This window comes from Streptomyces sp. 142MFCol3.1 (assembly GCF_000424945.1).
GTDB classification, from domain to species: Bacteria; Actinomycetota; Actinomycetes; order Streptomycetales; family Streptomycetaceae; genus Streptomyces; species Streptomyces siamensis.
This window is the reverse complement of record NZ_AUKV01000024.1, coordinates 1-115,343: the sequence shown is the minus strand read 5'-3', so window position 1 is coordinate 115,343 and position 115,343 is coordinate 1. Positions and strand designations below refer to the sequence as shown.

The following is a 115,343-nucleotide window of genomic DNA, read 5'->3' as shown; positions in this document are numbered from 1 at the left end:
TTGTTGGCCACGATCGAGTTCATGGAGTGCGTGGCGTCCTTGTCGCGCTCCCAGTAGCAGCCGTCGTCCTCGTTGCCGGTGGACTTGTAGGTGCCGGGGGCGATGTCCGCGCCGACCCGGAACATGCCGCCGTCGCCCTTGATCTGGGTGGCGGGTGAGCCGGACGGCTTGGCTGCGACGGCTTCCCAGTCGTTGCAGCTGCTGGTCTTGAAGAGCTTGTCGCCGGCCTTGATGGTCACGTAGCTGGTTCCGGTGACGTTGTCGTTGGCGATGAGGGAGTCCATTTCGCCCGAGGCGTCCTTGGCGCGCTCCCAGTAGCACATGCCGTCGTCGTTGCCGGTGGTGCGGTAGGTGCCGGGCTTGATGTCGGAGCCGACCTGGAAGTCTCCGTCGCCGTCGAAGGCGGCCTTCTTCTCGGTCTTCTTGCCGGCCTTCTTCGTCTTGTCGCTCGTTCTGCTGTCGGCCTTCTTGCCGGACTCGCGGTCGGCGGAGGCGGAGGTGCCCTTGCTCTTGTTGCTGGATTCGTTGTCGTTGTCGCTGTTGCCGGCGTTCGCCGAAACGGCACCGATGACGACGATGCCGACCACGGCCCCCAGACCCACCTTGGCCTTGATGCCCATGACTGTGCCCTCCCCTGGCTGTGAACAGATCTCCTGAACAAACGAGTTGCCGGTTCGTTCCGGCGGCTCGTCCGTTCGATGGGTCAATGACAACAGACTGTGTGAACCGAGTCAACACGATTCACAAGAAAGATTGTGTACACGACTGTGAAGGGGTAGATCTTGCGTACGCCGGTATGCTCGGCGTCACAGGTGAGGACGCTTCACGGACCAGGGCCGCGAAGGCCGGGGCCGCAGGGGTGCACAGGGCGAGGGGCCACGTGGCTCCGGGCGCGACAGACCAGAACGAGGGGAGCCGGCGGGTGCAGGACAACGCGACAGAGGTGACCGCTGCCGGGATCGCGCGGCTCGCCGGGGTCGGCCGCGCCGCCGTCAGCAACTGGCGGCGGCGCCACGCCGACTTCCCCAAGCCCGTCGGCGGCACCGAGACCAGCCCCTCCTTCGCGCTCGCGGAGGTCGAGGCGTGGCTGCGCGAGCAGGGCAAGCTCGCCGAGGTCCCGCTGCGCGAACGCGTCTGGCAGCAGCTCGCCGGACACCCGCAGGGCCCGGTCACCGCCCTCGTGCACGCCGGCTGCGTCCTGCTGCTCATCCACGACCGGCCCACCGACTGGCTGGAGCTGAGCGCGGGATCCGACGAGCGCCTCGCCGCACTGCTGCCCGCCGCGCTCGACCAGGTCGTCACCCCCCGGTTCGGAGCGCCCCGCGACCGCGCCGTGCACACCCCGACCGGTCCCGAACTGCTGCCCTCGGCCCCGCTCCTGCGCGGTGCCGCCGACCTCGCCGCCGAGCTGGGCGCGCGGCAGACGTACGAGTTCCTGCTGGGACGGCACCTGGACGCCAACCCGCGCCAGTACACGCTCACTCCGGGCGACCTCGCCTCGCTGATGGCGGAGCTCGCGGGACCGGCGCGTACGGCGTTCGACCCCGCGTGCGGCACCGGCGCGCTCCTGCGGGCCGTGGCGCCGAGGCCGGACCAGGAGCTGTACGGGCAGGACAGCGCGCCCGAACTGGCGGCGCTGTCCGCGCTGAGGCTCGCCCTCCAGGGCAAGGCCGCCGTCCGCACCGCCTCCGGGGACAGCCTGCGCGCCGACGCGCATCCCGCGCTCAGGGCCGACGCCGTCCTGTGCCACCCGCCGTTCAACGAACGCAACTGGGGGCACGACGAACTCGCCTACGACGCCCGCTGGGAGTACGGCTTCCCGGCCCGTACGGAGTCGGAGCTGGCCTGGGTGCAGCACGCGCTGGCCCACCTCAAGGACGGCGGCAGCGCGGTGCTGCTGATGCCCCCGGCCGCGGCCTCCCGCCGCTCGGGCCGCCGTATCCGCGCCGACCTGCTGCGCCGCGGGGCGCTGCGCGCGGTGATCGCCCTGCCGGTCGGTGCGGCGCCCCCGTACAACATCCCGCTCCACGTGTGGGTGCTGCGCCGTCCCGAGAAGGCGCCCGCGCAGCCCGAGTTGCTGCTGGTGGACGCCGGCGCACTGGCCGTCGACGGGCGCGCCGGCCTGGACTGGCAGGCCGTGCGGACGGCGGTGCTCGACGCGTGGCGGCCCTTCGAGCGCACAGGCAGCGTGCGGGAGGATCCGGGGTTCAGCCGTGCGGTACCCGTCATCGAACTCCTCGACGACGACGTCGACCTGGCGCCGGCCCGCCATCTGCCGCCGGCCGCATCGGGCGGCGGCACCGAGCAGCTGGCCGGCGTGCGGGAACGGCTCGGCGAGACCCTGCGGCTCACCGCCGACCTGACGCCCCCGAAGGCCCAGGGCGCCCAGCCCGCACGCTGGCCCCTCATCACCGTCGGTGAACTCGCGCGCGGGGGTGCGCTGGTGTTGCGTACGGGCGGTAACGGTGCGCCCGCGCGCGTACCGGTGCTCACCGACCACGACGTGCTCGCCGGAACCGACCCGTCCGGGACGCTGCCGGAGGGCGAGGAGGAAGCAGTGCTGGTCGAGGCGGGGGACGTCGTCGTGCCCGTGCTCGGCGGAGGCTCCGTCGCGCGCGTGGTGGACGAACGCACGGCGGGCGCCGCCCTGGGGCGCAATCTCACGCTTCTGCGCCCCGATCCGGCCGCGCTCGATCCGTGGTTCCTGGCCGGCTTCCTGCGCGGCACCGCCAACAACCGGCAGGCCAGCAGCTACGCGTCCACCGCGACCCGGCTGGACGTGCGCCGTCTCCAGCTGCCCCGGCTGCCGCTCGACGAGCAGCGCCGCTACGGGGAACGCTTCCGCGCGCTGGCCGAGTTCGAGGACGCGCTGCGGCGCGCGGGCCGGCTCGGCGAGCAGCTGGTGCGCGGCATGTACGACGGCCTGACGGACGGGACGGTCGCGCCGGACTGACGGCCCGGCGGACCGACGGCGCGACGGACCGACGGACCGACGGCGCGACCGATTCGACACGGGGAAGGACAGGCCGACGCACGCGGTGAAGCCGCTCCGCACAAGGGGTTTCATCGGCTCCGCGCGCGGTCCGGGCACGGCGGACGGTCGGTCCGGGCACGGCGGGCCGATGGAACGCGGACTTCCGCCGTGGCCTGCGCGGGTGCTGCGGGCCGGCGCGAAGTGATCAGCACGACAACGGTTCGGCGCAACCCGTGACCGGTTGTCCCTGTCGGCCTATACGCTCGGACTCCGAACTCGTACGTCCGTCCTCATCAGGCCTCCAGGAGCAGCCATGCAAGGCCACGGCCAGGCGCAGCCGGTGAAATCGCCACCCCCTACCGGGTGGCTGGTCTTCCTGCGCGTGTTCTTCGTGGTGATCTCCGTGTTCACCCTCGGCCTGCTGGCCTGGACGATGATGCTGCGCCTGGCGATCGTGACGCGGAAGTCGGTCGACTGGGGGCTGTTCGTCGCCTCGATCGCGGCTCTGGTCCTCAGCCTCGTCCTGCTGGGCGCCGAGCCCGGCGACGAGATCCACACACCGGGCGGCTGGACGGGCTTGGCGCTGCTCCTCGGCTCGCTGGTCGCCGAGATCGCGTACTACCTGGCGGCGGACATACGCCACTTCCACCAGCTCCGCTTTCCGGGCTACGTAGCTCACCAGCCCCCGCCGCAGGCGTACGGCTACCCGCAGTCTCCGTACTCCGCCACGCCGGTTCCGCAGAGCCAGGGCCCGCACACGCCGCCGCCGATACCCCGGCCGACGGTGCCGCCCGAGACGACGGTGCCGCCCCAGCGGCACGCGCCCGCGCGGATCGACCAGGTGCGGGCCGAGCTCGACGAGCTCAGTGACTATCTGCGCAAGCACGACGGACATCAGGACGACGGCAGGGACGGCAGGGACCGCGGGTGAGCGTGGCGACAGGACGTGTGGTCGCGGACCGGTACGAGCTGTCCACGCTGATCGGGCAGGGCGGCATGGGCCAGGTGTGGACGGCCTACGACCAGCGTCTGGACCGGCGGGTGGCGGTGAAGCTCCTGCGGCCGGACAAGGTCGCGGGCCAGGAGGCCGACGAGCTGCGCCGCCGCTTCGTGCGCGAGTGCCGGGTCACGGCGCAGGTCGACCACCCCGGTCTGGTCACGGTCCACGACGCGGGCAGCGAGGGCGAGGAGCTGTTCCTCGTCATGCAGTACGTCGACGGGGCCGACCTCTCCGACCACCTCGCCGAGCACGACCCCTACCCGTGGCAGTGGGCCGTCGCGGTCGCGGCGCAGCTGTGCGCCGTGCTGTCCGCGGTGCACGCCGTCCCGATCGTGCACCGCGACCTGAAGCCGCGGAACGTGATGGTCAAGCAGGACGGCACGGTCACCGTCCTCGACCTGGGCGTCGCGTCCGTCATGGACACCGACACCACGCGTCTGACGCACACCGGCTCACCCATCGGCAGCCCCGCCTACATGGCCCCCGAGCAGGCGATGGGCGGCGCCGTCGGCCCGTACACGGACCTGTACGCGCTGGGGGTGCTGCTGCACGAACTGCTCAGCGGTGACGTGCCGTTCTCGGGTTCGACGGCGCTCGGTGTGCTGCACCGGCACCTCTACGAGCCGCCGCTCCCGGTGCGCCGGCTGCGCCCCGAGGTGCCGCCCGCCCTGGAGAGCCTCGTGCTGCGGCTGCTGTCCAAGGACCCGCAGCACAGGCCGGGTTCGGCGCAGGAGACGTACGAACAGCTGCTGCCGCTGCTGCCCCCGCGCGGTATGCCCACCGGCGCCCCGCTCGACCCAACCCGCCCCTTTCTGCGCCCGCACGCGCCGTGGCCGGACCGGGCGCGCATCCCGGCGCCGCAGCCGCAGCCGCAGGCTCCGCCCGCCGTGGAACGGGCCGATGTCGCGGGTGCCGTGGACGAGGTGAAGCGGCTGCTGGGCGAGGGTCGCATCACGCAGGCCGTGGACATCCTCGGGTCGATCCTGCCGGCGGCCGCCGCCGAGCACGGGGAGCACTCGCCCGTCGTGCGGACCCTGCGCAAGCAGTACGCGGCCACGCTGATGGACGACGGCCAGTACCGGCGGGCCCTGCCCGAGCTGCGCCGGCTCGCCGACGAGCGGGCCGCCGAGGCCGGCCAGGCCGACCCGCAGTCGCTGCGCTTCCGCTACGAGGCCGCGCAGTGCCTGGAGCAGCTCGGTGAACCCGCCGCGGCACTCGCGGAGTACCGCGCCCTGCTGCCGTACTACGAGAACCAGTACGTCGCCGGGGATCCGGAGATCTCCCTGGAGGTGCGCCGCCGCATCGGCCACCTGCTGCTCGCCCTCGGCGACCGGGGCGCCGCCCACGACATGCTGGCGCGGCTGCTGCACGACGTGGAACGGCTGCGCGGGTCCGGGCATCCGATGGTGGCGGAGATCCGCCGCACCTTGCAGTGGCTGGGCCAGGTCCGGGGCTGAATCCGCACCGCCTGCGGACCTTTCCCGGCCGGACCTTCGCGGCCCGGCCCCTCCCCCCTCAGGACCTTCCTCCGGACCTTCCTGGCCGCTCGGACGGGCCCCGGAACAGTCCGACTCCGGCCCAGCCCATCCCGGGCCCCAGGCCATCCCCGGTCCCGGATCGGCCCCAGGCCCGCGCACCTCCGCAGTCTTTGCGCCACCTTGGCCGAAGTTTGTGATGTTCAGGGTGCCGGGTTTCCCGAACGGAGGGGCACGGCCGGATACGTTGCGATCCGTTTTCGTGCGCTACACGCGCGTGCGTGACACGCGTGTGCGGCGCGCCGCACACGCGTGTCACGCCGGACGAGTGGGTGACGTGCCGTCCAGGTGCCGCTCCGTCGCCCGCGCGCCGCACGCGGTCCGTGCCGCGCGCACCCGTCATTCGAACCATGGGGTGGGAAATTCATGTCCAGCCATCGGCAGTCCAGGAAGCGCAGATACGTGGCGTGGGCGGTGGCCGGCGCCGCCGTGGCCGCCGGAGCGGGGATCGCCGCGCAGACCTCGATGGCCTCCACCGCCTGGCCCGCGCAACGCACCTTCACCGGGCGCGCCTTCGACACCTGCGCCGCGCCCTCGCTGTCGGCGATGAAGGCGTGGCACACCGGCTTCTACGGCGCGGCCGCCGTCTACGTGGGCGGCAAGAACCGAGGATGCAGCCAGCCCAACCTCACCGCGTCCTGGGTCAAGTCGGTCAGCACGATGGGCTGGAAACTCATCCCCCTGTACGTCGGCGCGCAGCCGTCCTGCCAGACCGGGGCGAGCCCCGAGAAGATCACTGCGTCCACCGCGGCGTCCCTCGGCGCCGCCGACGGCGCGGACGCCGTCGCCAAGGCGTCCGCACTCGGCATGAAGGCCGGCAGCCCGGTCTACCTGGACATGGAGGCGTACGACACGACGAACAAGGCGTGCAACGACGCCGTGCTGACCTATGTGCGCGCCTTCGACAAGGCGCTGCACGCCAAGACGTACCGCACCGGCTTCTACGGCTTCCGCAGCTCCAGCGCCAGGGCAATCGCCGAGGCGGCCGACCGCACGGACCTGCCGGGCAACCTCTGGTACGCGCTGTGGGACAAGCAGAACACCACGACCGCCGACTGGCCGTTCGCCGCCGACCGGTGGACGAACCACAGCCGCGCCCACCAGTACATGGTGAACAGCAAGGAGTCCCGCGGCGGTAGCACGATCACCGTGGACCGGGACGCGTGGGACGCGCCGGTGGCGATCACGGGCTGACAGCCGTGTGACACGTGATGCCCGTGTGAGAGTGAGACGGTGCCCGAAGACCGGGCGAATCGTTGGTCGAAAGGGTGGCCGAGAGCTGGGCCACTGCCTACCATCGATCACCGCAAGACTTTGTGCACCGTCGCACAATCTCCTCGGGAGGCTTCCTTGCACCGCCGCCGTCGCACCGCGCTCGTCCTCTCCGCCGCGATCGTCGCCGCGGCACCCCTCCTCACCGCGTGCGGTGGCGACGCGCATCCGGGCGCGGCCGCCGTCGTCGGCGGCCAGCGGATCACCGTCGCGCAGCTGGAGAGCCGGGTGAACGAGGTGCGCGACGCGCAGCGGGCCGCCACCCAGGACGACGCCCAGTACGAGCAGGCCGTCGCGAAGACCGGCAGCCTCACGCGCGACACCCTGCACAGCATGGTCCTCGACCGGGTCCTCGACCGTGCCGCGAAGAACGCCGGCGTGACCGTGACCCGCAAGGACACCCAGCAGATGCGCACGGCCCTCGAACAGCAGGCGGGCGGCGCGAAGGCCCTGAAGACGGCCTGGCTCCAGCAGTACGGGGTGGCCCCGCAGCGCCTGGAGGACAGCCTGCGCACCGAGATCGAGGCCCAGAAGCTGGCCTCCGCGCTCGGCGCCGACATGAACACCACCGAGGGCAAGGACGTGTTCTGGAAGGCGATGTCGGCCGCCTCCAAGCAGCTCGACGTCGACCTGAACCCGCGCTACGGCGCCTGGGACGTCCAGAAGAGCAGCCGTGTCGACGCGAAGACGCCCTGGCTGCGCGAGGTCACCTCGGCGGGCACCCAGCAGACCGCGTAGCGGCCCGTCGGTCCGTCGGCCCGGACGCGCCGGGCCACGGGGCCCGGAGGCGGTGGCGCGGGGCACCCCGGACGGCTCGGCTGTCCGGTTCGGCCGCACGCTCGCGAACGTCGGCCGTACGGCCGCCCACAGCCTGTGGACAACTGTCCGGGTCGTCAGTGGCGTGGGTTACGTTCGAGGGGTGAACGCATCCAGCAGCTTCGACGGCGCCCCGACCGCTCCCGGCCCCGAAGGCGACCCGACCGCCGCCGACGGCCCGACCGCCCCCGACCCGGGCCGTGTCGTCCTGCTCACCACCAGCCACCGGGTGGCGCCCGGCCTGCTGTCCTGGCCCGCCTGGCAGGTGCTGCGCGACGCAGACCAGGTCGTGTGCGCCGACGGCACGCATCCCCAGCTGCCCTATCTGCGCGACGCGGGCGTCACCGTCGACGAAGCAGCCCCGGCCGCGCAGGACCTCGTCGACGCCTGCGCCGGCGGCCGCACCGTGGTCGTCGTCGCCACCGGCGAGGGAGAGCCGCGGCTCACCGACGGCCTGGCCCGGCTGGCCGGCTCCGGCCGTATACGGATGCCGGACCTGGAGCTGTTGCCCGCCTCGTACGACCTGCCGGGCGCGCGGCTGCTCGACCTCGTCCAGGTCATGGACCGCATCCGTGCCGAGTGTCCCTGGTCGTCCCGGCAGACCCACGAGGGCCTCGCCAAGTACGGCATCGAGGAGGCGTACGAACTCGTCGAGGCGATCGAGGCCGGTGACCGCGACGAGCTGCGCGAGGAGCTGGGCGACGTCCTCCTCCAGGTCGTCTTCCACGCCCGTATCGCGCAGGAGGGCCGGCCGGAGGACGGCTCCGAGCCCTTCTCCATCGACGACGTGGCCGGCGGCATAGTCGCCAAGCTGATCCACCGTCATCCGCACGTGTTCGGCGAGGAGACGGCCACGACGCCGGAGGAGGTCAAGGAGCACTGGCTGCGCACGAAGGCGGTGGAGAAGCAGCGGACGTCCGTGACCGAGGGGGTGCCCCTGGGGCAGCCCGGACTGGCGCTGGCCACGAAGCTGGTCTCCAGGGTGCGCACGGCGGGCCTCGACGTCGATCTGCCGCGCGGCGAGGGAGTGGGGTACGAGCTGCTGGCCGTGGCCGCGCGCGCCGAGGCCGAGGGAGTCGACCCGGAGGCGGCGCTGCGGGCTGCGGCACGCGCCTACCGCGACGCGATCCGCACGGCCGAGGGCTCCGCCCCCGACGCCGACTGACGCACCGGCCCGCACCGGGCCGCGGCCATGTCTGCGCCGCGGTCGCATCCGGGAGCGCGGTCGCGTCCCTGCCGAGGCACGTCCGGGCGGAGTCGCGTGGCGGAGGCACCGCCCCACCGGAGTCACGTGCCGGCGGGGGCACGTGGGGATCGGAGGCACGTCCCAGCCGCGGGACCGCCCCAGCGGAGTCACGTCCGGGCCGTGCGGCCCGACGGGTTGTGCCAGCTCGGCCGTGGGCGGCCGAGCAGCCACTCCGCCGCGCCCAGCGGCCGGGGCTGCCCGGCCGGCCCCGGCACGTCGTGGAAGATCCGCTCCAGGGGCGTGCCGAGGGCGGGAAGGATCTCGCAGACCTCCTCGACGAGCTCGGGAGGCCCGGCCAGATAGACGTCGTGCCGGGCCCAGCCGGCCCGGTTGCCCAGCGCGGTCAGGAGGCGTTCGGTCGCCTGCGTCCGCGGGCGGCCGGGCGCGGGCGTGATGAAGGTGACGGCGAGCCGGGGCAGCCGGTGCCGTAACCGCTCCACGGCTTCACGGCCGTACAGGTGCTCGATGTCGCGGGCGACCAGGAACAGCCGGGCCTCGTGCGACGCGTCGAGCTGTTCCAGCAGCGCCTTCACGAGAGCCCAGCCCGTACCGGCCGCGATGAGGGTGACGGGCCGCTCCACGGAGCTGCGCAGGGTCAGCTCGCCGCCGGGCGCGCTCAGTCGCAGGATGTCGCCCTCCCGGGTCTGCCGGACGAGGGCGGTCGACAGCACCCCGTCCTCGACCCGGCTGACGTGCAGATCCACCGTGTGGTCGGGGCGGGGGGCGTTGGCCAGCGAGTAGGGCCGCCAGACGCCCGGCAGGTGGGGGACGTTGACGCCGACGTACTGGCCGGGGGAGTAGGGCAGTGGTCGCCGCGGCCGCAGGGTGAGGACGACGAGGTCGTCGCCGTGCCGCGTCCTCGCGGTCACCTCGGCGTCCCACCAGGGCGGTTCACCGCGGTGCTGCGCCTCCCACGCGCCCTGGAGCATCAGGTCCGAGATCGCCTCGTACGCCTCGCACCAGGCCTTCTCGACCTCCGCGTTCCACGCCGAGCCCGCGACGGCGGCGAACGCGGCGATCAGGCTCGCTCCGACGGCCGCGTAATGCTCGGGCTCGGCGAGGTACTTGCGGTGATCACGGCCGAGTTCCCGCAGATAGTCGGGCAGTCCCGGGTCCTCCAGCCGCTCCGTCACATGGGCGAGCGCCGCGAACAGCCGGTCCCGCTGCCGCTCCATGTCCTGCGGGAGGTCCAGCGGGAACAGCGCGCGAAGGTCCGGACGGTGGCGGAACAGATGGGAGTAGAAGTACTTGACCGCGAACTCGGCGCGCCTCTCGACGACCGCGAAGCTGGATCGGAGTATCTCGGGGTCCACCGCGCGAATGTATGGACTCGTCGAGCCGCGTGGTCAAACAGCAGGCGATTTACGGACAGTCCGGATGAAGGGAACGCGGCACCCCGACGGCCCGGTGAGCGCGGCACCCCGCCGGCCCGGTGAGCGCGGCTTCCCGTCGGGGGCGGGCGGCACCCGAGCCCGGTGCACGCGGCCCCCGCCGGCCGTCCCCGGCCGTGCCGCAGCGGCGGACCCGGACCGTGTGCGGACGCGAGCCGCCCGCCGCGGGAGCGTGCACGCGGCCGGTGCGCGCCGTGACGGCCCTCCCCGGCCGCCGGTCGGTCCCGGCACCTCCGGGCGCTGCGGATACCGTCGGGGAGTGACCGAGCCCCACGCCTTTGCCAGCCCCGCCCCCGAACTCTTCACCTGGGAGTTCGCGACCGACCCCTACCCGGCGTACGCCTGGCTCCGGGAGCACGCCCCGGTGCACAGGACCCGGCTGCCCAGCGGGGTGGAGGCCTGGCTCGTCACCCGGTACGCGGACGCCCGGCAGGCGCTCGCCGACCAGCGGCTGTCCAAGAACCCGGCCCATCACGACGAACCCGCCCATGCCAAGGGGAAGACGGGCATCCCGGGCGAACGCAAGGCCGAGCTGATGACCCATCTGCTGAACATCGATCCGCCGGACCACACCCGGCTGCGGCGGCTGGTCAGCAAGGCGTTCACCCCGCGCAGGGTGGCGGAGTTCGCGCCTCGCGTGCAGGAGCTGACCGACCGGCTGATCGACCGGTTCGCGGGCGAGGGCTCCGCGGACCTCATCCACGACTTCGCGTTCCCGCTGCCCATCTACGCCATCTGCGACCTGCTCGGCGTCCCCCGCGAGGACCAGGACGACTTCCGGGACTGGGCAGGCATGATGATCCGGCACGGCGGGGGTCCGAGGGGCGGGGTGGCGCGGTCCGTCAAGAAGATGCGCGGCTATCTGGCCGACCTCATCCACCGCAAGCGGGAGGCGCTGCCCGAGCACCCCGCACCCGGTGAGGACCTCATCTCCGGACTCATCCGCGCCTCCGACCACGGCGAGCACCTCACCGAGAACGAGGCCGCCGCGATGGCGTTCATCCTGCTCTTCGCGGGATTCGAGACGACGGTCAACCTCATCGGCAACGGCACCTACGCCCTCCTCACCCACCCCGGGCAGCGGGCCCGCCTCCAGGCCTCCTTGGCCGCGGGGGAGAGGGGACTGCTCGAGACCGGGGTCGAGGAACTCCTGCGCTACGACGGGCCGGTCGAACTCGCCACCTGGCGGTTCGCCACGGAGCCCGTGCGGATCGGCGGACAGGACATCGCCCCCGGCGACCCCGTCCTCGTCGTCCTGGCGGCTGCGGACCGTGACCCCGCACGGTTCGAACAGCCGGACACGCTCGACCTGTCCCGGCGTGACAACCAGCACCTCGGATACGGCCACGGCCTTCACTACTGTCTCGGCGCGCCGCTCGCCCGTCTGGAGGGGCAGACCGCGCTCGCCACGCTCCTCACCCGCCTGCCCGATCTGCAACTCGCTGTGGATCCGGCCGATTTGCGCTGGCGCGGCGGCCTCATTATGCGTGGATTGCGGACACTTCCGGTGGAGTTCACGCCGATCACGTAGGCATGCCGCGGAACGGCGTCCCGACGTCCGGCGTGTGACGGTCCGTCACATCTGTGATCTTCACGTGATCTGTGCTGCATCGACTTGTGACAAGCGTTCGAGTACGGATACGTTCACCCAGCAAGGCGGCCCATCTGCCGCTGTAGTCACCTGCTGTCACGCGAAAGGCTTCCGCATGCTCTCCGGGAACGGCCGTCACCGTCGCCCCCGTCAGGCCCCGGCCCTCATCGTCGCCGCAGGAGTGACCGGATCGGCCATCGCGATCCCGTTGCTCGGCGCCACCAGTGCGAGCGCCGCCGACGGCACCACATGGGACCGGGTCGCGGAGTGCGAGAGCGGCGGCGCCTGGAGCGCCGACAACGGCAACGGCTACTACGGCGGCCTCCAGTTGACCCAGGACAACTGGGAGAGGTACGGCGGTCTCGTCTACGCCCCGAGCGCCGACCAGGCCAGCCGCTCGCAGCAGATAGCCATCGCCGAGAAGGTCCTCGACGGCGAGGGGCTCACGGCCTGGCCGACCTGCGGGCCGCTCTCCGGGCTCAGCAAGAACTCCGGTCACGTCGAGGTCGACACGGGCCTGGGCAACGGCTCCTCGAACGAGGGCGGTTCTTCGGACTCGTCCGGTTCGTCCTCTTCATCTGATTCTTCCGACTCCTCTTACCCGTCCGGTTCGTCCTCCCTGACCGACACCTCGCGCGAGGGCGGGAACTCCACCAAGTCCGACACCTCGTCCGACGGGGGCTCCCAGGACTCGGACCGCTCGGACCGGGCGACGCCCAAGAGTGATGAATCGGGCAAGTCGGGCCGGAGTGACGAGTCTTCGGAGGCGTCCGAGGGCGGCACGGGCGGAGCCGGTCGCCACCGCGGTGACAGCGCCGACGAGGACGCGACGGAGGGCGCGGGTGACGCCCGCGAGGACGGCGCTCCGGGACGGCACGCCTCCCGCGACTCGGGTTCCGCGCGTGAATCGGCCGACGGTTCCTACACCGTGCGCAACGGCGACAGCCTCTCGACGATCGCCGACACCCTCGACCTGCCGGGCGGATGGTCCGGGCTGTACGACGCGAACAAGAAGACGGTCGGCGCCGACCCCGACCTCATCCTGCCCGGTCAGAGCCTTGCAGTTGATGCCGAATCGGGCGAAAAGTAGCGGGAGTTCGCGTCACGGTTCGCCGCGGAATGTCCGGTTTGGCGTGAGTGAGAGATGAGTCTCAGAGGCCCTGATCGTCTTTGGAATTCCGTCGATCGCATGCCTACGGTCGTGACCGCTCGCCACAGCGGGCCCCGACGGTCGCAACGCCGAATCCTGCCGACAGCCGTACGGGAACAGTCGACGCGTCAAGCGCCGTGGGCAGGAGCGGGGGACCCAAGGTAAGTGCCGCGACCGGTGGTTGAACCGGGAGCGGCTAGGGGTGGAGCCGAGCGCTGGAGCGCACGGCCGGGCACTCACCCGCCCGAACCCGACAGCTCACCTCGCAGGCGTCGGTGAGGGGATCCTCCATGCTGTTTTCCGACAAGGGCAAGCACCGTCGTCCGTCCAAGGCCGCACGTGTCGCCGCCCTCGCCGGTGTCACCGGTGTCGCCATCGCCGCTCCGCTGATGGCCGCCGGCAACGCCTCCGCCGCCACCGCGTCCGAGTGGGACGCCGTCGCCCAGTGCGAGTCCGGCGGCAATTGGGCCATCAACACCGGCAACGGCTACTACGGCGGCCTGCAGTTCTCCGCCTCCACCTGGGCCGCGTACGGCGGCACCGCCTACGCCGGCACCGCCGACAAGGCCTCCAAGGCCCAGCAGATAGCCGTCGGCGAGAAGGTCCTCGCCGCGCAGGGCAAGGGCGCCTGGCCGACCTGCGGCACGGGCCTGTCGAGCGCCACCTACAACGGCGGCACCGCCGACTCCGCGTCGAGCACCCCGAGCACCACCACCCGTACGACGGAGCAGCCCGCCTCGCGTTCCGCCGAGCGCCCGGCCGCCGAGAAGACCGTCACCACCCCGGCCGGCGAGAAGGTCAAGAAGGGTGACGGCGAGTACAAGGTGGTCAAGGGCGACACCCTCAGTTCCATCGCCGAGAAGAAGCACGTCAAGGGTGGCTGGCAGCAGCTGTTCGAGCTGAACAAGGACATCGTCGACGACGCCGACTTCATCTTCCCGGGCCAGCAGCTGCACCTCGGCTGACGGCCCTCGCGCGGCGGCCGCGGCCCCCCACCGGCCTCCGTGCCCCCGTCCGCGTCCGCAGCCCCACCTGCGGCCGCGCCCCCACCGGGCGTGTGCGGTCCGGACCGGCGTCCACGCCGTCCGATCCGCACCGCCGGCCGCGGTCCGGCACAGGTCCACGAAGGGTCTCCGCCGGCCCATGGCTCTCCCCTCGAGGAGGTCTCCACACCGGAGGCCTCGTGAGGGCCCCCGTCCCCACGGGCTCCCCGCCCCGGCACGTGTTCCCCCGCACGCGCCGGGGCGGGGCTTTTCGTGCGGGGTGGTATTTCATGTACGGGGCAGGTTTTTGTTCCGTTCGGAAACAATTTACGCTCGGTTCTGCTCAAGGGGTGGTCGTCAGGCTGGCCGATCCCCCCGAGGCGGTTAGGCTCATGTCGCGAAGCCGTCCCAGGCTTCGCGCCGTGCCGGGCCCGGTGTCCGGCGTACCCGCGTCACATCCCAGAAGGAGATGCTCGTGCCGTCCATCGACGTCGTCGTAGCCCGGGAAATCCTGGACTCCCGAGGCAACCCCACGGTCGAGGTCGAGGTCGGCCTCGACGACGGCAGCACCGGTCGTGCCGCCGTCCCGTCCGGCGCCTCCACCGGTGCCTTCGAGGCCATCGAGCTCCGCGACGGTGACCCCAACCGCTACCAGGGCAAGGGTGTCGAGAAGGCCGTCCTCGCCGTCATCGAGCAGATCGGCCCGGAGCTCGTCGGCTACGACGCCACCGAGCAGCGCCTGATCGACCAGGCGATGTTCGACCTGGACGCCACCGACAACAAGGGCTCGCTGGGCGCCAACGCCATCCTCGGCGTCTCGCTCGCCGTCGCGCACGCCGCCTCCGAGGCGTCCGACCTCCCCCTCTTCCGCTACCTGGGCGGCCCGAACGCGCACCTGCTGCCCGTTCCGATGATGAACATCCTGAACGGCGGCTCGCACGCCGACTCCAACGTGGACATCCAGGAGTTCATGATCGCCCCGATCGGCGCGGAGTCCTTTTCCGAGGCCCTGCGCTGGGGTGCCGAGGTCTACCACACCCTCAAGAAGGTGCTGAAGACCAAGGGCCTGTCCACCGGCCTCGGCGACGAGGGCGGCTTCGCCCCGAACCTGGAGTCGAACCGCGCCGCGCTCGATCTCATCCTCGAGGCCATCAAGCAGGCCGGTTACATCCCGGGCGAGCAGATCGCGCTCGCGCTCGACGTCGCCGCGTCCGAGTTCTACAAGGACGGCAAGTACGAGTTCGAGGGCAAGTCCCGCTCGGCCGCCGAGATGACCGAGTACTACGAGGAGCTCGTCTCCGCGTACCCGCTGGTCTCCATCGAGGACCCGCTGTACGAGGACGACTGGGCCGGCTGGAACGTCATCACCGAGAAGCTGGGCGACAAGGTCCAGATCGTCGGCGACGACCTCTTCGTCACCAACCCGGAGCGCCTGGCCCGCGGCATCGAGGAGGGTTCCGCCAACGCCCTGCTCGTCAAGGTCAACCAGATCGGCTCGCTGACCGAGACCCTGGACGCCGTCGAGATGGCCCAGCGCAACGGCTTCAAGTGCATGATGTCCCACCGCTCCGGCGAGACCGAGGACGTCACGATCGCCGACCTCGCGGTCGCCGTGAACTGCGGTCAGATCAAGACCGGTGCCCCGGCCCGCTCGGACCGCGTCGCCAAGTACAACCAGCTGCTGCGCATCGAGGAGATCCTCGACGACGCCGCGGTGTACGCCGGCCGCAGCGCCTTCCCCCGCTTCAAGGGCTGAGTCGCACTGGCTTAGGAAGCGTCGTACGTACGTCCCCGTACTCGGTCCCGTACCGTGTGCGGGGACGTACGCACGTGACGGGCCGGCGGACGCGCAAGCACCGGGGAGGCGGGATACATGGCCGTGAAGGACCGGGACCGGTTCTCCACCGCGACCAGGCTGCGGCTGCTCGGTGAGCAGACGGCGGCCCGGGTGTACCGCTCGCAGACGAAGCGGCAGGCCCGTCGTTCCCGGCTGACCGGCCGGGCCGCGCTGCTCGCCCTCGTCCTGTGCTCCCTGATCGTCGCGCTCGCGTACCCGATAAGGCAGTACGTCTCCCAGCGCGCCGAGATCGCCGACGTGGAGCGGCAGCGGGAGCAGGCCCGCCGGCGGGTCGAGCAGCTGCGCGACCTCAAGGCGCGCTGGCGGGACGACGCGTACGCCGAACAGCAGATCCGGGACCGGCTGCACTACGTGATGCCCGGCGAGACCGGCTACATCGTCGTCGACCCGGACGCGGCGAAGCAGTCCCGCGCCGACCGGCGGGCGGCACCGCGCCCCTGGTACGCCAACGTCTGGGACGGCGTGGACAAGTCCGACGCCGCCGACAAGTGAACTGACCAGAAAGACATGTGACACACGGCATGGAAACGCCACCGCCGCCCACCCCGCGCACCGAACCGACCGACGCGGACGTCGAGGCCTTCAGGCAGCAGCTCGGCCGGCCGCCGCGCGGACTGCGCGCGATCGCGCACCGGTGCCCGTGCGGGCAGCCGGACGTCGTCGAGACGGCGCCGCGTCTTCCCGACGGGACACCGTTCCCCACGACGTACTACCTGACGTGCCCCCGGGCCGCGTCCGCCATCGGGACGCTGGAGGCCAACGGGGTCATGAAGGAGATGACCGAACGGCTGGCGACCGACCCGGAGCTGGCCGCCGCGTACCGTGCCGCGCACGAGGACTACATCGCGCGCCGCGACTCCATCGAGGTGCTGGAGGGCTTCCCCAGCGCGGGAGGCATGCCGGACCGGGTGAAGTGCCTCCACGTGCTGGTGGCGCACTCGCTGGCCGCCGGGCCGGGCGTGAACCCCCTCGGGGACGAGGCGATCGCCATGCTCCCGCAGTGGTGGAGCAAGGGGGCCTGTGTGGTCCTGCCGGACGGGGACCAGGACTGACTTGCCGCGGGTGACGGGAGCGGCCGCCTTCGGGCCGCCGCCCCGCGTCCGGGCACCTTTCGCCCCGGGACGCTGCCCCGGGCCCGCGCCCGCGCACCGGGGGTCCGCCCTTCGGGGAGGATCCGGGCCGGGACGGCCGGCGGCGGGGACGATCACGACAGGAGACCAGAGACCATGACCAGGGTCGCCGCCATCGACTGCGGCACCAACTCCATCAGGCTGCTCGTCGCCGACGCGGACCCGCGGACCGGTGAACTCGTCGAGCTGGACCGCCGGATGACGATCGTGCGGCTCGGACAGGGCGTCGACCGCACCGGACGGCTCGCCCCGGAGGCGCTGGAGCGGACCTTCGCGGCCTGCCGGGACTACGCGGCGGTCATCAAGGAGCTCGGCGCGCAGCGCCTGCGCTTCGTGGCGACCTCGGCCTCCCGGGACGCCGAGAACCGGGACGAGTTCGTGCGCGGGGTCCTGGACATCCTCGGGGTCGAGCCGGAGGTCATCAGCGGGGACCAGGAGGCGGAGTTCTCCTTCACCGGGGCGACCAGGGAGCTGACGGGACGCGACGACCTCGCGCGGCCCTTCCTCGTCGTGGACATCGGCGGCGGCTCCACCGAGCTGGTGGTGGGCGAGGAGCACGTGCGGGCGGCCCGCTCGGTGGACATCGGCTGCGTACGCATGACGGAGCGGCACCTCGTGCACGAGGGCGCCGTCAGCGATCCGCCGGCGCCCGCCCAGGTCGAGGCCGTCCGCGCCGACATCGAGGCCGCGCTGGACCTCGCGGAGCGCTCGGTGCCCCTGCGCGAGGCGCACACGCTCGTCGGTCTGGCCGGATCGGTGACCACGGTGTCGGCGATCGCGCAGAACCTCCCCGAGTACGACTCCGCGGCGATCCACCACTCCCGGATCTCCTACGACAAGGTCCGTGAGATCACCGAGTGGCTGCTCGCCTCCACGCACGCCGAGCGGGCCGCGATCCCCTCGATGCATCCGGGCCGTGTGGACGTCATCGCCTCGGGGGCCCTCGTCCTGCTCTCGATCATGGAGCGGATCGGCGCCCGGGAGGTCGTGGTGAGCGAGCACGACATCCTCGACGGCATCGCCTGGAGTGTGGCCGGGGATTCCGGCGAGTAGCGGCCCGGCCCGCGGTGTCCGCCGGGTGTTCCGCCCTCGGGGACGCCGGCCCGGCGGTGACGCGGCCCACGGCTCCGCCGTGGTCTGGCTCTCCTTTTACTACCAATCGGTAGCCTCGGCTGAGCAGGTCGAATAACGTATGAGCGTCCCTCGGGCGGCTGGAACGGCACCGAGCGACAGGCCGTCGGAAAACTTCGTGAAGTTCTTCACAAGGAAAAGGGCCCTGCTGGGCGAGGATCTGGCCTCCAGGGTCCCGTGCGAGGGCTGACGCGGCCCGGGAGCGCGCTCGCCGGAGCGTCTCCGGGGCGGCGCGGGAGGGCCCCGCCGGGCAGTGGTCCTGTCGGCCGGTGGGGCCGGAGCGGCAGCTCACGCGGGGTTGACAACGGCCTTCAGGGAACAGTGGTTCCCTCGCGGCGACATGACCTGGGTCACGTGGGCGGCGCAGTGTAGCAGAGCCCCCGTCAAAGCTTGTGAAGGGGCGCACGAGCGACCCCCCGGGGGCGGGTGGATACTCGATGGCATGAGCACCACGGAGCGTCCCAGGATCCTCGTAGTAGGCGGTGGGTACGTAGGCCTGTACGCAGCTCGGCGCATTCTGAAGAAGATGCGCTACGGAGAGGCGACCGTCACGGTCGTCGACCCCCGGTCGTACATGACCTACCAGCCCTTCCTCCCCGAAGCCGCCGCCGGCAGCATCTCCCCTCGGCATGTCGTCGTCCCGCTGCGACGCGTGCTCCCGAAGGCGGAGGTCCTCACCGGCCGGGTCACCACCATCGACCAGGACCGCAAGGTCGCCACGATCGCCCCCCTCGTGGGTGAGGCGTACGAGCTGCCTTTCGACTACCTCGTCATCGCGATGGGCGCGGTCTCCCGCACCTTCCCGATCCCCGGCCTCGCCGAGCAGGGCATCGGCATGAAGGGCATCGAGGAGTCCATCGGCCTGCGCAACCACGTCCTCGAGCAGCTGGACAAGGCCGACTCGACCACGGACGAGGAGGTGCGGCGCAAGGCGCTCACCTTCGTCTTCGTCGGCGGTGGCTTCGCCGGTGCGGAGACCATCGGTGAGGTCGAGGACATGGCCCGCGACGCGGCCAAGTACTACAACAGCGTGTCCCGTGAGGACATGCGCTTCATCCTCGTCGACGCCGCGGACAAGATCCTTCCCGAGGTCGGCCCGAAGCTCGGCCAGTACGGCAAGGAGCACCTGGAGAGCCGCGGTGTGGAGATCTACCTCTCCACCTCCATGGACTCCTGCGTCGACGGCCACGTGGTGCTGAAGAACGGCCTGGAGGTCGACTCCAACACCATCGTGTGGACGGCCGGCGTCAAGCCGAACCCGGTCCTGTCCCGCTTCGGTCTGCCGCTCGGCCCGCGTGGCCACGTGGACACCCAGACCACCCTCCAGGTGCAGGGCACGGACTACATCTGGGCCGCCGGCGACAACGCCCAGGTGCCGGACGTCGCCGCCCGCAAGGCCGGTGTCGAGAACGCCTGGTGCCCGCCGAACGCCCAGCACGCGCTGCGTCAGGCCAAGGTCCTCGGCGACAACGTGATCTCCGGCATGCGGGGCTTCCCGCAGAAGGAGTACTCGCACTCCAACAAGGGTGCGGTGGCCGGTCTCGGCCTCCACAAGGGCGTCGCGATGATCGTCATGGGCAAGATGAAGATCAAGCTCAAGGGCCGTCTCGCCTGGTACATGCACCGTGGCTACCACGGTATGGCCATGCCGACCTGGAACCGGAAGATCCGCGTCTTCGCCGACTGGACGCTCGCGATGTTCCTCAAGCGCGAGGTCGTCTCCCTCGGCGCCATGGAGACTCCGCGCGAGGAGTTCTACGAGGCCGCCAAGCCGGCGCCCGCGGCGGCTGCCGCCCCGGCGCCCGCCGTGAAGACCGAGGAGAAGGCCAAGGCCTCCTGACCTCCGGTCAACGAACGCCCCGAACCTGAAGGGGCCGCCCGCCATCCGTGGTGCGGGCGGCCCCTTCGGCGTTCCGCCGGACGGGTCAAAGAGGCGACGGCTCGCACCGACGAAAAGCATGGCCGTTACACCCATTTTGCGAAGCCGTAACGCGTAAGGGGGACTGCGCGAGAGGCGCGATGGTGTTTACGTGGTGTCGGAGCGTTCGGGAGTGTCCGCCCCGAGCCCTCGGCTTCGTTCGAGTGGGGGAGACCCCCATCGGAGGTGTGCGCCATGCAGGACGCCGCGCTGCGGCTGAAGAGCCTTGTCGAGCAGATGCTGGGAACCCCCCTCCCCGTGCGCATCCGCGCCTGGGACGGTTCGGAGGCGGGGCCGCCCGGCGCTCCCGTCCTCGTCGTACGCAATCGGCGGGCCCTGCGCCGGCTGCTGTGGAGGCCGGGTGAGTTGGGGCTGGCGCGCGGCTGGGTCTCCGGCGACCTCGGCGTCGAAGGCGACCTGTACGCCGCCCTGGACCTGATGTCCGGGCTGGTGTGGGAGCGCGGTGAGGACGCCCGGGGGCTCGTCGAGTCGCTGCGCGACCCCCAGGTGCGGGCCGCCGTCCGCGGACTGGTGGCCATGGCGGGCCCGCCGCTGCCGCCCGCCCCGCCGCGCGAGGAGACGCGCAGACACCGTCACCTGCACACCCGCCGCACCGACAAGCGTGCCATCAGCCACCACTACGACGTGGGCAACGACTTCTACGAGATCGTCCTCGGCCCCTCCATGGTGTACTCCTGCGCCTACTGGGAGGACGGCGGGACCCTGGAGGAGGCCCAGCGCGACAAGCTGGAACTGATCTGCCGCAAGCTCGGCCTGAAGCCCGGTCAGCGGCTGCTGGACGTCGGCTGCGGCTGGGGATCGATGGCCATCCACGCCGCCCGCGAGCACGGCGTCGGTGTCGTCGGGGTGACGCTGTCGCAGGAGCAGGCCGCCTACGCCCGCAAGCGGGTCGCCGACGAGGGCCTGACCGACCGGGTCGAGATCCGGGTGCAGGACTACCGCGACGTCACCGACGGCCCCTACGACGCGATCTCCTCCATCGGGATGGCCGAACACGTCGGCGCCGAACGCTACCTGGAGTACGCGCAGGTGCTGCACCGGCTGCTCATGCCCGGCGGCCGGCTGCTCAACCACCAGATCGCCCGCCGCCCGCAGCGGGACGAAACGACGTACTCCGTGGACGAGTTCATCGACGCGTACGTCTTCCCGGACGGCGAGCTCGCGCCGGTCGGGACCACGGTGACACAGCTGGAGCGCGCCGGGTTCGAGGTGCGCGACGTCGAGTCCCTGCGCGAGCACTACGCGCTCACCCTGCGCCGCTGGGTCACCAACCTGGAGGCGCAGTGGGCACGGGCCGTGAAGCTCTCCAGCCCTCCGCGCGCCCGTGTCTGGCGCCTGTACATGGCGGCCAGCGCGCTCGCCTTCGAACACAACCGCATCGGGGTCAACCAGGTCCTGGCGGTCCGGACACCCGAACCGGCCGGTGCCTCCGGGCTGCCGCTGCGGGCGCGGACCTGGAACTGACCCGCACGCGCCGGGGCCCCTCCCGTATCCGTACGGGAGGGGCCCCGGCCCGGTGTTCCGTGCCGGCCGGCGTCACTCCGACTTGATCGCCGTCAGCATGTTCAGACGGGCCGCCCGGCGCGCCGGCCACAGGGCCGCCAGGACGCCGACCGTCGCCGCGAGGAGCAGGAAGACGGCCATCCGGCCCCAGGGCAGGACCAGTTCGTACGTCGCCATCCTGCTGCCCAGCAGCTCACCGGCCGCCCAGCCGAAGAACACACCCAGGCCGATGCCGAGGACACCGCCGAACAGCGAGATGACCAGGGACTCCAGGCGGACCATGCGCTTGATGCCCTTGCGGTCGAGGCCGATCGCCCGCAGCATCCCGATCTCCTGCGAGCGCTCGAAGACCGACATGGCGAGGGTGTTGATGACGCCGAGGACGGCGACGACGACCGCCATCGCGAGCAGGCCGTACATCATGTTCAGGATCAGGGTGAACATCTGCGCGATGCCGTCGGAGAGGTCCTGCTTGTCCTGCACCTTGATGGCCGGGTTGTCGCCGAGGGCCTTCTCCAGCCGGTCCTTGGTCGCGTCCGACGCGCCGTGCGACGTCTTCAGCATGACCTGCATGTCGGAGGCGTCGCTCTGGTGGGGCGAGAGGGTGGCGTTGTCCAGGATGATGCCCTGGATCATCTCGTTGCCCTCGTAGACACCGGCGACCGAGAGCCGCTGCCTCTTCCCGTCCTCGTACGAGACCGTGAAGTGCGAGCCGGCCTTCCAGCGGTGGGAGGCGGCGGTGTCCTTGTCGACGACGACCCGGGTGCCGGCGACCTCGAAGGAGCCGTCGGTGACGTCGAGATCGGTCAGCCGGGTGATGGCCGGGCCGTTGACGCCGGTCAGGAACTCGGTCTGCCGGTCGATGCGGGAGGGCGCGTTGCGCAGGGAGCTGGTGTGGGTGACCCCGTCGACGCCGGCGAGCTTCTTCTCGACGTCGGGGGAGAGCGAGTTGCCGTTCGCCATCGAGACGACGTAGTCCGCCCGGATGGCCGAACTGGCCATCTTGTCGATGGACTTCTGCAGGCTGCCCGCCATCACCGTCATGCCGGTGATCAGGGTGAGACCGATCATCAGGGCGGAGGCGGTCGCGGCCGTACGGCGCGGGTTGCGGACCGAGTTCTGCCGGGCCAGCTTGCCGGAGATGCCGAAGACGCGCAGCACCGGGGCCGCCGCCGCGATCAGCGGCCGGGACAGCAGCGGGGTGAGGACGAAGACGCCGATGATGAGCAGGACCGCGCCGAAGCCCATCGGGGCCTGGCCGTCCGAGCCGTCCATGGTGGTCGCGTACAGGACCACGGCGACACCGGCGGCGGCGAGCAGGGCGCCGAGCGTGTTCCGCAGCACCAGCGACTTCGTCGTCGCCTTCGCGTGCACGCTGCCCATCGCGGCGACCGGCGGGATCTTCGCGGCGCGGCGGCCGGGCAGCCAGGCGGCGAGCATGGTGATGAGGACGCCGACGAGCAGCGCCGTGCCGACGGTGCCGGGCGACACGACCAGCGGGCCGTCGGGCACGGTGGCACCGAGGGCGCCCATCAGGGAACGCATCCCCGCGCCGATACCGATGCCCGCGGCCAGGCCCGCGACGGCGGCGACCGCGCCCACCACGAACGCCTCGACCAGCACCGACCGGGTGACCTGGCGGCGGGAGGCGCCGACGGCGCGCAGCAGGGCCAGCTCCTTGGTGCGCTGCGCGACCAGCATGGTGAAGGTGTTGGCGATGATGAAGGTGCCGACGAACAGCGAGATCCCGGCGAAGACCAGCAGACCCGTCTTCATGCCGCTCATCGCCGAGGCGATCTGGGTGGCCTGGTCGTCGGCGAGCTGCCGGCCGGTGGTGGTGGAGGCGACGTCCTCGGGCACGACCCGGTCGATCGCGGCCCGCAGCGCGGTCTGGCTGGTGCCCGCGGCGGCCTTCACGTCGATCTCGTCGTAGGAGCCGACCGAGTGGAACAGCCGCTGCGCGGTGGCCGTGTCGAACAGGGCGAGGCTGCCGCCCGCGGCGACGTTGCCGTCGTCCGTGGTGAAGACGCCGGTCACCGTGGGGGCCAGGACGGGCCCGTCGACGGAGATCCGTACGGTGTCGCCGACCTTGTAACCGGCCCGTCGTGCGGTCTCGGAGTCGATGGCCACCTCGTCCTCGCCGTGCGGCGCGTGACCCTTCGTCAGCGGGTACCGGGGGTCGTCGGTGCCCCAGTAGTTCCCGCCCTGCGACTGGAAGCCGCCGCCGATGAGCTTGCCGTCCTTGCCGGCGATGGCGGTGAAGCCGTTCACGACACCGACGGCGGTGGCCGCGCCGGGCGCGGCGGCGACCTTGTCGAGCAGCGGCCGGGTGAGCTTGTGCTCCTTGCCGACCGTGTCGCCCTTGTCCTCCTGGCTCTTGGGCCGGACGGCGACGTCGACCTGGTCGAAGCCCTTGGCGGAGCTCTTCTGGTAGGCGTCCGAGATCGTGTTGGTGAAGACCAGGGTCCCGGACACGAACGCCACACCGAGCATCACGGCGAGCACGGTCATCAGGAGCCTGGCCTTGTGCGCGAGCACGTTGCGCAGGGCGGTACGGAGCATGGGTCTTTTCTCAGTCCAGGGAAGGGGCGGCGGCGGGGTGGGCGGTGGTCGGACGGGGCGTCAGCTCGTGCGGCCCTTGCCGTCGAACTGCTTCATCCGGTCGAGCACGGACTCGGCGGTCGGCCCGTACACCTCGTCGACGATGCGGCCGTCCGCCAGGAAGACCACGCGGTCCGCGTACGCGGCGGCCACCGGGTCGTGGGTGACCATGACGACGGTCTGCCCCAGCTCCCGTACGGAGTTGCGCAGGAAGCCCAGCACCTCCGCGCCCGAGCGCGAGTCGAGGTTTCCGGTCGGCTCGTCGCCGAAGATGATGTCCGGCCGCGAGGCCAGGGCGCGGGCGACGGCGACGCGCTGCTGCTGGCCGCCGGAGAGCTGGGAGGGCCGGTGCCCGAGGCGGTCGGACAGCCCGATCATCTTGATGACGGTGTCCAGCCACTGCTTGTCGGGCTTACGGCCCGCGATGTCCATGGGGAGCGTGATGTTCTCCAGGGCCGTCAGCGTCGGCAGCAGGTTGAAGGCCTGGAAGATGAACCCGATCTTGTCCCGGCGCAGCTTGGTCAGCTGCTTGTCCTTCAGGGAGCCCAGCTCGGTCTCGCCGATGCGCACGGAGCCGTTGCTGAAGGTGTCGAGGCCCGCCACGCAGTGCATGAGCGTGGACTTGCCGGACCCCGAGGGACCCATGATCGCGGTGAACTCGGCCTGCCGGAAGTCGACCGAGACCCGGTCGAGGGCGACCACCTGGGTCTCGCCCTGTCCGTAGACCTTCGACAGTTCCGTGGCGCGGGCGGCCACGGTGGTGGTGGTGCCGGCGAGGGGCGTGGTGGTCACGGGAGAGTGCTCCTGTCGGGACGACGTTCGGGGATGTCTCCCCATCGTCGGTCCCGTTCCGCGCGCTGTAGTCAGCCGCTGTTCCGGTTCCGGGGACAGACTGCGGTCGGACCGGCGGCGGCCGAGTCATACCTGGGGATGACGGAACCCCCTGAGAGGACCCCCGGGTGCGAGGTCACGCAGTGCGCTCGTTCGGACGGTGAAATTCCGTCATTCCGCATGCGATGTCGTGGGGCGTCCGAAAGGCTACTGGCAAGTGCGGATGGCCCGTACCGAGTGCTGATGCACCCTCAGACGTCAATAAAATAAGACAACATCGGGTCGCCCGACCGCTGTTCGGGGGATGCGCCCCGATAGGCTCGGAACCTCGATGCGGAGCCCATGGCCTGCCCGGATGGTGGAATGCAGACACGGCGAGCTTAAACCTCGCTGCCCCTCGCGGGCGTACCGGTTCAAGTCCGGTTCCGGGCACCTCCGACCCTCTCGTTCATCCGCCGTGCACCGCGGGGCGCGGCCGTGCGCGGGTTTCCGCGAGGACTTCGTCCCTCACCCTCGACAGCCGGCCGGTGCGGTCGGAGACTCACACCGGAGGAAGACGGTGAAGGAAACTTCACCTTGCGAACCACGCCACCACGGCCGCCGAGGCCGACCTGGCCGAGGGGTGCACCGTCTTCCCGCCGGGCCTGGTTCCGCCGCCCCGCGGACGGGAGCAACGCTGTGGGGGGCGGAGGAGACACGGCGGGCCGCGAAGGGTCGCGCCAGGGCGCCCGGCGCGACAGCGGGCATAAAGAGGAGGCCACGGGCGCTGTCACGGCTTGGTACCAGTGCGGGCGGCCTCGAGACCGCACGCGTACCGTGGCAGCACGAGGGAAAGATCCTCCCCAAGCACTAGGGTCAATCCTTTGCCTACCCATTACCCTTGAGGCCAAGGCCGCGCAGGGTGGCCATGGAGGAGTGAAATGAGGAGCAGTAACCCGGTCTTCTCGCGACGGGGGTTCAGCCGCGACAACGGTTACGCGGGGTTCAACGCGGCGCCGCAGGCCGGGGGACCCGCTGCCGGAACCCAGGGCAACCCGTACGCCCAGCAGGGCGGCAACCCCTACGCGCAGAACCCGTACGCACAGCAGGACCTCCAGTACGGCGCTCCGCCGCAGGCCCCGGCCACCACCGGCCGCATGACCATGGACGACGTCGTCATGCGCTCGGCCATGACGCTCGGCACGGTCGCCGTCGGCGCCATCCTCGCCTGGGCCCTGCTGCCGGTGTCGTCCACCAGCTACGGCCTGGCGATCGGCGCCGCACTGGTCGCCTTCGTGCTGGCCATGGTCCAGTCCTTCAAGCGCACCGCCTCGCCCGCGCTGATCCTCGGTTACGCCGCCTTCGAGGGCGTCTTCCTCGGGGTCATCAGCGAGATGTACAACAGCCAGTGGTCCGGCGCGCCCTTCCAGGCCGTGCTCGGCACCATGGCGGTCACCGGCGCGACCCTCCTCGTCTACAAGGCGGGCTGGATCCGTGTGACCGCGCGGTACGCGCGCATCGGCATGACCATCGCCATCGCGTTCGTCGTGGTCATGGCGGTCAACCTGCTGCTGGTCGTCTTCGGCGTCGCCGAGGACGGCGGACTGCGCAGCATGGGCCCGCTCGGCGCGATCGTCGGCATCCTCGCGATCCTGATCGGCGCGTTCTTCCTGACCCTCGACTTCAAGCAGATCGAGGACGGCATCGCCTACGGCGCGCCGAAGGAGGAGGCCTGGCTGGCCGCGTTCGGCCTGACCCTCACCCTCGTGTGGATCTACGTCGAGATGCTGCGCCTGGTCGCCATCTTCAGCGGCGACGACTAGCCGGCTGCCGGCGGTGCGGCGACAGCGTTCTCCGCACCGGCCGGCCATCTGGCCGGACGACCCGGCCACAGGCACCTGAAAGGGCCCGCGAACCACGGTTCGCGGGCCCTTCGTCGTGGGATGCCTGTCGTCGGATGCCTGGTGTCACTGCGGTGCGCGCTCAGAGCAGTTTGCGCGCGGCCCTCCTCAGGTCGTACTCGTGAATGATCGCTTTGGCGTGGCCGTACGCGAGGTTGTGCTCGGCGCGGAGCCAGCTGACCTTCTCCTCGAAGCGGAAGAGGGCGGGGCCTTCCTCGACGGTGCGAAGCCAGTCGGAGATCTCACGACCGGTGCAGTGGGGGATTCGGGCGAGCAGATTGCGATGGGTCTCCTCGGAGAAGACTTGGGACATCGGCGCCTCCGGACGCAATGGGATGTAAGCCGGTCCTTCACGCCACCGTGCCTGAGGCTTCGGTTGTTGGCAACAGTCCTGTCGCGGCGCGTAGTCTCGCGACGTGCTTGATACGACGCCGCTGACCCGAGCCGTGGATCACTTCGCCGACCGGTTGCGGGCCGCGCCGCAGAGCCGCCTGCAACGCAACGCGGCAGCCGAGGCACTGGGTCTGGCCAGGGAGTTGGCACTGCGTGCCCAGCATCTGGAGGACCCCTCCGCGGCCCCCCGGGAGATGCCCGACGCGGGCATGTTCGCCGCCGCCGACCAAATCACCGTCGCGGCGCACGACTTGGCTCTCGTGCTGACGACCGAGGAGGAGCTGGCGCAGGCGGTGGCCCTCGTGGAGGAGGCACAGAAACGCGCCGGGGTCTGATCGGCTGACCGACTCCGGCGCGGGGTGACGCTTCTGGGCGGCGCGCGCTCCTACAGCGACGCGATGACGCGGTCCGCCAGGATGTAGACGTTCTCGTCGCCGCAGGCGAACGTCAGCGTGTACGCGCCCGACACGCCCGAGCCGCCGAGCAGGACCGGGGTCTCGCCCTCCCTCAGCGCGGTGGCGAGCCGCTCCGCCGTCTCACGGTGACCCGGCGTCATGCACAGCGTCGTACCGTCCGCGAAGACGTAGACGTCGAGGGTGCCGAGCGGGCCCGGGCGGACGTCCGCCAGCTCCGTGCCGGACACGGCGAGTTCCTCCAGGCACGCCACCGTGCGCTCATGGTCGTTCACCACGGGCGACTGGACCGGTACGAAGTCCGGGTGGGAGGGGTGGCGGCGGCGGGCCGCGGCCAGTTCCGGCGACTCGCTGTGGGCGGCGGCGGAGCCCTCCTCGGCGTCCGCGGCGGCCTCGGCGACCGGCTCCAGGGGCTCCAGGCCGGCGAAGTCCGACTGGCGCGGCAGGAACATCTCGCTGTCCGTCAGGCCGAGCAGGGAGGGTGCCTCGGAGGCGTCACGCGCTTCCTGGGCGGCCCAGAAGGCCCGCGCCTCGGCGAGCTCCCGCTCCCGCTCCTCGGCGAGCGCCTCGGCGACCGCGGCCCGTATCTCGTCCGTGTCGGCTGCCTGGCGGGCGGCGGGCACGAGACCGCGCGCGGTGGCCGCCGCCCGGCTCTCGACGAGCTCGGTGTGCAGAGCCGCGACCTGTCGACGCAGTCCCCGCACGGTGCGCAGTACGGCGATGCCCACGGCCGCGGTGGCACCCGTGGTGAGGAGCAAAGCAATCGGCATGGCGCTCACTGACGTACTCCCGGTTCAAGGTCGGCCCCGACTTCCTACATCAGCTTGAAGGGCGGACCATCCGGCTGTCAGTGCGTAACGTCACGAAAGGGACAGGACCTTGTGCCTGAGGTTTAGTCGTACAAGTGCTCTGACCTGCGAAAACCCCTCTCCGGAGGGAGATAGGTCACATCTTGGGCGGGATTGGATCACAAATCGGCCCAGAGCCCCGGTGGTTACGGGGATCTGGGCCGATCCGGTCACGTTCGGTTCAACAACGGTCACCCGTACGGGATCTGCCGCCCGTTCGGATCCGCGTGCGCGACCCGTGTCAGCTGAGGCGCTCGACGACCATCGCCATGCCCTGGCCGCCGCCCACGCACATCGTCTCCAGGCCGAACTGCTTGTCGTGGAACTGGAGGCTGTTGATGAGCGTGCCGGTGATGCGGGCGCCGGTCATGCCGAAGGGGTGGCCGACGGCGATCGCGCCGCCGTTCACGTTCAGCTTGTCCAGCGGGATGTTCAGGTCGCGGTAGCTCGGGATCACCTGGGCGGCGAACGCCTCGTTGATCTCGAACAGGTCGATGTCGTCGACGGTCAGCCCCGCGCGCCTCAGGGCCTGCTTGCTGGCCTCCACCGGACCCAGGCCCATGATCTCGGGGGACAGACCGGTGACACCGGTCGACACGATGCGGGCGAGCGGGGTGAGACCGAGCTCGCGGGCCTTCGTGTCGGACATGATCACGAGGGCGGCGGCGCCGTCGTTCAGCGGGCAGCAGTTGGCCGCCGTGACGAGACCGTCGGGGCGGAAGACGGGCTTGAGGCCCTGCACGCCCTCCAGGGTCACGCCCGCGCGCGGGCCGTCGTCCTTGGAGACGACCGTGCCGTCGGGCGTCGTGATCGGGGTGATCTCGCGCTCCCAGAAGCCGTTCTTGACGGCTTCCTCGGCGAGGTTCTGCGAGCGGACGCCGAACTCGTCCATGTCCTGGCGGGTGACGCCCTTGAGGCGCGCCAGGTTCTCGGCGGTCTGGCCCATCGCGATGTACGCGTCCGGGATCAGGCCGTCCTCGCGCGGGTCGTGCCAGGTCGAGCCCTCCGTCTGCGCGACGGCGGCGGTGCGCGCCTCCGCCTCGGCGAAGAGGGGGTTGTGGGTGTCCGGCAGGCCGTCGCTGGTGCCCTTGACACTGCGCGACACCATCTCGACGCCCGCGGAGATGAAGACGTCGCCCTCGCCCGCCTTGATGGCATGCAGTGCCATGCGGGAGGTCTGCAGCGAGGAGGAGCAGTAGCGGGTGATGGTGCAGCCGGGGAGGTGGTCCATCCCCATCTGCACGGCGACGATGCGGCCGAGGTTGTGGCCCTGCTCGCCGCCGGGGAGGCCGCAGCCGAGCATGAGGTCGTCGATGTCCTTCGGGTCCAGCTCGGGGACCTTGGCGAGGGCGGCCTCGATGATCGTGGCGGTCAGGTCGTCGGGGCGTACGTCCTTCAGGGAGCCCTTGAAGGCGCGGCCGATGGGGGAGCGGGCGGCTGAGACGATCACGGCTTCGGGCATCACGGCTCCAGTGGCATACGGGGATGGACCTTCGTGCAGGGCTGGTTGGGAAGTTACCCGTACGTATGGGCAAGGTCACGGGTGTGGGTGTGTGACTCGGGCCGCACTTTTCTAAGCGCTTGCTTTTTTCTGGCGGGGGCGCCTTGAGGGGGCGGCGGGCCTGAGGTGGGGTCCCTTCTCCAGCCTGGACCCCGGACCTGTTTCTCGCCCCCTCCGCCCCTGCCCGTCCCACACCTGGGGCTCCGCCCCGGACCTCGCTCCTCAAACGCCGGAGGCGCTGAAAGCAGAGCCGGGGAATTCCGGCGGAGGGCGGGAGACCTCAGCCCGTCCGGCGTTTGAGGACGAGGCCGTCCAGGCCGATTCGAGGTGGACCGTTCCGGCCGAGGGCAGGAGCTCTCGGCCCGTCCGGCGTTTGAGGACGAGGCCGTCCAGGCCGATGCCCAGGCGCGGCCGAGCCCACCGCCAGGGCTGAGGCACAGGAGCCTGCCCTGGGCTCCGGCAACAGGAGCCGACTGGGCTGCGGCACCGCAGGGGCGGGTGGGCCCGCCGGGCTACGGGGACGGCGCCGGTGCCGGGTCCGTGGCAGGCAGCCTCCGGCGGCGACGGCGCTTGAGGAGCGCCCAGGGCCCCCGCGGCCCCGTGGGCATGGCGGCAGTGACCTCCGTGCCGGGCTCGGACACGGCCTCCGCCGCCGCCCGGGCCACCGGCAGGAACCCCTCGCGCCGAGAGGCGTCCGGCCGCTCCTCGTCGGCCGGCCACAGGCCGAGCGCGGCGCACACCGTGGGCAGCACCGCCATCGCGGCCGTCGCGTACCCCTCCGCGGACGGGTGGTAGTTGTCGGGGCCGAACAGCTCCCGCGGGTTCGCCTCGAACTCGGGGCCCAGCAGGTCGCCCAGCGACACCGTCCGGCCGCCCTGCTCGACCGTGCCGATGGTCTGCGCGGCGGCGAGCTGGCGCGACGCCCGCCGCGCCAGCCACCGCAGCGGCTGCTGGACCTGCTCGACGGTGCCCAGGTCGGGGCAGGTGCCGACGATGACCTCCGCACCCGCCGTGCGCAGCCGCCGCACCGCCGAGGACAGATGGCGCACGGACCGGGTCGGCGGCATCCGGTGCGTCACGTCGTTCGCACCGATCATGATCACGCAGACGTCGGGCACGCGGGCGGGATCCGCGAGGGCGAGCACCACCTGACGGTCCAGGTCGTCCGACTGGGCACCGGGCAGCGCCACGTTGCACAGTTCCACCGGCCGCTCGGCCACCGCGGCGAGCCCGGAGGCCAGCAGCGCGCCCGGTGTCTGCCGGGCGCGGTGCACGCCCTGCCCCGCGGCCGTGGAGTCGCCGAGCATCGTCAGGCGGAGCGGGGCCTCGCCGGGGGCGGCGCCGGCGTAGTCGTATCCGTACAGGCCGTCGGCGCGCGGCGCGTACGGCGCGCTCCCGTTGCCCACCTGGCGCTTCGCCAGCTGCACCTCGGCCAGCACCAGGCCGACGGCGGCCGCGCCCACCAGGCCGATCCCACCACCGCCGTACGCCGCGCCCGCCGCGATGCGCCGCGCCACCCTCGCCCTCGACAAGCTCGACATCCTTGGCCGCCACCTCCTCGTAGCCGTACAAACACTGCTTGCCCCGTGCAGAGGGTCAGCCAATCTCAACGGTGCGTGAACAGTCCCCCAGGGCCTTAGGCTGACGGGACCATCCCATTTAGAACGCAGCTCCGGAGACAACGGTGCAATTCCACGACTCGATGATCAGCCTCGTCGGCAACACCCCGTTGGTGAGGCTCAACAGCGTGACCGCGGGCATCCAGGCGACCGTCCTCGCGAAGGTCGAGTACTTCAACCCCGGCGGGTCCGTGAAGGACCGCATCGCCCTGCGGATGATCGAGGCCGCGGAGGAGAGCGGCGCGCTCAAGCCGGGCGGCACCATCGTCGAGCCGACCAGCGGCAACACCGGCGTCGGTCTGGCCATCGTCGCTCAGCAGAAGGGGTACAAGTGCATCTTCGTGTGCCCCGACAAGGTGAGCACCGACAAGATCAACGTACTGCGCGCCTACGGGGCCGAGGTGGTCGTCTGCCCGACCGCCGTGGACCCGGAGCACCCCGACTCGTACTACAACGTCTCCGACCGGCTCGTGCGCGAGACGCCCGGCGCCTGGAAGCCGGACCAGTACTCCAACCCGAACAACCCGCTCTCGCACTATCACTCCACCGGCCCCGAGCTGTGGGAGCAGACGGAGGGCAGGATCACCCACTTCGTGGCGGGCGTCGGCACCGGAGGGACCATCTCCGGCACCGGCCGCTACCTGAAGGACGCCAGTGACGGCAAGGTCCAGGTCATCGGCGCCGACCCGGAGGGTTCCGTGTACTCCGGCGGCTCCGGGCGCCCGTACCTCGTCGAGGGCGTCGGCGAGGACTTCTGGCCGACGGCCTACGACCGGACCGTCGCCGACGAGATCGTCGCCGTGTCCGACAAGGACTCCTTCCAGATGACGCGCCGGCTCGCCAAGGAGGAGGGCCTGCTGGTCGGCGGCTCCTGCGGGATGGCCGTGGTCGCCGCGCTGCGGGTCGCCGAACGCCTCGGGCCCGACGATGTCGTCGTCGTGCTGCTGCCCGACAGCGGCCGCGGCTACCTCAGCAAGATCTTCAACGACGAGTGGATGGCCGACTACGGCTTCCTGGACGACTCCGGTCCGAGCGCGCGCGTCGGTGACGTGCTGAACGACAAGGCCGGCGGCTCCATCCCCTCCCTCGTCCACATGCACCCGGACGAGACCGTCGGCGAGGCCATCGAGGTGCTGCGCGAGTACGGCGTCTCGCAGATGCCGATCGTCAAGCCGGGCGCCGGCCACCCGGACGTGATGGCCGCCGAGGTCGTCGGCTCGGTCGTCGAGCGTGAGCTGCTCGACGCCCTGTTCACCCAGCGCGCCTCCCTCCAGGACCCGCTGGAGAAGCACATGTCGGCGCCGCTGCCGCAGGTCGGCTCCGGGGAGCCGGTCGGTGACCTGATGTCGGTGCTCGGCTCCGCCGACGCGGCGATCGTGCTCGTCGAGGGCAAGCCGACCGGCGTGGTCAGCCGCCAGGACCTGCTGTCCTTCCTCGCCAAGGGCGGCGCCAAGCAGTGACGCGCAGGGCCGCCGCCCGTCCGGTGCGGGCGGGCGGCACCCGGCGGGCGTACGAGGTGTCCGTCGGGTGACGGATCCTCCGGCGGCGCCGGTCGGGACTTCGCGGAAGTGGTACGAGCGTGTCACGTCCGCGCAGCACCCGCTTAACACGCGTCCGGCACATTGGTGGATGTCGGCAGGGCGGGAGCGGCTCCCCGCCCGGGCCGGCACCGAAACGGCGCCAAGGACCTCCGGAGCGGCTCCCGGACCTCCATGGACGCCACGGACGCGCAAGCCCGGCCCTGACCCGGCCCGCGTCCCTCGCGGGGACCGCCGTCGTCCCGCCCCCCGGTGACGGGGGTGCGGCGGTCCCCGCGCAACACGTCACGAGGGCCCGGCACCTCTCACAGGTGCCGGGCCCTCGTGTGTCGTCCGCGACGCCGGCCGGCAGGCCCTCGTGCCGGTGCGCTCACTCCTCCCAGTCGGAGTCCGGCCGGTCCTTGCGGCGGCCGAAGAAGTGGGGGGACAGGCGCGCGGCCTGGACCACGTTGACCCCGACGATGCCGCCCCAGGCGACGAGCAGGCCGGGCAGGTGCGCGACGCCGCCGCCGATCGCGGACAGCGGGATCGCGAGGACGAGCGAGACGATCCCGAACCCGAAGCGCTCGCCCCAGGAGTCGGTCGACTGCGGTGAGCGCGCACCGCGGGCCACCACCATCTGCTGTTCGGCGAGCTGACGGCGCACCCGGCGGTCGACCGCGCCGTCGAGGCGCTGCTCGACCTTCTCCAGGAACGAGTCGACCAGCGCGGACTCGTACTCGTCACCCAGCTCCCTGCGCGCGTGCAGGGTGGCGTCGAGTTCCTTCTTCAATTCGGCGTCGCCGCCTTCCCTACCGGTCATACCGCTCACGGTAGGCAGCCGGGGCCGCCGTGACACTGGGGTTAGCCCCCCTGTTCGGGCTGTGCCGCACCCCCGTACGCGCGGCGGTGGGCCGGGGCGGCCGCGGCCTCGGGGCGGCCGGCGCCGTGTTCCGGTCAGGCCAGCAGGTGCACCCGTCCGCTGTCGAGGTCGAAGCGGGCGGCGGTCACCTCGGCCGCGTCGAAGGCCGGGTCGGCCCTGATCGCGTCCCGGACCCACGAGGTGTGCGCCCGTACGGTGTGGTCGGCCCAGTCCCCGGGGACCGGCCGGGTCCGCCGTGCCGCGGGCAGGATCTCGTCCACGAGCACCCGCAGGTGTCCCGGCACGGGCGTCCCGTCGCGCAGGTGCGCGAGAGCCGCCGCGATCGCCCCGCACCGCTCGTGTCCGAGGACCAGCACCAGCGGGATGCCGAGTTCGGCCACGCCGTACTGGACGGACGCGAGCCCCGCCTCGTCCAGCACCTGTGCCGCCGTGCGTATGCAGAGCAGGTCCCCGAGCCCCTGGTCGAAGACGAGTTCGGGCGGGACGCGCGAGTCGATGCAGCCGACGACCACCGCGAAGGGCTGCTGCCCCGCAGCCAGCAGCCGCCGCCGGTCGCGGCCCTGGTGAGGATGGCGGGGCGTGCCGGCGGCGTACCGCCGGTTGCCCGCGAGGAGTTCGGCGAGGGCCGCGCGGGCGGACGCCGGACGGGGATGCGGTGCGGCGGCGGCCGGTGCCGCCGCCGGTGCCGCGGTGAGCGCGGCGCAGGCCGCCGCGAGAAGGACCCTGCGGTTCGAGGGCATGACGCTCCCTCAGGAGAGGTGCTGGTGACGCTCACTCACCGTAGGCACGTATCCGCCTCGTCGGCTGCCCCTTTCACCGCATCCGGTGATTCGGAGGCGGGCTCATCGCTCCTGGTGCGCCGGCCGGGGACCGGGGGCCGGTTCGTGAGCCGTCCGCTCCGGGAGATGCGCCGTGTTGCGCCGCGCGACCAGCCGGTACAGGAGCGCCGGTACCGCGAGCCCCACGATCCAGGAGATGTCCGCACCGCCCAGCGGTGCCACGAACGGGCCCGTGAAGAAGCTCGTCGAGAGGAACGGCAGCTGGGCGAGCAGTCCTGCCGCGTACACCCCGAGCGCGTCCCAGCGCCACGCTCCGTAGCGGCCGTTCGGGTCCGACAGGGCGGGGATGTCGTACCGCTCCTTGGAGATCAGGTAGTAGTCGACCAGGTTGATCGCCGACCAGGGGGTGAAGAAGGTCAGCAGGAACAGCAGGAAGTCCTTGAACGAGGACAGGAAGCTGTCCTTGCCGAGCAGCGCGACCGCCGTGCCGGCCACCATGATCAGGCCGATGTACGCCGCCCGGCCGGCCCGCGACAGCACCCGCTGGCCGCGGAAGCCGCTGACGCTCGTCACCATCGACATGAAACCGCCGTAGGTGTTGAGCACGTTGATGGTCAGCTTGCCGAGCGCGATCACGAAGTAGAAGAAGGACGCGACGAGTCCGGTGCCGCCGAGCGCGACGACGTAACCGACCTGGCTCGCCAGGAACTTTTCGCCCGCCGTGGCCGCGACCAGGACTCCGAAGGTCATGGACCACTGGGAGCCGAGGGCCGAGCCGGCGAGGGTCCACCAGAAGGTGGCGCGCGCCGACGTCGTACGGGGCAGATAACGCGAGTAGTCGGCGACGTAGGGGCCGAAGGCCAGCTGCCAGGACGCCGACAGGGACATCGCCAGCAGGAACATGGGGAGGTCGAAGCGGGCGTCTCCGAACAGGGCCCCGAAGTCCACCCGGTCCAGCAGCCTGATCCCGAGGTACACGAACGCGAGGGCGCAGATCACGCTCGCGACCCGGCCGAGCGCGTGGATGACCTTGTAGCCCACCGCAGCCGTCACGGCCGTGACCACGGCGAAGACGACGATGCCGGTGGTGTCGTCGGTGTGCGTGAGTTCGCCGACGGCCTGACCGGCCAGGACGCTGCCGCTGGCGAAGAAGCCGACGTACATCAGGACGACGAGGAGGAGGGGGATCACCGCGCCGCGCACCCCGAACTGCGCCCGGGACTGGATCATCTGCGGCAGGCCCAGCTTCGGGCCCTGCGCCGAGTGCAGCGCCATCACCGCGCCGCCCAGCAGATTGCCGAGCAGCAGGCCGACGATCGACCAGACCACGTCGCCGCCGAAGACGACGGCGAGTGCGCCGGTGACGACGGCGGTGATCTGGAGGTTGGCGCCGAGCCAGAGGGTGAACTGGGAGAACGCCGTGCCGTGGCGTTCCTCGTCGGGGACCACGTCGATGGAGCGCAGCTCCACGATGCCGCCCGCCATCACTTGGCCAGCCCGTGCTGCCGGGCGTACGTGTTCGCCACGTCCTCGGGGTCCTTCTTGTCCTTGTCCACCTGGCGGTTGAGCTCGGTGAGCTGGGCGGTGGTGAGCACGTTGCCGAGCTCGGCGAGCGCCTTGCGGACCGTGGAGTCGGCCTTGCGGTCGGCGACGAGCGGCACGATGTGCTGGCCGGGGATGAGGTTCTTGGGGTCGGACAGCACCACCCAGTCGTTGGCCCGGATGTCGGTGTCGGTGGTGAAGAGGTTCGCCACGTCGACGTCGCCCTTCTTCAGGGCGCCCTTGACCAGCGGGCCGGAGGAGTCGAGGGACTTGAACTCCTTGAAATCCACCCCGTACACGTCCTTCAGGCCGACCACGCCGACCTCGCGCTTCTTGACCTCGGGGGCGGCGCCGACGACGAGCTTGCCGTTCTGCTTCGCGAGATCGGCGAGCGTGGACAGGCCGTACTTCCGTGCGGTCTCCCGGGTGACCACGAAGGCGTCCGAGTCCTCCGCCATGCCGTACGGGAGGACCTGGAGGCCGGCCGGGAGCGCCATCGCGAGGGCGTTCTGCATCTCGCCCTCCTCGGTGGCCCTGGACTTCGGGGCCAGGTAGTGGAGCAGGGCGCCCTGGTACTCGGGGAGCAGATCGATGTCGCCGCCCTTGAGCGCGGGGATGAGGATCTCGCGGGTGCCGAGGTTGGGGCGGACGGTCGTCTTCACACCGGCGGCCTCCAGGACGGCGGCGTACAGGTATCCGAGGACCTGGTTCTCGGTGAAGTTGGCGGTGCCGATGGTGACACCGCCCTTGCTGGAGCCGCTGCCGCCGTTGCCAGCGGAGCCCCCGCCGTCGAGCGAGGTGATGCCGCTGCCGCAGGCGGTCAGGACGGGGACGGAGACGGCCGCGCCGGCGAGCGCGCCGAGGAGGGTGCGACGGTTCATGACTGGGGTGCTCCTAGGCGGGACGGTGGCGGAACAGGACGCGCTGGAGCGCGGAGAGAGCGAGGTCGAGGACGACGGCGACCACGGCGACGAGCACCGCCCCGCCGAGGACCTGCACCAGATCGCGCTGGGCGAGGCCGTCGAAGACGTAGCGGCCGAGGCCGCCGAAGGAGACGTACGCGGCGATGGTGGCCGTCGCCACGACCTGGATCAGCGCGAGCCGCAGGCCCGTCATGATCAGGGGGAGTGCGAGGGGCAGCTCGACCTGGAGGAGCACCTGGTGGCCGCGCATGCCCTGGCCGCGTGCCGCGTCCTTCACGTCCACGTCGACGGCGTTCATGCCGGCGTAGGTGTTCGTCACGATCGACGGGACGGCGAGCGCGACGAGCGCGATGTACACCGGCCACATCGACAGACCGCTCGCCAGGAAGACGAGGACGACCAGGCCGACCGTGGGCAGCGCGCGGCCGAAGGAGGCGAGGTTGATCGCGAGGAAGGCGCCGCGGCCGGTGTGCCCGATCAGCAGGCCGACGGGGAGCGCGATGGCGGCGGCGACGAGCGTGGCGAGCAGGGAGTACTGGAGGTGTTCGGCCAGGCGGTGGGCGATCCCGTCCGTGCCGGACCACTGGTCGCCGCTGACCAGCCAGCTGCCGAGGTTCTCGAAGAGTTCGTACATCAGGCGCGCCGCCTCGTCCAAGGGGTGAGTGCGTGCTGGACCGCGACCAGCAGCGCGTCCGCGACCAGGGCCAGCAGCAGGGTCAGGACGACGCCGACGATCACCGGCGTCGGGAAGTTGCGCTGGAAGCCGTCGGTGAACAGCTGGCCGAGCCCGCCGTCGCCGATGTACGTCGCGACGGAGACCAGCGAGATCGACATGACCGTGGCGATCCGCACGCCGGCCATGATCACCGGCAGGGCCAGCGGGAGTTCGACGGTGAGCAGGGTCCGCAGCGGGCGGGTGCCCATGGCCTTCGCGGCCTCCTTCGTCCTCGCCGGGACAGAGTCGAGGCCCTCGACGGTGTTCCGCAGGAGGACGACCAAGGTGTAGATCGTCAGGCCGATGACGGTGGTGGTGCGGGTGAGCCCGCTGACCGGCAGCAGCAGGACGAAGACCGCGATCGACGGGATCGTGAACAGCACGTTCGAGAGCCCGAGGAGGAGACCGCGCAGCGGGCGCACGCGGTGGGCGAGCACGGCCAGCGGCAGCGAGATCAGCAGGCCGAGGAGCACGGCGGTGAGCGCGGCTTCGAGGTGGGAGACGGTGAGCGAGGTCAGGTCGTCGGTGTGGTCGCCTATCCACGACCAGTCGACGGTCATGCGGCCACGTCCGCGGCGGTCGCGGCACCGGCCGCGCTGTGCGCCCGGCCCGCGTGCTCGTGGATGTCCTCGCGGGAGGTCACGCCGGTGAGCAGGCCGTCACCGTCGACGCGGGCGACCAGGCCGGCCGGGGAGGCGACCGACTCGTTGAGCGCGGACAGCAGGGAGTCGCCGACCTTCAGCGGTCGCAGGGGCACCTCGCCGTCCTTGGACGGGGAGCGCCAGGCCAGCGGCCTGCGCGCCTCGTCGAGTACGAGGGTCCAGGGGCCGTCCTGCGGGGCCGCGGCCTGCGGGACGTCGGCGAGGGTCGTCAGCGAGAGGAGCTTCAGACCGCGCTCCGCGCCGAGGAAGTCCGCGACGAAGTCGTCCGCGGGGCGGGCGAGCAGCTCCGCGGGGGCCGCGCACTGCACCAGGTGGCCGCCGGTGCGGAAGACCGCGATCTGGTCGCCGAGCCGTACCGCCTCGTCGATGTCGTGGGTGACGAAGACGATGGTCTTGCTCAGCTCCTTCTGCAGGCGCAGCAGTTCGTCCTGGAGCTGGGTGCGCACGACCGGGTCGACGGCGCCGAAGGGCTCGTCCATGAGGAGGACCGGCGGGTCGGCGGCGAGGGCGCGGGCGACGCCGACGCGCTGCTGCTGGCCGCCGGAGAGCTGGTGCGGGTACCGCTTGCCGGCGTCGGCGTTCAGGCCGACGGTCTCCAGCAGTTCGGCCGCCCGGGAGCGGGCCTTCCTGCGGCCCCAGCCCAGCAGGAGCGGCACGGTGGCGATGTTGTCGAGCACTGTGCGGTGCGGGAAGAGCCCGGACTGCTGGATGACGTAGCCGATGGAGCGGCGCAGTTCCGCGGCGTCCTGCTCCAGGACGTCCTTGCCGCCGACGCGGATGGTCCCGGAGGTCGGCTCGACCATCCGGTTGATCATCCGGAGGGTGGTCGTCTTGCCGCAACCGGAAGACCCGACGAGTACGGTCACGCCGCCTTCCGGCATCTCCAGGGAGAGGTCGTGGACTGCTGTCGTGCCATTGGGGAAGCGCTTGTGGACCGTGTCGAACTGGATCATGAGGTGTCCCTTGCCCGGTCTGTATATCGTCATGCAGAGTTCTCTGTATCTGAATAGGTTGTCAACGGTCCAGCGTTAATCGCTGGCCATTAATGGCCGTCAGGCAAGATTGAATGTCCGGGTTGAGGGGAGTATGGGCGTAATGGCGTCTCGGAGTGTGGACACGTCGAGTACGGCGGCGCCCCTGTCGGTGACCGATCTCGTGGTCCTGGACGGGCGCGGCACCGGTGTCGACGACGTCGTGCGCCTCGCCGACGGGACCGCGCGGCCGGTGCCGGCCACCGATGCGATGAAGCGGGTCGAGGAGTCCTGGGACGCCGCCCGGCAGATCGCCGCGACCGGACGCGTCTACGGCCGCTCCACCGGCGTCGGCGCGAACCGGAACGAGGACGTGCCCACCGAGGCGGCCGCCGACCACGGGCTGCGCCTGTTGCGCAGTCACGCCGGAGCCATCGGCGAGGAGCTTCCCGCCCGCCAGGTCCGCGCCATGCTCGCCGTCCGCGCCAACCAGCTCCTCGCGGGCGGCGCCGGCCTGCGGCCCACCGTCGTCACGGCCCTGTGCGAGGCACTGGAGAGCGGCGCGTACCCCGCGGTCAACGAATTCGGCTCGGTGGGCACGGGCGACATCGCGGCACTCGCCCAGGTGGGCCTGGCGCTGGCGGGGGAGCACCCCTGGCGCGGGCCGGGCGCCCCCGACGCGCAGCCCCTGGACAACAACGACGCCCTCGCGCTCATCAGCAGCAACGCGCTCACCCTCGGCCAGTCCGCCCTCGCGCTGCACGAACTGCGTGCCCTGATCGAGGCCACCCAGGTGGTGGCCGCACTGTCGCTGCTGGCCGTCGACGGGTCGCACGAGGCGTACGCGGAGCCCGTGCACGCCGCCCGCCCGCACCGGGGATCGGCCGAAGTGGCCCGGCGGATGCGGACGTTGATCGGCGCGGCGGACCGGCCCACCCCTCCGCTCGGCCGCATCCAGGACCCGTACGGCTTCCGGTGCGTGCCGCAGATCCACGGTCCCGCGCACGACGCGGCGGACGCACTGGACGGCGTCCTCACGGTCGAGATCAACGCCGCCGCCGAGAACCCGCTGATCTCGCCCGAGGACATGGCCGCCTACCACCACGGCGGCTTCTATCAGGCCCAACTCGCGCTTGCCCTGGACCACTTCAGGCTGGCCGTGACCCAGGTGGCGCGGCTGTCCACCTCCCGGCTCTCCACCCTGAACGAACCGGCCTACACCCGTCTGCGTCCCTTCCTCGCCGACCCGGAGCCCGCGTCCTCCGGGGTGATGATCCTGGAGTACGCCGCCGGTGCCGCGCTCGGTGACCTGCGGGCCTTCTCCGCGCCCGCCTCGCTCGGACACGCTGTACTCTCCCGGGGCGTCGAGGAGCAGGCGAGCTTCGCCTCGCTCGCCGCGCGCCAGACACTGCGGGCGTGCGGCGCGTACCGTCTCGTCGTCGGCTGCGAGCTGGTCGCCGCCGTACGGGCGCTGCGCCAGCGCGACCTGCGGCCCGAGCCGGACCTTCCGGTGGGCCGGGCGCTGGAGCTGGCCGAGTCGGTGCTCGATCCGGAGCAGGCCGACCGGCCGCTCACGGACGACGTGACGGCGGCGGCCGCGCTGCTGGACCGGTTCACGGACATCTGGAGGGGGAGCACGTCATGAGCGCGGGCAAGAGCGTGGGCAGGAACGCGGGCGACGTGGCGGCGGCCGCGGACGGGGACGGCGTGGGCAGGAACGCGGGAACCGTCCCGGACCCGGAGGACGGCGCGGGCGCCGTCGTGTCCGACAGCCCCGCCGCACGGCTGCAGGCGCTCTTCGAGGGGCACCGCCTCACACCGACCCAGCGGCGCATCGCGCACAGCATGGTGCGGCGCGCGGCCGACGTGCCGTTCCTGTCCAGCGTCGAGCTCGCCGAGCTCGCCGGGGTCAGCCAGCCCTCCGTGACCCGCTTCGCGGTGGCCCTCGGCTTCGACGGCTATCCGGCGCTGCGCAAGCATCTGCGCGAGGTCGCCCCCGCGGAACCGGCCGCGGACACCGCCTCGTACAACGAGTACCAGCAGGCCGTCGAGGCCGAGATCGAGAACCTGAGGCACCTCGCGGAGGCGCTCGCCGACCCCCGTCCGGTGGCCAGGGCGGGCCGGCTCCTCGCGGCCTCCCGCCCGCTGCCCGTCCTCGGACTGCGGGCCGCCGCGTCCCAGGCGTACGGCTTCGCGTACTTCGCCGCCAAGGTCCACCCGGACGTACGGCTGCTGCACGAGGGCGGCACCATGCTCCACGACCGCATCGACGGAGCCGTGCGGGCCGGCGCCACGGCCCTGCTGTGCTTCGCGCTGCCCCGCCACCCGCGCGAGGTCGTCGACTCGCTGGCCTACGCGAAGCAGGCCGGGCTGACCGTCGTGACCGTCGCGGACTCCGCCTTCGCGCCGGTGGCGAAGGCGTCGGACCTCCTGCTGCCCGCTGCCGTCGGCACCGGCCTCGCCTTCGACACGGCGTGCTCCCCGATGCTGCTGGGGCGCGTCCTGCTGGAGGCCATGTGCGACGACCTGCCCGACGCGCAGGCGCGGTTGGAGGAGTTCGACACGCGGGCCGCGGCCCGGGGCCTGTTCACCGAGTAGCCGTGGCGGCACGCGGCTGCGCCTCTCAGACTCGTCTCACCTTCTTCGGCTACCGTGCCCGCCCGACAGAGCGAACGGTGAGCTGAGGAGGCGGAGCGTGGCGCGCGGAGGGCAGGGACTGGCCCGGGTGGCCGTCGTCGTGCGGGCGGGTGCCGCACCACTGTGGTGGTGCGGGGTGTTCGCGGCCGGGATCGGGGTGCTGGTCCCCGGTCTGACCGGCCGCCGGATCGGGGTGATGGCCGGAGCCGCGCTGTTCCTCGTGGCGGCCGCCGTGACGGCGCGCGTGCGCCGCAAGCGGTACGCGGCCCTGGTCAGCTCCGCGGCCCGTGCCGGCAAGCAGGACGTGCTCCAGGACCGTGCCGTGACGGTGCGCAACTGGCGCCGGGGCCACCGTTGGTGGCTCGTCCTGGCTTTCCTGGCCGCGCTCGGCAGCTCCTTCGCGGTGCCCGCCGCGGGTGGCATGCTGCTGGCGGGCGTGGGGACCGGGCTGTGGCTCAAGGCCGGCTGGCTCGGGCGCCGCGAGCGCGCCGGGGAGACGCTGATCTGGGTGCGGGTCGACTGGCTCGGCCGCCGCGCGGGCGCCCCGGCGGGCAGGCCGGTCAAGGCCTGCCGTGCCACCGGCGTCGCGGCCGGCGACGCCGCGCCCGGAGGGGCGCGGCGCCGCTGACCGCGAAATGGCGGGTGCCGGTGACGTGACGGGGCGCTAGACCTCCAGGTCGGCCTCGATCCTGCGCAGTTGGTGCCGGGCCATCGCCAGGTTGGCCCGTTTGCTGTCGAGCACCAGGTACAGGAAGAGGCCGTTCCCTCCCCGGCCCTTGAGCAGCCGGATCAGGTGGTACTGGTCGGACAGCGTGATCAGGATGTCCTCGATCTCGCCCTTGAGACCGAGGTGTTCCATGGTGCGGATCTTCGCGCGGACGACATCGGTGTTGCCGGCCGCCGCGACATTGAGGTCGAAGCCCTTGCTGCCGCCGATCGTGCCCAGCGCCATTCCGCTGGTGTAGTCGACGAGAGCCGCTCCGGTCGCGCCCTCGATGGACGCCATAGCCTCTTTCAGCGTGGTTTCGGTGTTCGCCATGGTGGATTGCTTCCTTTCAGCTTTCCGATGTGGTCGGGGTGTTGGGTGCGGTGGTGGTGCGCGCGTTCCCCGGGCCGCGCGCCGTGCGGGTACGTGTGGTCGGGGCCCCGGACGGGGCCTTCCCCGAGGCCCTGGCCGGGCCGAGCGGTTCGCCGCGTGCGGTGGCGGCGTCCACGAGCTCCCCGATCCGGGTCCCGGAACGGCGCCCTTCCAGGTGGAGCCGGCCGACGTTGACCCGGTCCTGGGCCAGCAGCGTCAGCACGGCGGAGGTGCCCGCCGCGTACGTGGCGACATAGCCGTGCACGCCGCGGACCAGCAGCTCGCGGAAGTCGCCCTGTTCGGTCGCGTCCGTCATCCGTGCGGCGACCCCCAGCGCCGCGGCGGTGAGCGCGGCCAGCCCGTCCGGCTCCACACCGGGGGTGTCGTGGGCGAGGACGAGACCGTCCGCGCTGGCCGCGAGCGCCCCGGTCAGCTGGGGCACCCGGGCCCGCAACCGGTGGAGTTCGTCCAGGACTTCGGGCTCCGCCGCCATCAGCAGTCTCCTCTCGGCACGCTGTCGTAGCGCGCGGATCACAAGGCCTCCCCCGGGTTGGGACTCACAGGGCCTCCAGCGCTTCTCGGAGCCGCCGCAGCAGCGCGACGTCGGGATCGGCGGAGGGCTGGGTGAGCACGCCGGGCAGGGAAGGCGGCTGCGGCGCGGATACGGCCCCCACCAGGCCGGCGGCGGCCAGCCGGCGCAGGTCGACCAGGGTGTGGAAGGCCGGCCGCCCGAGCGCGACGGAGATGTCGACGGCGGACCGCACGCCGTCGACCCGGCCGAGTACGGCTTCCTGGCGCAGCGGCACGGACGGCCCGGCGGGCAGCCCGGAGCGCAGCAGCGGAGCCGTGTCCGTCGCCGGGTCGGGCCAGATGCGGTGCAGCAGTTCGCGGCGGCGCACCGTCTCGCGCTCCAGCGCGGCCACGGGCACGGGGTGGACGGGGCCCAGCCAGTGCGCGGCCCCGTAGCGGAAACGGGTCGGGGAGCTGCTCGGGCCGAGCACGAAGTACGCCGCGTCGTACAGCGCGCCGAGGTGACACAGCTCCAGCGCGCCCTCGGCGATCCGGCCGTGGTCGACGAGGAACCGGCCGACCCGGCGGCGGGCGCCGGCCGCCGCGACGGCCTCCCGCCACGCCTCTGCGTCCAGCGCTCCGCGGGCGGCCAGCAGCACGTCGAGCCCTGGGGTGGAGGGGCTCTCGGCGTGCACCACCTGACCGTCGGCGAGGTACAGGGTGCCGTGTTCGCGGATGAGGACGCCGGTGGCCCGTTCGTCGGCGAGGCGGCTGAGCATCGGCGAGACGCCGCCGGTGCCGCTGGTGCCCGCCGCCCTGTCCCGCACGGGGAGGCGGGGCGGCGGAGGTGTTCTGACCGTCGTCATCCCAGCACCAGCCGTCCGGCCATCTCGCCGAGCCGTATCCGGGCCAGCGCGAGATTCCCGTCGGAGCGGGCCAGCCACAGGTGCAGGAACACGCTGCTGTCGAAGGTCGTCCGTACGAACCGCAGCAGGTGGTAGCTGTCGCGGTTGCTGATGATCAGGTCCTCGACCGGGGTCTCCTGCTCCGACCAGTCGGAGCCGTCCGACGGGGCGAAGGCGCTGTGTTCCGCGGCGAGCCGGGCGAGTTCGGCGGCCTCCGCCGCCGTCGTCTCGTGGTCACCGCCCGGCGCGTCCCCCACGGTGCCCAGGGCCAGCCCGCTGGTCCAGTCGACCACCGCCGCACCCCGCGCACCGGGCAGTGTCATGGCTTCCAGTAGGCACTCGTCGATTCCGGGCACCGTCTCTCCCCTCCCGCCAAGGGTTCGGCCGAGTGACGCCGAAGTTACGCAACGTGTGCGTGGCGGGTGAGGGATCCGGCATTTTCCTGTGGAACATGCCCGCGGTGACTAAGGTGGGTCAACTGACCACATTCTGTGGCCGGTAGGCGTCGTCGCGCACGGGTGGCCGGGGCGCCCAGGAGTGCGGAGAGGCGTGCGTCCCCGTGAGCGCCCCCGACGGCATCCCTAGAGCCCTGTGAGGGCGGACCGCTGCGCCCCGCCGGACTCCGCGACGATCTCGTCGACGGTCTGCGGCTCGCGGACGACCGCGAAGCGCACGGCGCCCCCCGTGTCCCGGGCGAACCCGAAGATCCCGGGGCGGGCCAGGGAGTTGTACGCGTAGTGGTGGGCGAAGTAGTACGCCCCCGTGTCCAGCGCGGCCGCGTGGTCGCCCTGTTCGAGCAGCGGCAGCGCGCGCCCCTCGGCGAGCAGGTCGCCGGCGAAGCAGGCGGGGCCCGCGACGTCCTGGACGACGTCCGGGCCCGTCTTGGGCCGGCCCTTCGCGTCGTACGCGGCGATCCGCAGCGGCCACGACGCCGGCGCGTACACCGTGCGGGCCGCCACCTGGACCCCGGCGTGCGTGACCGCGACCTTCCGCCCTCCGGCGGACTTCGCGTACTCGACCCGCGCGAGCACCGTCCCGTGCTTGGCGAGCAGCGACCGTCCGAACTCGGTGACCAGGCCGTACCGCCCGTCGAACAGCCCCGGCACCGCCTCCGACAGCAGCCGCGCGTACTGCGCGTACGTCGGTGTCGTCGCGTCGGAGCCGAAGTTGACCGGCAGCCCGCCGCCGATGTCGATCGTGTCGACCTGCCGCCGTCCGACGTGCCGGTTGATCTCCTCGGCCAGTGCGTACACCTCCGCCACCCCCTGCGCCATCAGCGACAGCGGGACGCCCTGCGAGCCGGAGTGCAGGTGCAGCCGGGTCAGCCACGGACGGCCGGCGAACGCCTCGACGAGCCACTGGCGCGCGCCCTCGTCGCGCAGTGCGACCCCGAACTTGGAGGTCGCCGTGGCGGTGGACAGCGCCTCGATGGAACCCCCGCCGACCTGCGGGTTCACCCGGATTCCGAGGGGAGTGCGGGTGGGCGCGGACCGGACGGCCGCGTCCAGTCGGTCCAGCTCCTGCGCATTGTCCGCGTTGACCGCGATCCCCAGCGCCAGCGCCTCGCGCAACTCGGCCTTCGTCTTGGCGGGGGAGTCGAGGACGGTGCGCGCGGGGGGCACTCCGGCCGCGCGCGCCAGCGCGAGCTCCCCGGGGCTCGCCACCTCCGCGCCGATGCCCTCCTCGTACAGCAGCCGCAGGACGGGCACGAGCGGGGCCGCCTTCACCGCGAATGCGTGCAGCACCGGCGTGCCGGGGGCGGTCACCGCCGCGAAGGCGGCCCGCAGGTCGGCCGCCGACGCCCTGATGCCGTGCACGTCGAGGAGGGCGACGACGGGCGTCCCCGGCCCGGTCAGACCCTGCTCGACCGCGGCCCGGACCGCCTCGTCGCGCCGGGCCGCCCGGTCGGCGTCCCCTTCGGGCGAGCCGTTCCCGCACGGCCCGCTGCGCCCCGCAGGGGCCCGCGGCGGGACGGGCCCGCCCGCGCCCCGGGCGCCCGTCGCCCCGCTGCCGGGAGCGGCCCCGTGCGCGCCGCTCCGGTCCGTCCCGTTCCCGCCCTCCACGTGCTCCACCGGATCCCCCGCCCTGTCCCTGTCTGCACCCATACATCCCAGCCAAACATCCACGGCTCGGCGGCGCTGGCGCATGCCGCTATTGACTAGCTCTATTCAAGAAGTCAAGATGTGAATATCCATAGCAACAGTCGCTGAAACAGTCCGGACACCGGACCCGTCCGCACAGGAGGCAGCCCATGTCAGGACCCCGCCCCGTCCGAGCGCCGCGCGGTACGGAACTGAGCGCCCTGGGATGGCAGCAGGAAGCCGCCCTGCGGATGCTGCAGAACAACCTCGACCCCGAGGTCGCCGAGCACCCCGACAAGCTCGTCGTCTACGGCGGCACCGGCAAGGCCGCCCGTGACTGGCGCTCCTTCGACGCCATGGTCCGCACGCTGCGGACCCTGAAGCAGGACGAGACGATGCTCGTCCAGTCCGGCCGTCCCGTCGGCGTCATGCAGACCCACGAGTGGGCCCCGCGCGTCCTCATCGCCAACTCCAACCTGGTCGGCGACTGGGCGAACTGGGAGGAGTTCCGGCGCCTGGAGGCCCTCGGCCTCACCATGTACGGCCAGATGACGGCCGGCTCCTGGATCTACATCGGCACCCAGGGCATCCTCCAGGGCACCTACGAGACCTTCGCCGCCGTCGCCGCGAAGAAGTTCGGCGGCACGCTCGCGGGCACCATCACCCTGACCGCCGGCCTCGGCGGCATGGGCGGCGCCCAGCCGCTCGCCGTGACGATGAACGACGGTGTCGCGATCTGCGTCGACTGCGACCCGCGCGCGATCGAGCGCCGCATCGAGCATCGCTACCTCGACGTGAGGGCCGACTCCCTGGAGCACGCTCTCCAGCTGGCCACCGAGGCCCGCGACCAGCGCAAGCCGCTCTCCATCGGCCTGCTCGGCAACGCGGCGGAGCTGCTGCCCCGCATGCTCGCCGAGGGCGCCCCCATCGACATCGTGACCGACCAGACCTCGGCCCACGACCCGCTCGCCTACCTCCCCGTCGGCATCGACTTCGACGACATGGCCGACGCGGCCGCCAAGGACCCGGCCGGCTTCACCGCCCGCGCCCGCGAGTCGATGGCCAAGCACGTCGAGGCGATGGTCGGCTTCATGGACGCCGGCGCGGAGGTCTTCGACTACGGCAACTCGATCCGCGGCGAGGCCCAGCTCGCCGGGTACGACCGGGCGTTCGCCTTCCCCGGCTTCGTCCCCGCCTACATCCGCCCGCTCTTCTGCGAGGGCAAGGGCCCCTTCCGCTGGGCGGCCCTGTCCGGCGAGGCCTCCGACATCGCCAAGACCGACAAGGCGATCCTCGACCTCTTCCCGGAGAACGAGTCCCTGCACCGCTGGATCAAGATGGCCGGCGAGCGCGTCCACTTCCAGGGTCTGCCCGCCCGCATCTGCTGGCTCGGCTACGGCGAGCGCGACAAGGCCGGCGAGCGGTTCAACGACATGGTCGCGAGCGGCGAGCTCCAGGCACCGCTGGCCATCGGCCGCGACCACCTCGACTGCGGTTCCGTCGCCTCCCCGTACCGCGAGACGGAGGCCATGCTCGACGGCTCCGACGCGATCGCCGACTGGCCGCTGCTGAACGCCATGGTGAACGTCGCCTCCGGCGCCTCCTGGGTCTCCATCCACCACGGCGGCGGCGTCGGCATGGGCCGGTCCATCCACGCGGGCCAGGTCTCCGTCGCCGACGGCACGAAGCTGGCCGGCGAGAAGATCCGCCGGGTCCTGACGAACGACCCCGGCATGGGCGTCATCCGGCACGTCGACGCCGGTTACGACATCGCCGAGTCGGTCGCCGACGAGCGCGGCGTGCGCGTGCCGATGCGTGAGGGCGGCGAGGCGTGAGCTTTCGGAGCATGTGGGCGGAGCTGCTGCCGGTCGGCCGCAGCTCCGCCTCCGGCGGATACCGCCGGTTCGCCTGGACCGGTGCCGACGGCGACTGCCGGGCCTGGTTCAAGGACCAGGCCGAGACCCGCGGCCTCACCTACGAGCTCGACCGGAACGGCAACCAGTGGGCCTGGCTCGGCGACCCCGCCGGGCAGGACGCCGTGGTCACCGGATCGCACCTGGACTCGGTCCCCGACGGAGGCGCCTTCGACGGGCCCCTCGGTGTCGTGTCCTCCTTCGCCGCGCTCGACGAACTCCGCGCGCGGGGCGTCCGGTTCACCAGGCCCGTGGCCGTCGTCAACTTCGGTGACGAGGAGGGCGCCCGGTTCGGGCTCGCCTGCGTCGGCTCCCGGCTCGCGGCCGGACAGCTGACCGTCGAACAGGCCCACCGGCTCACCGACGCGGACGGGGTGACCCTGCCGCAGGCCATGGAACGGGCCGGGTACGACCCCGCCACGATCGGGCCCGACCCCGAGCGGCTCGCCCGGATCGGCGCCTTCGTCGAGCTGCACGTCGAACAGGGCCGCGCCCTCGACCTGAGCGGCGACCGGGTCGGCATCGCCAGCGCCATCTGGCCGCACGGGCGGTGGCGGTTCGACTTCCGCGGCGAGGCCAACCACGCGGGCACGACCCGGCTCGTGGACCGCCGCGACCCGATGATGTCCTACGCCGAGACCGTGCTCGCCGCCCGTCGCGAGGCGGAACTCGCCGGCGCCGTCGCCACCTTCGGGAAGATCTCCGTCGAGCCGAACGGCGTGAACGCGATCCCCTCCCTCGTCCGCGGCTGGCTCGACTCCCGGGCCGCCGACCAGCCGACCCTCGACACCGTCGTCACCGGCATCGAGAAGGCGGCCCGCGAGTACGCCGAGGCGCACGGCATCGAACTCGACGTCGTCCGCGAGTCGTTCACCCCCGTCGTGGAGTTCGAGCACGCGCTGCGCGACGAACTCGCGCGCATCCTGGGCAAGGAGACGGACCTCACCGTCCCCGTCCTGGGTACGGGTGCCGGACACGACGCCGGAATCCTCTCCGGCACCGTCCCGACCGCCATGCTGTTCGTACGCAACCCCACGGGCGTCTCGCACTCCCCGGCCGAGCACGCCGCCGAGGACGACTGCGTGGCCGGGGTGACCGCACTCGCCGACGTACTCGAAGGGCTGGCCTGCAGGTGACGCAGACGTACTGGCTGGAACACGCCTGGCTCGACACCCACGTCGAGCCGGGCGTCGCCCTGGACGTACGGGACGGCCGCATCACCGCGGTCCGCGCCGGAGCCGAGACCCCGCCGCCGGGCGCCGAGATCCTGCGCGGACTGACCCTCCCCGGACTCGCCAACGCCCACTCGCACGCCTTCCACCGGGCCTTGCGCGGCACCGTCCAGGTCGGCTCCGGGACCTTCTGGACCTGGCGCGAGGTCATGTACTCCTTCGCCGACCGGCTGACGCCGGACACCTACCGCGCGCTCGCCCGCGCGGTGTACGCGGAGATGGCGCTCGCGGGCGTCACCGCGGTCGGCGAGTTCCACTACGTGCACCACGCACCCGACGGCACCCCGTACGCCGACCCGAACGCGATGGGCGAAGCGCTGATCGAGGCCGCGCGGGAGGCCGGGATCCGCATCACCCTCCTCGACACGGCCTACCTCTCCTCCGGTTTCGGACAGCCGCCCAACGCGCATCAGCGGCGCTTCTCGGACGGCACGGCCGACGCCTGGGCGCAGCGCGCCTCGCTGCTCAAGGACCGGGAGCACGCACGGATCGGTGCCGCCGTCCACTCCGTACGGGCCGTGCCCGCGGACCAGCTGTCGACCGTGGCGCGCTGGGCCGGGGAACGGAGGGCCCCGCTGCACGTCCACCTGTCCGAGCAGACGGCGGAGAACGAGGCCTGCCGGCAAGCGCACGGCCGCACGCCCACGCGGCTCCTCGCCGACCACGGAGTCCTGGGGCCGCGCACGACCGGCGTCCACAACACGCACCTCACGGACGAGGACATCGCCCTGATCGGCGGTTCGGGCACCGGCACCTGCATGTGCCCGACCACCGAACGCGACCTGGCGGACGGCATCGGGCCGGCCGTCGCCCTCCAGCGGGCCGGCTCGCCCCTGTCCCTGGGCTCCGACAGCCACGCCGTCATCGACCTGCTCGAAGAGGCCCGCGCTATGGAGCTGAACGAGCGCCTGCGCACCCGGACCCGCGGTCACTGGACGGCGGCCGCCCTGCTGCGCGCCGCCTCCGCCGACGGTCACGCGGCCCTCGGCTGGGACGACGCCGGCATCCTCGAAGCGGGCGCGCCCGCCGACTTCACCACGATCGCCCTCGACACGGTCAGAACAGCGGGACCCCTGCCGCGCCTCGGCGCCGAGACGGCCGTGTTCGCCGCGACAGCTGCCGACGTACGCCATACGGTCGTGGCCGGCCGGCACGTCGTACGGGACGGGGCGCACACGCTCGTGCCGGACGTGCCGACCGCGCTCGCGGACGCCGTCGAAGCCCTGCGCGCCTGATGCCCACCCGCAGTCCCGCCACCCCTGAGGACGCCATGAGCAGCACCACCGTCATCACGAACATCGCAAGCCTGGTCACCAACGACCCCTCCCGCGGTGACGGGTCGCCCCTGGGCCTGATCCGGGACGCGGCCGTGGTCATCGACGGCGACCGCGTCGCGTGGACCGGTGCGTCGGACAAGGCGCCCGCCGCCGACAACCGGGTCGACGCCGGGGGCCGGGCCGTCATCCCCGGCTTCGTCGACTCCCACTCGCACCTCGTCTTCGCGGGCGACCGCACCGAGGAGTTCAACGCCCGCATGTCGGGCCGCGGTTACACGGCGGGCGGCATCCGCACCACCGTCGCCGCGACCCGCGCCGCGGACGACGCGGCCCTGGAGCGCAACCTCACGTACTACCTGGCCGAGGCCCTGCGCCAGGGCACGACCACGTTCGAGACGAAGTCGGGCTACGGCCTGACCGTCGAGGACGAGGCACGGGCCCTGCGCATCGCGGCGGCGCACACCGACGAGGTCACCTATCTCGGCGCGCACATCGTCCCGCCGGACCACGCGGACGATCCGGCCGGGTACGTGGCCCTGGTCACCGGCGAGATGCTCGACGCCTGCGCCCCGTACGCCCGTTGGGTCGACGTGTTCTGCGAGAAGGGCGCCTTCGACGGCGACCAGGCGCGCGCGATCCTCACCGCGGGCAAGGCGAAGGGCCTGCACCCGCGCGTCCACGCCAACCAGCTCTCCTACGGCCCCGGCGTCCAGCTCGCCGTGGAACTGGACGCGGCGAGCGCGGACCACTGCACGCATCTGACGGACGCCGACGTGGACGCCCTGGCCAACAGCCGGACCGTGGCCACGCTGCTGCCCGGCGCCGAGTTCTCCACCCGCGCCGAATGGCCCGACGCCCGCCGCATCCTGGACGCGGGGGTCACCGTCGCCCTGTCCACGGACTGCAACCCGGGCTCGTCCTTCACGTCGTCCGTGCCCTTCTGCATCGCCCTGGCCGTGCGCGACATGCGGATGACCCCGGACGAGGCGCTCTGGTCGGCGACGGCGGGCGGGGCGGCGGCCCTGCGCCGTGACGACGTCGGCCGCCTCACCCCGGGCGCCTTCGCCGACCTTGCCCTGCTCGACGCCCCGAGCCATGTGCACCTGGCCTACCGGCCGGGCGTCCCGCTGGTGTCGCGCGTATGGCGGCGCGGGGTCCCGGTCACGTAGCCGTCGCCCCGGCGCGCCAGCGCTGGTCCTCGCCTCCCCCGGCGGTGAGGAGCGCGAGGCCGTAGCCGTCCGGGGTGACCGCGTGGTCCGGGGCGACGGCGGGCCGGATCACGCCGTCGCCGTCTACGCTGAAGCGCAGGTTCTGGCCGTGGGAGCCGTAGACCGAGTCGCACTCCCAGATGCCGACGCCCCGGTCGGTGTCGCCGCGGCTGTCGAGGCAGTAGTCCGGGTCGGCGTACGACTGGAGGACGTCGCGGTCGGTGTCGACGCGCCACATCTGGGTGGGCGACGAGGTGCAGCGGGCCGTGATCACGTCCGTGCCGCGGTCCAGGTCGCCGTCGCGGATGTCCAGGCACCGGCCGGAGCCGACGTTCACCACCTGGGCGAAGGTGCCGTCCGGCGGACGGGAGGCGCTGCGTGTCGGCGACGGCTTCGGCGTCCTGGCGGGCGTCTTCGACGGTTTCGCGGTCGGCGAGGGCGCCGGCGTCCTGCTGGGGCGCCGGGAGGTGGCGGACGGCGACGCGGACGCGGAGACCGTCGCGGTCACCGTCACGGGGGGCGGCGCCTCGGGGGTGCGGACCGTTCCGGCCGTGGGCGCGGGATCCGAGCCGCCGGCCGTCAGCAGGAACAGCAGCAGCAGCGGCGCCGCCGCGACGCCGAGCGCGGCGGAGACCAGCACGAAGCGGCGTGAGGGCAGTCCGGCCCAGCCACCCCGCCCGGCGGGCGCGGTCCGGGGCTCGCCGAGGCCGCGCCCCACGAGAGCGGCACCGCCCCACGGCAGCAGCCCCTCCGCCAGGGCCTCGCGCGGGGTGTCGCGCAGAGCGCCCAGCTCCTCGTACGCGGCGGCGCAGTGGCCGCAGTGCGCCATGTGGGCGTGCAGGTCGGCGCTGTAGCGGGGGCTCTCGGGGTGCGCGGCCTCCTCGATCAGTCGCCGGAAGTCCTGGCAGCGCGGGTTGCCGGAGCGGGCGAGGCGGGTCTTCAGACAGGCCTGGCGCAGGGCCTTGAAGGCAGGCCCGCGCCCGTAGGTCACGTCCTGCGGGGTGATGCCGAGGAGCGTCGCGGTCCGCTCGTCGGGTTCCTCGTCGACGACGCCGTACCAGACGAGGCCCTGGACGCGGGTCGGCAGCGACTCGAAGGCGTCGAGCATCGGCGGGACGGGGCCGCCGGGACCGGCGTGCAGGAGCCGCCCGAGGAGGTCGGGGTCGAGGCGGCTCGCGCGTTCCCCGGTGGCCCAGGAGGCGGCCACCCGTCCCACGAGGAGCAGGAGCTGATGGCGCCACGGTCCGCGCGGTTCGCTGCCGAGGGCGGTGTCGCGGGCGGCGAGCGCGAAGGCCTGCGCGGTCAGCTGGCGGGCGGCGGCCTCGCCCGCGGTGCACATGCGGGCGTAGGCGTGGACCGCGGGCCGGTGGCGCAGGCGCAGTTCGCGCAGCGCCGGATACGCGGTCGGGGTGTCCGCGCGCAGCAGTTCGGTGAGCTGCGCGTCGGAGACGGTGGCGAACATGCCCTCGCCTCCGGTCTCGTCCCCGGTGTCCTCAGCGTCGGTCCGGCCGGCCCCAGCCATTCCCGTGCCTCCTCGCATCCCCTCGGCCCGCCCGCCGAAGCCCAGACCTACCGGCGGGTACGGGGGGCCATAGTGGTGGAGGCGATCCGGCGGGAAAAGGGGTTTCCGGGGGTAACTCGGCTTGATGCCAAGCCGTGACCGCGGCGGTCGCAGGCGGCGCCGGGCGGCGGGCACGACGGCCTCGGGGCGGGCGGGCCCGGAACCGGCTGTGTCCGGTACCCGGGCGATCGGGTACCGGACACAGCCGGCCGGACGCCGCTCAGCCGGACGCCGACCGGTGGGACGCGGTCGGCCGGGCGAGGGCGGGGGAGGTCATTCCTCGACGGTCAGCCCCTTGCGCAGCCGCACCAGCGTGCGGGACAGCAGCCGGGAGACGTGCATCTGGGAGATGCCGAGCTCGTCGCCGATCTCGGACTGGGTCATGTTGGCGACGAAGCGCAGCGAGAGGATCTTCCGGTCGCGCGGCGGGAGTTCGGCGATCAGGGGCTTCAGGGACTCGACGTACTCGATGCCTTCGAGCCCGTGGTCCTCGTAGCCGATGCGGTCCGCGAGCGCGCCCTCGGAGTCGTCCTCCTCGGGCTGGGCGTCCAGCGAACTGGCCGTGTACGCGTTCGAGGCGGCCATGCCCTCGACGACCTCGTCGTTGCTGATGCCGAGGCGCCCGGCGAGTTCACCCACGGTCGGGGCGCGGTCCAGCTGCTGGGCGAGTTCGTCGCCCGCCTTCGCGAGGTCCAGGCGGAGTTCCTGGAGCCTGCGCGGCACCCGCACGGACCACGACGTGTCCCGGAAGAAGCGCTTGATCTCGCCGATGATCGTCGGCATGGCGAAGGTGGGGAACTCGACGCCGCGGCTCAGCTCGAAGCGGTCGATCGCCTTGATCAGGCCGATGGTGCCGACCTGGATGATGTCCTCCATCGGCTCGCTGCGCGAGCGGAAACGGGAGGCGGCGAACTTCACCAGCGCGAGGTTCAGTTCGACGAGCGTGTTGCGTACGTAGGCGTGCTCGTGGGTGCCCTCTTCGAGGGACTCGAGCCGCTGGAAGAGCGTTTTGGACAGAGCCCGTGCGTCCACCGGCCCCACCTCGTCGTACGGGGGGATCTCAGGAAGTCCGGCGAGGGCGTCGAAACCGTCGAACTCGTGGGTTTCGGCGGCCGAATCGGGGCCACCGGTCCTTTCGAGGCGCTCCGGAAGGTCCAGAGAAGGTGTCGACGTCGCCGTCTGGGTCTGCGATGCGTCGAGCCGGGGTGACATGATGTCCTCCATCGTTCTCGGCATATGGCCGCCGAAGCCAATACGTGCACTGCGGTGTGCGGCGCCTCCAAAGCCGGCCGTGTCGAATACGTGTCTCTACTAGCCCTACCCGCTTTCGCAAGGTCACCGCAAGTATGATTCGCGGTGAAATGTCCGTTTCCGGGGGGTTGTTCGGGTGTCGGGGGTCGTAGGGAAGGCGTAGTGTTCAAGTGCAGATTTCAGCAGTCACGACACTCGGGAGAGAGACGGCATGGACCGCGGGACGGTCGGCAGCGCACAGTCGGGCCGGCTTCTTGTCGAGGTGCGGGAAGAGGGCTCAAGTGCCGTCGTGACTCCCGCGGGTGAGTTGGATCACCACACGGCCGAGTTGTTGCGTGAGCCACTCGAGAAGTGCCTCGAAAAGGGGTACTCACGGTTGGTCGTCGACTGCTCACGCCTTGAGTTCTGTGATTCGACCGGACTCAATGTGCTGCTCGGAGCCCGGCTGAAGGCCGAGGCCGCGGGCGGTGGGGTCCATCTGGCGGCGATGCAGCCCGTGGTCGCCCGGGTCTTCGAGATCACCGGGGCCGAGGCCGTCTTCACCGTCCACGAGACGCTCGAAGCCGCCCTCGCCGGCTGATCGCCCCGTTCCCCAGGCCTCCCGCCTCGAGGTTGTGCCCCAGTTGCCCCTCAGTGACCGATGCGTTACCCGCGTCACGCGTTCCGCGCCGAATAGGTGGGTGTTCGCACGGTTCGGTCGGGCAGGAGACATCCTGAACGTGTCGGCAGCACATGTGCCGGTGGCGGGAGCGGAGCGGCGGTGCACACGCCGTCGGTCCGCACGTTTGATCCACAAGTTCGATCCGCACGTACTGAGACCTGAAAACGTACCGAGTCTTGAATTGTGAACCGGTGAATCGGTGAGGTGAAGCGCTGATGAGCACCACCCGGCCTTACCCGCCGGGCGACCGCGGCCCGGAGTCGGGCGACGGCGGCGCTTCCGGGGCGTCCGCGGGCGGCTTCGCGCCCGGAGACGGCGCGCCCCCGGTCGTCGCGGCCGTCCCCTCCGTCGATCGCCAGGCCCGCAGGCTGAACTTCGACGGCGCGAGCGGCGTGGTGCCGCTCGCCCGCGACTTCGCGCGCCAGGCGCTGTACGCGTGGGGCTGGCTGCCCGCGTCGGGCGCCGACCGGCGGGCCGCCGCCGAGGACGTCCTGCTGGTCGTCTCCGAACTCGTCACCAACGCCTGCCTGCACGCCGAGGGTCCGGACGAACTCAGGATCAGCTGCGACAACAAGGTGCTGCGCATCGAGGTCTCCGACCGGGGCAACGGTCAGCCCGCGCCCCGCACCCCGCACCGCGCCGGGCGTCCCGGCGGCCACGGCATGTTCATCGTGCAGCGGCTGTGCCTCGACTGGGGGGTCGTGCGGACCCCGGGTGTAGCGGGCAAGACCGTGTGGGCGGAGCTCGGGGCCCCCGCGTAGCCCTCGCGGAGCCGCCGCACGGCCTCGTGCGGCGTGCGCCCGGCGTCTGTACACCCGCTGCCCCCGCCCGGCTCGCGCCCGGCGGACATCCGCCGTGTTCCGCGTCTCGCCCGGCGTGCGCCCGGCGGGCGGACATCCGCCGTTCCGCGTCTCGCCCGGCGTGCGCCCGGCGGGCGGACATCCGCCGCCCACGGCGCGCCGCGCCCTCGCGCACCCGCCGCCTCGCGTCCCTCTCGCCCCGGCAACTGGGGTTACCGGCGGTTCGAACCCTTCATCGCATGTCGCCGCGTGCGTGCCGGATCTCCTCAGATCCGGGGCGCACTTTGTCTTCCCTCCGCAAGACCCCGGGCGTACTTTGAGCGCCCGATCTGATGTGCCGTCAGTAAATCTCGGCGACGGAGGGACTTCGAGGTGTCGTACCGGACGTACCAGAAACGAACCGCCGCGCTCGCGTCCGCCGCGGCCCTGGCCGGCTCGGCGGTGCTGATGGCCGCCCCCGCAGCCCAGGCCGCCGTGGTGAACGTCGACTACCAGTGCAAGACGCCGATCGGTGACAAGAGCGCCGTCTCGCCCATCGACATCAAGAGCGTCAAGAGCGGCAGCGGCTACAAGCTCACGATGTCCTGGCAGAAGGGCGTCTCCTCCAGCCCCGTGGAGCTGGGCAAGGGGGCGATGAGCCCGAGCGCCGTCATCGAGGTGGGCGGCGCGGACAGCGGAACGGTGGCGGTGAGCGGGCCCGCCAACGCGGCGGCGATCCCCGCCAACACCCCCATAAAGATCAGCGACTTGAGCGGCACGTACACGCCGAAGAAGTCCGGCAAGGTCACCTTCACCGCGGGCGTGCTCACCATCAAGGCCCTCGGAACGACCACCACGTGCACCCCCTCGAACCACCCCAAGCCCTCCCTGACCCTCGACGTCACGGCCGCGGGCGGCGGCTCGGGCTCGTCGGGTTCCGGCCAGAGCCAGGCCGGTTCGGACTCCGGCGGCGAGCTCCCGCAGACCGGCCCCGAGGACTCGGCGATCGCCCTCGGCACCCTCGGCGGCACGGTGCTGCTCGCGGGCGCGGCCGGCGTCCTGTGGCTCACGCGCAGGCATCAGGCGGTACGCCGCTGACGCCTCGCACGCCCGAAGCCCCAGGGAGCCACCGATGCCGTACGCACTCTTCGCCGCCCGTGCGCTGGGCCTGACCCTGGCGCTGTCGGTCGCGGCACCCGCGACCGCGGCCCACGGGGCCGACGGCTGGTCCGTGGTGCCGGCCACGAGCACGGCTGACCCGGCCGGCGCCCGCCCCTACGTCTACGCGGAGGGAGCCGCCGGCGCCGTGCTCCAGGACTCCGTGTCCGTGCTGAACCGGGGCCCGGAGCCGCTCACCGTCCGGCTGCGCGGCGCGGACGCCGACAACACCGCGGACGGCGCCTTCACCGTGCGGAGCAGGTCGTCGGACACCGGCGCGTGGATCGGCTTCGCGCGGGAGACCGGGACCGGCGACCGCCCCGCCGACGACCCCGCCGACACCGGCCGGCGGGCCGGGGTGCGCACGGTCGTGGTGCGGGTCCCGGCCCGCACCCGCGCCGACGTGCCGTTCACCGTGAGCGTTCCCGCGGGGGCCACGCCCGGCGACCACCCCGGCGCGATCGTCGCGAGTGCCGGCGGACGGTCCTCGGCGGTCCGCGTCCACCTGCGCGTCGGCGGACCGACGCTGGCGGCGCTCACCGTCGAGCACGTCACCGTGCGCCACGACCGGATCTCGTACGAGCTGGTCAACCGCGGCACCACCGTCCTCGCTCCGAGCCTGGCGGTCCACGCCGAAGGCGTCCTCGGCCGGCTCCTCGACCGTGCTCCGCGCGCCCTGCCCGTCGAACTCCTGCCGGGCCGCCGCGTCACGCTCAGCGAGCCGTGGCACGACCCGCCGGCGCTGGACTCGGTCGACGTCCGGCTGACCGTGACGGCCGCGGGCGGCGCACGCGACACCTCGACCACGTCGGTGCGGTTCGTGCCGTGGGGCCCGGTGGCCGTGGTGGCGGGCGCCCTCGCGGCGGTGGGCGCCCTCGTCGTCGTACGGCGCCGCACCCGTCGCGGGACGGGCCGCGGCGGGGCGAGCGAAGAGCCGTGTGCGGAAGTCGAACTGACGGGAGCGGTGTCGTGAGCGTCAAGGTGCGGATGGCGGCGCTGGGCGCGGCGCTCGCGCTCGTCCTGGTCCCGGCGGCGGGAACGGCCGCCGTGGCCGCCGACGGGAAGCCGGGCGTGCGGCTGTCCGCCTCGCAGGCGGGGACCGGCGGTTCGATCACCGTGACCGGCAGCGGGTGGCGCCCCAAGGCGCTGCTGATGATGCTGATCTGCGGTCAGTCTGTGCCGTCCCGAGGCGTGATCGGCGGCACCAACTCCTGCGCCAACGCCGACGGCCGGGCCGTCACCACCGACGCGAAGGGCGACTTCAGCAAGCGGCTGCCGGTCGCCGAGCCGCCGAGACCGTGCCCGTGCGTGGTGCACGTCGCCACCGTCACCGGCGAGAAGGCCGAGGCGGACGCGATCTTCATGGTGGCCGGGCACTCGGTCGAGCCGTTGCCGAAGGAGGAGAGCGGCGGCCGCCTGTCGGTGCTCACGGACACCCGGCTCGACGGGTCCGACGGCCTGCTCACCTGGTTCGGCTCACCGCCCTCCCGCACCCTCGTCTTCACCGTCGGCAACGTCGGCACCGCCCCCGTGCGGAATCCCCTCTTCCAGGTCGGCACCTCCCACGGCGTGTTCGCGCCGCAGTGGGAGGAGCAGCAGTGGCGCGGCACGATCGCGCCCGGCCGGAAGGCGCAGATCAAGCTCCCGGTCGAACTGTCCGCCGGGGCGCACGGCGACTACAGCGTCTCGCTCAGGTACGGCGGCAAGGTGCTCGCCGAACAGCCGTGGGGCGTGGGCCGCCCCTGGGGCGTGACCGTCTTCTGGATCCTGCTCTGCCTCGTCGTCCCGGCCGCCGTGTTCCGTGCCGGGATGGCCGTGGTGGACCGGGTACGGCCGCGCAGGTCGACCGGGCGGGCCCGCCGCCGGGTTCCGAGGCTTCCCGGACTCGCCCTGCGCCTGCCGCGGCCGGCGCTGCCCCCGGCCTCCGACGGCGCGGCCCCCGGGCGGCCGGCGGCACCGAAGACCCGGAAGGCGCCGAAGCGCCGCACGGCGCCGACGGCGTCCTCGAACTCCACGAACCCGACCCTGCCGTGGTTCACCCCGGACGACGGTCCGGAAACCGCGGCGAACGGTCAGCTCTCCGCACCGCAGGACAACAGCCCGACGACTCGCACGAGTCAGACGAGGAAGGGACATACGTGAGCGAGCAACGGAGAGTGGCACCGGGACCGGGGCGGAGAGTGAGCGCGGCCGGGGTCGCGCTGATGCTCGGCGGCGCGGGCATCCTGCTGGGTGTGGCCGCGGCCCCGGCACAGGCCGCCGAGGTGTCGTACAAGACGGAGTGCATCCCGCCCTCGATCTCCGGGCTGCCCCCGGTCGAGGGCACCACGAAGGTCGAGGTCACCGCGCCCGCCGAGGCGAAGGTCGGCGACGAGGTCACCATCACCTGGAAGTTCGTCCAGGCGGCCTCCAAGAACCCGGACGTCCTCGACCTCGACAAGGACACGGTCAAGCCGACCGGCACGCTGAAGGCGGCCGGCGCGCAGACCGCCGACATCGCCATGGAGGGGCCGCGGTCCAACCCGGCGATCCCCAAGAACAGCGACATGAAGCTGTCCGACATGACCGGAAAGCTGAAACTCACCGCGGCCGGAGACCTCACGCTGACCCCCGACGCGTACAACATCAACGTCAGCAAACCGCTGTCCACCGACACGAAGTGCACGCCGAAGGAGACGGTGAAACCCGCGGCGACCATCAAGGTGACGGGCAGCGGGGGAGACACCGGCGGCACGACGGGCGGTCTGCCCACGGTGACACCGACCCTCCCGACCGGGCTGCCCACACTGCCCACCGGCTCGGCGACCCCGTCCCCGAGCGCCGGTGAGAGCGACGGCAGCGACACCGGGGGATCCACCACCGGCGGTGACGGCGGCGGCCAGTCGGACTTCACGGGCAAGGAGGTCTCCGTCCCCTACGCGTGCAAGACGCCCATCGGAGACAAGAACGCCACCTCTCCCGTGCAGATCAACGCCAAGAAGGACGGCGGGAGTTTCGACCTCACCGTGCAGTTCAAGAAGTCCGTGATGGACAGCCCCGCCGACATCCCGGCCGACTCGGTCAAGCCGTCGATGGAGGTGGTCCTGGGCGGGTCGGACAAGGGCACCGTGCACGTCGAGGGGCCCACCAACGCCAAGGCGATCAAGTCGGGCGACCCGATCGAGATCCCCGACCTCACCGGCACCTACAAGCCGGGGGCGAGCGGCAGCTCCACTCTCTCCCCGGGCGTACTGACGGTGAAGGCCCTCGGTACGACGACGACCTGCACCCCGACGAAGTCCGAGGTCTCCCTGACGCTGGACACCACGGAGCAGGCGAGCGGGGCCGCGGGCGGCGGGTCCGCCGCCTCGGGCTCCGGCGGCACGGCGTCCGGCGGGGGTCTCGCGGAGACCGGCTCCGACAGCCACGGGGCGCTCAAGGCCCTCGGCCTGGTCGCCGGGACGGTCGTCCTGCTGGGTGGAGCGGTCTTCACCTTCCTGCCGGGACGCAGGGCGGGCGGCTGACGGACCGTCGCCGCCCGGCAGCCGTCCCGCGGCTGGGCCGCAACACCGAGGGGCCGTCGCACCGGTCGGTGCGACGGCCCCTCGGCATGTGGAGGCGGGTTCCGTCAGTGGACGTCGCCCATGAGCTCCTTGACCTTCTTGCGGTACATCCAGACGGCGAGACCGGCGGCCACGGCGAGCGCGGCCTGCAGGGCGACGATGCCCGTCATGTTGAGGTCGACGCCGGCGATGGAGAGCAGACCGGTGGTGGCGTCACCGGCGGTGACGGCCAGGAACCAGACACCCATCATCTGGGAGGCGTACTTCGCGGGCGCCATCTTCGTGGTGACGGAGAGGCCGACCGGGGAGACGGTCAGCTCACCGACGGTCTGCACGAAGTAGATCGCGACCAGCCACATGGCGGCGGCCTTGTGACCGCCGTCCGCGATCGCCAGCGGCGCCAGGAAGAGGAAGAACGAGGCACCGATCAGGATCAGACCGGAGGCGAACTTCACCGCCGTGCTCGGCTCCTTGCCGCGGCGGTTCAGCGCCAGCCACAGCCAGGCGAAGACCGGAGCCAGCGCCATGATCAGAACCGGGTTCACGGACTGGTACCAGGAGACCGGGAACTCCCAGCCGAAGACGCTGTTCTTGGCCGAGGAGTCGGCGAAGATCGACAGGGTCGAGCCGCCCTGGTCGTAGATCATCCAGAAGACGGCCGCGGCGACGAAGAACCAGATGTACGCCGACATCTTCGACTGCTCGACGCGGTCGAGGCTCTTGTCGCGCTTGATGCGCGCGATGACCAGGATCGGGATGAGCAGACCGGCGACGGTGATCGGGACCAGCAGCCAGTTCAGCGTGTAGTGGCCGGAGAAACCGACGATCGCGTAGAAGACCACGGCGACACCGGCCCACAGCGCGGCCTTGCGCAGGGTCGCGGCCTTCTCCTCGGCGGACAGCGGTGTGGGGACCTCGCTGGAGCGCTCGCTCAGGTGACGGCCGCCGAGCAGGTACTGGACGAGGCCGAGGGCCATGCCGAGCGCGGCGAGGGCGAAGCCGAGGTGCCAGTTCACGTTCTCGCCGATGGTGCCGATGACCAGCGGGGCGGCGAAGGCACCGACGTTGATGCCGATGTAGAAGAGGGTGAAGCCGCCGTCACGGCGCGGGTCGTCCGGGCCGTCGTAGAGGTGGCCGACCATCGTGGAGATGTTGGCCTTCAGCAGGCCGGAACCGATCGCCACCAGGCCGAGCCCGGCGTAGAAGGTGCCTGCTGTCGGCAGTGCCAGCGTCAGGTGACCCAGCATGATGACCCCGCCCGCGAGGGCGACGGTCTTGCGGGGGCCGAGGACGCGGTCCGCGAACCAGCCGCCCGGGAGCGCGAGCAGGTACACGAGCGACAGGTACACCGAGTAGATCGCGGTCGCGGTGGTCGCGCTCAGGTGGAGGCCGCCCGGCGCGACCAGGTACAGCGGGAGAAGTGCCCTCATGCCGTAGTAGGAGAAACGCTCCCACATCTCGGTCATGAAGAGAGTGGCCAGTCCGCGGGGGTGGCCGAAGAAGGTCTTCTCGGAACCGGGGGTGCCCGGGCGGACCGAGTCCTTCGTCAGGCTGGACGCCATGGTCGTTCCTTGCTGGTCGGGACGCGCGGCATGAGCGTTGCGCGCCCGGTGGGGGGCTGCCGGCACCGGCGGAGCACGTCATCCACCCCCACGCCCAGGGGGAGTCCGCTCCGGATGGCGAAGCGGCGGACGGCGACCACCGGGATCCACGCCCTTCACGCAACGGCGCGTTCGGGCCCGGCCACAGGTCATTCCTTTCAAGGCTGGCGAACACCAGCCCGCACACAAAAGAGACCTTCAGCGTGAATCTCTCGCCAAAGGTCCCCGTGTGGTGCTACAGGCGTTCTGGTCACCATACGACATGTCAATGCCGCATTTGGAAGGACTTGAGAGATGGATCACAGGTGAACCCGGAACCGCGGACACTCATTCGAAGGTGGTCACCAGGATCGCATCCCACAGCCACAGGTAAGAATCCCCCTGTTGGAGGGTGTGAATTGCGGAGGCCGATCACCACACGGCTGTCGTCCGCGGCGGACTACCATCACCCCATGACCCGTGTACTGCTCGCCGAGGACGACGCGTCCATCTCGGAGCCGCTGGCCCGCGCCCTGCGCCGGGAGGGTTACGAGGTCGAAGTGCGCGAGGACGGACCCACCGCGCTGGACGCCGGAATGCAGGGTGGCGTCGACCTGGTCGTGCTCGACCTCGGGCTGCCCGGCATGGACGGCCTGGAGGTGGCGCGCAGGCTGCGCGCCGAGGGCCACACCGTCCCGATCCTGATCCTGACCGCGCGTGCCGACGAGGTCGACACGGTCGTCGGTCTCGACGCGGGCGCCGACGACTACGTCACCAAGCCGTTCCGGCTCGCCGAACTCCTCGCCCGGGTACGGGCGCTGCTGCGGCGCGGCGCGGCCGAGCCCCAGCAGCCGCCCGCCACGCACGGCGTGCGCATCGACGTCGAGTCGCACCGCGCCTGGATGGGTGACGAGGAACTCCAGCTCACGGCAAAGGAGTTCGACCTCCTGCGGGTGCTGGTGCGGGACGCCGGACGGGTCGTCACCCGCGACCAGCTCATGCGCGAGGTCTGGGACACCACCTGGTGGTCCTCCACCAAGACGCTCGACATGCACATCTCCTGGCTGCGCAAGAAGCTCGGGGACGACGCGGCGAACCCTCGCTACATCGCGACGGTGCGAGGCGTCGGCTTCCGCTTCGAGAAGAGCTGACGGCCCCCCGGCCCGGCCCGGGGGCGTCGTGGCGCCCGGGCCGGCGCGGCGCCGGGGCACACTGGACCACGTACAGCCACCTGCCCGGAGGGCCCCGTGCGTCGCCGTCTCATCCAGTCCACGCTCGCCGTCGTACTCGTCGTGATCGCCGTCTTCGGCGTGTCCCTCGTGATCGTCGAGACCCGCACCATCAGCAACAGCGCCCAGGAGCGGGTGGACTCCGAGGCGCTGCGCCTGGCCAGCATCGTGGACAGCCGCATCCTCGGCGACGAGAAGATCACCGGGGAGACCTTCAAGGACCAGGTCACGGACGAGCGGTACGCCGTGATCGAGATCCCCGGCCGCGCCCCCATCGAGGTCGGCACCAAGCCGACCGGCGACATCATCCACTACACCGCCCGGGGCGAGGAGGGCGAGACGGTCACCGTCCAGGAGCCGCGCTCGTCCGTCACCAGGGAGGTCGGCCGGACGCTCCTGATCATCGGCGCGGTGGCGCTGCTGGCGATCGTCGCCGCCGTGCTGCTGGCCGTGCGGCAGGCCAACCGGCTCGCCTCGCCGCTCACCGACCTCGCCGAGACCGCGGAACGGCTCGGTTCGGGCGACCCGCGTCCCCGCCACAAGCGGTACGGCGTCCCCGAGCTGGACCGGGTCGCCGACGTCCTGGACGGCAGCGCGGAGCGCATCGCACGGATGCTGACCGCCGAGCGCCGCCTCGCCGCCGACGCCTCCCACCAGCTCCGGACGCCGCTCACGGCACTGTCCATGCGGCTGGAGGAGATCACCGTCACCGACGACCCCGACACGGTGAAGGATGAGGCGACGATCGCGCTGACACAGGTCGAGCGCCTCACGGACGTCGTGGAGCGGCTGCTCACCAACGCCCGCGACCCGCGTACCGGCTCCGCCGTCTCCTTCGATCTGGACGAGGTCATCAAGCAGCAGCTGGAGGAGTGGCGCCCGGCCTACCGCAGCGCCGGCCGCGCCATCGTCAGCTCGGGCAAGCGGCACCTGCGGGCGGTGGGCACCCCCGGGGCGGTCGCGCAGGTCCTGGCGGCGCTGATCGAGAACTCGCTCATGCACGGCGGCGGCACCGTCGCGCTGCGGACGCGCGTGACCGGCAACCAGGCCGTCATCGAGGTCACGGACGAGGGACCCGGTGTCCCCACCGACCTGGGCGCCCGCATCTTCGAGCGCACGATCAGCGGGCGCAACTCCACAGGTATCGGCCTCGCCGTCGCCCGGGACCTCGCGGAGGCGGACGGCGGACGTCTGGAGATGCTCCAGGCGCAGCCCCCGGTCTTCGGCCTGTTCCTGTCCCGCACCCCGCTCAAGCGCCCCTCGCTCGACGAACCGGAGCAGACGGTCCGCTGACGCGCCCGTGAGCGCGGGGGGGGGGTCAGATGTCGGCGCGCGCCCGCGTCCGCGCCGGCTGCGCGTCGAGGATCGCCTCCGCGCTGGCCACGGTCTCCCGGCCGGGCAGCGCCCGGAACACCCAGCTGCGGTACGACCAGAAGCGGAAGAGCGTCGCGACACCGATGCCGATGAATTTGAAGACGTTGCTCTGCAGCGGGCTGTCCCAGCCGAAGCCGTACGTCGCGGCGTAGAGCACGCCGTTCTCGATGACCAGGCCGACCGCGCTGAACAGCAGGAAGAGCGTCAGCTCCTTGGTGCGCCCGCTCTTGTCGCGGTCACGGTAGGTGAAGTACCGGAACCCGATGTAGTTGAAGACGATGGAGACGACGGTGGCGATGACACTGGCCCGCACGACCTGGAGCCCGGTGAGATGGCGTACGAGGTTGAACACCAGCAGATTGACGAGCAGCCCCGCCCCGCCGACCGCACCGAACTTGGCGACCTCGCGCATCAGCAGGTCGAACCGGCGGTGAACCGCGCTGCGGGGCCCCGGACGAGACCCCGTAGAAGCACTGCCCATGGTGTCGCCAGCCCCCGTCGGTGGATACGTCGTCGGTTACGACGGTCGAGTATGTCAACTCAGCCATGCTATCCAGCCCCCTTCCGCGATGCCTGTGCAAGGGCTCACAGGTAAGAAAAGTCGCGTCCGGCAGCGGGGAGACGGTCGCGTACGGGCGCGGAATCCGGCCACAGTGGCGCGGCCGATACTCTTGGAGGGTGACGTTCCCGGTAGTCGGCATGGTCGGCGGCGGTCAGCTCGCTCGTATGACACACGAGGCAGGCATCCCGCTCGGCATCAAGTTCAAGCTCCTCAGTGACACCCCTCAGGACTCCGCGGCGCAGGTCGTCGGCGATGTCGTCGTCGGCGACTATCGCGACCTCGACACGCTGCGTGACTTCGCGCGGGGCTGTGACGTGATCACCTTCGATCACGAGCACGTACCCACCGAGCACCTGCGTGCTCTGGAGGCGGACGGCATCCCCGTCCGCCCGGGGCCCGACGCGCTCGTGCACGCCCAGGACAAGGGTGTGATGCGCGCGAGGCTCGACGCGATCGGAGTGCCGTGCCCGCGGCACCGCATCGTGAGCGATCCCGCGGACGTCGCCGCGTTCGCGGCTGAGGGCGACGGCTTCCCCGTCGTCCTCAAGACGGTCCGCGGCGGATACGACGGCAAGGGCGTGTGGGTCGTGGACTCCGTGGCGGAGGCCGAGGACCCGTTCCGCGCGGGTGTCCCCGTGCTCGCCGAGGAGAAGGTCGACTATGTGCGGGAGCTGGCGGCGAACGTCGTGCGGTCCCCGCACGGCCAGGCGGTCGCCTACCCGGTGGTCGAGTCCCAGCAGGTCGGCGGCGTGTGCGACACGGTGATCGCGCCCGCCCCGGGCCTCGACGAGACCCTCGCGCTCAAGGCCGAGCAGATGGCCCTGAGCATCGCCAAGGAGCTGGGCGTCGTCGGCCACCTCGCCGTCGAACTGTTCCAGACCCGCGACGGCCGCATCCTGGTCAACGAACTGGCGATGCGCCCGCACAACTCCGGCCACTGGACCCAGGACGGCGCGATCACCTCCCAGTTCGCCAACCACGTCCGCGCGGTCCTCGACCTGCCGCTGGGCGATCCGCGCCCGCGCGCCCCGTGGTCCGTGATGGTCAACGTCCTCGGCGGCGACTACCCGGACATGTACTCCGCGTATCTGCACTGCATGGCCCGCGACCCCCAGCTCAAGATCCACATGTACGGCAAGGACGTGAAGCCCGGCCGTAAGGTCGGTCACGTCAACACCTACGGCGACGACCTGGACGACGTCCTTGAGCGCGCCCGGCACGCAGCCGGCTACCTGAGAGGCACGATCACCGAATGAGCCCCGTTGTAGGCATCGTCATGGGGTCGGACTCCGACTGGCCCGTCATGGAGGCCGCCGCACAGGCCCTCGACGAGTTCGAGATCCCGTACGAGGTGGACGTCGTCTCGGCGCACCGCATGCCGCGCGAGATGATCACTTACGGCGAGCAGGCCGCGGAGCGCGGGCTCAAGGCGATCATCGCCGGTGCGGGCGGTGCCGCCCATCTGCCCGGGATGCTCGCGTCGGTCACCCCGCTGCCGGTGATCGGGGTGCCGGTGCCGCTGAAGTACCTGGACGGCATGGACTCGCTCCTGTCGATCGTGCAGATGCCGGCGGGCGTGCCGGTGGCGACGGTCTCGGTGGCGGGCGCGCGCAACGCGGGTCTGCTGGCGGCGCGGATGCTCGCCGCGCACGACGAGGAGCTCCTCGGCCGCATGCGGGAGTTCCAGCAGGAGCTGAACGACCAGGCGACGGAGAAGGGCAAGCGACTGCGGACCAAGGTCGAGGGCGCGAACAGCGGCTTCGGCTTCGGGAAGTGACGCGGATGACGTCCTCGTCCGTGTCCACCGGTTCCGCCCCGTCCCCGTCCCTCGGCCGGGCCCGTGAGCTGCTCGCCGAGTTCCCGGTCGTCGACGGGCACAACGACCTCCCGTGGGCGCTGCGCGAACAGGTCCGCTACGACCTGGGCGCCCGGGACATCGCCGCCGACCAGAGCGCACACCTGCACACCGACCTGGCCCGTCTGCGCGCGGGCGGGGTCGGCGCGCAGTACTGGTCGGTGTACGTCCGCTCCGATCTTCCGGGCGCCGTCACCGCGACGCTGGAACAGATCGACTGCGTACGGCAGTTGATCGACCGTCATCCGGCGGACCTGAGGGCCGCGCTGACCGCCGCCGACATGGAGGCGGCGCGCGCGGAGGGCCGCATCGCCTCGCTGATGGGCGCGGAGGGCGGGCACTCCATCGACAACTCGCTCGCCGTGCTGCGGGGCCTGTACGCCTTGGGCGTCCGCTACATGACCCTCACCCACAACGACAACATCGCGTGGGCGGACTCGGCGACGGACGTGCCCACCGTGGGCGGCCTGTCGGCCTTCGGCCGCGAGGTCGTGCGCGAGATGAACCGCGAAGGCATGCTCGTCGACCTCTCGCACGTCGCGGCGACGACGATGCGCGACGCGCTGGACACGTCGGTCGCGCCGGTCGTCTTCTCCCACTCCTCGGCGCGCGCGGTGTGCGACCACCCGCGCAACATCCCGGACGACGTCCTGGAGCGGCTGCCCGCCAACGGCGGTGTGGCGATGGTGACGTTCGTGCCGAAGTTCGTCCTCCAGGCGGCGGTCGACTGGACGGCCGCGGCCGACGAGAACATGCGGGCCCACGGCTTCCACCACCTGGACACGACCGCCGAGGGCATGAAGATCCACCGCGTGTTCGAGGAGAGCAACCCGCGCCCCGTCGCGACGGTGGCGACGGTCGCCGACCATCTCGACCACATGCGCGAGGTCGCCGGCATCGACCACCTCGGCATCGGCGGCGACTACGACGGCACGGCCTTCACCCCGCACGGCCTCGACGACGTGTCCGGCTACCCGAACCTGGTCGCCGAACTGCTCGACCGCGGCTGGTCGTCCGCCGATCTGGCCAAGCTGACGTGGCAGAACTCGGTGCGCGTGCTGGGCGCGGCCGAGGACGTGGCCCGCGACCTGAAGGCGCGGCGCGGCCCGTCGAACGCGACGCTGGAGCAGCTGGACGGCTGACGTACGTCCTACGGGTGTGCCCGCGGGCACACCCGTAGGACGTACGGCGGGCAGAGCCGCCCCGGCGGCGTTACCCCCGAACGCTCCACCCACCAGGAAGCCCTCCGGGCACCGTGCAACGGTGGCGTTACCGCGATCACCGTCCACCCAGCGGAGGCCGTCATGGCAGAACTGCAGGACGAACTGCACCTCACCTCCGAGGTGGGCGAGCTCGACCCGCCCGCCGTCTGGCCGGAGTCGGAGCCTGCGCTCCTCGGCACGCCCGGGCCGGCCGGCACGGTGGGAGGCGACGCGCTGGAGCGGGCCCACACCTTCCTCGCCGCCCACCCCGTCGCCGACGGCTACAGCGGTCTTCCCTGGGTGCTGCGACACCTTCCCTGGTACGACCTGGAGCTCGGCGAGACCGCCGTGGACACCGACGTGCCCCGGATGCGCGCGGGGCACGTCGGTGCCGTGTTCTGTTCGCTGCACCTGCCGGAGGGTCTCGCCGGGGACCGTGCCGTGGGCGCGACCCTGGAACAGCTGGACCTGGTGAAGGCGTTGGTGCGGGCGCATCCCGAGGGCCTGCGCGTGACGTACAGCGCCTCCGGTCTGACCGACGCCCGCAACTGCGGCCGCGTCGCCGTCGTGCTCGGACCCGCCGGAGCCGGCGCGCTCGGCGACTCGCTCGGCATCCTGCGCGCGCTGCACACCCTCGGCCTGCGGGTGCTCACGCTGGCCGGCGCCTCCTGGGCGAGCGAGGCGGGCCTGACCCGGTTCGGCGAGGAGGTGCTGCGGGAGATGAACCGGCTCGGGGTGCTCGCCGACCTCTCCGGCACCTCGGACGCCACGACCGGCCGTGCTCTCGCGGTCTCCAAGGCTCCGGTGGTCTTCACCCGTTCCGCGGCCCGCGCGCTGCGCCCCCACCCGGTCAACCTGCCGGACGACGTCCTCATCGAGCTGGGCGCCGCCAAGGGCCTGTGCCTCGTCCCGCTGACGGCCGAGCAGGCGGGCCCGTCCGTGCGCGACGTCGCCGACCACCTCGACCACATCCGCGTCCTCGCGGGCGCGGAGTGTGTCGGCCTTTCGGGGACGTACGACTCGGGGGCCGCCCATCCGCAGGACCTGTCCGACGCGTCCTGCTATCCGCGGCTGATCGCGGAGCTGATCTCCCGCGGCTGGTCCGAGTCCGACCTCGCCCTGCTCACCTGGGGGAACGTCCAGCGGGTGCTGCGCAGCGCGGACTTCACGGCCCGCGCCGCCCAGCAGCGCCGCGAGCCGTCCTCGGCGAAGATCGCGGAACTGGACGGCTGACGACTCCTCCGCCAGGGCCCCGCCGGTGCCGCAACAGGCCGCGGCACTAGCAGGCGCAGAGACAGAACGGGTGTCCGGCCGGGTCGGCGTACACGCGCCAGGTGCGCGAGCGGTCCTCCGCGTCGAGCGGTGTCGCGCCGAGCGCCAGGACGCCCTTCTCGGCCGCGTCCAGGTCCTCCACGGTCAGGTCCAGGTGGAACTGCTGCGAGGCGTCGGGCGCGGGCCACTTCGGCCGTACGTGTCCGGGTGCGGCCTGGAACGCCAGCGCCCGTCCGCCGGGCACCTCCAGGTCGATCCAGTCGCCTTCGCCCTGGACCGTGCCGCCCAGCACCTCGGCGTAGAACCCGGCGAGCACGCGGGGGTCGGGACAGTCCAGGACGACGGCGCCCAGGTTGGCGAGAGCCATTGGCTTCCTCCCAGGGGGATCGGTTGCTCGTGGACCGCTGAGGGGTGAGTTACCCGTAGACGGCCCCAAGCGGTAACGATGGTTACTGGATACTGTCGCATTGGGGGTAACGTCGCAAGCATGAGGTCGCGACGATGAGTGAAAGGGCGCCCGCGCCCGGAGGGCTGGCCCTCGTGGAGGCGCTGGTGAACACCGTGGACCTGGGGTCGGGCGCCGATCTGCTCGACACGGCCGACGGGCGGGCCGCGTTCGGCGTCACGGAGCGGGACGTGGCCGGTGCACGGGAACTGCGCGAGTCCCTGCGGGCCGTGTGCCTGGCGCACGCCGGACACCCGCCGCACCGCGCGGTGACGCCCCTGGGCGAACTGCTGGCGCGGGCGCCGCTGTATGTGGCGGTCGACGAACGGGACGGCTCGGCCGTCCTCGCCCCGGCCGACGCGGGGCCGCTGCTGTCCCGCGTGGCGGCGGCGGTGGGGGAGGCGCTCACCGACGGCACCTGGCTCCGCCTCAAGGCCTGCGAACTGCCCGAGTGCCACTTCGCGTACTACGACCGCAGCCCCGCCGGCCGCGGTCGCTGGTGCTCGATGTCGGTGTGCGGGGCGCGCGCGAAGATGCGGCGGTACCGCGCCAAGTAGCCCGCCGCGGTGGTGAGTCGGGCGGTCGCCGCTCGTGCCGGCGGCGAAGTGGTGCAGAATGCGACTGACGCCGGTCCGGCCGACTGAGCCTCGGCCGGACCGGCGTCACCCTTTCTTCCGGGTCGCCGGCGTCCGGCGCGCCGCTACGGCTGTCTCAGGCGGTCGGGCGGCCCATCGCCCGGTAGGTCCACCCGGCAAGGCGCCACACCTCGGGGTCGAGCGCGTTGCGCCCGTCCAGCAGCACACGGGCCGCGACGGCCTCGCCGAGTTCCGCCGGGTCCAGGTCGCGGAACTCGCGCCACTCCGTCAGGTGCAGCACGACATCGGCGCCACGCACGGCCTCGACGGCGGTGTCGGCGTACCCCAGCGTCGGGAAGAGGCGCCGTGCGTTCTCCATGCCCTTCGGGTCGTAGACGGTGACCTGGCCGCCCTGGAGGTGGATCTGCCCGGCGACGTTCAGGGCGGGCGAGTCGCGCACGTCGTCCGAGTCCGGCTTGAACGTCGCGCCGAGCACGGCGACCCGCTTGCCGAGGAAGGCACCACCGCCGAGCGCCTCCCGGGCCATCTCGACCATCTGCCCGCGGCGCCGCATGTTGATGGAGTCGATCTCGCGCAGGAAGGTCAGCGCCTGGTCGGCCCCCAGCTCGCCGGCGCGTGCCATGAAGGCGCGGATGTCCTTGGGCAGGCAGCCGCCGCCGAAGCCGATCCCCGCCCGCAGGAACTTCTTCCCGATCCGCTCGTCGTACCCGATCGCCTCGGCCAGCCGGGCGACGTCGCCGCCCGCGGCCTCGCAGACCTCGGCCATGGCGTTGATGAAGGAGATCTTGGTGGCGAGGAAGGAGTTCGCGGACGTCTTCACCAGCTCGGCGGTCGGGAAGTCGGTCACCACGAACGGCGAGCCCTTGGCGACCGGCGCCATGTACACCTCGCGCAGCAGCTTCTCCGCCCGGTCGCTGCGCACGCCCACCACGATCCGGTCGGGGTGCAGCGTGTCCTGCACCGCGAAGCCCTCCCGCAGGAACTCCGGGTTCCAGGCGAGCTCGGCGTCCTCGCCGGCGGGCGCGAGCTGCGCGAGCCGTGCGGCCAGCCGGTCCGCCGAGCCGACGGGTACCGTGGACTTGCCGACGACCAGGGCCGGGCCGTGCAGGTGCGGCGCGAGCGACTCGAAGGCCGCGTCGACGTACGACATGTCACAGGCGTACTCGCCATGCTTCTGCGGAGTGTTCACACAGACGAAGTGGACGTCGCCGAACTCCCCGACCTCCGCCCAGTCCATGGTGAACCGCAGCCGCCCGGTGGACCCCTCGATGCCCGCGACGTGTTTGCGCAGCAACTCCTCGAGTCCCGGCTCGTACATCGGGACCTCGCCCCGCTGGAGCATCTCGATCTTCTCGGGCACCACGTCGAGCCCGAGCACCTCGAAACCGAGTTCGGCCATGGCCGCCGCGTGCGTGGCGCCGAGATAGCCGGTTCCGATCACGGTGATCCTGAGGGCCATGGGTGCTCCTGGAGTGTGCGACGTAGGTGCGCGCCCGAGCATAGCCGGGGCTTGGAAGGGCGCCTTCACAGGCACTTTTCCCCTGTCGCCAAACTCACGTATCACTTGCGTGGGGAGGAGCTCTAAAATTTGGGTTACTTAACGGTAGTTAGCGCCACCATCACAGCGTCCCTTGGAGCGTGAGAGACCTTGGCCGGATCGGCTGATTTCGACCTGTACCGCCCGTCCGAGGAGCACGACATGCTCCGGGACGTGATCCGTTCGCTGGCCGAGGCGAAGATTGCGCCGTTCGCCGCAGCGGTGGACGAGGAGGCCCGTTTTCCGCAGGAGGCGCTCGACGCCCTGGTCGCGGGCGACCTGCACGCCGTGCACGTCCCCGAGGAGTACGGCGGCGCCGGCGCCGACGCGCTCGCCACGGTCATCGTGATCGAGGAGGTGGCCCGTGTCTGCGCGAGCTCCTCGCTGATCCCCGCGGTGAACAAGCTCGGCTCGCTGCCCGTCATCATCTCCGGCTCCGAGGAGCTGAAGAAGAGGTACATGGCCCCGCTCGCCAAGGGCGAGGGCATGTTCTCGTACTGCCTCTCCGAGCCCGACGCGGGTTCGGACGCGGCCGGCATGAAGACGAAGGCGGTCCGCGACGGCGACTTCTACGTCCTCAACGGCGTGAAGCGCTGGATCACCAACGCGGGCGTCTCCGAGTACTACACGGTCATGGCGGTGACCGACCCGGCGAAGCGCTCGAAGGGCATCTCCGCGTTCGTCGTCGAGAAGTCCGACGAGGGCGTCTCCTTCGGCGCTCCGGAGAAGAAGCTCGGCATCAAGGGCAGCCCGACGCGCGAGGTCTACCTGGACAACGTGCGCATCCCCGCCGACCGCATGATCGGCGAGGAGGGCACCGGCTTCGCCACCGCGATGAAGACGCTGGACCACACCCGGATCACGATCGCGGCGCAGGCCCTCGGCATCGCGCAGGGAGCCCTGGACTACGCCAAGGGCTACGTCCAGGAGCGCAAGCAGTTCGGCAAGCCGATCGCCGACTTCCAGGGCATCCAGTTCATGCTGGCCGACATGGCCATGAAGATCTCGGCCGCCCGCGCCCTCACCTACCAGGCGGCCGCGGCCTCCGAGCGCGGCGACGCCGACCTCACCTACCTGGGTGCGGCCGCCAAGTGCTTCGCCTCGGACGTCGCCATGGAGGTCACCACGGACGCCGTCCAGCTGCTCGGTGGCTACGGCTACACCCGTGACTACCCGGTCGAGCGCATGATGCGCGACGCCAAGATCACCCAGATCTACGAGGGCACCAACCAGGTCCAGCGCATCGTGATGGCCCGCAACCTTCCCTAGCGCGAGGCCGTCGCCGACAGCCGGACGGCGTATCGCAGGCGAAAGCCCCCGGATGCTTCCGGGGGCTTTCGCCGTCTCGCGGGCACGGCACGCGGGGCGGACCCTTCGCGTCCGCCCGATGGCGCGAGGTGCCCACCGGGCGTACCACGGTAGGGAACGGGGCCCGTCCCGGGCCCCATCACGCCCAGGAGCACAGCCATGACCATGAACCAGCCCGGAACGATGACGGCCATGAGCAAGGAGATGCAGGACTGCGTGCAGGCCTGCATGGCCTGCCACGGCGTCTGTGAAGAGACCATGAGCTCCTGCATGCAGATGGGCGGCCAGGCCCAGATGCAGATCATGCGCGCGCTCATGGACTGCTCCGAGATGACGCGGATGTGCGCGGACATGATGATGCGCCGCTCGCCCATGTCGGCCGAGATGTGCGAGATGTGCGCCAAGGCGTGCGAGATGTGCGCCGAGGCGTGCATGGCCATGCCGGACGACCCGCAGATGATGCGCTGCGCCGAGTCCTGTCGCCGCTGCGCGCAGATGTGCCGCAGCATGGCGGGCGCCACGATGTGACCTCGCCCGTCCACCCGGTCACGCACCCCGGCCCCGCGGGGCCGTCGGGACCCCGGACGCGGCCGGGCCCCGCCGAATGGATCGGCGGGGCCCGGTGGTCTGTCCGGGAGGAACGGCCGGGGACCGGCTCAGTTCCCCGAGACCGTGACCTTCTCGTCGTTCTTGAGCTGGCTCACCAGCGTCTTCACCTTCGCCTTGTCCCAGACGAGGTTGCCGTTCACCGAGCCGGAGATCGGCATGTTCATGGACTTGCCGTCGCCGCCGGTGACGCCCTTCATCGCCCAGAACATCTCGCCCAGGTCCCACAGGCTCATGTCCTTGTCGACGGTGAGGCTGTCGAGGCCCGCGCCCATGGTCGGGTAGAGCTTGAAGGGGTTCAGGACGGTCGAGGGCGTCGCGACCTGGTGCGCCAGGGCGGACAGGAACTTCTGCTGGTTCTTCGTGCGCTGGAGGTCCGAGGCCGCGAAGGCGTGCCGGGTGCGGACGAAGGCGAGGGCCTGCTCGCCGTTGAGGGTCTGCTTGCCTGCCTGGAAGTCGGCGCCGGAGTACTTGTCCTTGAAGCCCTTGTCGAGGTTCATCTCGACGCCGCCGACCGCGTCGACGATGTTCGCGAAGCCCGCGAAGCCGATCTCCACGTAGTGGTCGATGTGCAGACCGGTGTTGTACTCGATGGTGCGCACGAGAAGCGTCGGGCCGTCGAACGCGTAGGCCGCGTTCAGCTTGTTCGCGCCCAGTGGGCCCTTGATCTTGCCGGACTCGGACCCGCGGAACGTGGGAATGGTGACGTTCGAGTCACGCGGCAGGGATATCAGGGTGTCGCCGTTGCCGCCGACGTGAAGGATCATCATCGAGTCCGTGCGCTTGCCCTCGGCGGACCCGGTGTGCAGCTTCTTCTTCTCCTCGGCGGACATGCCGGCGCGGCTGTCGGAGCCGACGATCAGGTAGTTCGTGCCCTCGCCGGCCTCGGGCCGGTCGATGACCTTCGAGAGATCCACGTCACGGTGGAGCTTGGAGTCGGCCCAGAAGTACGTGGAGACGGAGACCACGACCAGCAGCGTGACCAGGGTGATCGCGGTCCACTTGATCCGGCGTCGCCAGTTCGGCGCGGGTCTGCCGGGCCCGCCCGGGCCGGGGCCCTGCGGGCCGCCGGGGTTCCCGTAGACCTGGCCCGAGTTGTACCCGGAGTCGTAGCCGTCGTCATAACCGCGGTCGCCGTACCCGTCGTCGTACCCCTGCCCGTCGACATACGTCGGCTGCTGGGGCACACCGTAGGACGGGGCGGCGGGGCCGCGCCGGACCTGCCGCATGACGCGGGCGCTCTCGGGCTGAGCGCCTGCGCTGCCGCGTCCGTAGCGGTTGCCGCGGTTCTCGTCGGACCACGCGTCGGGCCAATCGTTCATGCGGACCAGTGTGCAGGGCCGCACGGTGTGTCTTACAAGAGACGGGGGAGATCTGGGTCACGCCTGTTGCAGAGCTGATGCAAAGCAACCCCTTGCGCGGCGCGGCATAAGGTGGACGCCATGACGAACCAGGCCCCCAACCCGGAATCTGATATTCCGGGCAAGCCGACATCTGCGTCGCGGACCACCCTCAGCCACATCATGACCCACAACGACACCAACCTTCTCGGAACGGTGCACGGTGGCGTGATCATGAAGCTCGTCGACGACGCGGCGGGCGCGGTGGCCGGGCGGCACTCCGGCGGGCCCGCCGTCACCGCCTCCATGGACGAGATGGCCTTCCTGGAGCCCGTCCGCGTGGGTGACCTCGTCCATGTGAAGGCTCAGGTGAACTGGACCGGTCGTACCTCGATGGAGGTGGGTGTCCGCGTCCTCGCGGAGCGTTGGAACGAGTCCACGCCACCCCAGCAGGTCGGCTCGGCCTATCTCGTGTTCGCCGCCGTCGACGCGGACGGCAAGCCCCGGCGGGTGCCTCCGGTGCTCCCGGAGACCGAGCGCGACGAGCGGCGCTGTCAGGAGGCGCAGATCCGCCGCACCCATCGGCTTGCCCGCCGCCGGGCGATCATGGAGCTCCGCGAGAAGCGGGCCGCCGAGGGCCTCGACGACTGACCGTCCCCACCCCATTCTACGGAGCCGGCCGCCCGCCGGCCCGGCCGCCGGCCCGCCGGCTCCGGGACGGCTCCGCGCGCAGGGGTCACGGACACACCACCTGGTCGCCCGTCGTCGCCCCGAAATCGCCCTGGTAGGGGTCGTCCGCCCGCACCCGCTTCACCTTCTCGAAGTCCGACCCGGCGGTCACCTTCAGCACCGCGCCCTGTCCCTTGACCTCGCGCAGCTCGGCACCGGGCAGCGCGGCCGCCAGCGACTTCGCAGAGCGGTCCCAGCGGGGGTCGTAGGAGACGACGGTGCGCCGGGCGGTCCGGTCCGCCGCGTTGGTGGGCCGGCGCGTGGTGCGGAACCCGGTGGACGCGAGCGCGCTGTCGACGCGCTTGCCGAGGCCCGCCGTGCCCGTCCCGTTCTCCACCTGCACCTGGACCTGCTGCGGCGACACGTCGACCCGCCGCGCCTCGGACCGGTGCGGCGGGGGCGTCGCGAGCGGCTTGTCGTCGCGCAGCGCCGTGAACAGCTTCCGCGACTTCGCCCCGTCCCACTTCAGGGTCGAGCCGATGCCCTTGACGACGTATCCCATCTGCCCGATCGGCACGGTGGTGAACTCGGACGAGGAGAGGGAGAAGTTCCGCATGGCCCGGCCGAGGTCGAGCAGTTCGTCCGTGCCGAAGCCCTTGTCCGCACGGACCGAGCCGAGCACGGCCCGGGTCACGTCGCGGAACTTCATCGGGTTCATCAGCACCCCGGACGACGTGGCCTGTTCGACCAGCGCCGCGAGGAAGCGCTGCTGGCGCTGCATCCGGCCCAGGTCCGACGCCCCGTCGACATGCCGCGCCCGTACGTACTGGAGCGCCTGTCCGCCGTTCAGCAGGTGCGAGCCCGCCGCCAGGTCGAGACCCGTGTACGAGTCCTTCAGCGGCTGCGTGGTGCAGACCCGGACGCCGCCCAGCACGTCCACCGTCTTCATGAAGCTGGTGAAGTCGACCTCCAGATAGTGGTCGATCTTCACGTGGGTCATGTTCTCGACCGTGCGCACGGTCAGGTTCGGGCCGCCCTCCGCGTACGCCGCGTTGAGCTTGAGCGGGTGCGCGCCGTGCCGCTTGCCGGTGGTCTCGTCGGTGTGCGCCGGTGTCTCGGCGTAGGAGTCGCGCGGCAGGCTGACCACGCTGGCCCGCTCCCGGTCCTCCGAGATGTGCACGATCATGATCGTGTCCGTGCAGTGGCAGGGCGCGCCGCCGAGCCGGTACGTGCGCCGCTCCGTCTCCGTGATCTTGTCCCGGCCGTCGGTGCCGACCAGCAGCACGTTCATGCCGTGGCCCGCCTCGGGCCGGTTCTTCATGTCCCTGAAGGGGTCGACCCGGGCGATGTCCTCGTCCAGGCTGGTGACCACCGCGTGCCCGATGCCCGCCGAGGCGAGGACCACCACGGACAGGGTCGTCGCCATCCGCATGGCCCAGCGCGGCTTCCTGCGCCGCGCCGGGGGCCGTCCGGAGGACCGCACGTCCGGCCTACGCGCGCGGGGCGGCTGCGGGTGGCGCTGCGGGCGGGCGGGGGAGCGGCGCGGCGTGGGCAAGGGGACACCTCCGGCAGGCCCTGGGCGTGGGGATCCGTGAGCACCGTAGGCCGATACGATCTGCGGCCCGCGCCTTAGGCCGGGCGGCGCGCGCCCGTGTCCCCCATTCGCGGTAACGTGACGCCCGATGAGCGAGAAGTCTGACGTGCGGTCCCCCGCCGTGTCTGTGATCATGCCCGTCCTCAACGAGGAGCGGCATCTGCGCGGGGCCGTCCAAGCGATCCTGGCGCAGCAGTACGACGGCGAGATGGAGGTCGTGATCGCCCTAGGTCCCTCCACGGACCGGACGGACGAGATCGCCGCCGAGCTGGTGCGCGACGACCCGCGGGTGCACACCGTGCCGAACCCGACCGGCCGTACCCCCGCCGCCCTGAACGCCGCGATCAAGGCGTCGCGGCATCCCGTCGTGGTGCGCGTCGACGGCCACGGCATCCTGTCGCCGAACTACATCGCGACCGCCGTGCGCCTCCTGGAGGAGACCGGCGCGCAGAACGTCGGCGGCATCATGCACGCCGAGGGCGAGAACGACTGGGAGCACGCGGTCGCCGCCGCGATGACCTCGAAGATCGGTGTCGGGAACGCCGCCTTCCACACGGGCGGCGACGCCGCCCCCGCCGAGACCGTGTACCTCGGCGTCTTCCGGCGCGAGGCGCTGGAGCAGCAGGGCGGCTACAACGAGGAGTTCATCCGCGCCCAGGACTGGGAGCTGAACTTCCGGATCCGGGAGGCGGGCGGCCTCATCTGGTTCTCGCCCGAACTGCGCGTGTCCTACCGGCCGCGGCCCTCCGTGAAGGCGCTCGCCAAGCAGTACAAGGACTACGGGCGCTGGCGGCACGTCGTCGCGCGCTACCACGAGGGCTCCATCAACCTGCGCTACCTCGCGCCGCCGACCGCGGTGTGCGCCATGGCGGCGGGCCTGGTCGTGGGCGCGGCGCTGACCCCCTGGGGCTTCGTCGTGCCCGCCGGCTACCTCGCGGCCATCACGCTCGGCTCGCTGCCGGCCGGCAAGGGCCTCCCGCTGAAGGCCCGGGCGCAGATCCCCGTCGCCCTCGCCACCATGCACATGTCGTGGGGCTGGGGCTTCCTCACCAGCCCGAAGGCGCTGGCCAAGAAGGTCATCGCGTCCCGCCGTCCGGCGGTGCTCGGCTCCCGCTGAGCCGTCACACACACGAACAGGGCCCCTCCCGGCAGCGGGAGGGGCCCTGTTCGTCCGTGCCGCGACCGCTACCAGGTGTAGTCCGGGTCGACGTGCATGCAGGCCGAGGTGTCCGAGCCGTTGAGGGCGTCGGCCGACTTCGGTGTCTTGTCGTCGTCCTCGGCCGCCTTGTACGCGGTGCCCGAGCGCCAGTCGGCGCCGACGACCAGCGTGATGCCGGAGACCTGCGTCGACTTCTCCACCGCACTCGACGGGATTCCGAGGGCCTTGGCGAGCCGCAGGGCGTCACCCTCCAGGTCCGCGGCGGGGTAGCGGATGACGGTCGTCGCCTCGGTGGTCGCCGTCGTCGTGTCGGCGCGCGCCTGCGTGAAGCCCTTGCCGGTGAGCTGCTGGGCGATCGCGCTCGCGCGCCCGCCGACCGGGGCCAGCGTCGAGGTCCGCGTGCCGTTCTGCACCGTCACGCCGATCTGGTCGTCCGCGGCGGCCGGGTCCGACGACGTCTTCTCCTCGGTCTTCTTCCTCTTGTCCTTGCCGTCCAGCGCGATGTCCTCGCGGACCAGCCGGAACAGCTTCGCCGCGTCCGTCGGCTTGGGCAGCACCCGGTTGCCGTCGGAGGAGTACACCCACGGCATCGTGGTCATGGTGATGCGGTCCGTCGGGACCTTCTTCAGCTCCTTGCTGAGGTCGTACAGCTTCGACACCGTGCCGAGGCCGTCGTCGACGGTCAGCGCGCTGGTGGCGGTCTCGGCGAGCTTGCGGAGCTTGTTGGGGTTGCTGAGGGTGGCGTTCTCCCGCAGCTGGCGGACCATCGAGTTCATGTACATGTGCTGGGCCTTGGTCCGGCCGATGTCGCTGCCGTCCTCGAAGCCGTACCGCGTCCGCAGCCACTGGAGGGCCTGCTTGCCCTTGATGGCCGTGGTGCCCTCCTCCAGCTTCAGACCGGAGCCGTGCCCGCTGGAGGTGTGCGAGTAGATGTTGGCGTCCACACAGACCGGCACGCCGCCGATGGCGTCGGCCATGGACACCACACCCGCGAAGTCGACCATCATGAAGTGGTCGATGTGGATGTCGGTCAGCTTCTCCCAGGTGGCGACCGTGCAGCCGGGGCCGCCGCGGCCCAGCGAGTCGTTCGTCATCACCAGCGAGGTGCTCGCGGCGTACGTCTTCTCGTTGTCCGGGTCGGTGCACTTGGGCATCTTCAGCAGGGTGTCGCGCGGCATGCTGACCACCGACATGTTGCTGCGGTCCGCGGAGACGTGGAGCAGCATCTGGACGTCCGCGCGGGGTGCCCCGCCGAAGGTGTCCTTGGCGCCGCCGAGCTTCTGGTTCTCGACGGAGTCCCGCGCGTCCGAACCGATCAGCAGGATGTTCAGCGGCGTCTGGCCCGCCGAGTTCGGCTTGGGCTTGGCGGCGCGGTCCTTCTGGTCGCCGATGTTGAGGTCGTCCTTCTTGATGTTGCCGTTCAGGTGCCGGTAGTAGAGGTAACCGGCGCCGGCCGTGCCGAGTATCAGCAGGGCCAGGACCGTCGCCGACCAGCGCAGTATGCGGCGCCGGCGTCGCGGGCGCCCCCCGCCCCCGTGCCGGCGGCCACCGCCGCCGCCGTGTCTGCCCTGCGTCCGCGGTGCCGTGTCGTCGGCCGTACGACTCCCCTTGTCGCCGGCCGGCTGAACGCGTTCGCCGTTCTCCTCGTACAGACTGTCGTCCCAGCCGGGTTCGCCGGCTCGCCGGACGCGTGGTCGTGTTGCCTCCCCACGCACACTGCTCTGCGACATCTCCCTGCCCCTCCCCACCCTGCGCCTGACAAACGGGTCCGTCCCGTGCCCGTCCGGACGTTCCTCCTGCCCCGCCGGGCACTTCCCGGGCCCGGTGGGGCACTTCTCACGTCCGGTCGCACACGTCTCGCGTCCTTTTAGACGCTTGACGGACCCGTCAGGTCATCAGCTGGCGCACACCGTCTTGTCCGCGGTGGATTTGTCCACCTCGGGTGCCTTCGTCGGAGCCGTTATCGGCACCCCGGCACCCTTGAAGTCCTTGCCCAGGGTCAGCACGATCGCGGGCAGACCCTGTGAGTTCTTCTCGCTCTCGCCCGGCTTCATCGCGGAAGCGGGCAACCCCATGAGATCCGCCAGTTTGCGTGCCTGGTCGGCCTGGTCGGGAGAGTACTCCAGGGTCGTCCTGCTCAGTGTTTCACCTGCGTTTCCGAGCTGGCTGGCCTTGAGTACGCCCTTGTCGTTCTGCAGCCAGTTGAGAGTTTCCTGTGCGGAGCCGGCGGCGGCACCGCCGTTGTAGATGTCGACGCGGATGTCGGCGGCGGCGGACCGGGAGCCCTTGAGACGGGCGGCCACCCAGGCCTTCTCCTTCTTCTGCTTCTGCTTCACCGCGGTGAACGACACGTCGTTCTTGATGGCGTCGAAGACCTCGGGACCCGTCGTCGGGTTCACGATCACCGTCTTGTGGACGACACCGTCCGCGGGGTTGTCGAGCACCGGCACCGTGGTGAACGAGATGTTCTTCGTCGGCACCTTCTTCAGCTCCAGGGCCATGTCCTTGAGCGTGCTCACCTTGCCGATGCCGGTGTCCACGGTCAGCGCCTTGGTGGCGGCCTCGGCCAGCTTGACCAGCTTGGTGGGGCTGGTGAGGGTGTCGCTGGAGCTCATCTTGCGCATCAGGGAGCCCAGGAACTGCTGCTGCACCTTGATGCGGTCCAGGTCGCCCTGGTTGCCGAAGCTGTGCCGGGTGCGCACGAAGGCGAGGGCCTGCTCGCCCTCGATCGTGTGCTCGCCCTTGGAGAGCTTGAGGTGCGAGTCGGGGTCGTTGACGTCCTTGGCCAGACACACGTTGACGCCGCCGACCGCGCTGGTCAGCGTCTTCACCGCGTTGAAGTCGGCCATCATGAAGTGGTCGACCGTGATGCCGGTCACCGCCTTGACCGTGTCCATCGTGCAGCCCGGGTTGCGGTCGTACTGTCCGAGACTCGTGTTGAAGCGGACGTTGTCGGTGCCCCGGATGATCCTCTCGCTGCCGTCCGGCTGCTTGGACTTGCACTCCGGGATATCGACGATGAGGTCGCGCGGAATGCTCATCGCGGTCGCGTTCGTCCGGTCCTTGGAGACGTGGAGCAGGATGTTCGTGTCGGCGTGACCGACGCTGCCCTTGTCGCCGTAGCCCTCGTTGCCCTTACCGGTGCGCTTGTCCGTACCGATGATCAGTATGTTGAAGGCGTCGTCCTTGCTGAAGCCGCTCTTGCCCGAGCTGCCGATGTCCGTCGTGTTGACGTTGCCCTCGAGGTGCTTGAGGTAGGCGTAGGCGGCGGCCGAGACCCCCACCAGCACGAACGCCATGATGCCGCCGGTCCACAGCAGTATCTTCTTCGCCTTCGACTTCTTCGGCTTGCGCTGAGTGCGCGAACGCCGGCGTCCCGGAGCGGGCTCCGGGGGCTCCGCACGCCGCCGCCGCGGGCCGGGCACATCGGTGCCCGGCGCCTCGCGGGACCGGCCCGGCGCCTCGCGGTCACGCCCCGGTGCGGTGCGGGCGCGCGCTCCCGAAGGAGATCCCCTCCGCGGCCGGGGCACTCCCGACTGCGGTGCGGAAGGGCTCAGTCGCAGTTCGTATTCGCCGGTGTTCGGGTTGAGTACCCACTGGTCTGCGGGGTCGATGTTGTCCGCCCGCCCACGGCCTTGCGCGTCCACGGTTGTCTGAATCCTCCGTCGGGGCCACGCGGCGCCTTCCCCCCTCAAAAGGCGCTCGGGTCTGGTCAAGCAGTGCGCGACCCCCAGGACGGACCTCGTGGCCGGGTGCACCGGATCGCTCACACTATCCGCCCAGTTCAGCGTGGAGCGACGGCCGTGACAAATTCAACTTCCCTACAAGCGGGCAATCCGCCCCATTTCTCAGAGACTTCTAGCGCAACAGTTCCTCGGCTTGGTGTGCGCTTTACCCGCAGGCGTCCTCCGCCGCCGTGCTCCCCCGGAAAGTCGGCACGGGTTTCGGGCTGCCGCTGGAGTCGCCCGCCGGGATTCCCCTCGACTTGTCGTCACCGCCCGACTCCGCATTGTCATCGGACGCGGGGCAGGAGCAGGATATTGGGGGCGAAGTGGTCTTCACGCCCTTTTTCCCCGCAAGTTGGGCGGAGTCCTCGGGCAGGTCCTTCGAGACCTCCACGGGTGTGTCCGAGCGCAGCCGGCTGAAGAGCTCCCGCGCCGCGGGCTGCACGAGCTGGTCGCGATTGGCGTTGCCGGAGTACGACGTCCGCGGCACCGTCAGGAACTGCATGCGTTTCGTGGGGATGTCGCGCATGCCCCGGACCAGGTCGTACAGCCCGCGCAGGCTCGCGAGGCCGGGGTCCGTCGTGAGCGACGAGGTGGCCGCGTCGAGGACGGGGTACAGCTTCGCGGGATTGAGCAGGACGTCATTGCTGCGCACCTTGTTGACGAGCGCGCCGAGGAAGCGCTGCTGGCGGTCCATGCGGTCGGTGTCGCTGCCGTTGCCGATGCTCTTGCGGGCGCGCACGTAGCCGAGGGCCTGTTCGCCGTCGAGCTCGACCTTGCCGGCGGGCAGCTTCAGCTTGGCGTCCTTGTCGGTGATGGGGTCCTTCAGGCACACCTCGACGCCGTCGACGGCGTCCACCATGTCCTTGAAGCCGTGGAAGTCGATGACCATGTGGTGATCGATGCGGATGTCCGTGAGCTTCTCGACGGTGCGGATCGTGCACGCCGAACCGCCCACCTCGAAGGCGTAGTTGAACATCGCGAACATGGGCTGGGTGCGGGTGCCGTCCGGTCGCCGGCAGCTCGGCACGTCCACCATCAGGTCGCGGGGCAGCGAGACCGCCGTCGCGCTGCGCCGGTCCGCCGCGAGATGCAGCAGGATCGTGGTGTCCGACCGCTCGGTCCCGGAGTCCCGGCCGTACTTCCCGTTCCCGTCGCCCGAGCGCGAGTCCGAACCGATCAGCAGGATGTTCTGCGCGTCCCGCACCAGCGCGGTGGGCCGCTCCTTCTCGTAGCGGGCGAGCTCGGCGGCGGCGGCCTCGTCCGGCGTGATGTTCGCGTTCAGCTTCTCGTACGCCGCCCAGCCGGCCCCGACGGCGCCGAGCACCACGACGGCGACGCCGATCGCCGTGTAGCGCAGCCAGCGCCGCCGGCGGCGTATGACACCGGTCCCGGTGGGCGACGCGCCCAGCCCCGGCCCTGCTCCGCGTCCGGTGGGCGACCCCTCCGGATCCTGCCCCTCCGGTCCGGAGGGCGTCCCTGCGCTGTCGTTCACGGCTGGGTCCACCCCTCAGGCGTGCGAGCGTGTCGAGTCATGGCGTACGAACGTGTCGAGCGTCGTGTTCGAACTGCTCCTACGACCATGTCCCGGCCCGGGGGCCGGGGGGTGCCGCTGATAGGCCGAATGGGGGACGCGCCCAGGCGTGCGGCGGCCTGCGCCCGCCCGCCGCCGGGGTGTCCTCAGCGCGCCGTCGCCGTCACCCGTTCACTCTCGATCCGCTTGGCCAGCGCGTCCTCGCCGAGCTGCTCCAGATGGCGGCACAGAACCACGGACCCGCCGGTCGACAGCGCCGCGTACAGCCCGGCGCTGAGGCCCTCCCAGGTGTCGTACGGCAGCGCCGACAGGATCCGGGAGCCGGGCCCCGTCAGGTCGAGCCCGGGTGCGTCGGCGCGGGCCCGCTCCACGACCTCGGCGCCCGTGTACTCGGCCCCGGCGACGATCAGCGCGGGCTCCTCCGGGTCCACCGGCGCGTACGGCTGGAAGCGGTCGCCCTGGGTGGGTACCTCCACGGCGTAGTCGGCGTACCCGGCGGGCGGGGTCGGGAAGCGGCGGCCCAGCGGTGCCAGCGAGAGGGCGACGCGTTCGCCGGAGCAGGCCAGCCCCGCCTCGAACCGTCCCGGTCCGGCCACGACGTGGTCCGCCGCGGCCGGGTCGCCCGCCACGTCCGCGATGACGCCCACGGAGGAGCAGGCGAGCAGCCACACGGCCGTCTGCCAGTGGGCCGGCAACAGCAGCGCGACCCGGTCGCCGGGCGCGGCGGACAGTTCGTCCTGGAGCAGGTTGGCGGTCTTGGCCACCCAATTGGCGAAGGTGGCCACGGACAGTTCGACACGTTCGCCCGTGGCGTCGTCGTAGAAGGTCACCAGGGGGCGCGCGGGGTCCGCGGCGAGCGCGGATCGCAGCAGGTCGGCGGGGGTGCGGTCGGTGGCGTTCACGCGCGCAAGCGTACGCGGGGGCGCCGCGTGGGGCGGCCCCGCCGCTTCACCGGTTCGGGGGAGCGTGTGTCCGACGGCCCGTCACATCACCGATGGACAGATATATATGACTTTGTCCAGGATCAAGGGCATGCGTGGATTCCTTGCTTCCTCGGTCGGCGTCACATGCGCGGCCGCACTCGCCCTTCCGCTCGCTCTGCCCACCCCGGCACAGGCCGGGCCGTCGGCGGGGACGTCCGAGCCAGCCGTCCCCGGCAGCACGCGGTCCCTCCCGCTCGTGCCGCTCACCGGCCCCCGCTCCGCCGCTCACGCGCAGGGGCTCACCCGTCGCAACGTGCGCCCTTTCTCACTGGTCGGCGTCATCTGGGACGACCCGGGCAGTGAGCTGCACGGCCGTGTCCAGGTGCGCACCCGCGCCACCGGCACCGGTCACTGGTCCGGCTGGCAGGACGTCGAGACGCACAACACGCACGGCGCCGATCCGGACACCCCCGAGGGCGAGTCGGTCCGGGTGCACGGCTCCACGGCGCCGCTGTGGGTGGGCGACTCGGACGGCGTCGAGGTGCGCGTCGAGGCCCAGAGCGACGACCGGACGACGGCTCCCGGGGAGTCCCCGCTCCCCAGGGGCCTGCACCTCGAACTCGTCGACCCCGGCGCGGACCCCGCGGACATGCGCGCGCCCGCGGACGGGGTCCAGGACGGCGTACGCACGGGATTGGACGCGCTCGGCGAACTGGCGGGCGCCTTGTCGCACGCCCTCGGCGCCGGGTCGGCCGGATCACCCGACGGAGCCCCGGGCGCGGGGCCGCGCGCCGACGAACCGGTCCCCGACACTCCCGAGGACGACTCGTTCGTCTTCGCCGGCCTGCAGTCGGGGGAGAGCTTCGCCGCGTCCGTCGCCAACGCCGACGTCGCGCCGCTGGGCGCCAGGGAGATCCCCGCGCTCTCCAGGAGCCGGACCGAACTCGAGTACAGCGCCGCGCACCCGGACGAACTGCGCGCGAAGCCGTACGTCGGTGCCCGCCCGCACATCGTCACCCGGCGCGGCTGGGGCGCCGACGAGAGCCTGCGCGAGAGCGGCTTCGTCTACACCAAGAAGGTCAAGGCGGCCTTCGTGCACCACACGGCGTCCGGCAACAACTACAGCTGCTCCCAAGCCCCTTCGGTCATCCGCAGTATCTACCGCTACCACGTACAGAGCAGTGGCTGGCGGGACATCGGCTACAACTTCCTCGTCGACAAGTGCGGAAACATCTACGAGGGCCGGGCCGGGGGCGTGACGAAGGCCGTCCAGGGCGCTCACACCCTCGGGTTCAACAGCAACAGCATGGGCATCGCCGTGATCGGCAGTTTCGACAGCTCCAAGCCGCCCGCCGCCGCGGTCACCGGCCTCGCGCGGCTGACGGCGTGGAAGCTCGGCCTCTTCGGGGCCAATCCGCGTGGCAAGACATACCTGAAGTCGGGTGGTGGCAATCTCTACCGAAAAGGAAAGAACGTACGACTGAACGTGATCTCCGGCCATCGTGACGGGTTCGCCACGGACTGCCCCGGACAGAAGCTCTACGGCAAGCTCGGCTCGGCCAGAAAGACGGCGGCCCGCTACCAGGGCCGCTGAGCATTCTCGAGGAGCCGCGAGGACCCCGGGACGGCCCATGAGGCACCACCGGGCGCGGCAGAGGTCACCTGACGTCGTACCGGGCCATCGAGGTCACCGCACCGCCATCGAAGGCGCCATCCAACGGTCTGCATACACTGGCCGGCCGGAACACAGTTCGGCCGGTCCCGGCAGGAAGCAGAGACGACAGGTGACAGAAGCGATCCTCCTGGTCGGCGGCAAAGGCACCCGGCTGCGACCGCTCACGGTGCACACCCCCAAGCCGATGGTTCCGGCGGCCGGGGTCCCCTTCCTCACACACCAGTTGGCGCGGGCGAGAGCGGCCGGTGTCGACCACATCGTCCTGGCCACCTCCTACCTGGCCGAGGTGTTCGAGCCGTACTTCGGCGACGGTTCCGCGCTGGGCCTCCACATCGAATACGTCACGGAGGTCGAGCCGCTCGGCACGGGCGGCGCCATCCGCAACGTCGCCTCGCGCCTCCACTCGGCCCCCGGCGACCCGGTGCTGATCTTCAACGGGGACATCCTCACCGGCCTGGACATCCCCGCCCTGGTGCGCACGCACGAGACGACCGGCGCGGACGTCTCCCTGCACCTGACGCGGGTGACCGACCCGCGGGCGTACGGCCTGGTCCCCACGGACGCCACGGGACGCGTCACCGCCTTCCTCGAGAAGCCCCAGACGCCCGAGGAGATCGTCACCGACCAGATCAACGCGGGGGCGTACGTCTTCCGCCGCTCGGTCATCGACACGATCCCGGAGGGCCGGCCCGTCTCCGTGGAACGCGAGACGTTCCCCGAGCTCCTGGCCACCGGCGCCCACCTCCAGGGCATGGTGGACTCCACGTACTGGCTCGACCTGGGCACCCCGCAGGCCTTCGTGCGCGGTTCGGCGGACCTCGTCCTGGGCCGTGCCCCCTCCCCGGCCGTCCCCGGCCGCTGCGGCGACCGCCTGGTCCTGCCCACGGCCACGGTCGCCCCCGACGCCAAACTCACCGGCGGGACAGTGGTCGGCGCCGACGCGTACGTCGGCGAGGGGGCCCGGATCACGGGCAGCACGATCCTGTCCGGCGCGGTCGTCGAGCCCGGCGCGATCATCACCGATTCCCTCATCGGAGCCCGCGCCCGCATCGGCGAACGCACCGTCCTCACCGACGCCGTCATCGGCGACGGCGCCGTGGTGGGCCCCGACAACGAACTCCGCGAGGGCGTACGCGTCTGGTGCGACGCCCGCATCCCCGCGTACTCGCTCCGCTTCTCCTCGGATCAGTAGCCCCCACCCCCCCGGTGGGCCCGAGCCCGCACTCGGCCCCACCGGGCACGTATCGGCCTCTGCGGCGTCTGAGGAGCGGGGGTGCAGGCGGCGGAGCCCTTTGGCAGGGCACGGGCCGGGCAGGATGCAGCACAATCAGCCCCTCCGGCGTCTGAGGAGCCGGGTGCCAGGGGGCGGAGCCCCCCGGTGGGGCCCGGGCGGAGCCCCGGAACAAGGGACGGGCAGGGGCGGAGGGGGCGAGAACCGCCCCGAGCCCGACAACGGCGAGCGACAAAGGGCGAGCCGAGCCCCAGCCGGACGAGCGCTCCCACCCACCCGCGCCCCAGCGCGAACTAGAGCCGCCCGATGTCCCACTTGGGCATCTTCGGCACGCGCCGCCCCGGCACCCGCCCCGACAACAGAATGAACCGAGCGGCCCGATGCCGCTGCCCCGCATACGGTTCGAGCAGCGACAGCATCACGGCGTCGTCCGCATCCCGGTCCCCGGCCAGCGCGTACCCCACGATGCCCGGCAGATGAAGATCCCCCACGGTCACGGAGTCCGCCGCGCCATGACTGCGCTGCACGACCTCCGCGGAGGTCCACGGTCCGATCCCGGACACCAGCTCCAGCCGCTCCTGCGCCCGCACCGGCTCGAAGGACACCGCTTCCTCCAGCCGCGCCGCGACCCGCACGGCCCGCAGGATCGTCGAGGCCCTCTTGTTGTCCACCCCGGCGCGGTGCCACTCCCAGGAGGGGATCAACGCCCAGGTCCGCGGCGCGGGCATGACGTACATCCGCTCCGGCGCGGGCCCCGGCGCCGGCTCCCCGTACTTCCGTACGAGCAGCCGCCAGGCCCGGTACGCCTCGTCGGTGGTGACCTTCTGTTCGAGCACGGACGGGATCAGCGACTCCATCACGAGCCCGGTGCGCGTCAGCCGCAGTCCCGGCCGCCGGTGGCGGGTGTGGGCGAGCAGCCGGTGTCGCGGTTCGAACGCGTCGGGGTCGTCGGAGGGGGCGAGCAGGTCGGGGAGCCGGTCGAGCAGCCATTCGGCACCCGGCCCCCATGCCTCGCCCCGCGCCACGGTGCCGCGCAGGGAGACCCGGAGCGTGCCCGGCCCGGCGGGTGTGCGGGTGGCCCGCCACACGGAACCGTCGGGCGTCGTGCGGAACGTCGGATCGGCGGGCCCGCGCCGCAGCGGTCCGAGCACGAGCCCGAGGTCGAGCGGTCCGGGCGGCGTCCAGGTCCGGCTGCGCACGGGCCCGGCGCTCTGCCGGGGCATGCCGTGGGGTACGCCGACGTGTCCGCCGCGTACCGTCGTACGCGTCGGCCGAGGAGTGAATCGTCCAGCCACGGAAGAGGTCCTAGTCGGGTCCTGTGCGGGGCCCCGGGGGTCACGGGGACGAGGGGCGCCCTATGAGGGTAGGCGCTGCGCGCGGACGGCACCCAGGGTTCCCCGTGGCCGGGGCCGGCCTCAGCGCACCACGACGAACGCGTCCGCTTCCCGCCCCGGCCGGGCCTTCGGCTCCTCCGCCGCGTGCCCGACGGCCACGGCGCCCATGGGGTCCCAGCCCTCCGGCAGCCCCAGCACCTCCCGTACGACGTCCCGGCAGAACATCGTCGACGACACCCAGGCGGACCCGAGCCGCTCCCCGGCCAGCGCGACCAGGAAGTTCTGCACACCGGCGCCGGTGGCGACCACGAACATCTCGCGCTCGGCCCCGTCCCGGCGCGCGTCGCCGTACGTGTGGGAGCCGTCCATCACCAGGCACGGCACCACGAGGTACGGCGCGTTGCGCAGGACGTCCCCCCGCCGGACCCGCTTGGCGATGGACTCCTCGCTCTTGCCGTCGCGCCGCAGGTCCGCGATCCACGCGTCCCGCATGGCGTCGAGCAGTCGCGTACGGGACTCCTCGGACTCCAGGAGGACGAACCGCCAGGGGGTGGTGTGGTGCGGTGCCGGCGCGGTCACCGCGGCGGCGACGGCGCGCCGTACGGCACCGGGGTCGACGGCTTCGCCGGTGAAGGCCCGCACGGTGCGCCGCTGGGTCACCGCCTCCCGTACCGCCTCCGAGGTGCCCAGCCGGAACATGTCGTCGTGCGCGCCGCGCACCAGCGCGCGCGTGCCCTCGCCGTCGTCCTCGGCGGTCACGTGCGGCAGCCCGCGCAGGACCGCGACGGGCAGTCCGGCGGCCTTGCCCTTGACCAGGTCGCCGGCCGCGGCGAGTTCGTCGGCGGTGGCGACGACGGTCGCGCTGAGCGGATTGCCGTGCGCGTCCGTGCCGCCGCGCAGGTCGTCCAGCACCTGGATGCCCGCGGCGCCGATGGCGACATCGGTGACCCCGGTGCGCCAGGGCCGCCCGAAGGTGTCGGTGATCACGACGCCGACCCGAACGCCGAGGGCGTCCCGCAGCCCGTCCCGGACGGCCCGCGCCGACGCGTCGGGGTCCTCGGGCAGCAGCAGTACGGTCCCGGCGGGCGTGTTGGACGCGTCGACGCCGGCGGCGGCCATCACGAGCCCCTGCCGGTTCTCGACGATGCGCAGGGCGCCGCGCCGCGCGACGACGCGGACGGTCTCGGCGTCGATGGCGGCTTCGCGGTCGTCGGCGACGACGATCCGCCCCTCCGCCTTGGAGACGATCTTCGAGGTGACGAGGAGTACGTCCCCGTCGGCGAGGCCGGGCTCCGCCGCGGCGATGAGCTTCGCGAGGTCGTCGCCCTGACGCACCTCGGGCAGCCCCTCCAGCGCCCAGACCCGGTAGCCCGCGACACCGCGCGCGGTGGTGTCCGCCGGGCTCTCGCCCGCCGCGGATGCTTCCTCCGGGGGCAGCTCCGCGGTCATGACGTCCGTACCTCCTCGGCCAGGGCCAGCGCCTCGCGCGCCATCCGTGCCGTCGCGTCGAGGTCGGACATCATCAGCGGCACGGCCCGGCAGCGGATGCCGGCCGACTCCACGCGCTCCACGGCGGACGCGTCGACGGTGTCGACCAGCCAGCCGTCGAGGAGCCCCGAGCCGTAGTGCTCGGCGACCGCCGCGGCCGTGGACTCGACGCCCACCGCGGCCAGCACCTTGTCGGCCATCCCGCGCACGGGCGCGTCCCCGACGATGGGGGAGAGGCCGACGACGGGGACCCCCGCGTCGGCGATGGCCTCGCGGATTCCGGGCACGGCGAGGATCGTGCCGATCGAGACGACGGGGTTGGACGGCGGGAAGAGGACGACGTCCGCCTCGGCCAGGGCTTCGAGCACCCCGGGCGCCGGCTTGGCCTGCTCGGCGCCGACCGGCACGATCGCCTCGGCCGGCACGGAGGCCCGCAGGCGCACCCAGTACTCCTGGAAGTGGACGACCTTGCGCTCCCCGGGGCCGGTGGGGTCGTCGGCGGGGAGGGTGACGGCGACATGCGTCTCGACGCGGTCGTCGGACATGGGGATGAGGCGGACGCCCGGCTTCCAGCGGTCGCACAGCGCCTCGGTGACGGCGCTGAGCGGATAACCCGCGCCCAGCATCTGCGTCCGCACGATGTGCGTCGCGAAGTCGCGGTCGCCGAGTCCGAACCAGTCGGGTCCGACGCCGTACGCCGCGAGCTCCTCCTTCAGGTGGAAGGTCTCCTCGGCGCGACCCCAGCCCTGTTCCTCGTTGATGCCGCCGCCGAGCGTGTACATCACCGTGTCGAGGTCCGGGCAGACCTTCAGCCCGAAGAGGTGGATGTCGTCGCCGGTGTTGCCGATGACCGTGATGTCCGCGTCCGGCACGGCCCGCTGGAGACCACGCAGGAACCGGGCACCACCGATACCGCCTGCCAGAACCACAATGCGCATGGGGTTCAGTCTGGCAGGCGGGTACGACAAGGCGTCAGGGCGGTTACGAGACCTCGGCCACGGCGCAGCGGGCGTTGGGGGTCCCGTCGGCCGCACGCTGCTCGGCCCGGGGGCGCATCGGCATCTCGGTGAGGCCCGGGTAGTAGATGTGCAGGCTCACGGCCGGTTCGAGCGAGTCGTTGACGACCTCGTGGACGTAACCGGGGGCGAACACTCGCTGCGCGCCGGACTCCAGCGCGCGCGATCCTCGGTCGGTGCGCTCGGTCAACGCGCCTTCCAGGACGGTCAGTACGCCGGAGGAGGGGCCGTGGTCGTGCAGTCCGCTGCCCTGCCCGGGGACCCAGGACAGGAGCCACACCTCGTATCCGGGACCGGTGTGCAGTCGGTGGTACCAGCGCGACGCCGCGTCGAACCGGACGAGGTGCTCCCACCGGGAGCGGTCGGCGGCGATCGAGCGGGCGAGCCCGGCGAACTCGGCCACCGTGGCGGGATGCTCGCGCGGCGGCTGGAGGAGGTGGGGTACTTCGAGGATGTCGCCGGCGATCTGCAGGTCGCTGTCGCTGTTCATGGATGCGGTGGTTCCTCGGCAGGAGAGTGCTGGGGTGTCGCTGACCGTGTCCGCCCGGTTCGCGGACGGGAGGTGTGCCCTGGTGCGGGCGTACGCCCCGGGAGGGGGCGGAGGATTCGCCTCAGTGGCGGCGAGGCGGCCAGCCGGAGCGCGGTAGGGCTCAACAGCTGCAACAGCAACAGCTACAGCGAGCGCGGGCAGCACCGTGGGACCCGGCGGTGCGGGTCGAGGTGAGCGCCAAGTTCGCGAGCATGCCCTCAAGGACACCGGTTCACACCTTCACTGTCAACTTGATGTCCAGGATGTGGGAGATGTTTCACCTCATCCGGTTCACCTGGCGGGCGAAAGGTTTGTTCAGGAGCCGCCCGGGACACATGGCGCACAACCGGGCGCACAAACCTCGCTGCGACCCCGTGATCCAAATGTGATCCGGTTCGCTTCGGAGTCCGTGTCGGAACGAGATCGAACTCCCGGTCGTCCTTCCCGGTGAGGGGTGGGACGTCCGGCCCGGGCCCCTTGGGCTGTCAGGGTTTATGCCGATTTGAACACTTTCCGCATAGCCTTGGTTCCGCAGAGTGAATAAGGGGCCCAATAGCAGATCTCGGCTTGACTGGCCCGGATCCGCACACTTGTAATTTCACTCGTGTCGTTCAGCCGAAATCGGAAACGACAGCAGCACGGGGACGCGAAAGACAGACGAGGGGCGCACATGACCGAGCTGGTGCAGCAACTGCTGGTCGACGACGCGGACGAGGAACTCGGCTGGCAGGAGCGCGCGCTGTGCGCCCAGACCGACCCCGAGTCCTTCTTCCCCGAGAAGGGCGGCTCCACCCGCGAGGCCAAGAAGGTCTGCCTCGCCTGTGAGGTCCGCTCCGAGTGCCTCGAATACGCACTCGCCAACGACGAGCGGTTCGGCATCTGGGGCGGTCTGTCCGAGCGTGAGCGGCGCCGCCTGAAGAAGGCGGCCGTCTGAGAGTCACCCGGAGGCGGACCGCCGGGAGCGGCCCCCCGGGACAAGCGGTGCACGCGCGCGTGTGCCACCGACCAAACGGCACACACTCCTACGTAACGAACGGCCCGTCGCAGGTGGGTTATCCACAGGCGGCGGGCCGCTGTGTTGCCCAGCCGTTAGTGTGGGCCCTCGTCCGAGACGTCCCGCTGTCCCCGCCGGACACAGACGTCCACCGCAGTCCATCGAACCGGGGCCCGTACCTCGATGTCCGTGCACAGCCATTCGGCAGCCCATCAAGACGCCGCTGCCACACCTGAGTTCCCGCGCCACGTGGTGACCGCGGTGGTCGTCTCCCACGACGGCGCCCGCTGGCTGCCCAAGGTGCTCGCCGGGCTGCTCGGCCAGGAGCGCCCCGTGCAGAACGCGGTGGCGGCCGACACCGGCAGCGCGGACGACTCCGCCCAGCTGCTCACCGAAGCGCTCGGCGCGGACCGGGTGCTGCACCTCGCCCGGCGCACCGGTTTCGGCCAGGCCGTGGAGGAGGCCTCGCGCACCGCCCAGGTCCTCACCCCCGAGGACCTGCCCTACCTGAAGCGCCCCAGCGGCTGGGACCCCGTCACGCGCACCTGGCGCGACGACGCCTACGACCTGCCGGACCTGCCGCACGGCGAGCCCGAGCAGTGGCTGTGGCTGCTGCACGACGACAGCGCCCCCGAGCCGGACGCCCTGGCCCGGCTGCTGCGCGTCGTGGAGGACGAGCACGAGCTCGGCAGGGACGTCGCCGTCGTCGGCCCCAAGCTCCGCGGCTGGTACGACCGCCGTCAGCTCCTCGAGGTCGGCGTCACCATCGCCAACTCCGGCCGCCGCTGGACGGGTCTGGACCGCCGCGAGCAGGACCAGGGCCAGCACGACCACGTCCACCCCGTCCTGTCCGTGTCCAGCGCGGGCATGCTGATCCGGCGCGACGTCTTCGAGGAGCTCGGCGGCTTCGACCGCCGGCTGCCCCTGATGCGCGACGACGTGGACCTGTGCTGGCGCGCCCAGGCCGCCGGCCACCGCGTCCTCGTCGCCCCGGAAGCGGTCGTACGGCACGCCGAGGCCGCCTCCCGCGAGCGCCGCACCGTCGACTGCGTGGGCCGCACCTCCGCGTCCCCGCACAAGGTCGACAAGGCGGGCGCCGTCTACACCCTCCTGGTCAACGCCCGCACGGCGCAGCTGCCCTGGGTCCTGATCCGGCTGGTCCTCGGCACCCTGCTGCGCACGGTGGCGTATCTCGTCGGCAAGGTCCCCGGACAGGCCGTCGACGAGATCCGCGGCCTGCTGAGCGTCCTGCTGCGCCCGGAGAGGGTCGTCGCGGGCCGCCGCAGGCGTGGCCGCCCACAGGTCGACAAGGGCGAGCTGCGGGCGCTGTTCCCGCCGCCCGGCGCGACCGTGCGGGCCACCGTCGAACAGGTCGCGAGCAATCTGGTGGGCCGCTCCGACGCCGAGGCCACGACCGGCGCCGGCCGGCACGGCAGCGCGGTCGAGTCCGGACCCGGCGGCGACGACGCCGACTTCCTGGAGATCGAGCAGTTCGCCCGCCTCAAGCGCATCGCCCGCAATCCAGGCCCGATGCTCTTCCTGGTGCTGCTGTTCGTCTCGCTGCTGGCCTGCCGTGAACTGCTCGGCAGCGGAGCGCTCTCCGGCGGCGCGCTGCTCCCGGCCCCGGCTGACTCCTCGGAGCTGTGGTCGCGCTACCTCGACGGCTGGCATCCGGTGGGCGCCGGCGGCACCCAGTCCGCACCCCCGTACCTCGCCGTCGTCGCCATGCTGGCGTCGCTGATGCTCGGCTCCACCGGCCTCGCGGTCACCGTGCTGCTGGTGGCGTCCGTGCCGCTGGCCGGCTTCGCCGCGTACTTCGCCTCGCGGCCCCTCGTGGAGTCCCGTCTGCTGCGTGCCTGGGCGTCCGTCGCCTACGCCTTCCTGCCCGCCGCCACGGGCGCGCTCGCGGGCGGGCGCATCGGCACCGCCGTCCTCTCGATCCTGCTGCCCCTCATCGCCCGCGCGGGCATCGCCGCGAGCGGACTGGCGCACGCCTCGGGAGCCCGCGGCAGCTGGCGCGCCACCTGGGCGTACGCGCTGCTGCTCACCGTCACCACGGCGTTCACGCCGATCGTGTGGCCCGTCGCGCTGGTCCTCGGTCTGGCGCTCCTCGTGGTGCGCCGCGGCGAGATCACCGCCTACGGGCTGCGTTTCCTGGCCCAGCTCGGCACCCCGCTGCTGATCCTCGCCCCCTGGTCGCTGACGCTGCTCCCCTTCGGCTTCTTCGACCAGGCCGGCCTCGAGTACGGCGACAGCGCGGCCTCCGCGCTCGACCTGCTCGGCGCCAGCCCGGGCGGTCCCGGGACGGTCAGCGGGCTGATGCTCTTCGGTATCGTGCTGGCCGCGCTGGGCGCCCTGATGCGCACGGAGCGCCAGGCAGGCATCTGGACGGCCTGGGCCGTGGCCCTGGTGGCCCTCGTCTTCGCCGTCCTGTCGAACGGCTCCACCTGGGCGGGTCCCGCGACCCTGGTCTACGGCCTCGCGCTGCTGGCCGCCGCCGTGCTCGGCGCCGACGGGGCACGCGCGCGCGTGGCCGAGCAGAGCTTCGGCTGGCGTCAGCCGGTCGCCGCGCTCATCGCCTTCGCCTGTGCGGCCGGGCCGCTGCTCGTCGCCGCGGGCTGGATGATCCGGGGCGCCGACGGCCCCCTGGAGCGCCGCGACCCGGTGCAGGTCCCCGCGTTCGTCGCCGAGGAGAGCGGCACCCGCGACCAGGCCCGCACCCTCGTCCTCGACAGCCGGTCCGCCGCCGACGTCGGCTACATGCTCGTCCGCGGCTCCGGCGCCCGTCTCGGCGACGCCGAGCTCGCGGAGGCGGGCGGCGACAACAAGAGGCTCGACAAGGTCGTCGCGAACCTCGTGGCGGGCTCCGGCGCCGACCAGGCCGACGAGCTCGGCGCCTTCGCCGTGCGATACGTCCTCGTCCGCAAGGGCGCGCCCCGCGAGGTGAGCCGCGTCCTGGACGCCACCCCCGGCCTGACCCGGCTCAGCCAGCAGGACGGCAGCGCCCTGTGGCGAGTGGACCAGCAGGTCTCGCGCGCGGCGATCGTCCCCGAGTCCGGCGACTCGCTGTCCATCGCCGCAGGACCCGTCGAGGCGCACACCACGATCCCCGCCGGTCCCGAAGGCCGCGTGCTGCGTCTCGCCGACTCGGCCGACGAGGGCTGGGTGGCGACCCTGGACGGCAGGCCGCTCACCCGCACCACGGTCGACGGCTGGGCCCAGGGCTTCCAACTGCCCACGAGCGGCGGCCGGTTGGACGTCACTTTCGACGCCCCGATCGGCCACACGGCCTGGCTGTGGGCGCAGGGCGCGCTCGCTGTCGTGCTCGTGGTGCTCGCCCTGCCCGGCCGGCGCCGCGACGTCGACGACGACCTTCCCGAGGAGCAGCCGGTCCCGGCCCAGGACACCACGGGTGACGGCCGCCGTGCCCGGCGGCTGCGCGCCCAGGCCGAGGCCGAGCAGGCCGCCCAGGACTCCGACGCCCCCGCGACCCCGGACGAGGACGCGTCGGCCGCCCCCGCCGCCGTCCCGCAGCAGCACGCGTACGGCGAATGGGACACCCCGAGCTACGCGGGCGCCGAGTACGGCACCTACGGCGGCGAGCAGTACGAAGGCGGACAGCAGTACACGGCAGGCGGCTACGACCAGACGTACCAGGCCGACCCCTACCAGGGCGGCCAGTACGACCCGTACGCCTACGGGGGCACGCCGTCGTACGACCAGACGTACGCCCAGGGCTACGACGGGGCGGGCCAGGGCTACGACCAGGGCTACGACCCGGCGCAGCCCCCGATGCCCTCGCAGCCGCCGCACGGCACCGACAGCGAGCGCCCCGACGGGAGCCAGCAGTGAACCGCACCACCCTGTCCCTGATCGCAGGCGCCACCGCGCTCGCCGCCGTCACCGGATTCGCCGCGCTCAGCGCTCCGGGCGCGGCCGGCGAGGACACCGCCAGGACGGCCGCACGGCTGCCCGTGCAGCGCACCAGCCTGCTCTGCCCGCAGCCGAGCACCTCGGACATCGCGGACACGGCGTACACGTCTTTCACGCCGGTCTCGAAGGGCACGAGTGCCGGCGGAAAGGCCGAACTCCAGGTCGCGAGCGAGCAGTCGGCGGACGCGAGCGGTGGCAAGAAGGACGGCAAGAAGTCCGGCAAGCCCGTCGTGCAGCCCAAGAATCCCGGCAAGCCGTCCACCGGCGACAGCTCGGGTGCCGACGCGCCGGCCCTGGTCGGCACGGCCGAGGGCAGGTTCGCGCCGGGCTGGACCGTTCAGGAGACCACGGAGGTCGCCGCGGGGACCGGCCGCGGACTGCTCGGCACCAACTGCACGGCTCCGGACACGGAGTTCTGGTTCCCGGGTGCCAGCACCGCCGAGGACCGCTCCGACTACGTGCACCTGACCAACCCGGACGACTCCGCCGCGGTCGTCGACATCGAGCTGTACGGCAAGGACGGCGCCCTCAAGTCCACGGTGGGCGACGGCATCACGGTCCAGCCGCACTCCAGCGAGCCGATCCTGCTGAACACGCTGACCGACGCCCCGCAGACCAACCTCACCGTGCACGTGAAGGTCCGCAGCGGTCGTGTCGGGGCCGCCGTGCAGGCCCTGGACGCCAAGCTCGGCGGCGACTGGCTGGCGGCGTCCACCGACCCCGCGGGCAGCCTGGTCATGCCGGGCATCCCGAAGGACGCCACGTCGGTGCGGCTCGTCGCCTTCGTGCCGGGCGACACCGACGCCGACCTGAAGGTGCGCCTCGCATCCCCCTCGGGCCCGATCACCCCTGCGGGCAACGAGACGGTCCATGTGAAGGCCGGCATGACCGCGGCGGTCGACCTCGGCGACGTCACCCGCGGCGAGGCGGGTTCGCTGGTGCTCACGCCCACCGGCCGGCCGGTCCCGGTCGTCGCCGCCCTGCGGGTCGTGCGCGGCAAGGGCGACCAGCAGGAGACCGCCTTCATCCCCGCCACCGGTCCGGTCTTCGCGCGCGCGAGCGTCGCCGACAACAGCGCCAAGGGCACCACGCTCGCCCTGGCCGCCCCGGGCGGTCAGGCCCAGGTGAAGGTCACCGCGTCGGCGGGCAGCGAGGGCGGCACGGCCGTGTCCAAGACGTTCACGATCAAGGGCGGCACGACACAGAACGTGGCGGCGCCGGTCCCGAGCGGCCTCAAGGGCACGTACGCCCTCACGGTCGAGCGGGTCTCCGGAGGCCCCGTCCACGCCTCCCGGATGCTCGCCTCCACCCAGGACGGCGTTCCCGGCTTCACGGTCCAGACCCTCCCGGACGACCGCGGGACGGTGTCGGTGCCGGAGGCGGAGCAGGACCTCTCCGCGCTGCTGAAGCAGTGACCGGCCGGGTCCCTTCGGGGACTCGACCGGTACGCCGGCCCCGACGGATCCCGGGAATCGGGCGGGGTTGCCCTGCCCGCCGGGTCATGGGGACCGGGCGTTGGCGCCCTGCCCACCGGGGCCCGGGGAACAGGCGGCCGCTTCCTGCCCGCCAGGTCACGACGATCAGGCGGCGGTGCTCCGCCCGCCGGGTCCCCTTCGCGTGTCCGGCGGCGAGTGATCAGTCCTCGCCGTACCGCGGGTCCACCGTCTCCGGTGTCAGACCCAGCAGCTCGGCGACCTGTTCCACGACGACCTCGTGCACCAGGGCGGCGCGCTCGTCGCGCCCCTTGGTGCGGATCTCGACCGGACGGCGGTAGACGACCACGCGCGCGGGGCGGCCCTCACGCGCCGGGATCGTGCCGCCCAGCGGCACCGCCTCGTCGCTCCAGGCTTCGCCCGGCGCCTCCAGCCGGGGCACCTCCAGGACCAGGAAATCGATGTCGGTGAGCTGCGGCCAGCGCCGCTCCAGCCGCTCCACGGAGTCCTGCACCAGGTCCGCGAACACCTCGGCGCGGCTCGCCGCGAGTGGCACCTGCGGTGGCGCCACCGGGCCGCGCATGCCCCTGCCGTGGCGATCACGACGGCGGGGCCCGGGTGCTGCGGCGCGGGGCGATACGGGGTTGTCCATCACTGACGAAGAGTAATCCCCGCGCGGCCCGTGCGCCCGGCCCCCGCGCGGCTGCCCGCCGTTCGGCGGGAGGTCCGGCGGCGCGAGGTCCGGCGTTCGTTCCGGATGTCGCTCGATGACCATTCCAGCCAAGCTTGGGCTCGATTCCGTATCCTTCCCGGACCGTCACTCACATGGCAATTGACATGATTTGCGTCAAGTGGTGACCGGTTTCAGGTCTGTTCGGCCTCTCGGAACGCGCTGTCCGCCCAGGTCAGGGTCGGGCGCCGGAACGATCGTGTGGGCCGTGTCACAGCACGACACGGTGGGGTGACCTGGGGGAGAGTCGTCGCGGCCCGCTCAAGAGTGCGGTACCGTCCAACGTCGTGAGCCTTGTACGTCGCTGTTCGCGCACCGCTTGCGGCCGTCCCGCCGTAGCGACGCTGACGTACGTCTACGCCGACTCGACCGCGGTCCTGGGTCCGCTCGCCACCTACGCCGAGCCCCACTGCTACGACCTGTGCGCCGAGCACTCCGAGCGCCTCACCGCGCCGCGCGGCTGGGAGGTCGTCCGGCTGGCCGACGCCTCCGGTCCCGCCCGCCCGAGCGGGGACGACCTGGAAGCGCTCGCCAACGCGGTGCGCGAGGCGGCCCGCCCGCAGCAGCGTGCCGCGGAGGCCGGCGGCGGCAGTGCCCGCTCCGCGGACCCGATGGAGGTCGCCCGCCGCGGCCACCTGCGGATCCTGCGCTCGCCGGACAACTGAGCGACCCGCACCCTCCCGCACACCGATCACTTTGAGCCGTGCACGCCCATTGACGTGAAGTTGTCGCGGACACGACCATTCCGTTTGCCGTGAGAAATCGCTTTCCGCATCACGGAACTCGGGGAGGTGCCCGTGTACGTCCAGCAACTGGAGCCCGTCGCCGACTCGCTCGGCCTGTCCGCCCTCGTCGCCGCTCTGCCCCTCGTCATCGTGCTCGTCCTGCTCGGCGGTGTCCGCACCAAGGCGCACTGGGCCGGCCTCATCGGCCTCCTGGCGGCCTTCCTGGTCGCCTGGCTCGCCTACGGCATGCCTGTCGGCCAGACGCTCTCCAGCGCCGCCCAGGGCGCCGTCTTCGGTCTCTTCCCCATCCTGTGGATCGTCGTCAACGCCCTTTGGGTGTACCGGATGACCGTCCGCACCAAGCACTTCGACATCCTGCGCCGCTCCTTCGGGCGGCTCTCCGACGACCCGCGCATCCAGGCCCTCGTCGTCGCCTTCTGCTTCGGAGCGCTCCTCGAAGCGCTGGCGGGCTTCGGCGCACCCGTCGCGATCTGCTCGGTGATGCTGGTCGCGCTCGGCTTCGACCCGGTGCGCGCTGCGGTCGTCTCGCTCGTCGCCAACACCGCCCCCGTCGCCTTCGGTGCGATGGCCACGCCGGTCGTCACGCTCGCCCAGGTCACCGGCCTGCCGCTGGACTCCGTCGCCTCCGTGGTGGGCCGTCAGACCCCGTTGCTGGCCCTGGTCGTGCCCCTCGTGCTCGTCGGCCTGGTCGACGGGCGCCGGGGGCTCCGGGAGACCTGGGTGCCCGCCCTGGCGTGCGGAGTCGCCTTCGCCGTCGCGCAGTTCGCCGCCTCCAACTACCTCTCCGCGCAACTCGCCGACATCGGCGCCTCCTTGGCGGGCGCGGCGGCTCTGGTCGCGGTGCCCCAGGCGCGCAGGCCCGCGGCCGAGCCCGTACGGGCCGCGGTGCTGACCGGCGCACGCAGCGCCGACCTCGACGAGCGCGACCCCCGGCCCGAAGTGGTGCGCGCCTACGCGCCGTACGCGCTGATCGTGGCCATCTTCTCCGTCGCGCAGATCCCCGCCGTCAAGGACTGGCTGGCGGGGGCGACCCAGATGTACGACTGGCCCTTCCTGAACGTCGTCGACCCGGAGGGCAATCCGGTCGGCGGGAACGTCTTCACCTGGCCGATCGTGTCGACCGGCGGCACGCTCGTGCTCCTCGCCGGACTGTGCACGGCCGTCGTCCTGCGAGTCCACGCGCGCGTGGCGGTCAGGGAATGGGCGGCCACGGTCCACGAGTTGAGGTTCGCGATCCTCACCGTGACGTCCGTCCTCGCCCTCGCCTACGTCATGAACCTCTCCGGACAGGCCGCCACCATCGGGCACTTCGTCGCTGCGGCCGGTGCGGGACTCGCCTTCCTGTCACCCGTTCTGGGGTGGTTCGGCGTCGCCGTGTCCGGCTCGGACACCTCGGCGAACGCCCTGTTCGGCGCCCTTCAGGTGAGCGCGGCCAGGGAGTCCGGCCTGTCGCCCGAACTGCTCGCGGCGGCCAACAGTTCGGGCGGCGTGCTCGGCAAGATGATCTCGCCGCAGAATCTGACCATCGCGTGCGCGGCGGTCGGTCTCGCGGGCCGCGAGGGCGACCTGCTGCGCAAGGTGCTGCCGTGGAGCGTGGGGCTGCTGCTGGTGATGTGCCTCATCGTGGTCGGGCAGAGTTCACCGGTCCTGGAGTGGATGCTCCCCTGAGCCCGGCCCGACGGCGTCCAGGCCCGGGTGTCGGCCGCCGGCCGGGACGCCGTCCCTGCCCGGCTGTCGGCCCAGGGCCGGGACGCCGTCCCTCGCGTGCCGTCCGGCCACGTTGCGGGACGCGCCCGGACGCGCGCCCGGCGAACCGGCTCCGGTCGCGGGACGTCACCCGGGGAGCGCCGGGAACCGGCCTCTTGGAACGAGCGGGTTTCCCCCGGGTGACGGGCACAGGTCCGCAGGTCACCGATGCGCGTCCGCTCACCGACCGCACAGCGGACGGCAGGTCCGGACGGGTAGTTTGGGGCGACCGAAGTGGACTTCTGGAGGGTTGGCCGTGACTGCTGATCTGTCGCAGCTCGTGAAGGCGTACGACGTACGCGGGGTGGTCCCGGACCAGTGGGACGAGTCGCTGGCCGAGTTGTTCGGAGCCGCCTTCGTCCAGGTGACCGGAGCGGACGCCGTCGTCATCGGGCACGACATGCGGCCCTCGTCGCCCGGTCTGTCGGGTGCCTTCGCGCGCGGTGCCGCGTCGTGCGGCGCCGACGTGACCGAGATCGGCCTGTGCTCGACCGACCAGCTCTACTACGCCTCGGGCGCGTTCGGCCTGCCGGGCGCCATGTTCACCGCCTCCCACAACCCCGCCCAGTACAACGGCATCAAGATGTGCCGCGCGGGCGCCGCTCCGGTCGGCCAGGACACCGGCCTGGCCGAGATCCGCCAACTCGTCGAGTCCTGGCTCGACTCGGGCGCCCCGGTCCGGGACGCGACGCCGGGCGCGATCACGCGGCGCGACACGTTGGAGGACTACGCGGCGTACCTGCGTTCCCTCGTCGACCTGACCTCCATCCGCCCCCTGAAGGTCGTCGTCGACGCGGGCAACGGCATGGGCGGACACACCGTCCCGACCGTCTTCGCCGGCCTGCCCCTGGACGTCGTCCCCATGTACTTCGAGCTGGACGGCACGTTCCCCAACCACGAGGCGAACCCGCTCGATCCGGCGAACATCGTGGACCTCCAGGCACGCGTCCGGGCGGAGGACGCCGACCTCGGCATCGCCTTCGACGGCGACGCGGACCGCTGCTTCGTGGTGGACGAGCACGGCGACCCGGTGTCCCCGTCCGCCATCACCGCTCTGGTCGCCTCCCGCGAACTCGCCAAGCACGGCGGCGGCACGGTGATCCACAACCTCATCACGTCCTGGTCGGTGCCGGAGGTCGTGCGGGAGCAGGGCGGCACCCCCGTCCGCACCCGCGTCGGCCACTCCTTCATCAAGGCCGAGATGGCCCGCAGCGGCGCGATCTTCGGTGGCGAGCACTCCGCGCACTACTACTTCCGCGACTTCTGGAACGCCGACACGGGCATGCTCGCCGCCCTGCACGTCCTCGCCGCGCTCGGCGGCCAGGACGGCCCGCTCTCCCGCCTCGTCGCGGAGTACGACCGGTACGTCGGCTCCGGAGAGATCAACTCCACGGTCGAGGACCAGGCCGCCCGCCTCGCAGCCGTCAAGGCCGCCTACGCGGGCGGCGAGGGCATCCGGCTGGACGAACTCGACGGCCTGACCGTCAGCGCCGGCGACTGGTGGTTCAACGTCCGCCCCTCCAACACCGAGCCGCTGCTGCGCCTGAACGCGGAGGCGCGCGACGAGGCGACGATGACCAAGGTGCGCGACGAGGTCCTGGGGATCATCAGGGGCTGACCCGTTCGGCCCGCCGGCCCCGCGCGTCGGGTCGGTCCACTGGCCCCGCGCGTCGCGTCGGTCCACTGGCCCCGGCCCGGCCCGGCCCGGCCCGTCGTGCCGTCGGCCCGGCCCTCCGCATCGGCCCGGTGGCCGGCCCGCACCTCGCCGGGGAGTCGGGCAGGGCGGCAGGACCGGGCGGGGCCGGGGAGCACCTGGGCGAGGCCGAGGGAGCAGGGGCTGAAGGCGGGGGCCGGAGGCGAGGGGGCATCGGGCGGGGGACGGGAGCACGGAAGGAAACCTCATCGCCCTGGCCCGCCGCGCGCCTCCCCGTCCTGTAATCCGCGTCGCGGCCCCGCCCGGTACTCCGGGAGTCGTCCCCGTCTCGTACGCCCGGAGGCGGCCCGGTCTCGTACTCCGGGAGTCGTCCCCGTCTCGTACGCCCGGAGGCGGCGCCACACGGCACTCCGCGGCGCGCCACGCCCGCACCCCGCGAGGCCGCCCCCGCCTCGCCGACCGCGAGCACCGCCCGGGACACCGCGGCGAGCCTGTGCCGCGCCCCGGCGCACGGCTCCGCGCAGCGGTAGTCTGACCAGGCCGCATCCACCTGTTCGGAAGGACACCCCCATGCCGCTCGAAGCCGGCCTCCTGGAGATCCTCGCCTGCCCGGCCTGCCACGCCCCGCTCGAGGAGCAGGAGAGCGAGCTGGTCTGCACGGGCGCGGACTGCGGCCTGGCCTACCCCGTCCGGGACGGCATCCCCGTACTCCTCGTCGACGAGGCCCGCCGCCCCGCGTGAGCGGAGCGGTCGCCCGGCACGAGTACGGCCGCCCCGCGGGAGCCCAGAGGCGCGGCGTCCGCGCCCGCGGTGCCACCCGCGAGGCACGCACAGGCGACACCCCGGCGAGGTCCGGGTAGAAGACACCTGACGGGTACGGGCACGCGGCCCACACCGCGCCCGTGAAAGCGACCATCCGGCGACAACCGCGCAAGCGACCCCCGGTGATCGGAGGCTGCCGACCCCATGCTCGACGAATCGCTGCTCGACGACCCCGAAGCGCTCGCCCGCGCCGACCGGCGTGCGCTGCTGCGCGGCGCCGCCGAGGCCGGTGCCCGGGTGCGCACCGCCGTCCGGCACGCCGCGGAGGCCGGGATCCCCGATCTCAAACCGGACGGCCGCCCGCGCGCCGTCCTCATCGCCGGTCCGGGCCTGGCCGCCACCGGCGTCGCCGAACTGCTCGGCGCACTCGGCGGCCCGAGCTGCCCCGTCACCCGGCTGACCCCGAGCGGCGTCGCCCCCGCCGCGGGCGCGCTGCGCTGGGAACTGCCCGGCTGGGCGGGCCCGGTCGACCTCCTGCTCGTCGCCACACCCGACGGCACCGAACCAGGTCTCGAACTCCTGATCGACCAGGCGTACCGGCGGGGCTGCACCGTGGCCGCCGTGGCGCCCACCGGCTCCCCGCTGACCGAGGCGGTCGCGGGCGCGCACGGCCTCTTCGTCCCGATGGCGTCCGCCCCGTACGAACACGACGAGCCCCTCGCGGCCTCCGCCCCGGGAGTCCTGTGGGCGCTGCTCACCCCACTGCTCTCGCTCCTCGACCGCACCGGTCTCGTCTCCGCCCCGCCCGAGTCCCTGCAGAAGGTCGCCGACCGCCTCGACCACGTGGCCGAGCGCTGCGGCCCGGCCATCGCCGCGTACAGCAATCCCGCGAAGACCCTCGCGGCCGAGCTGGCCGAGGTCCTCCCGGTGATCTGGACCGAGGGCGCCTCCGCGGGCCCGGCCGGACGCCGCTTCACCGCCGCCCTCGCCGAGCTGGCCGGCCGCCCCGCGCTCACCGCCGAACTCCCGGAGGCGCTCGCCTCGCACAGCGTGCTGCTCGCGGGAGCCCTCGCCGCCGGCGCAGACCCGGACGACTTCTTCCGCGACCGCGTCGAGGAGGCCCAGGCCCTGCACGCGCGCGTGGTGCTGCTCCGGGACCGCCCGAGCGGCGGCATCAGCGCGGCGCCCGCCGCCCGCGAGCTCGCCCTCAGCCACGACACCGCGATCAGCGAGCTGGAACCCGAGGAGGGCGAGGAACTGGAGACCCTCGCCGAACTGATCGCCGTCACCGATTTCGCCGCCGTTTACCTGGCGCTCGCTTCAGGGGCATGATCTTGTCTCCGACGCCCTGATCCTCGTACGCGGAGAGACCTTCGTACGCTGAGACCGGCACCGGCACCGCCCACGCGGTGCCGTGCCGCGTCCCTTCGTGCCTCCCGGTACGCGGAGACGGGCGTCGTCCCCCGTGCGCGGAGGCAGGATCCGCGTCGTACCCGGAAGGAACCGCGGAGACTCGTATGGACCGCCTCGACAACACCATCCGCCCCTACGCCTGGGGTTCCACGACCGCCATCGCGCGGCTGCTCGGTGTGGAGCCGACCGGTGAACCGCAGGCGGAGATGTGGATGGGCGCCCACCCCGGTGCTCCCTCGCGCACCGGGCGCGGCCCGCTCAACGAGGTCGTCGGCGAGGACCCCGAGCGGGAACTCGGCCGTGCCGCGGTCGCCAAGTTCGGTCCCCGCCTGCCGTTCCTGCTGAAGATCCTCGCCGCCGGCGCCCCCCTCTCCCTCCAGGTGCACCCCGACCTGGAGCAGGCCAGGGAGGGCTTCGAGGACGAGGAGCGCCGCGGCGTCCCGATCGACGCACCGCACCGCAACTACAAGGACGCCAACCACAAGCCCGAACTGATCTGCGCCCTCACCGAGTTCGACGGCCTGTGCGGCTTCCGGGCCCCGGGCGAGGCCGCCGACCTGCTCGCGGGACTCGACGTCGACTCCCTCAAGCCGTACGTCGACCTGCTGCACGCGCACCCGGAGGACGCCGCGCTGCGCGAGGTCCTGACGGCGGTGCTGAGCGCCGACCCCGACGAGATGGCCCACACCGTCACCGAGACCGCCGCGGCCTGCGACCGCCTCGGCGGCGCCTACGCGCCCTACGCCGACCTCGCCCACCACTACCCGGGCGACCCCGGCGTCATCGCCGCCATGCTGCTCAACTACGTGCAACTGCAGCCGGGTGAGGCCCTGTTCCTCGGCGCGGGCGTCCCGCACGCCTACCTGAACGGCCTCGGCGTCGAGATCATGGCCAACTCCGACAACGTCCTGCGCTGCGGCCTCACCCCCAAGCACGTCGACGTCCCCGAACTCCTGCGCATCGTCCGCTTCGAGGCGACCGACCCGGGTGTCCTGCGCCCGGAGGCGTCCCCTGACGGCGAGGAGGTCTACGCGACCCCCATCGACGAGTTCCGGCTCTCCCGGTACGTCCTGGCGGAGGGCGCCGTACCGCACGACCTCACCCGCGAGACCCCGCAGATCCTCCTCTGCACGGCGGGCACCGCACTCGCGGGCCACATCGCGTTGGCCCCCGGACAGTCGGTCTTCGTCCCGGCCGGCGAAAAGGCCGAAGTGTCCGGGAACGGCACGGTCTTCCGCGCGACAGTGGTGGCCTGACAGGGCATCCTCGGTGTCCTGGGCCCCTCGTCACGGTGGCCAGCCGCACCCCTGGGGCACCGGGCTGCAACAATGGCCCACCGCAAAGGGCGGGCAAAGCCCGGACCGGGGTACGAGGGTACGGACCGGGACCCGGACGGCGTACGAAGGGACAGCAGGAGCACATGAGCGCTTCAGGCGGCACCAAAGCGATCGTGGCGGCACTCGGCGCCAACCTCGCGATCGCGGCATCGAAGTTCGTGGCGTTCGCCTTCAGCGGCTCGTCCTCGATGCTCGCCGAGGGCGTCCACTCGCTCGCCGACTCCGGCAACCAGGCCCTTCTGCTCATAGGCGGCAAGAAGGCGCAGCGCGAGGCGACCCCGCAGCATCCCTTCGGCTACGGCCGCGAGCGCTACATCTACGCCTTCCTCGTCTCGATCGTCCTCTTCTCGGTCGGTGGCATGTTCGCCGTCTACGAGGGCTACGAGAAGATCAAGCACCCGCACGAGCTGGAGCACTGGTACTGGCCGGTGGGCGTCCTGGTGTTCGCCATCATCGCGGAGGGCTTCTCCTTCCGTACGGCCATCAGGGAGTCCAACGAACTGCGCGGCGGGCTGTCCTGGGCGCAGTTCGTCCGCCGTGCCAAGGCCCCCGAGCTGCCGGTGGTCCTCCTGGAGGACTTCGGCGCGCTCATCGGTCTCGTCCTCGCCCTCGGCGGTGTCGGCCTGGCCCTGCTCACCGGTGACGGAATCTGGGACGGCATCGGCACGGTCTGCATCGGTGTCCTGCTCATCCTGATCGCCCTGGTCCTCGCGGCCGAGACCAAGTCCCTCCTGCTCGGCGAGGCCGCGGGCGTCGAGGACGTCAAGAAGATCGAGGCCGCGGTCGTCGACGGCCACACGGTCACCGGTGTCATCCACATGCGCACGCTCCACCTCGGCCCCGAGGAACTGCTGGTCGCCGCGAAGATCGCCGTCGAGCACGACGACACCGCGGCCCAGGTCGCCTCCGCGATCGACGCCGCCGAGGTCCGTATCCGCACCGCCGTCCCGATCGCCCGCGTGATCTACCTGGAGCCGGACATCTACAGCGAGGCCGAGGCGGCGAAGGGCGCCGACCCCGAGGCGACGCCGGGCGGCCCGGCACACCCGGCCGAGCACTGACCTACGCCTCCACGGCGCCGGGGCCGCCCGGCGCCGGGGCCGGGGCCGGGGCCGCCGGACGCTCGCACGCCGCGGGGCCCGCCTGAGACTCCAGGCGGGCCCCGCGGCCGTTCGCGTCCGGCTCTTCCCGGCTCCGCGTCTCCTGGACGCCTCCGCTACTCGACGTCCTCGGCCGCTCAGCCCCTCCCGCCGGGGCCACCCATGCTGCCGGGGCCGTCCGGGCCGTCCGGGCCGTCCGGGCCGCCCGGGCCACCCATGCCGCCGGGGCCGCCGTACACGAGCCACGGCGGCATGGGCGGCACCGCCCGGGCCCGCCGCCGTACGACGAACGCCGCGATCCCGAAGCCCACGCCCGCCAGCGCGACGGGCACGCCGAACACCCCCGCCCCCGCCAGCGCCAGGGGCAACGCCCGGTCCTCGGTCACCCGGGCCTGGACGGCACCGACCGGCACCGTCCCGCCGTGGTCGTCCGGGAAGAACCGGGAGTCCCGCGAGTTCACCCGGTGATCACCGAGCAGGAACAGCCGGCCTTCGGGCACCTTCACGTCGTACCGCTGGTGCGTCCCGTCCGCGATCCCGTCCTTGACGTACGGCTCGTCGAGCGGCTTCCCGTTCACCGTGATCCGCTCGTCCGCACCCTCGCCGTCACAGCACACCACGCGGTCGCCGCCGACCCCGATGACGCGCTGCAGGACGCTGTCCGAGAAGGAGTAGCGCTCCGGCGACCGGAACAGCACCACGTCACCACGCCGCACCTCGCTCCCGTCGATCCGCTCGAACACGAGCCGCTCCCCGACGGTGTAGGTGGGCGCCATGCTGTCGCTGCGCACCTGAGTCGTCGTGAACGCGGTACGCGCGGCCAGAATCGACCCGAGCAACAACACCAGCCCCAATGGCCCCAACACCCACGCCGTGATCGTCAGCCCTCGCCCCTTGCGCACCGCGACACCCTCCAGCCCCGCCCCGCACGGTATTTCCGCGCGCGCAGAGGCTAGCCGTCGCTCCGCCACGAGCGGCCACCGACCGCCCCCTCACCCCGCGCGAACGTCCCCTGCCACCGCCCCTTACCGGCCGGATCCGTACCCGCGGGGCCCCCGTCCGTCCGGAGGCGGACTGGGGCGAGCCCCGCCCACCGGTGTAGCTTTGTGGCTGAGCCAGACGTCGCTGCTGATGGCGGTCGGGCGGTCCCACCGCGGACCGGCCGAGGGAGAGAGGGCCTCCGACGGACTGCGCTGCGCGTACCGGGCACACCCGTGTCCAACCGGGCATCCCCATGCCCGTCGGCGCGCAGACCAGCCCTATCCACCTCGCCCCGACTCCGAGGAGCAGCTCGTAATGACGACTGTCGACAACCGACAGGACTTCAAGGTCGCCGACCTCTCCCTGGCCGCTTTCGGCCGCAAGGAGATCACCCTCGCCGAGCACGAGATGCCCGGCCTGATGTCGATCCGCCGGGAGTACGCCGAGGCGCAGCCCCTCGCCGGCGCCCGTGTCACCGGTTCCCTGCACATGACCGTGCAGACCGCCGTCCTCATCGAGACCCTGGTAGCCCTCGGCGCCGAGGTCCGCTGGGCCTCCTGCAACATCTTCTCCACCCAGGACCACGCCGCCGCGGCCGTCGCCGTCGGCCCGAACGGCACGCCCGACAGCCCGCAGGGCGTCCCGGTCTTCGCCTGGAAGGGCGAGACCCTGGAGGAGTACTGGTGGTGCACGGAGCAGGCCCTGACCTGGCCGAACAGCCCCACCGGCGGCCCGAACATGATCCTCGACGACGGTGGTGACGCCACCCTCCTCGTCCACAAGGGCGTCGAGTACGAGAAGGACGGCAAGGTCCCCTCGGTCGACACCGCCGAGTCCGACGAGCACCGCGTCATCCTCGAACTCCTGCACCGCACCATCACCGACGGCTCGCAGAAGTGGACCCAGCTCGCCTCGGAGATCCGCGGCGTGACCGAGGAGACCACGACCGGCGTCCACCGCCTGTACGAGATGCACCGCGACGGCACCCTGCTGTTCCCGGCGATCAACGTGAACGACGCCGTCACCAAGTCGAAGTTCGACAACAAGTACGGCTGCCGCCACTCCTTGATCGACGGCATCAACCGCGCCACCGACACCCTGATCGGCGGCAAGACCGCCGTCGTCTGCGGCTACGGCGACGTGGGCAAGGGCTGCGCGGAGTCCCTGCGCGGCCAGGGCGCCCGCGTGATCATCACCGAGATCGACCCGATCTGCGCCCTGCAGGCGGCGATGGACGGCTACCAGGTCACGACCCTTGACGAGGTCATCGACAAGGCTGACATCTTCGTCACCACGACGGGCAACAAGGACATCATCATGGCCGCGGACATGGCCAAGATGAAGCACCAGGCGATCGTCGGCAACATCGGTCACTTCGACAACGAGATCGACATGGCCGGCCTCGCCAAGATCCCCGGCATCGTCAAGGACGAGGTCAAGCCCCAGGTCCACACCTGGAAGTTCCCCGACGGCAAGGTCATCATCGTGCTGTCCGAGGGCCGCCTGCTGAACCTGGGCAACGCGACCGGACACCCGTCCTTCGTGATGTCCAACTCGTTCGCCGACCAGACGCTGGCCCAGATCGAGCTGTTCACCAAGCCGGAGTCGTACCCGACCGACGTCTACACGCTGCCCAAGCACCTGGACGAGAAGGTCGCCCGCCTCCACCTCGACGCGCTCGGCGTGAAGCTGACGACGCTGCGCCCCGAGCAGGCCGCGTACATCGGTGTCGAGGTCGAGGGCCCGTACAAGTCGGACCACTACCGCTACTGAGCACCCCCGCCGAGCAGCGGTACCACCGCTCGGCGTACGGATGTCAGCAGGCCCTCGCCGTCACGGCGGGGGCCTGTCCCCGATGAGGACCTGAACGCCCATGCCCCGCGGCCGATATTCGCTCCATGATCCGCACGACCACACCCCTCTCGCCGAAGAACACTTCCACTGCGCGCCCGGGCCCTCCGGCTGGCGCTACGTCGCTCAACGCACCGCCCCCTCGGACAGCGGGACCGCACCCGGCCCCCACCACAGCGAGGTCACCGGTTCCGTCGACCTCGCTCTCGACGAACTCGGCCGGCCCATCCGTCTCGAACTCCACGCCGCTGGCTGGCAGGTCCGCGGCGCCGCCCTCGACGGCGTGACCTGGGTCCGCACCGACCCCACCGGCGCGCAGGCAACCGAGGGCAGTGTCCGCGCGCACGCCTTCACCGGAACCTCTCCCGCGTTCCTCGTCGCCACCGCCCGTCTCCTTCGCCTCACCCCTTCCGCCTCGGCGACCCGCGTACGCCTCGTCGCCTTCACCGACCCCGTCCTCGCCCCGCGCACCCTCGACCAGTCCTGGGCCCTGATCGCAAGCGAAGCACACGCCACTGACAGCGGCCCTCTGATCGTGGACGAGTACCAGGTCACAGCGCTGGACACGGGGGAACAGCACTCCGTGCACATCGCGGGAGACGTGGTCCTCGCGGCGCCCGGTATCGAGCTGGAGCACCTCGAAACACCGCCGTCGGTGTTCACCTGACGGCGAGGTGTTCGCCTGACGGCGGTGGCCCGCCAGCCGGCCGCCGGTTCGTCCGACGACCGACGCGTCGCGGCGCGGCTGCTACGCGGGCGGCACGAATCCCGTCGCGGGAGGGCCCGCCTCCTGGTTCCGGTCGTGCCCGTCCCGGAGATCAGGCCGGTCGGGCCGGTGGACCTGAGGAACGGCGGCCGGTTGCCCCGGCCTCGGCGCCTGCTGCGGAGACACGTCCCGACTCCCGGCAGCCCCCGGCGCATACGGCTGGGGAGGGGCGTAGGGCTGAGGAGCCGCAAAGGGCGGGGGAGCACCATGAGGCCCGGCGCCCGGCGCCCGCACCGCGGCTCCGGGCACTCCCGGCGCCCCGGCCGCGTATGTGCCGGCACCCGGCTGCGCGATCCCGGCCGCCCCACCACCGAACGTCCGCCGGACCTCCCGCGCCTGCCGCTCCTGCACCACCGCCGCCAGATACGCGGCCGGCGGCACACCCTGCGGCGCCGGAGTCCCCGTACGCGCGGCGACATCGGACGCCAGCCGCTGCGCCATCGCCCAGCCGACCTGGGGATCAAGCTGCTGCATCCGCGTCAGGTACTGGCGGACGGCCAGCCACAACCCGTCCGGAACGGCGGACAGGTCGAGCTCGGCGAACCGTCCCGCGAGCCACGGCGGCGGAGGAGGCACGTACGGCATGTGCCCCACCGGGATCCGCTCCCGGACCACGAGGGTCCCCGCGAACACGTCACCCAGCCGACGCCCCCGCGCCGACACCAGTGAGGCGATGCACGCGACGATCCCGAACGTCATGAGGATCTCGACCACACCCACAGCCCCGCGCACCAACGCGTGCCGGAACCGGATCGGCCCCCCGTCGTCACGCACCACCCGCAAGCCGCACGCCAGCTTCCCCAGCGAACGGCCGTGGCTCAGCGTCTCCACCGCGATCGGCCCGCCCACCAGCACCAGAACGAAAGCGGCGATCGAGACCGCGATCTGCGCCGCGTCGTCCAGTGTGGCCGTCGACGCGATCAGACCGATCGTCACGACGACATAGACGGCGATCGCCACCGCCAGGTCCAGCAGCACGGCCAGCGCCCGGCTCGGCAGTTTGGCGGGGCGCAACTCCAGCGCGACCGCCTCACCCGTCACTAGCTCACTCACGCCCGCCGTCCTTCCCCTGGCCTGCCCCGAGAACGGCCAGTCTGCCAAGCTGAGGTCACATCGCGCCGCAGTACCACCAGCTGACCCCCACGACGAGCAGCCGAGGAGCAGCCAACCCGATGGACCTCGACGTCTTCGTGTCCGCCCACCGCGCCGAGTGGGACAGGCTGGACGCCCTGCTGCGCCGCCAGCGCCGCCTCAACGGAGCAGAGGCCGACGAACTCGTCGCCCTGTACCAGCGCACCGCCACGCACCTCTCCCTGATCCAGTCCAGCGCCCCGGACCCGCAGCTCACCGGCCGCCTCAGCCAACTGGTGGCACGCGCGCGCAGCGCGGTGACGGGCACCCGCCGGGCATCCTGGCGCGACGTCACCCGCTTCCTGACGCACGGCTTCCCGGCGGCGGTCTACCGCTCGCGTCACTGGTGGGTCCCCACGGCCCTCCTGTCCATCCTGGTCGCGGCGCTCCTGGGATGGTGGATCGGCACTCACCCCGAGGTCCAGTCGTCCATCGCGGCGCCGAGCGAACTGCGCGACCTCACCCGCCCCGGCGGCCAGTACGAGACGTACTACTCCAGCCACCCCGCCGCCTCCTTCGCGGCCCAGGTGTGGACGAACAACGCGCAGGCCGCCGCGATGTGCCTGGTCCTGGGCGTATTCCTGGGCATACCGGTGCTCTGGATCCTCTTCCAGAACATGCTCAACCTCGGCGTCGGCATCGGCCTCATGTCCTCCGCCGGCCGCCTCGACACCTTCCTGGGACTCGTCCTCCCCCACGGCCTTCTCGAACTGACCGCCGTCTTCGTCGCCGCGGGCACCGGACTGCGGCTCGGCTGGACCGTGATCGATCCCGGCCCCCGGACGCGCCGAACAGCGCTCGCCGAGGAGGGACGAGCCGCCCTGGGGATGGCCATGGGCCTGGCGCTGATCCTGTTCGTGTCGGGAGCCATCGAAGGCTTCGTCACGCCGTCCGGCCTTCCCACCTGGGCCCGAATAGGCATTGGCATCGCCGCCGAGTTGGCGTTCCTCGCGTACGTCTATGTCCTGGGCGGACGCGCGGCACGCGCCGGCGACACGGGCGACGTCGACGAGTCCGAGCGCAGCGCGACGCTTCCGACGGCCGCCTGATGTGCGGACACCCGCGCTGACCTGCTAGTCTCCTCTTCGCCCCAAAGGAGCCGTTGACACGGAGCCAGCGGGGAGGTAGATTCGAACAGTTGCCTAGAACTGGACATGTACCGGTGGCAGCAGCTAGTCTCTGCTTGCTTCTCGAGACATCGATTTCGAAGAAGCCGCCCCCGATGATTCAGAAATGGCCGCCGGTCAGTCCGGCCCAAAACTTCTGATAAAGTCGGGTCCGCCGGAAAGGGAAACGCGAAAGCGGGAACCTGGAAAGCACCGAGGAAATCGGATCGGAAAGATCTGATAGAGTCGGAAACGCAAGACCGAAGGGAAGCGCCCGGAGGAAAGCCTGAGAGAGTATCTCGGGTGAGTACAAAGGAAGCGTCCGTTCATTGAGAACTCAACAGCGTGCCAAAAATCAACGCCAGATATGTTGATACCCCGTCCATCGGAAACTTCCGGTGGCGAGGTTCCTTTGAAAAAGTCCTGCCGGGCAGTGTTCGGCAGGCGCACAGCGAGGACGCTGTGAACCGTCCGATTATTCCTCGGA

General features: G+C 71.9%; 96 protein-coding genes, 1 tRNA gene and 1 riboswitch (1 of these 98 running past the window's edge). Of the genes, 58 read left to right on the top strand and 39 right to left on the bottom strand.

The features are described from left to right. Positions 1-620, bottom strand: partial view of a hypothetical protein gene (locus H305_RS0131170; protein ID WP_028803906.1) — the 5' portion only. It extends 91 nt beyond the left edge of the window; only the first 620 of its 711 coding nucleotides appear in the window; its start codon is at positions 618-620; its stop codon lies off the left edge, out of view. A gap of 302 nt (positions 621-922) precedes the next feature. Between H305_RS0131170 and H305_RS0131165 the strand changes: the two genes are divergently transcribed. The 6 genes from H305_RS0131165 (at position 923) to H305_RS47525 (ending at position 8,762) form a co-directional block, all read left to right on the top strand. Continuing rightward, positions 923-2,953, top strand: a complete 2,031-nt coding sequence (locus H305_RS0131165) for an N-6 DNA methylase (RefSeq protein ID WP_028803905.1) — start codon at positions 923-925, stop codon at positions 2,951-2,953. Between the two features lie 334 nt (positions 2,954-3,287). After that, entirely contained in the window at positions 3,288-3,905 is a 618-nt protein-coding gene (locus H305_RS0131160; protein ID WP_028803904.1) for a hypothetical protein, read from the top strand. 38 nt (positions 3,906-3,943) lie between these two features. After that, the gene (locus H305_RS0131155; protein ID WP_267880807.1) at positions 3,944-5,431 is read left to right on the top strand and encodes a serine/threonine-protein kinase; all 1,488 of its coding nucleotides are present in this window, start codon (positions 3,944-3,946) and stop codon (positions 5,429-5,431) included. A 444-nt stretch (positions 5,432-5,875) separates the two neighbouring features. Further along, a complete protein-coding gene (locus H305_RS0131150) occupies positions 5,876-6,703 on the top strand; it encodes a glycoside hydrolase domain-containing protein (protein WP_028803902.1) in 828 nt (275 codons plus the stop codon). 156 nt (positions 6,704-6,859) lie between these two features. Further along, entirely contained in the window at positions 6,860-7,519 is a 660-nt protein-coding gene (locus H305_RS0131145; protein ID WP_028803901.1) for a SurA N-terminal domain-containing protein, read from the top strand. Between the two features lie 181 nt (positions 7,520-7,700). Beyond that, on the top strand, positions 7,701-8,762 hold the full coding sequence (locus H305_RS47525; RefSeq protein WP_078629335.1) for a nucleoside triphosphate pyrophosphohydrolase: 1,062 nt from the start codon (positions 7,701-7,703) through the stop codon (positions 8,760-8,762). Between the two features lie 188 nt (positions 8,763-8,950). Here H305_RS47525 and H305_RS0131135 read toward each other — a convergent pair whose 3' ends face one another. Next, on the bottom strand, positions 8,951-10,156 hold the full coding sequence (locus H305_RS0131135) for a globin domain-containing protein (RefSeq protein ID WP_051371135.1): 1,206 nt from the start codon (positions 10,154-10,156) through the stop codon (positions 8,951-8,953). Positions 10,157-10,493: 337 nt separating this feature from the next. Between H305_RS0131135 and H305_RS0131125 the strand changes: the two genes are divergently transcribed. The 9 genes from H305_RS0131125 to H305_RS0131085 all read left to right on the top strand — a co-directional run bounded on the left by H305_RS0131125 (position 10,494) and on the right by H305_RS0131085 (position 21,480). Further along, positions 10,494-11,765 (top strand): cytochrome P450 family protein, encoded by a 1,272-nt coding sequence (locus tag H305_RS0131125; RefSeq protein ID WP_028803899.1) that lies wholly within the window; start codon positions 10,494-10,496, stop codon positions 11,763-11,765. A 175-nt stretch (positions 11,766-11,940) separates the two neighbouring features. After that, the gene (locus H305_RS0131120; RefSeq protein WP_028803898.1) at positions 11,941-12,915 is read left to right on the top strand and encodes a transglycosylase family protein; all 975 of its coding nucleotides are present in this window, start codon (positions 11,941-11,943) and stop codon (positions 12,913-12,915) included. Positions 12,916-13,098: 183 nt separating this feature from the next. Further along, positions 13,099-13,262, top strand: a riboswitch (cyclic di-AMP (ydaO/yuaA leader). Positions 13,263-13,265: 3 nt separating this feature from the next. Next, the gene (locus tag H305_RS0131115; RefSeq protein ID WP_028803897.1) at positions 13,266-13,940 is read left to right on the top strand and encodes a transglycosylase family protein; all 675 of its coding nucleotides are present in this window, start codon (positions 13,266-13,268) and stop codon (positions 13,938-13,940) included. A 487-nt stretch (positions 13,941-14,427) separates the two neighbouring features. Next, positions 14,428-15,714 carry a phosphopyruvate hydratase gene (gene eno, locus H305_RS0131110; RefSeq protein WP_028803896.1) on the top strand — a complete coding sequence of 429 codons (1,287 nt, stop codon included), beginning with the start codon at positions 14,428-14,430 and terminating at the stop codon, positions 15,712-15,714. A gap of 117 nt (positions 15,715-15,831) precedes the next feature. Next, positions 15,832-16,308 (top strand): FtsB family cell division protein, encoded by a 477-nt coding sequence (locus tag H305_RS0131105; RefSeq protein WP_028803895.1) that lies wholly within the window; start codon positions 15,832-15,834, stop codon positions 16,306-16,308. A gap of 29 nt (positions 16,309-16,337) precedes the next feature. Further along, the gene (locus H305_RS0131100) at positions 16,338-16,868 is read left to right on the top strand and encodes a DUF501 domain-containing protein (protein ID WP_028803894.1); all 531 of its coding nucleotides are present in this window, start codon (positions 16,338-16,340) and stop codon (positions 16,866-16,868) included. Positions 16,869-17,042: 174 nt separating this feature from the next. Further along, positions 17,043-17,999: a Ppx/GppA phosphatase family protein gene (locus H305_RS0131095; RefSeq protein WP_028803893.1), complete on the top strand. Its 957-nt coding sequence runs from the start codon at positions 17,043-17,045 to the stop codon at positions 17,997-17,999. A gap of 520 nt (positions 18,000-18,519) precedes the next feature. Next, positions 18,520-19,917 carry an NAD(P)/FAD-dependent oxidoreductase gene (locus tag H305_RS0131090; RefSeq protein ID WP_078629333.1) on the top strand — a complete coding sequence of 466 codons (1,398 nt, stop codon included), beginning with the start codon at positions 18,520-18,522 and terminating at the stop codon, positions 19,915-19,917. A 273-nt stretch (positions 19,918-20,190) separates the two neighbouring features. Further along, on the top strand, positions 20,191-21,480 hold the full coding sequence (locus H305_RS0131085) for an SAM-dependent methyltransferase (protein WP_028803891.1): 1,290 nt from the start codon (positions 20,191-20,193) through the stop codon (positions 21,478-21,480). 72 nt (positions 21,481-21,552) lie between these two features. Here H305_RS0131085 and H305_RS0131080 read toward each other — a convergent pair whose 3' ends face one another. Both H305_RS0131080 and H305_RS0131075 read right to left on the bottom strand, forming a co-directional pair. Next, positions 21,553-24,081 carry an ABC transporter permease gene (locus H305_RS0131080; RefSeq protein ID WP_028803890.1) on the bottom strand — a complete coding sequence of 843 codons (2,529 nt, stop codon included), beginning with the start codon at positions 24,079-24,081 and terminating at the stop codon, positions 21,553-21,555. Between the two features lie 60 nt (positions 24,082-24,141). Beyond that, positions 24,142-24,912, bottom strand: coding sequence for an ABC transporter ATP-binding protein (locus tag H305_RS0131075; protein ID WP_028803889.1), 771 nt, complete (start codon positions 24,910-24,912; stop codon positions 24,142-24,144). A 388-nt stretch (positions 24,913-25,300) separates the two neighbouring features. On the opposite strand from H305_RS0131075, the gene H305_RS0131070 reads away from it, so the two are divergent. Further along, positions 25,301-25,383 (top strand) — tRNA-Leu (locus H305_RS0131070). Positions 25,384-25,871: 488 nt separating this feature from the next. Then, positions 25,872-26,753: a Bax inhibitor-1/YccA family membrane protein gene (locus H305_RS0131065; RefSeq protein WP_028803888.1), complete on the top strand. Its 882-nt coding sequence runs from the start codon at positions 25,872-25,874 to the stop codon at positions 26,751-26,753. Positions 26,754-26,913: 160 nt separating this feature from the next. Here the strand turns inward: H305_RS0131065 and H305_RS0131060 are convergent, their stop codons facing one another. Further along, entirely contained in the window at positions 26,914-27,144 is a 231-nt protein-coding gene (locus tag H305_RS0131060) for a DUF4287 domain-containing protein (protein ID WP_028803887.1), read from the bottom strand. Between the two features lie 103 nt (positions 27,145-27,247). Here H305_RS0131060 and H305_RS0131055 point away from each other — a divergent pair, with 103 nt between their 5' ends. Next, entirely contained in the window at positions 27,248-27,559 is a 312-nt protein-coding gene (locus H305_RS0131055; RefSeq protein WP_179332458.1) for a hypothetical protein, read from the top strand. Positions 27,560-27,609: 50 nt separating this feature from the next. Here H305_RS0131055 and H305_RS0131050 read toward each other — a convergent pair whose 3' ends face one another. The 3 genes from H305_RS0131050 to H305_RS0131040 form a co-directional block, all read right to left on the bottom strand. Beyond that, the gene (locus H305_RS0131050; protein ID WP_028803885.1) at positions 27,610-28,407 is read right to left on the bottom strand and encodes a hypothetical protein; all 798 of its coding nucleotides are present in this window, start codon (positions 28,405-28,407) and stop codon (positions 27,610-27,612) included. A 319-nt stretch (positions 28,408-28,726) separates the two neighbouring features. After that, positions 28,727-29,947 (bottom strand): acetyl-CoA C-acetyltransferase, encoded by a 1,221-nt coding sequence (locus H305_RS0131045; protein WP_028803884.1) that lies wholly within the window; start codon positions 29,945-29,947, stop codon positions 28,727-28,729. Positions 29,948-30,498: 551 nt separating this feature from the next. Next, positions 30,499-31,527, bottom strand: coding sequence for an SGNH/GDSL hydrolase family protein (locus H305_RS0131040; protein ID WP_028803883.1), 1,029 nt, complete (start codon positions 31,525-31,527; stop codon positions 30,499-30,501). A 143-nt stretch (positions 31,528-31,670) separates the two neighbouring features. Here H305_RS0131040 and H305_RS0131035 point away from each other — a divergent pair, with 143 nt between their 5' ends. Continuing rightward, positions 31,671-33,065, top strand: coding sequence for a cystathionine beta-synthase (locus H305_RS0131035; protein ID WP_028803882.1), 1,395 nt, complete (start codon positions 31,671-31,673; stop codon positions 33,063-33,065). 448 nt (positions 33,066-33,513) lie between these two features. Here H305_RS0131035 and H305_RS0131030 read toward each other — a convergent pair whose 3' ends face one another. The 7 genes from H305_RS0131030 to H305_RS0131000 all read right to left on the bottom strand — a co-directional run bounded on the left by H305_RS0131030 (position 33,514) and on the right by H305_RS0131000 (position 39,579). Then, on the bottom strand, positions 33,514-33,945 hold the full coding sequence (locus H305_RS0131030) for a hypothetical protein (RefSeq protein ID WP_028803881.1): 432 nt from the start codon (positions 33,943-33,945) through the stop codon (positions 33,514-33,516). Between the two features lie 134 nt (positions 33,946-34,079). Further along, a complete protein-coding gene (locus tag H305_RS0131025) occupies positions 34,080-34,745 on the bottom strand; it encodes a carbonic anhydrase (RefSeq protein ID WP_028803880.1) in 666 nt (221 codons plus the stop codon). 102 nt (positions 34,746-34,847) lie between these two features. Beyond that, on the bottom strand, positions 34,848-36,269 hold the full coding sequence (locus H305_RS47520) for a purine-cytosine permease family protein (protein WP_037765906.1): 1,422 nt from the start codon (positions 36,267-36,269) through the stop codon (positions 34,848-34,850). Next, positions 36,269-37,207, bottom strand: a complete 939-nt coding sequence (locus H305_RS0131015; RefSeq protein ID WP_028803879.1) for an ABC transporter substrate-binding protein — start codon at positions 37,205-37,207, stop codon at positions 36,269-36,271. The genes H305_RS47520 and H305_RS0131015 overlap by 1 nt, the downstream gene beginning before the upstream one ends. Positions 37,208-37,220: 13 nt before the next feature. After that, positions 37,221-37,883, bottom strand: a complete 663-nt coding sequence (locus tag H305_RS0131010; protein ID WP_028803878.1) for an ABC transporter permease — start codon at positions 37,881-37,883, stop codon at positions 37,221-37,223. Next, positions 37,883-38,524, bottom strand: coding sequence for an ABC transporter permease (locus tag H305_RS0131005; protein WP_028803877.1), 642 nt, complete (start codon positions 38,522-38,524; stop codon positions 37,883-37,885). The genes H305_RS0131010 and H305_RS0131005 overlap by 1 nt, the downstream gene beginning before the upstream one ends. Beyond that, the gene (locus H305_RS0131000; protein ID WP_028803876.1) at positions 38,521-39,579 is read right to left on the bottom strand and encodes an ABC transporter ATP-binding protein; all 1,059 of its coding nucleotides are present in this window, start codon (positions 39,577-39,579) and stop codon (positions 38,521-38,523) included. Before H305_RS0131000 ends, H305_RS0131005 begins: the two co-directional genes overlap by 4 nt. Before the next feature lie 142 nt (positions 39,580-39,721). Between H305_RS0131000 and H305_RS0130995 the strand changes: the two genes are divergently transcribed. From H305_RS0130995 to H305_RS0130980, 3 genes are all read left to right on the top strand, one after another. Then, the gene (locus H305_RS0130995) at positions 39,722-41,242 is read left to right on the top strand and encodes an aromatic amino acid ammonia-lyase (protein WP_028803875.1); all 1,521 of its coding nucleotides are present in this window, start codon (positions 39,722-39,724) and stop codon (positions 41,240-41,242) included. Further along, positions 41,239-42,195: a MurR/RpiR family transcriptional regulator gene (locus H305_RS0130985; protein WP_234021163.1), complete on the top strand. Its 957-nt coding sequence runs from the start codon at positions 41,239-41,241 to the stop codon at positions 42,193-42,195. The genes H305_RS0130995 and H305_RS0130985 overlap by 4 nt, the downstream gene beginning before the upstream one ends. A 97-nt stretch (positions 42,196-42,292) precedes the next feature. Then, positions 42,293-42,862: a hypothetical protein gene (locus H305_RS0130980; RefSeq protein ID WP_028803873.1), complete on the top strand. Its 570-nt coding sequence runs from the start codon at positions 42,293-42,295 to the stop codon at positions 42,860-42,862. A gap of 36 nt (positions 42,863-42,898) precedes the next feature. Here H305_RS0130980 and H305_RS0130975 read toward each other — a convergent pair whose 3' ends face one another. The 5 genes from H305_RS0130975 to H305_RS47515 all read right to left on the bottom strand — a co-directional run bounded on the left by H305_RS0130975 (position 42,899) and on the right by H305_RS47515 (position 46,832). Beyond that, positions 42,899-43,273, bottom strand: a complete 375-nt coding sequence (locus H305_RS0130975) for a hypothetical protein (RefSeq protein WP_028803872.1) — start codon at positions 43,271-43,273, stop codon at positions 42,899-42,901. Between the two features lie 16 nt (positions 43,274-43,289). After that, positions 43,290-43,805, bottom strand: a complete 516-nt coding sequence (locus H305_RS0130970) for a roadblock/LC7 domain-containing protein (RefSeq protein WP_028803871.1) — start codon at positions 43,803-43,805, stop codon at positions 43,290-43,292. 64 nt (positions 43,806-43,869) lie between these two features. After that, positions 43,870-44,688 carry a hypothetical protein gene (locus H305_RS0130965; protein WP_028803870.1) on the bottom strand — a complete coding sequence of 273 codons (819 nt, stop codon included), beginning with the start codon at positions 44,686-44,688 and terminating at the stop codon, positions 43,870-43,872. Further along, positions 44,685-45,083, bottom strand: a complete 399-nt coding sequence (locus H305_RS0130960) for a hypothetical protein (RefSeq protein WP_028803869.1) — start codon at positions 45,081-45,083, stop codon at positions 44,685-44,687. Before H305_RS0130960 ends, H305_RS0130965 begins: the two co-directional genes overlap by 4 nt. Before the next feature lie 225 nt (positions 45,084-45,308). Beyond that, positions 45,309-46,832 carry a diaminopimelate decarboxylase gene (locus tag H305_RS47515; protein WP_078629331.1) on the bottom strand — a complete coding sequence of 508 codons (1,524 nt, stop codon included), beginning with the start codon at positions 46,830-46,832 and terminating at the stop codon, positions 45,309-45,311. Between the two features lie 146 nt (positions 46,833-46,978). Here H305_RS47515 and hutU point away from each other — a divergent pair, with 146 nt between their 5' ends. From hutU to hutI, 4 genes are read left to right on the top strand one after another with little or no spacing between them, the layout of a single operon-like run. Continuing rightward, the gene (gene hutU, locus H305_RS0130950) at positions 46,979-48,643 is read left to right on the top strand and encodes a urocanate hydratase (RefSeq protein WP_028803868.1); all 1,665 of its coding nucleotides are present in this window, start codon (positions 46,979-46,981) and stop codon (positions 48,641-48,643) included. Further along, positions 48,640-49,857, top strand: coding sequence for an allantoate amidohydrolase (locus H305_RS0130945; protein ID WP_028803867.1), 1,218 nt, complete (start codon positions 48,640-48,642; stop codon positions 49,855-49,857). Before hutU ends, H305_RS0130945 begins: the two co-directional genes overlap by 4 nt. Beyond that, the gene (locus tag H305_RS0130940) at positions 49,848-51,188 is read left to right on the top strand and encodes a formimidoylglutamate deiminase (RefSeq protein WP_028803919.1); all 1,341 of its coding nucleotides are present in this window, start codon (positions 49,848-49,850) and stop codon (positions 51,186-51,188) included. Before H305_RS0130945 ends, H305_RS0130940 begins: the two co-directional genes overlap by 10 nt. After that, the gene (gene hutI, locus H305_RS0130935; protein ID WP_051371134.1) at positions 51,188-52,399 is read left to right on the top strand and encodes an imidazolonepropionase; all 1,212 of its coding nucleotides are present in this window, start codon (positions 51,188-51,190) and stop codon (positions 52,397-52,399) included. The genes H305_RS0130940 and hutI overlap by 1 nt, the downstream gene beginning before the upstream one ends. Here the strand turns inward: hutI and H305_RS0130930 are convergent. Both H305_RS0130930 and H305_RS0130925 read right to left on the bottom strand, forming a co-directional pair. After that, positions 52,392-53,960, bottom strand: coding sequence for an RICIN domain-containing protein (locus H305_RS0130930; RefSeq protein ID WP_037765901.1), 1,569 nt, complete (start codon positions 53,958-53,960; stop codon positions 52,392-52,394). The genes hutI and H305_RS0130930 overlap by 8 nt on opposite strands. Positions 53,961-54,272: 312 nt before the next feature. Next, positions 54,273-55,211: an RNA polymerase sigma factor SigF gene (locus tag H305_RS0130925; protein WP_037765928.1), complete on the bottom strand. Its 939-nt coding sequence runs from the start codon at positions 55,209-55,211 to the stop codon at positions 54,273-54,275. Positions 55,212-55,461: 250 nt separating this feature from the next. On the opposite strand from H305_RS0130925, the gene H305_RS0130920 reads away from it, so the two are divergent. The 6 genes from H305_RS0130920 (at position 55,462) to H305_RS0130895 (ending at position 61,351) form a co-directional block, all read left to right on the top strand. Further along, the gene (locus tag H305_RS0130920) at positions 55,462-55,830 is read left to right on the top strand and encodes an STAS domain-containing protein (protein WP_028803863.1); all 369 of its coding nucleotides are present in this window, start codon (positions 55,462-55,464) and stop codon (positions 55,828-55,830) included. A gap of 296 nt (positions 55,831-56,126) precedes the next feature. Continuing rightward, positions 56,127-56,672 (top strand): ATP-binding protein, encoded by a 546-nt coding sequence (locus H305_RS0130915; protein WP_028803862.1) that lies wholly within the window; start codon positions 56,127-56,129, stop codon positions 56,670-56,672. A 411-nt stretch (positions 56,673-57,083) separates the two neighbouring features. Continuing rightward, complete coding sequence (locus H305_RS0130910; protein WP_028803861.1) at positions 57,084-57,788, top strand: LPXTG cell wall anchor domain-containing protein; 705 nt, start codon at positions 57,084-57,086, stop codon at positions 57,786-57,788. Between the two features lie 34 nt (positions 57,789-57,822). Further along, positions 57,823-58,821 carry a hypothetical protein gene (locus tag H305_RS0130905; protein WP_028803860.1) on the top strand — a complete coding sequence of 333 codons (999 nt, stop codon included), beginning with the start codon at positions 57,823-57,825 and terminating at the stop codon, positions 58,819-58,821. Between the two features lie 14 nt (positions 58,822-58,835). Further along, positions 58,836-59,990 carry a hypothetical protein gene (locus tag H305_RS0130900; RefSeq protein WP_037765925.1) on the top strand — a complete coding sequence of 385 codons (1,155 nt, stop codon included), beginning with the start codon at positions 58,836-58,838 and terminating at the stop codon, positions 59,988-59,990. Positions 59,991-60,052: 62 nt separating this feature from the next. Next, positions 60,053-61,351 carry a hypothetical protein gene (locus H305_RS0130895; protein WP_037765922.1) on the top strand — a complete coding sequence of 433 codons (1,299 nt, stop codon included), beginning with the start codon at positions 60,053-60,055 and terminating at the stop codon, positions 61,349-61,351. A gap of 104 nt (positions 61,352-61,455) precedes the next feature. Here H305_RS0130895 and H305_RS0130890 read toward each other — a convergent pair whose 3' ends face one another. Next, on the bottom strand, positions 61,456-62,952 hold the full coding sequence (locus H305_RS0130890; protein WP_028803857.1) for an oligopeptide:H+ symporter: 1,497 nt from the start codon (positions 62,950-62,952) through the stop codon (positions 61,456-61,458). 491 nt (positions 62,953-63,443) lie between these two features. Here H305_RS0130890 and H305_RS0130885 point away from each other — a divergent pair, with 491 nt between their 5' ends. Further along, the gene (locus tag H305_RS0130885) at positions 63,444-64,121 is read left to right on the top strand and encodes a response regulator transcription factor (RefSeq protein WP_018566970.1); all 678 of its coding nucleotides are present in this window, start codon (positions 63,444-63,446) and stop codon (positions 64,119-64,121) included. A gap of 96 nt (positions 64,122-64,217) precedes the next feature. Beyond that, the gene (locus H305_RS0130880; protein ID WP_028803856.1) at positions 64,218-65,492 is read left to right on the top strand and encodes an ATP-binding protein; all 1,275 of its coding nucleotides are present in this window, start codon (positions 64,218-64,220) and stop codon (positions 65,490-65,492) included. Between the two features lie 25 nt (positions 65,493-65,517). Here H305_RS0130880 and H305_RS0130875 read toward each other — a convergent pair whose 3' ends face one another. After that, on the bottom strand, positions 65,518-66,054 hold the full coding sequence (locus tag H305_RS0130875) for a GtrA family protein (protein ID WP_028803855.1): 537 nt from the start codon (positions 66,052-66,054) through the stop codon (positions 65,518-65,520). Between the two features lie 197 nt (positions 66,055-66,251). Here H305_RS0130875 and H305_RS0130870 point away from each other — a divergent pair, with 197 nt between their 5' ends. The 4 genes from H305_RS0130870 (at position 66,252) to H305_RS0130855 (ending at position 70,425) form a co-directional block, all read left to right on the top strand. Continuing rightward, entirely contained in the window at positions 66,252-67,391 is a 1,140-nt protein-coding gene (locus H305_RS0130870; protein WP_028803854.1) for a 5-(carboxyamino)imidazole ribonucleotide synthase, read from the top strand. Then, the gene (purE, locus tag H305_RS0130865; protein WP_078629328.1) at positions 67,388-67,912 is read left to right on the top strand and encodes a 5-(carboxyamino)imidazole ribonucleotide mutase; all 525 of its coding nucleotides are present in this window, start codon (positions 67,388-67,390) and stop codon (positions 67,910-67,912) included. Before H305_RS0130870 ends, purE begins: the two co-directional genes overlap by 4 nt. Positions 67,913-67,917: 5 nt before the next feature. After that, positions 67,918-69,132, top strand: coding sequence for a dipeptidase (locus tag H305_RS0130860; RefSeq protein WP_051371133.1), 1,215 nt, complete (start codon positions 67,918-67,920; stop codon positions 69,130-69,132). Positions 69,133-69,294: 162 nt separating this feature from the next. Continuing rightward, entirely contained in the window at positions 69,295-70,425 is a 1,131-nt protein-coding gene (locus tag H305_RS0130855) for a dipeptidase (RefSeq protein WP_028803851.1), read from the top strand. Between the two features lie 46 nt (positions 70,426-70,471). On the opposite strand, the gene H305_RS0130850 is transcribed toward H305_RS0130855, so the two are convergent. After that, the gene (locus H305_RS0130850; RefSeq protein WP_028803850.1) at positions 70,472-70,831 is read right to left on the bottom strand and encodes a VOC family protein; all 360 of its coding nucleotides are present in this window, start codon (positions 70,829-70,831) and stop codon (positions 70,472-70,474) included. Between the two features lie 134 nt (positions 70,832-70,965). Between H305_RS0130850 and H305_RS0130845 the strand changes: the two genes are divergently transcribed. After that, positions 70,966-71,466, top strand: coding sequence for a CGNR zinc finger domain-containing protein (locus H305_RS0130845; protein WP_028803849.1), 501 nt, complete (start codon positions 70,966-70,968; stop codon positions 71,464-71,466). A gap of 154 nt (positions 71,467-71,620) precedes the next feature. On the opposite strand, the gene H305_RS0130840 is transcribed toward H305_RS0130845, so the two are convergent. Continuing rightward, a complete protein-coding gene (locus H305_RS0130840) occupies positions 71,621-72,964 on the bottom strand; it encodes a UDP-glucose dehydrogenase family protein (protein ID WP_028803848.1) in 1,344 nt (447 codons plus the stop codon). A gap of 189 nt (positions 72,965-73,153) precedes the next feature. On the opposite strand from H305_RS0130840, the gene H305_RS0130835 reads away from it, so the two are divergent. Together H305_RS0130835 and H305_RS0130830 are read left to right on the top strand one after the other, a co-directional pair. Further along, positions 73,154-74,311 carry an acyl-CoA dehydrogenase family protein gene (locus H305_RS0130835; RefSeq protein WP_028803847.1) on the top strand — a complete coding sequence of 386 codons (1,158 nt, stop codon included), beginning with the start codon at positions 73,154-73,156 and terminating at the stop codon, positions 74,309-74,311. Positions 74,312-74,509: 198 nt separating this feature from the next. Next, a complete protein-coding gene (locus H305_RS0130830) occupies positions 74,510-74,878 on the top strand; it encodes a four-helix bundle copper-binding protein (RefSeq protein ID WP_028803846.1) in 369 nt (122 codons plus the stop codon). 128 nt (positions 74,879-75,006) lie between these two features. On the opposite strand, the gene H305_RS0130825 is transcribed toward H305_RS0130830, so the two are convergent. Next, positions 75,007-76,278 (bottom strand): LCP family protein, encoded by a 1,272-nt coding sequence (locus tag H305_RS0130825; protein ID WP_028803845.1) that lies wholly within the window; start codon positions 76,276-76,278, stop codon positions 75,007-75,009. 120 nt (positions 76,279-76,398) lie between these two features. Here H305_RS0130825 and H305_RS0130820 point away from each other — a divergent pair, with 120 nt between their 5' ends. Beyond that, positions 76,399-76,947: an acyl-CoA thioesterase gene (locus tag H305_RS0130820; protein WP_028803844.1), complete on the top strand. Its 549-nt coding sequence runs from the start codon at positions 76,399-76,401 to the stop codon at positions 76,945-76,947. 85 nt (positions 76,948-77,032) lie between these two features. Here the strand turns inward: H305_RS0130820 and H305_RS0130815 are convergent, their stop codons facing one another. Continuing rightward, complete coding sequence (locus H305_RS0130815; RefSeq protein WP_028803843.1) at positions 77,033-78,397, bottom strand: LCP family protein; 1,365 nt, start codon at positions 78,395-78,397, stop codon at positions 77,033-77,035. A gap of 250 nt (positions 78,398-78,647) precedes the next feature. On the opposite strand from H305_RS0130815, the gene H305_RS0130810 reads away from it, so the two are divergent. Then, on the top strand, positions 78,648-79,676 hold the full coding sequence (locus H305_RS0130810) for a glycosyltransferase family 2 protein (RefSeq protein WP_028803842.1): 1,029 nt from the start codon (positions 78,648-78,650) through the stop codon (positions 79,674-79,676). A 68-nt stretch (positions 79,677-79,744) separates the two neighbouring features. Here the strand turns inward: H305_RS0130810 and H305_RS0130805 are convergent, their stop codons facing one another. From H305_RS0130805 to H305_RS0130790, 4 genes are all read right to left on the bottom strand, one after another. Beyond that, entirely contained in the window at positions 79,745-81,448 is a 1,704-nt protein-coding gene (locus H305_RS0130805) for an LCP family protein (RefSeq protein ID WP_028803841.1), read from the bottom strand. A gap of 165 nt (positions 81,449-81,613) precedes the next feature. Then, positions 81,614-83,365, bottom strand: coding sequence for an LCP family protein (locus H305_RS0130800; protein WP_078629327.1), 1,752 nt, complete (start codon positions 83,363-83,365; stop codon positions 81,614-81,616). Positions 83,366-83,609: 244 nt separating this feature from the next. Next, positions 83,610-84,938 (bottom strand): LCP family protein, encoded by a 1,329-nt coding sequence (locus tag H305_RS47510; RefSeq protein WP_078629326.1) that lies wholly within the window; start codon positions 84,936-84,938, stop codon positions 83,610-83,612. A 185-nt stretch (positions 84,939-85,123) separates the two neighbouring features. Continuing rightward, complete coding sequence (locus H305_RS0130790) at positions 85,124-85,879, bottom strand: TIGR03089 family protein (RefSeq protein ID WP_028803839.1); 756 nt, start codon at positions 85,877-85,879, stop codon at positions 85,124-85,126. Positions 85,880-86,009: 130 nt separating this feature from the next. Here H305_RS0130790 and H305_RS0130785 point away from each other — a divergent pair, with 130 nt between their 5' ends. Together H305_RS0130785 and H305_RS0130780 are read left to right on the top strand one after the other, a co-directional pair. Further along, entirely contained in the window at positions 86,010-87,494 is a 1,485-nt protein-coding gene (locus tag H305_RS0130785; RefSeq protein ID WP_028803838.1) for a peptidoglycan recognition protein, read from the top strand. A 190-nt stretch (positions 87,495-87,684) separates the two neighbouring features. After that, positions 87,685-88,767, top strand: coding sequence for a sugar phosphate nucleotidyltransferase (locus H305_RS0130780; protein ID WP_028803837.1), 1,083 nt, complete (start codon positions 87,685-87,687; stop codon positions 88,765-88,767). Positions 88,768-89,099: 332 nt separating this feature from the next. Here the strand turns inward: H305_RS0130780 and H305_RS0130775 are convergent, their stop codons facing one another. From H305_RS0130775 to H305_RS47505, 4 genes are all read right to left on the bottom strand, one after another. Further along, on the bottom strand, positions 89,100-90,101 hold the full coding sequence (locus H305_RS0130775) for a DNA-3-methyladenine glycosylase family protein (RefSeq protein WP_028803836.1): 1,002 nt from the start codon (positions 90,099-90,101) through the stop codon (positions 89,100-89,102). Positions 90,102-90,221: 120 nt separating this feature from the next. Then, positions 90,222-91,589 (bottom strand): coenzyme F420-0:L-glutamate ligase, encoded by a 1,368-nt coding sequence (locus H305_RS0130770; protein ID WP_051371131.1) that lies wholly within the window; start codon positions 91,587-91,589, stop codon positions 90,222-90,224. Beyond that, positions 91,586-92,566, bottom strand: a complete 981-nt coding sequence (gene cofD / locus H305_RS0130765) for a 2-phospho-L-lactate transferase (RefSeq protein WP_028803834.1) — start codon at positions 92,564-92,566, stop codon at positions 91,586-91,588. Before cofD ends, H305_RS0130770 begins: the two co-directional genes overlap by 4 nt. A gap of 43 nt (positions 92,567-92,609) precedes the next feature. Further along, positions 92,610-93,134: a cysteine dioxygenase gene (locus H305_RS47505; protein ID WP_037765899.1), complete on the bottom strand. Its 525-nt coding sequence runs from the start codon at positions 93,132-93,134 to the stop codon at positions 92,610-92,612. 709 nt (positions 93,135-93,843) lie between these two features. Here H305_RS47505 and H305_RS0130750 point away from each other — a divergent pair. The 3 genes from H305_RS0130750 (at position 93,844) to H305_RS0130740 (ending at position 99,515) form a co-directional block, all read left to right on the top strand. Next, the gene (locus H305_RS0130750; protein WP_003975777.1) at positions 93,844-94,107 is read left to right on the top strand and encodes a WhiB family transcriptional regulator; all 264 of its coding nucleotides are present in this window, start codon (positions 93,844-93,846) and stop codon (positions 94,105-94,107) included. 243 nt (positions 94,108-94,350) lie between these two features. Continuing rightward, the gene (locus H305_RS0130745; protein WP_078629325.1) at positions 94,351-98,019 is read left to right on the top strand and encodes a glycosyltransferase family 2 protein; all 3,669 of its coding nucleotides are present in this window, start codon (positions 94,351-94,353) and stop codon (positions 98,017-98,019) included. Beyond that, entirely contained in the window at positions 98,016-99,515 is a 1,500-nt protein-coding gene (locus H305_RS0130740; RefSeq protein ID WP_028803831.1) for a DUF5719 family protein, read from the top strand. The genes H305_RS0130745 and H305_RS0130740 overlap by 4 nt, the downstream gene beginning before the upstream one ends. Before the next feature lie 220 nt (positions 99,516-99,735). Here the strand turns inward: H305_RS0130740 and H305_RS0130735 are convergent, their stop codons facing one another. Continuing rightward, on the bottom strand, positions 99,736-100,185 hold the full coding sequence (locus H305_RS0130735; RefSeq protein WP_078629324.1) for a metallopeptidase family protein: 450 nt from the start codon (positions 100,183-100,185) through the stop codon (positions 99,736-99,738). 314 nt (positions 100,186-100,499) lie between these two features. Between H305_RS0130735 and H305_RS0130730 the strand changes: the two genes are divergently transcribed. The 7 genes from H305_RS0130730 (at position 100,500) to H305_RS0130700 (ending at position 108,982) form a co-directional block, all read left to right on the top strand. Next, positions 100,500-100,928, top strand: coding sequence for a DUF3499 domain-containing protein (locus tag H305_RS0130730; protein WP_078629323.1), 429 nt, complete (start codon positions 100,500-100,502; stop codon positions 100,926-100,928). Positions 100,929-101,060: 132 nt separating this feature from the next. Then, positions 101,061-102,677 carry an L-lactate permease gene (locus H305_RS0130725; protein ID WP_028803828.1) on the top strand — a complete coding sequence of 539 codons (1,617 nt, stop codon included), beginning with the start codon at positions 101,061-101,063 and terminating at the stop codon, positions 102,675-102,677. A gap of 334 nt (positions 102,678-103,011) precedes the next feature. Beyond that, positions 103,012-104,373 (top strand): phosphomannomutase/phosphoglucomutase, encoded by a 1,362-nt coding sequence (locus H305_RS0130720; protein WP_028803827.1) that lies wholly within the window; start codon positions 103,012-103,014, stop codon positions 104,371-104,373. Positions 104,374-104,979: 606 nt separating this feature from the next. Beyond that, positions 104,980-105,150 (top strand): Trm112 family protein, encoded by a 171-nt coding sequence (locus tag H305_RS51210; protein WP_078629321.1) that lies wholly within the window; start codon positions 104,980-104,982, stop codon positions 105,148-105,150. Positions 105,151-105,375: 225 nt separating this feature from the next. Next, on the top strand, positions 105,376-106,503 hold the full coding sequence (locus H305_RS0130710) for an SIS domain-containing protein (RefSeq protein WP_028803826.1): 1,128 nt from the start codon (positions 105,376-105,378) through the stop codon (positions 106,501-106,503). A gap of 185 nt (positions 106,504-106,688) precedes the next feature. Next, entirely contained in the window at positions 106,689-107,840 is a 1,152-nt protein-coding gene (manA, locus tag H305_RS0130705; protein ID WP_028803825.1) for a mannose-6-phosphate isomerase, class I, read from the top strand. Between the two features lie 164 nt (positions 107,841-108,004). Beyond that, positions 108,005-108,982, top strand: coding sequence for a cation diffusion facilitator family transporter (locus H305_RS0130700; RefSeq protein ID WP_028803824.1), 978 nt, complete (start codon positions 108,005-108,007; stop codon positions 108,980-108,982). 176 nt (positions 108,983-109,158) lie between these two features. Here H305_RS0130700 and lepB read toward each other — a convergent pair whose 3' ends face one another. Next, positions 109,159-109,923 (bottom strand): signal peptidase I, encoded by a 765-nt coding sequence (gene lepB / locus H305_RS47500; protein WP_078629320.1) that lies wholly within the window; start codon positions 109,921-109,923, stop codon positions 109,159-109,161. 394 nt (positions 109,924-110,317) lie between these two features. Here lepB and ahcY point away from each other — a divergent pair, with 394 nt between their 5' ends. Together ahcY and H305_RS0130685 are read left to right on the top strand one after the other, a co-directional pair. Beyond that, complete coding sequence (ahcY, locus tag H305_RS0130690) at positions 110,318-111,775, top strand: adenosylhomocysteinase (protein ID WP_028803823.1); 1,458 nt, start codon at positions 110,318-110,320, stop codon at positions 111,773-111,775. Between the two features lie 100 nt (positions 111,776-111,875). Continuing rightward, positions 111,876-112,520: a hypothetical protein gene (locus H305_RS0130685; RefSeq protein WP_028803822.1), complete on the top strand. Its 645-nt coding sequence runs from the start codon at positions 111,876-111,878 to the stop codon at positions 112,518-112,520. A gap of 81 nt (positions 112,521-112,601) precedes the next feature. On the opposite strand, the gene H305_RS47495 is transcribed toward H305_RS0130685, so the two are convergent. Beyond that, positions 112,602-113,672, bottom strand: a complete 1,071-nt coding sequence (locus H305_RS47495) for an RDD family protein (RefSeq protein WP_078629319.1) — start codon at positions 113,670-113,672, stop codon at positions 112,602-112,604. A 119-nt stretch (positions 113,673-113,791) separates the two neighbouring features. Between H305_RS47495 and H305_RS0130675 the strand changes: the two genes are divergently transcribed. Continuing rightward, positions 113,792-114,799, top strand: a complete 1,008-nt coding sequence (locus tag H305_RS0130675; protein ID WP_028803821.1) for a stage II sporulation protein M — start codon at positions 113,792-113,794, stop codon at positions 114,797-114,799. The last annotated feature ends 544 nt before the right edge of the window (positions 114,800-115,343 follow it).

Coding starts and splice junctions, on each gene's coding strand:
- H305_RS0131095 (WP_028803893.1), top strand. CDS start 17,043: ATGACCAGGGTCGCCGCCATCGACTGCGGCACCAACTCCATCAGGCTG.
- H305_RS0130825 (WP_028803845.1), bottom strand. CDS start 76,278: ATGAACGATTGGCCCGACGCGTGGTCCGACGAGAACCGCGGCAACCGC.
- H305_RS0130840 (WP_028803848.1), bottom strand. CDS start 72,964: ATGGCCCTCAGGATCACCGTGATCGGAACCGGCTATCTCGGCGCCACG.
- H305_RS0131105 (WP_028803895.1), top strand. CDS start 15,832: ATGGCCGTGAAGGACCGGGACCGGTTCTCCACCGCGACCAGGCTGCGG.
- H305_RS0130905 (WP_028803860.1), top strand. CDS start 57,823: ATGCCGTACGCACTCTTCGCCGCCCGTGCGCTGGGCCTGACCCTGGCG.
- H305_RS0130675 (WP_028803821.1), top strand. CDS start 113,792: ATGGACCTCGACGTCTTCGTGTCCGCCCACCGCGCCGAGTGGGACAGG.
- H305_RS0130750 (WP_003975777.1), top strand. CDS start 93,844: ATGACCGAGCTGGTGCAGCAACTGCTGGTCGACGACGCGGACGAGGAA.
- H305_RS0131085 (WP_028803891.1), top strand. CDS start 20,191: ATGCAGGACGCCGCGCTGCGGCTGAAGAGCCTTGTCGAGCAGATGCTG.
- H305_RS0130975 (WP_028803872.1), bottom strand. CDS start 43,273: ATGGCGAACACCGAAACCACGCTGAAAGAGGCTATGGCGTCCATCGAG.
- H305_RS0130855 (WP_028803851.1), top strand. CDS start 69,295: ATGGCAGAACTGCAGGACGAACTGCACCTCACCTCCGAGGTGGGCGAG.
- H305_RS0130770 (WP_051371131.1), bottom strand. CDS start 91,589: ATGACCGCGGAGCTGCCCCCGGAGGAAGCATCCGCGGCGGGCGAGAGC.
- H305_RS0131160 (WP_028803904.1), top strand. CDS start 3,288: ATGCAAGGCCACGGCCAGGCGCAGCCGGTGAAATCGCCACCCCCTACC.
- H305_RS0130970 (WP_028803871.1), bottom strand. CDS start 43,805: ATGGCGGCGGAGCCCGAAGTCCTGGACGAACTCCACCGGTTGCGGGCC.
- H305_RS0131060 (WP_028803887.1), bottom strand. CDS start 27,144: ATGTCCCAAGTCTTCTCCGAGGAGACCCATCGCAATCTGCTCGCCCGA.
- H305_RS47520 (WP_037765906.1), bottom strand. CDS start 36,269: ATGGCGGGCGGCATCGTGGAGCTGCGCTCCATCGACGTGGTCCCCGAC.
- H305_RS0131050 (WP_028803885.1), bottom strand. CDS start 28,407: ATGCCGATTGCTTTGCTCCTCACCACGGGTGCCACCGCGGCCGTGGGC.
- H305_RS0130845 (WP_028803849.1), top strand. CDS start 70,966: ATGAGTGAAAGGGCGCCCGCGCCCGGAGGGCTGGCCCTCGTGGAGGCG.
- H305_RS0130785 (WP_028803838.1), top strand. CDS start 86,010: ATGCGTGGATTCCTTGCTTCCTCGGTCGGCGTCACATGCGCGGCCGCA.
- H305_RS0130685 (WP_028803822.1), top strand. CDS start 111,876: ATGCCCCGCGGCCGATATTCGCTCCATGATCCGCACGACCACACCCCT.
- H305_RS0130885 (WP_018566970.1), top strand. CDS start 63,444: ATGACCCGTGTACTGCTCGCCGAGGACGACGCGTCCATCTCGGAGCCG.
- H305_RS0130745 (WP_078629325.1), top strand. CDS start 94,351: ATGTCCGTGCACAGCCATTCGGCAGCCCATCAAGACGCCGCTGCCACA.
- H305_RS0130875 (WP_028803855.1), bottom strand. CDS start 66,054: ATGGGCAGTGCTTCTACGGGGTCTCGTCCGGGGCCCCGCAGCGCGGTT.
- H305_RS0130830 (WP_028803846.1), top strand. CDS start 74,510: ATGACCATGAACCAGCCCGGAACGATGACGGCCATGAGCAAGGAGATG.
- H305_RS0130710 (WP_028803826.1), top strand. CDS start 105,376: ATGCTCGACGAATCGCTGCTCGACGACCCCGAAGCGCTCGCCCGCGCC.
- H305_RS0131010 (WP_028803878.1), bottom strand. CDS start 37,883: ATGTACGAACTCTTCGAGAACCTCGGCAGCTGGCTGGTCAGCGGCGAC.
- H305_RS0130965 (WP_028803870.1), bottom strand. CDS start 44,688: ATGACGACGGTCAGAACACCTCCGCCGCCCCGCCTCCCCGTGCGGGAC.
- H305_RS0130995 (WP_028803875.1), top strand. CDS start 39,722: ATGGCGTCTCGGAGTGTGGACACGTCGAGTACGGCGGCGCCCCTGTCG.
- H305_RS47505 (WP_037765899.1), bottom strand. CDS start 93,134: ATGAACAGCGACAGCGACCTGCAGATCGCCGGCGACATCCTCGAAGTA.
- H305_RS0131120 (WP_028803898.1), top strand. CDS start 11,941: ATGCTCTCCGGGAACGGCCGTCACCGTCGCCCCCGTCAGGCCCCGGCC.
- H305_RS0130735 (WP_078629324.1), bottom strand. CDS start 100,185: ATGGACAACCCCGTATCGCCCCGCGCCGCAGCACCCGGGCCCCGCCGT.
- H305_RS0130915 (WP_028803862.1), top strand. CDS start 56,127: ATGAGCACCACCCGGCCTTACCCGCCGGGCGACCGCGGCCCGGAGTCG.
- H305_RS0131080 (WP_028803890.1), bottom strand. CDS start 24,081: ATGCTCCGTACCGCCCTGCGCAACGTGCTCGCGCACAAGGCCAGGCTC.
- H305_RS0131115 (WP_028803897.1), top strand. CDS start 13,266: ATGCTGTTTTCCGACAAGGGCAAGCACCGTCGTCCGTCCAAGGCCGCA.
- H305_RS0131150 (WP_028803902.1), top strand. CDS start 5,876: ATGTCCAGCCATCGGCAGTCCAGGAAGCGCAGATACGTGGCGTGGGCG.
- H305_RS0130895 (WP_037765922.1), top strand. CDS start 60,053: ATGCTCGGCGGCGCGGGCATCCTGCTGGGTGTGGCCGCGGCCCCGGCA.
- H305_RS0130920 (WP_028803863.1), top strand. CDS start 55,462: ATGGACCGCGGGACGGTCGGCAGCGCACAGTCGGGCCGGCTTCTTGTC.
- H305_RS0130805 (WP_028803841.1), bottom strand. CDS start 81,448: ATGTCGCAGAGCAGTGTGCGTGGGGAGGCAACACGACCACGCGTCCGG.
- H305_RS51210 (WP_078629321.1), top strand. CDS start 104,980: ATGCCGCTCGAAGCCGGCCTCCTGGAGATCCTCGCCTGCCCGGCCTGC.
- H305_RS0130810 (WP_028803842.1), top strand. CDS start 78,648: ATGAGCGAGAAGTCTGACGTGCGGTCCCCCGCCGTGTCTGTGATCATG.
- H305_RS0130700 (WP_028803824.1), top strand. CDS start 108,005: ATGAGCGCTTCAGGCGGCACCAAAGCGATCGTGGCGGCACTCGGCGCC.
- eno (WP_028803896.1), top strand. CDS start 14,428: ATGCTCGTGCCGTCCATCGACGTCGTCGTAGCCCGGGAAATCCTGGAC.
- H305_RS0130925 (WP_037765928.1), bottom strand. CDS start 55,211: ATGTCACCCCGGCTCGACGCATCGCAGACCCAGACGGCGACGTCGACA.
- H305_RS47515 (WP_078629331.1), bottom strand. CDS start 46,832: ATGGGTGCAGACAGGGACAGGGCGGGGGATCCGGTGGAGCACGTGGAG.
- H305_RS0131000 (WP_028803876.1), bottom strand. CDS start 39,579: ATGATCCAGTTCGACACGGTCCACAAGCGCTTCCCCAATGGCACGACA.
- H305_RS0131100 (WP_028803894.1), top strand. CDS start 16,338: ATGGAAACGCCACCGCCGCCCACCCCGCGCACCGAACCGACCGACGCG.
- H305_RS0130985 (WP_234021163.1), top strand. CDS start 41,239: ATGAGCGCGGGCAAGAGCGTGGGCAGGAACGCGGGCGACGTGGCGGCG.
- H305_RS0131040 (WP_028803883.1), bottom strand. CDS start 31,527: ATGTCGAGCTTGTCGAGGGCGAGGGTGGCGCGGCGCATCGCGGCGGGC.
- H305_RS0131025 (WP_028803880.1), bottom strand. CDS start 34,745: ATGCCCTCGAACCGCAGGGTCCTTCTCGCGGCGGCCTGCGCCGCGCTC.
- H305_RS0131030 (WP_028803881.1), bottom strand. CDS start 33,945: ATGACCGGTAGGGAAGGCGGCGACGCCGAATTGAAGAAGGAACTCGAC.
- H305_RS0131045 (WP_028803884.1), bottom strand. CDS start 29,947: ATGCCCGAAGCCGTGATCGTCTCAGCCGCCCGCTCCCCCATCGGCCGC.
- hutU (WP_028803868.1), top strand. CDS start 46,979: ATGTCAGGACCCCGCCCCGTCCGAGCGCCGCGCGGTACGGAACTGAGC.
- H305_RS0130890 (WP_028803857.1), bottom strand. CDS start 62,952: ATGGCGTCCAGCCTGACGAAGGACTCGGTCCGCCCGGGCACCCCCGGT.
- purE (WP_078629328.1), top strand. CDS start 67,388: ATGAGCCCCGTTGTAGGCATCGTCATGGGGTCGGACTCCGACTGGCCC.
- H305_RS0130850 (WP_028803850.1), bottom strand. CDS start 70,831: ATGGCTCTCGCCAACCTGGGCGCCGTCGTCCTGGACTGTCCCGACCCC.
- H305_RS0131015 (WP_028803879.1), bottom strand. CDS start 37,207: ATGAACCGTCGCACCCTCCTCGGCGCGCTCGCCGGCGCGGCCGTCTCC.
- H305_RS0130820 (WP_028803844.1), top strand. CDS start 76,399: ATGACGAACCAGGCCCCCAACCCGGAATCTGATATTCCGGGCAAGCCG.
- H305_RS0130815 (WP_028803843.1), bottom strand. CDS start 78,397: ATGCGGATGGCGACGACCCTGTCCGTGGTGGTCCTCGCCTCGGCGGGC.
- cofD (WP_028803834.1), bottom strand. CDS start 92,566: ATGCGCATTGTGGTTCTGGCAGGCGGTATCGGTGGTGCCCGGTTCCTG.
- H305_RS0131090 (WP_078629333.1), top strand. CDS start 18,520: ATGAGCACCACGGAGCGTCCCAGGATCCTCGTAGTAGGCGGTGGGTAC.
- hutI (WP_051371134.1), top strand. CDS start 51,188: ATGCCCACCCGCAGTCCCGCCACCCCTGAGGACGCCATGAGCAGCACC.
- H305_RS0130900 (WP_037765925.1), top strand. CDS start 58,836: ATGGCGGCGCTGGGCGCGGCGCTCGCGCTCGTCCTGGTCCCGGCGGCG.
- H305_RS0130930 (WP_037765901.1), bottom strand. CDS start 53,960: ATGGCTGGGGCCGGCCGGACCGACGCTGAGGACACCGGGGACGAGACC.
- H305_RS0131065 (WP_028803888.1), top strand. CDS start 25,872: ATGAGGAGCAGTAACCCGGTCTTCTCGCGACGGGGGTTCAGCCGCGAC.
- H305_RS0130860 (WP_051371133.1), top strand. CDS start 67,918: ATGACGTCCTCGTCCGTGTCCACCGGTTCCGCCCCGTCCCCGTCCCTC.
- ahcY (WP_028803823.1), top strand. CDS start 110,318: ATGACGACTGTCGACAACCGACAGGACTTCAAGGTCGCCGACCTCTCC.
- H305_RS0131005 (WP_028803877.1), bottom strand. CDS start 38,524: ATGACCGTCGACTGGTCGTGGATAGGCGACCACACCGACGACCTGACC.
- manA (WP_028803825.1), top strand. CDS start 106,689: ATGGACCGCCTCGACAACACCATCCGCCCCTACGCCTGGGGTTCCACG.